The organism is Streptomyces sp. SD15 (assembly GCF_054462255.1).
In genome coordinates, this window is record NZ_JBTLMO010000013.1 from 1 (window position 1) to 115,343 (window position 115,343).

83 protein-coding genes, 1 tRNA gene, 1 rRNA gene, 1 other RNA gene and 6 pseudogenes are annotated in these 115,343 nt (G+C 70.2%); 51 read left to right on the forward strand and 41 right to left on the reverse strand.

Annotated features, from left to right (window positions below; all coding sequences use genetic code 11):
- Window positions 1-151 precede the first annotated feature (151 nt).
- A 5S ribosomal RNA gene (gene rrf / locus ACX28W_RS14960) occupies window positions 152-268 on the forward strand.
- A gap of 97 nt (window positions 269-365) precedes the next feature.
- Here the strand turns inward: rrf and ACX28W_RS14965 are convergent.
- The 5 genes from ACX28W_RS14965 to ACX28W_RS14985 are packed head-to-tail and all read right to left on the reverse strand — an operon-like array spanning window position 366 to window position 5,970.
- Entirely contained in the window at window positions 366-1,676 is a 1,311-nt protein-coding gene (locus ACX28W_RS14965) for a DUF58 domain-containing protein (RefSeq protein ID WP_458999427.1), read from the reverse strand.
- Window positions 1,676-2,665, reverse strand: coding sequence for an AAA family ATPase (locus tag ACX28W_RS14970; protein ID WP_458999587.1), 990 nt, complete (start codon window positions 2,663-2,665; stop codon window positions 1,676-1,678). Before ACX28W_RS14970 ends, ACX28W_RS14965 begins: the two co-directional genes overlap by 1 nt.
- Window positions 2,665-3,855 carry a DUF4350 domain-containing protein gene (locus ACX28W_RS14975; protein WP_458999428.1) on the reverse strand — a complete coding sequence of 397 codons (1,191 nt, stop codon included), beginning with the start codon at window positions 3,853-3,855 and terminating at the stop codon, window positions 2,665-2,667. The genes ACX28W_RS14970 and ACX28W_RS14975 overlap by 1 nt, the downstream gene beginning before the upstream one ends.
- Window positions 3,852-4,601: a DUF4129 domain-containing protein gene (locus ACX28W_RS14980; protein ID WP_458999429.1), complete on the reverse strand. Its 750-nt coding sequence runs from the start codon at window positions 4,599-4,601 to the stop codon at window positions 3,852-3,854. Before ACX28W_RS14980 ends, ACX28W_RS14975 begins: the two co-directional genes overlap by 4 nt.
- 4 nt (window positions 4,602-4,605) lie before the next feature.
- Window positions 4,606-5,970 (reverse strand): glycerophosphoryl diester phosphodiesterase membrane domain-containing protein, encoded by a 1,365-nt coding sequence (locus ACX28W_RS14985; protein WP_458999430.1) that lies wholly within the window; start codon window positions 5,968-5,970, stop codon window positions 4,606-4,608.
- 140 nt (window positions 5,971-6,110) lie between these two features.
- Between ACX28W_RS14985 and mtnA the strand changes: the two genes are divergently transcribed.
- The 7 genes from mtnA to ACX28W_RS15020 all read left to right on the forward strand — a co-directional run bounded on the left by mtnA (window position 6,111) and on the right by ACX28W_RS15020 (window position 14,954).
- Entirely contained in the window at window positions 6,111-7,256 is a 1,146-nt protein-coding gene (gene mtnA, locus ACX28W_RS14990) for an S-methyl-5-thioribose-1-phosphate isomerase (protein WP_458999431.1), read from the forward strand.
- Window positions 7,257-7,264: 8 nt separating this feature from the next.
- A complete protein-coding gene (mtrA, locus tag ACX28W_RS14995; RefSeq protein ID WP_187284748.1) occupies window positions 7,265-7,954 on the forward strand; it encodes a two-component system response regulator MtrA in 690 nt (229 codons plus the stop codon).
- A gap of 1 nt (window position 7,955) precedes the next feature.
- Window positions 7,956-10,034 (forward strand): MtrAB system histidine kinase MtrB, encoded by a 2,079-nt coding sequence (gene mtrB / locus ACX28W_RS15000; RefSeq protein WP_458999432.1) that lies wholly within the window; start codon window positions 7,956-7,958, stop codon window positions 10,032-10,034.
- Complete coding sequence (locus ACX28W_RS15005; RefSeq protein ID WP_458999433.1) at window positions 10,024-11,868, forward strand: LpqB family beta-propeller domain-containing protein; 1,845 nt, start codon at window positions 10,024-10,026, stop codon at window positions 11,866-11,868. Before mtrB ends, ACX28W_RS15005 begins: the two co-directional genes overlap by 11 nt.
- A 137-nt stretch (window positions 11,869-12,005) precedes the next feature.
- Entirely contained in the window at window positions 12,006-12,995 is a 990-nt protein-coding gene (locus ACX28W_RS15010; RefSeq protein WP_458999434.1) for a ComF family protein, read from the forward strand.
- Window positions 12,996-13,308: 313 nt separating this feature from the next.
- The gene (gene hpf / locus ACX28W_RS15015; RefSeq protein ID WP_458999435.1) at window positions 13,309-14,001 is read left to right on the forward strand and encodes a ribosome hibernation-promoting factor, HPF/YfiA family; all 693 of its coding nucleotides are present in this window, start codon (window positions 13,309-13,311) and stop codon (window positions 13,999-14,001) included.
- 209 nt (window positions 14,002-14,210) lie between these two features.
- On the forward strand, window positions 14,211-14,954 hold the full coding sequence (locus ACX28W_RS15020) for a response regulator (RefSeq protein ID WP_458999436.1): 744 nt from the start codon (window positions 14,211-14,213) through the stop codon (window positions 14,952-14,954).
- Between the two features lie 5 nt (window positions 14,955-14,959).
- Here ACX28W_RS15020 and ACX28W_RS15025 read toward each other — a convergent pair whose 3' ends face one another.
- Both ACX28W_RS15025 and ACX28W_RS15030 read right to left on the reverse strand, forming a co-directional pair.
- The gene (locus tag ACX28W_RS15025; RefSeq protein WP_458999437.1) at window positions 14,960-16,162 is read right to left on the reverse strand and encodes a winged helix-turn-helix domain-containing protein; all 1,203 of its coding nucleotides are present in this window, start codon (window positions 16,160-16,162) and stop codon (window positions 14,960-14,962) included.
- Window positions 16,163-16,357: 195 nt separating this feature from the next.
- Window positions 16,358-16,942 (reverse strand): GNAT family N-acetyltransferase, encoded by a 585-nt coding sequence (locus ACX28W_RS15030; protein WP_458999438.1) that lies wholly within the window; start codon window positions 16,940-16,942, stop codon window positions 16,358-16,360.
- A 245-nt stretch (window positions 16,943-17,187) separates the two neighbouring features.
- Here ACX28W_RS15030 and secA point away from each other — a divergent pair, with 245 nt between their 5' ends.
- Window positions 17,188-20,004 carry a preprotein translocase subunit SecA gene (gene secA / locus ACX28W_RS15035; RefSeq protein ID WP_458999439.1) on the forward strand — a complete coding sequence of 939 codons (2,817 nt, stop codon included), beginning with the start codon at window positions 17,188-17,190 and terminating at the stop codon, window positions 20,002-20,004.
- Between the two features lie 117 nt (window positions 20,005-20,121).
- Here secA and ACX28W_RS15040 read toward each other — a convergent pair whose 3' ends face one another.
- Window positions 20,122-20,808 (reverse strand): Rv3235 family protein, encoded by a 687-nt coding sequence (locus ACX28W_RS15040; protein ID WP_458999440.1) that lies wholly within the window; start codon window positions 20,806-20,808, stop codon window positions 20,122-20,124.
- A 322-nt stretch (window positions 20,809-21,130) separates the two neighbouring features.
- On the opposite strand from ACX28W_RS15040, the gene ACX28W_RS15045 reads away from it, so the two are divergent.
- Window positions 21,131-21,652, forward strand: coding sequence for a DUF6912 family protein (locus ACX28W_RS15045; protein WP_458999441.1), 522 nt, complete (start codon window positions 21,131-21,133; stop codon window positions 21,650-21,652).
- A 36-nt stretch (window positions 21,653-21,688) separates the two neighbouring features.
- Window positions 21,689-22,357: an HAD family hydrolase gene (locus tag ACX28W_RS15050; protein WP_458999442.1), complete on the forward strand. Its 669-nt coding sequence runs from the start codon at window positions 21,689-21,691 to the stop codon at window positions 22,355-22,357.
- Window positions 22,358-22,538: 181 nt separating this feature from the next.
- Here the strand turns inward: ACX28W_RS15050 and ACX28W_RS15055 are convergent, their stop codons facing one another.
- On the reverse strand, window positions 22,539-23,105 hold the full coding sequence (locus tag ACX28W_RS15055; RefSeq protein WP_362084790.1) for a DJ-1/PfpI family protein: 567 nt from the start codon (window positions 23,103-23,105) through the stop codon (window positions 22,539-22,541).
- Window positions 23,106-23,746: 641 nt separating this feature from the next.
- On the opposite strand from ACX28W_RS15055, the gene ACX28W_RS15060 reads away from it, so the two are divergent.
- The 3 genes from ACX28W_RS15060 to ACX28W_RS15070 all read left to right on the forward strand — a co-directional run bounded on the left by ACX28W_RS15060 (window position 23,747) and on the right by ACX28W_RS15070 (window position 32,861).
- Entirely contained in the window at window positions 23,747-28,687 is a 4,941-nt protein-coding gene (locus ACX28W_RS15060; RefSeq protein ID WP_458999443.1) for an NAD-glutamate dehydrogenase, read from the forward strand.
- A 167-nt stretch (window positions 28,688-28,854) separates the two neighbouring features.
- The gene (locus ACX28W_RS15065; protein WP_458999444.1) at window positions 28,855-31,764 is read left to right on the forward strand and encodes a bifunctional glycosyltransferase/CDP-glycerol:glycerophosphate glycerophosphotransferase; all 2,910 of its coding nucleotides are present in this window, start codon (window positions 28,855-28,857) and stop codon (window positions 31,762-31,764) included.
- Entirely contained in the window at window positions 31,761-32,861 is a 1,101-nt protein-coding gene (locus tag ACX28W_RS15070; RefSeq protein ID WP_458999445.1) for a glycosyltransferase family 4 protein, read from the forward strand. The genes ACX28W_RS15065 and ACX28W_RS15070 overlap by 4 nt, the downstream gene beginning before the upstream one ends.
- Before the next feature lie 104 nt (window positions 32,862-32,965).
- Here ACX28W_RS15070 and ACX28W_RS15075 read toward each other — a convergent pair whose 3' ends face one another.
- The gene (locus ACX28W_RS15075; RefSeq protein WP_362084778.1) at window positions 32,966-33,787 is read right to left on the reverse strand and encodes an ABC transporter ATP-binding protein; all 822 of its coding nucleotides are present in this window, start codon (window positions 33,785-33,787) and stop codon (window positions 32,966-32,968) included.
- Window positions 33,780-34,700: an ABC transporter permease gene (locus ACX28W_RS15080; protein ID WP_458999446.1), complete on the reverse strand. Its 921-nt coding sequence runs from the start codon at window positions 34,698-34,700 to the stop codon at window positions 33,780-33,782. The genes ACX28W_RS15075 and ACX28W_RS15080 overlap by 8 nt, the downstream gene beginning before the upstream one ends.
- 174 nt (window positions 34,701-34,874) lie before the next feature.
- Between ACX28W_RS15080 and ACX28W_RS15085 the strand changes: the two genes are divergently transcribed.
- Window positions 34,875-35,615: a TetR/AcrR family transcriptional regulator gene (locus ACX28W_RS15085; RefSeq protein ID WP_458999447.1), complete on the forward strand. Its 741-nt coding sequence runs from the start codon at window positions 34,875-34,877 to the stop codon at window positions 35,613-35,615.
- Window positions 35,616-35,853: 238 nt separating this feature from the next.
- Window positions 35,854-36,042 (forward strand): annotated as a pseudogene (locus ACX28W_RS15090) (LuxR C-terminal-related transcriptional regulator); the annotation flags it as partial.
- A gap of 120 nt (window positions 36,043-36,162) precedes the next feature.
- Here ACX28W_RS15090 and ACX28W_RS15095 read toward each other — a convergent pair.
- Window positions 36,163-36,777, reverse strand: coding sequence for a TetR/AcrR family transcriptional regulator (locus ACX28W_RS15095; RefSeq protein WP_458999448.1), 615 nt, complete (start codon window positions 36,775-36,777; stop codon window positions 36,163-36,165).
- Window positions 36,778-36,894: 117 nt separating this feature from the next.
- Between ACX28W_RS15095 and ACX28W_RS15100 the strand changes: the two genes are divergently transcribed.
- Window positions 36,895-37,836: an oxidoreductase gene (locus tag ACX28W_RS15100; protein ID WP_458999449.1), complete on the forward strand. Its 942-nt coding sequence runs from the start codon at window positions 36,895-36,897 to the stop codon at window positions 37,834-37,836.
- An 82-nt stretch (window positions 37,837-37,918) separates the two neighbouring features.
- On the opposite strand, the gene galE is transcribed toward ACX28W_RS15100, so the two are convergent.
- The 3 genes from galE to ACX28W_RS15115 form a co-directional block, all read right to left on the reverse strand.
- Window positions 37,919-38,899: a UDP-glucose 4-epimerase GalE gene (gene galE, locus ACX28W_RS15105; RefSeq protein ID WP_458999450.1), complete on the reverse strand. Its 981-nt coding sequence runs from the start codon at window positions 38,897-38,899 to the stop codon at window positions 37,919-37,921.
- Between the two features lie 101 nt (window positions 38,900-39,000).
- A complete protein-coding gene (locus ACX28W_RS15110) occupies window positions 39,001-40,620 on the reverse strand; it encodes a glycosyltransferase family 2 protein (RefSeq protein ID WP_458999451.1) in 1,620 nt (539 codons plus the stop codon).
- Window positions 40,617-41,906 (reverse strand): glycosyltransferase 87 family protein, encoded by a 1,290-nt coding sequence (locus tag ACX28W_RS15115; RefSeq protein ID WP_458999452.1) that lies wholly within the window; start codon window positions 41,904-41,906, stop codon window positions 40,617-40,619. The genes ACX28W_RS15110 and ACX28W_RS15115 overlap by 4 nt, the downstream gene beginning before the upstream one ends.
- 315 nt (window positions 41,907-42,221) lie before the next feature.
- Here ACX28W_RS15115 and ACX28W_RS15120 point away from each other — a divergent pair.
- Window positions 42,222-42,596 (forward strand): annotated as a pseudogene (locus tag ACX28W_RS15120) (glycosyltransferase family 39 protein); the annotation flags it as partial.
- Window positions 42,597-43,646: 1,050 nt separating this feature from the next.
- Here ACX28W_RS15120 and ACX28W_RS15125 read toward each other — a convergent pair.
- Window positions 43,647-44,219, reverse strand: a complete 573-nt coding sequence (locus tag ACX28W_RS15125) for a MarR family winged helix-turn-helix transcriptional regulator (RefSeq protein WP_458999588.1) — start codon at window positions 44,217-44,219, stop codon at window positions 43,647-43,649.
- Window positions 44,220-44,343: 124 nt separating this feature from the next.
- On the opposite strand from ACX28W_RS15125, the gene ACX28W_RS15130 reads away from it, so the two are divergent.
- Window positions 44,344-44,757 carry an organic hydroperoxide resistance protein gene (locus tag ACX28W_RS15130; protein ID WP_458999453.1) on the forward strand — a complete coding sequence of 138 codons (414 nt, stop codon included), beginning with the start codon at window positions 44,344-44,346 and terminating at the stop codon, window positions 44,755-44,757.
- Window positions 44,758-44,875: 118 nt separating this feature from the next.
- Here the strand turns inward: ACX28W_RS15130 and ACX28W_RS15135 are convergent, their stop codons facing one another.
- From ACX28W_RS15135 to ACX28W_RS15160, 6 genes are all read right to left on the reverse strand, one after another.
- Complete coding sequence (locus ACX28W_RS15135; RefSeq protein WP_458999454.1) at window positions 44,876-47,086, reverse strand: bifunctional glycosyltransferase/CDP-glycerol:glycerophosphate glycerophosphotransferase; 2,211 nt, start codon at window positions 47,084-47,086, stop codon at window positions 44,876-44,878.
- A 1-nt stretch (window position 47,087) separates the two neighbouring features.
- On the reverse strand, window positions 47,088-49,277 hold the full coding sequence (locus ACX28W_RS15140) for a bifunctional glycosyltransferase/CDP-glycerol:glycerophosphate glycerophosphotransferase (RefSeq protein ID WP_458999455.1): 2,190 nt from the start codon (window positions 49,275-49,277) through the stop codon (window positions 47,088-47,090).
- A gap of 145 nt (window positions 49,278-49,422) precedes the next feature.
- Complete coding sequence (locus ACX28W_RS15145) at window positions 49,423-51,690, reverse strand: bifunctional glycosyltransferase/CDP-glycerol:glycerophosphate glycerophosphotransferase (RefSeq protein ID WP_458999456.1); 2,268 nt, start codon at window positions 51,688-51,690, stop codon at window positions 49,423-49,425.
- 173 nt (window positions 51,691-51,863) lie between these two features.
- Window positions 51,864-52,769 carry a carbohydrate ABC transporter permease gene (locus ACX28W_RS15150; protein WP_458999457.1) on the reverse strand — a complete coding sequence of 302 codons (906 nt, stop codon included), beginning with the start codon at window positions 52,767-52,769 and terminating at the stop codon, window positions 51,864-51,866.
- Window positions 52,766-54,046, reverse strand: a complete 1,281-nt coding sequence (locus ACX28W_RS15155; protein WP_458999458.1) for a carbohydrate ABC transporter permease — start codon at window positions 54,044-54,046, stop codon at window positions 52,766-52,768. Before ACX28W_RS15155 ends, ACX28W_RS15150 begins: the two co-directional genes overlap by 4 nt.
- 70 nt (window positions 54,047-54,116) lie before the next feature.
- Complete coding sequence (locus tag ACX28W_RS15160) at window positions 54,117-55,532, reverse strand: ABC transporter substrate-binding protein (RefSeq protein WP_458999459.1); 1,416 nt, start codon at window positions 55,530-55,532, stop codon at window positions 54,117-54,119.
- Between the two features lie 254 nt (window positions 55,533-55,786).
- Here ACX28W_RS15160 and ACX28W_RS15165 point away from each other — a divergent pair, with 254 nt between their 5' ends.
- A complete protein-coding gene (locus ACX28W_RS15165) occupies window positions 55,787-56,377 on the forward strand; it encodes a GNAT family N-acetyltransferase (RefSeq protein WP_458999460.1) in 591 nt (196 codons plus the stop codon).
- A gap of 95 nt (window positions 56,378-56,472) precedes the next feature.
- Here ACX28W_RS15165 and ACX28W_RS15170 read toward each other — a convergent pair whose 3' ends face one another.
- Window positions 56,473-59,850: an FHA domain-containing protein gene (locus ACX28W_RS15170; protein WP_458999461.1), complete on the reverse strand. Its 3,378-nt coding sequence runs from the start codon at window positions 59,848-59,850 to the stop codon at window positions 56,473-56,475.
- 468 nt (window positions 59,851-60,318) lie between these two features.
- Between ACX28W_RS15170 and ACX28W_RS15175 the strand changes: the two genes are divergently transcribed.
- The 4 genes from ACX28W_RS15175 to ACX28W_RS15190 all read left to right on the forward strand — a co-directional run bounded on the left by ACX28W_RS15175 (window position 60,319) and on the right by ACX28W_RS15190 (window position 65,875).
- On the forward strand, window positions 60,319-62,052 hold the full coding sequence (locus ACX28W_RS15175; RefSeq protein WP_458999462.1) for a serine/threonine-protein kinase: 1,734 nt from the start codon (window positions 60,319-60,321) through the stop codon (window positions 62,050-62,052).
- A gap of 195 nt (window positions 62,053-62,247) precedes the next feature.
- On the forward strand, window positions 62,248-63,486 hold the full coding sequence (locus tag ACX28W_RS15180; protein WP_458999464.1) for a serine/threonine-protein kinase: 1,239 nt from the start codon (window positions 62,248-62,250) through the stop codon (window positions 63,484-63,486).
- Window positions 63,487-63,773: 287 nt separating this feature from the next.
- Window positions 63,774-64,880 carry a peptide chain release factor 2 gene (gene prfB / locus ACX28W_RS15185; protein ID WP_458999465.1) on the forward strand — a complete coding sequence of 369 codons (1,107 nt, stop codon included), beginning with the start codon at window positions 63,774-63,776 and terminating at the stop codon, window positions 64,878-64,880.
- 323 nt (window positions 64,881-65,203) lie between these two features.
- A complete protein-coding gene (locus ACX28W_RS15190; protein WP_458999467.1) occupies window positions 65,204-65,875 on the forward strand; it encodes a hypothetical protein in 672 nt (223 codons plus the stop codon).
- 155 nt (window positions 65,876-66,030) lie between these two features.
- Here the strand turns inward: ACX28W_RS15190 and ACX28W_RS15195 are convergent, their stop codons facing one another.
- Window positions 66,031-66,222 (reverse strand): hypothetical protein, encoded by a 192-nt coding sequence (locus ACX28W_RS15195; RefSeq protein ID WP_458999469.1) that lies wholly within the window; start codon window positions 66,220-66,222, stop codon window positions 66,031-66,033.
- A gap of 251 nt (window positions 66,223-66,473) precedes the next feature.
- On the opposite strand from ACX28W_RS15195, the gene ftsE reads away from it, so the two are divergent.
- From ftsE to ssrA, 5 genes are all read left to right on the forward strand, one after another.
- Window positions 66,474-67,163 carry a cell division ATP-binding protein FtsE gene (gene ftsE, locus ACX28W_RS15200; RefSeq protein ID WP_362069692.1) on the forward strand — a complete coding sequence of 230 codons (690 nt, stop codon included), beginning with the start codon at window positions 66,474-66,476 and terminating at the stop codon, window positions 67,161-67,163.
- 30 nt (window positions 67,164-67,193) lie between these two features.
- The gene (gene ftsX / locus ACX28W_RS15205; RefSeq protein WP_458999470.1) at window positions 67,194-68,111 is read left to right on the forward strand and encodes a permease-like cell division protein FtsX; all 918 of its coding nucleotides are present in this window, start codon (window positions 67,194-67,196) and stop codon (window positions 68,109-68,111) included.
- A gap of 67 nt (window positions 68,112-68,178) precedes the next feature.
- On the forward strand, window positions 68,179-69,345 hold the full coding sequence (locus ACX28W_RS15210; protein WP_458999472.1) for a S41 family peptidase: 1,167 nt from the start codon (window positions 68,179-68,181) through the stop codon (window positions 69,343-69,345).
- Window positions 69,346-69,415: 70 nt separating this feature from the next.
- Complete coding sequence (gene smpB / locus ACX28W_RS15215) at window positions 69,416-69,949, forward strand: SsrA-binding protein SmpB (RefSeq protein WP_362069683.1); 534 nt, start codon at window positions 69,416-69,418, stop codon at window positions 69,947-69,949.
- A gap of 146 nt (window positions 69,950-70,095) precedes the next feature.
- Window positions 70,096-70,483: a transfer-messenger RNA gene (gene ssrA / locus ACX28W_RS15220) on the forward strand.
- 59 nt (window positions 70,484-70,542) lie between these two features.
- Here the strand turns inward: ssrA and ACX28W_RS15225 are convergent.
- The 12 genes and pseudogenes from ACX28W_RS15225 to ACX28W_RS15280 all read right to left on the reverse strand — a co-directional run.
- Window positions 70,543-70,703: pseudogene (locus ACX28W_RS15225) on the reverse strand (type II toxin-antitoxin system YoeB family toxin); the annotation flags it as partial.
- Window positions 70,700-70,918, reverse strand: coding sequence for a type II toxin-antitoxin system Phd/YefM family antitoxin (locus ACX28W_RS15230; protein WP_458999473.1), 219 nt, complete (start codon window positions 70,916-70,918; stop codon window positions 70,700-70,702). The pseudogene ACX28W_RS15225 and the gene ACX28W_RS15230, both read right to left, overlap by 4 nt.
- Window positions 70,915-71,166 (reverse strand): hypothetical protein, encoded by a 252-nt coding sequence (locus ACX28W_RS15235; protein ID WP_458999475.1) that lies wholly within the window; start codon window positions 71,164-71,166, stop codon window positions 70,915-70,917. Before ACX28W_RS15235 ends, ACX28W_RS15230 begins: the two co-directional genes overlap by 4 nt.
- Window positions 71,163-71,519 carry a hypothetical protein gene (locus tag ACX28W_RS15240; RefSeq protein ID WP_458999477.1) on the reverse strand — a complete coding sequence of 119 codons (357 nt, stop codon included), beginning with the start codon at window positions 71,517-71,519 and terminating at the stop codon, window positions 71,163-71,165. Before ACX28W_RS15240 ends, ACX28W_RS15235 begins: the two co-directional genes overlap by 4 nt.
- An 84-nt stretch (window positions 71,520-71,603) precedes the next feature.
- Window positions 71,604-71,774, reverse strand: a pseudogene (locus ACX28W_RS15245) (DUF397 domain-containing protein); the annotation flags it as partial.
- Window positions 71,775-72,099: 325 nt separating this feature from the next.
- Entirely contained in the window at window positions 72,100-74,970 is a 2,871-nt protein-coding gene (locus ACX28W_RS15250) for a glycoside hydrolase family 3 protein (protein WP_458999478.1), read from the reverse strand.
- A 113-nt stretch (window positions 74,971-75,083) separates the two neighbouring features.
- Window positions 75,084-76,097 carry a LacI family DNA-binding transcriptional regulator gene (locus tag ACX28W_RS15255; RefSeq protein ID WP_458999480.1) on the reverse strand — a complete coding sequence of 338 codons (1,014 nt, stop codon included), beginning with the start codon at window positions 76,095-76,097 and terminating at the stop codon, window positions 75,084-75,086.
- Window positions 76,097-78,352 (reverse strand): alpha-xylosidase, encoded by a 2,256-nt coding sequence (yicI, locus tag ACX28W_RS15260; protein WP_458999482.1) that lies wholly within the window; start codon window positions 78,350-78,352, stop codon window positions 76,097-76,099. Before yicI ends, ACX28W_RS15255 begins: the two co-directional genes overlap by 1 nt.
- Window positions 78,353-78,363: 11 nt before the next feature.
- The gene (locus ACX28W_RS15265) at window positions 78,364-79,185 is read right to left on the reverse strand and encodes a carbohydrate ABC transporter permease (protein WP_362069656.1); all 822 of its coding nucleotides are present in this window, start codon (window positions 79,183-79,185) and stop codon (window positions 78,364-78,366) included.
- Window positions 79,182-80,150, reverse strand: a complete 969-nt coding sequence (locus tag ACX28W_RS15270) for a carbohydrate ABC transporter permease (protein WP_458999484.1) — start codon at window positions 80,148-80,150, stop codon at window positions 79,182-79,184. The genes ACX28W_RS15265 and ACX28W_RS15270 overlap by 4 nt, the downstream gene beginning before the upstream one ends.
- Complete coding sequence (locus ACX28W_RS15275) at window positions 80,147-81,442, reverse strand: ABC transporter substrate-binding protein (protein WP_458999486.1); 1,296 nt, start codon at window positions 81,440-81,442, stop codon at window positions 80,147-80,149. The genes ACX28W_RS15270 and ACX28W_RS15275 overlap by 4 nt, the downstream gene beginning before the upstream one ends.
- A 258-nt stretch (window positions 81,443-81,700) precedes the next feature.
- Window positions 81,701-81,907: pseudogene (locus tag ACX28W_RS15280) on the reverse strand (MFS transporter); the annotation flags it as partial.
- Between ACX28W_RS15280 and ACX28W_RS15285 the strand changes: the two are divergent.
- Window positions 81,890-82,282 (forward strand): annotated as a pseudogene (locus ACX28W_RS15285) (LysR family transcriptional regulator); the annotation flags it as partial. The pseudogenes ACX28W_RS15280 and ACX28W_RS15285 sit on opposite strands and share 18 nt — an antisense overlap.
- 615 nt (window positions 82,283-82,897) lie before the next feature.
- On the opposite strand, the gene ACX28W_RS15290 reads toward ACX28W_RS15285, so the two are convergent.
- The gene (locus tag ACX28W_RS15290) at window positions 82,898-83,368 is read right to left on the reverse strand and encodes a hypothetical protein (protein ID WP_458999488.1); all 471 of its coding nucleotides are present in this window, start codon (window positions 83,366-83,368) and stop codon (window positions 82,898-82,900) included.
- 18 nt (window positions 83,369-83,386) lie between these two features.
- Between ACX28W_RS15290 and ACX28W_RS15295 the strand changes: the two genes are divergently transcribed.
- The 5 genes from ACX28W_RS15295 to ACX28W_RS15315 all read left to right on the forward strand — a co-directional run bounded on the left by ACX28W_RS15295 (window position 83,387) and on the right by ACX28W_RS15315 (window position 90,676).
- A complete protein-coding gene (locus ACX28W_RS15295) occupies window positions 83,387-84,166 on the forward strand; it encodes a hypothetical protein (protein ID WP_458999490.1) in 780 nt (259 codons plus the stop codon).
- On the forward strand, window positions 84,166-86,373 hold the full coding sequence (locus tag ACX28W_RS15300; RefSeq protein ID WP_458999491.1) for a glycosyltransferase: 2,208 nt from the start codon (window positions 84,166-84,168) through the stop codon (window positions 86,371-86,373). Before ACX28W_RS15295 ends, ACX28W_RS15300 begins: the two co-directional genes overlap by 1 nt.
- On the forward strand, window positions 86,370-87,602 hold the full coding sequence (locus ACX28W_RS15305; RefSeq protein WP_458999493.1) for an acyltransferase family protein: 1,233 nt from the start codon (window positions 86,370-86,372) through the stop codon (window positions 87,600-87,602). Before ACX28W_RS15300 ends, ACX28W_RS15305 begins: the two co-directional genes overlap by 4 nt.
- 390 nt (window positions 87,603-87,992) lie before the next feature.
- A complete protein-coding gene (locus ACX28W_RS15310; protein ID WP_458999494.1) occupies window positions 87,993-89,375 on the forward strand; it encodes a nitrate/nitrite transporter in 1,383 nt (460 codons plus the stop codon).
- A gap of 149 nt (window positions 89,376-89,524) precedes the next feature.
- On the forward strand, window positions 89,525-90,676 hold the full coding sequence (locus ACX28W_RS15315; protein ID WP_458999495.1) for a uroporphyrinogen-III synthase: 1,152 nt from the start codon (window positions 89,525-89,527) through the stop codon (window positions 90,674-90,676).
- Here ACX28W_RS15315 and ACX28W_RS15320 read toward each other — a convergent pair.
- Window positions 90,625-91,032 carry a hypothetical protein gene (locus ACX28W_RS15320; RefSeq protein WP_458999589.1) on the reverse strand — a complete coding sequence of 136 codons (408 nt, stop codon included), beginning with the start codon at window positions 91,030-91,032 and terminating at the stop codon, window positions 90,625-90,627. The genes ACX28W_RS15315 and ACX28W_RS15320 overlap by 52 nt on opposite strands.
- A gap of 120 nt (window positions 91,033-91,152) precedes the next feature.
- Between ACX28W_RS15320 and ACX28W_RS15325 the strand changes: the two genes are divergently transcribed.
- The 6 genes from ACX28W_RS15325 (at window position 91,153) to ACX28W_RS15350 (ending at window position 98,666) form a co-directional block, all read left to right on the forward strand.
- On the forward strand, window positions 91,153-91,746 hold the full coding sequence (locus tag ACX28W_RS15325) for a CGNR zinc finger domain-containing protein (RefSeq protein WP_458999497.1): 594 nt from the start codon (window positions 91,153-91,155) through the stop codon (window positions 91,744-91,746).
- 228 nt (window positions 91,747-91,974) lie between these two features.
- Window positions 91,975-92,511: a sigma-70 family RNA polymerase sigma factor gene (locus ACX28W_RS15330; protein ID WP_362069619.1), complete on the forward strand. Its 537-nt coding sequence runs from the start codon at window positions 91,975-91,977 to the stop codon at window positions 92,509-92,511.
- A 38-nt stretch (window positions 92,512-92,549) separates the two neighbouring features.
- A complete protein-coding gene (locus ACX28W_RS15335; RefSeq protein ID WP_458999498.1) occupies window positions 92,550-93,335 on the forward strand; it encodes an anti-sigma factor family protein in 786 nt (261 codons plus the stop codon).
- A gap of 83 nt (window positions 93,336-93,418) precedes the next feature.
- Complete coding sequence (locus tag ACX28W_RS15340; RefSeq protein ID WP_458999499.1) at window positions 93,419-96,019, forward strand: HelD family protein; 2,601 nt, start codon at window positions 93,419-93,421, stop codon at window positions 96,017-96,019.
- Between the two features lie 438 nt (window positions 96,020-96,457).
- On the forward strand, window positions 96,458-97,888 hold the full coding sequence (locus ACX28W_RS15345) for a malic enzyme-like NAD(P)-binding protein (protein WP_458999501.1): 1,431 nt from the start codon (window positions 96,458-96,460) through the stop codon (window positions 97,886-97,888).
- A gap of 496 nt (window positions 97,889-98,384) precedes the next feature.
- Window positions 98,385-98,666: an HU family DNA-binding protein gene (locus ACX28W_RS15350; protein ID WP_007382399.1), complete on the forward strand. Its 282-nt coding sequence runs from the start codon at window positions 98,385-98,387 to the stop codon at window positions 98,664-98,666.
- A gap of 515 nt (window positions 98,667-99,181) precedes the next feature.
- Here ACX28W_RS15350 and murA read toward each other — a convergent pair.
- Complete coding sequence (murA, locus tag ACX28W_RS15355) at window positions 99,182-100,528, reverse strand: UDP-N-acetylglucosamine 1-carboxyvinyltransferase (RefSeq protein ID WP_458999502.1); 1,347 nt, start codon at window positions 100,526-100,528, stop codon at window positions 99,182-99,184.
- Window positions 100,529-100,808: 280 nt separating this feature from the next.
- Here murA and ACX28W_RS15360 point away from each other — a divergent pair, with 280 nt between their 5' ends.
- The 10 genes from ACX28W_RS15360 to ACX28W_RS15405 all read left to right on the forward strand — a co-directional run bounded on the left by ACX28W_RS15360 (window position 100,809) and on the right by ACX28W_RS15405 (window position 113,220).
- A complete protein-coding gene (locus tag ACX28W_RS15360; protein ID WP_458999503.1) occupies window positions 100,809-101,384 on the forward strand; it encodes a YqgE/AlgH family protein in 576 nt (191 codons plus the stop codon).
- A gap of 30 nt (window positions 101,385-101,414) precedes the next feature.
- The gene (locus ACX28W_RS15365) at window positions 101,415-101,711 is read left to right on the forward strand and encodes a DUF3039 domain-containing protein (protein WP_362069601.1); all 297 of its coding nucleotides are present in this window, start codon (window positions 101,415-101,417) and stop codon (window positions 101,709-101,711) included.
- 232 nt (window positions 101,712-101,943) lie between these two features.
- On the forward strand, window positions 101,944-103,251 hold the full coding sequence (locus ACX28W_RS15370) for an extracellular solute-binding protein (RefSeq protein ID WP_458999504.1): 1,308 nt from the start codon (window positions 101,944-101,946) through the stop codon (window positions 103,249-103,251).
- A 4-nt stretch (window positions 103,252-103,255) separates the two neighbouring features.
- Window positions 103,256-104,200, forward strand: coding sequence for a carbohydrate ABC transporter permease (locus tag ACX28W_RS15375; RefSeq protein ID WP_458999505.1), 945 nt, complete (start codon window positions 103,256-103,258; stop codon window positions 104,198-104,200).
- Window positions 104,197-105,042, forward strand: a complete 846-nt coding sequence (locus tag ACX28W_RS15380; RefSeq protein ID WP_458999506.1) for a carbohydrate ABC transporter permease — start codon at window positions 104,197-104,199, stop codon at window positions 105,040-105,042. The genes ACX28W_RS15375 and ACX28W_RS15380 overlap by 4 nt, the downstream gene beginning before the upstream one ends.
- A gap of 1 nt (window position 105,043) precedes the next feature.
- Window positions 105,044-106,699 (forward strand): beta-N-acetylhexosaminidase, encoded by a 1,656-nt coding sequence (locus ACX28W_RS15385; protein WP_458999507.1) that lies wholly within the window; start codon window positions 105,044-105,046, stop codon window positions 106,697-106,699.
- Window positions 106,700-106,980: 281 nt separating this feature from the next.
- On the forward strand, window positions 106,981-107,874 hold the full coding sequence (locus ACX28W_RS15390; RefSeq protein ID WP_458999509.1) for an FAD binding domain-containing protein: 894 nt from the start codon (window positions 106,981-106,983) through the stop codon (window positions 107,872-107,874).
- Window positions 107,871-109,478, forward strand: coding sequence for a (2Fe-2S)-binding protein (locus ACX28W_RS15395; RefSeq protein ID WP_458999510.1), 1,608 nt, complete (start codon window positions 107,871-107,873; stop codon window positions 109,476-109,478). The genes ACX28W_RS15390 and ACX28W_RS15395 overlap by 4 nt, the downstream gene beginning before the upstream one ends.
- Window positions 109,475-111,781: a xanthine dehydrogenase family protein molybdopterin-binding subunit gene (locus tag ACX28W_RS15400; protein ID WP_458999511.1), complete on the forward strand. Its 2,307-nt coding sequence runs from the start codon at window positions 109,475-109,477 to the stop codon at window positions 111,779-111,781. The genes ACX28W_RS15395 and ACX28W_RS15400 overlap by 4 nt, the downstream gene beginning before the upstream one ends.
- Before the next feature lie 254 nt (window positions 111,782-112,035).
- Complete coding sequence (locus ACX28W_RS15405) at window positions 112,036-113,220, forward strand: SUKH-4 family immunity protein (protein ID WP_458999512.1); 1,185 nt, start codon at window positions 112,036-112,038, stop codon at window positions 113,218-113,220.
- A 144-nt stretch (window positions 113,221-113,364) separates the two neighbouring features.
- Here the strand turns inward: ACX28W_RS15405 and ACX28W_RS15410 are convergent, their stop codons facing one another.
- Window positions 113,365-114,861, reverse strand: a complete 1,497-nt coding sequence (locus ACX28W_RS15410) for a hypothetical protein (protein ID WP_458999514.1) — start codon at window positions 114,859-114,861, stop codon at window positions 113,365-113,367.
- Window positions 114,862-115,129: 268 nt separating this feature from the next.
- Window positions 115,130-115,201: transfer RNA gene (locus ACX28W_RS15415), tRNA-Cys, on the reverse strand.
- Window positions 115,202-115,343: the final 142 nt, after the last annotated feature.

Below are 115,343 nucleotides of genomic sequence, written 5' to 3' on the forward strand. Positions count from 1 at the left end.
GGAAGGCGGGTAACCGCTGGAGGTGACTGGTACTAATAGGCCGAGGGCTTGTCCTCAGTTGCTCGCGTCCACTGTGTTGGTTCTGAAACCACGAACAACCCCATGCCCGGGGCCACCGGGTGTGGTGCGGTAGTTGATTGTTTCATAGTGTTTCGGTGGTCATAGCGTGAGGGAAACGCCCGGTTACATTCCGAACCCGGAAGCTAAGCCTCACAGCGCCGATGGTACTGCAGGGGGGACCCTGTGGGAGAGTAGGACGCCGCCGAACTAATTGTAGAGAAAACCCCTGTACCGGGAATCCGGTACAGGGGTTTTCTGCGTTCAGGGGGCCTCTTGAGACAAGAGGCCCCCTTTCTCGTTTGCTCTTACAGTCGTCCTGCGGCTTTGAGCGCCAGATACGCATCCGCGAGCGCAGGAGCCAGGTCGTCCGGAGTGGCGTCGACGACGGTGACTCCATGGCGCCGCAGCTGTTCGGCAGTGCGGTGGCGTTCCGCCTGGGCCTGGGCCGCGGCTGCTGCTTCGTACACCGCGTCGGTGGTTCCCCGAGCTGTCGCCATATGCGCGATGTGTGGGTCTGCCACTGATGCGACCAGGACTGTGTGGCGCTGGGTGAGACGGGAGAGTACGGGAAGTAGGCCCTCCTCGACGGGGGCTGCGTCGAGGCTGGTCAGAAGCACGATCAGGGAGCGACGTGGGGCCGTACGGAGTGCTGTGGCGGTGAGGCCGCGTGCGTCCGTCTCGACGAGTTCCGGTTCCAGGGTCGCCATCACGTTGACCAGGGACGGGAGGACGTCGCCCGCCGCGCGGCCCTGGACGAGGGCGCGTACCCGGCGGTCGTATGCGAGAAGGTCGACGCGGTCGCCGGCCCGGGAGGCCAAGGCGGCGAGGAGAAGCGCCGCGTCCATGGAGGCGTCGAGGCGTGGGGCATTCCCCACGCGGCCTGCCGACGTACGGCCGGTGTCGAGGACCAGGAGGATGTGGCGATCGCGTTCGGGGCGCCAGGTGCGGACGGCGACCGTGGTCTGGCGGGCCGTGGCGCGCCAGTCGATGGAGCGGGTGTCGTCGCCGGGGACGTACTCGCGGAGGCTGTCGAATTCCGTTCCTTCGCCGCGGGTCAGCACGCTGGTGCGGCCGTCGAGTTCGCGGAGCCGGGCCAGTTTGGAGGGGAGATGCTTGCGGCTGGTGAACGGCGGCAGGACGCGTACCGTCCAGGGGACTTTGTGGCTGCCCTGGCGGGAGAAGAGGCCGAGGGGGCCGTAGGAGCGGATGGTGACGCGGTCCGCTTGGCGGTCGCCGCGGCGGCTGGGGCGCAGGCGGGTGGTGAGGCGACGGCGCTCGCCCGCGGGGACCGTCAGATGGTGGCGCGAGGCGGTGACCTCGGTTCCTGGCTCCCAGCTGCTGGGTGGCCAGGCGTCGCGGAGGTGGGCGCGCAGAGGGCGGCCGGAGGGGTTGGTGAGGGTCAGGGTGACCTCGGCGGTTTCTCCTAGGCGTGTCGAGGTGTCGCCGGAGCGGGTCAGACCGAGGCGGCGTACGGGTGCGGCCAGGGCGGCGTCGCAGGCGCAGGCCAGGGCCAGGGGAGCGTTCACGGCGAGTATGCCCAGCCAGCTCGGTTCCCAGATGCCGACCGGCAGTGTGCCGAGGGCCGCCAGGAGGGCGGCGCGTCCGGTGAGTGCCATCAGCGGGGTACGGGAACGTGGGCGAGGATCGCGTTGATGACGGAGTCGGCCGTCACGCCCTCCATCTCGGCCTCGGGACGGAGCTGGATCCGGTGGCGGAGTGTGGGGAGAGCCAGGGCCTTGACGTCGTCGGGGATGACGTAGTCGCGGCCGGTCAGCCAGGCCCAGGCGCGGGCTGTGGCGAGGAGGGCCGTCGCGCCGCGCGGGGAGACGCCGAGAGTGAGGGACGGCGATTCTCGGGTGGCGCGGCAGATGTCGACCACGTAGCCGGTGATTTCGGGGGAGACGGCTGTCTTGGCGACGGCGGCGCGGGCGGCTTCCAGGTCGGCGGGGCCCGCTACGGGGCGTACGCCGGCGGCGCGCAGGTCGCGCGGGTTGAAGCCCTCGGCGTGCCGGGTGAGGACGTCGATCTCGTCCTGGCGGGACGGGAGAGGGATCGTCAGTTTGAGGAGGAAGCGGTCCAGTTGGGCTTCGGGGAGGGGATACGTTCCCTCGTACTCGACCGGGTTCTGGGTCGCGGCGACCAGGAACGGTTCGGGGAGGAGGCGCGGGGTGCCGTCCACCGTGACCTGGCGTTCCTCCATCGCTTCGAGGAGGGACGACTGGGTCTTGGGCGGGGTGCGGTTGATCTCGTCGGCGAGGAGCAGGTTCGTGAAGACAGGGCCGGGCTGGAAGGAGAACTCTGCGGTGCGAGCGTCGTAGACGAGGGAGCCCGTGATATCGCTCGGCATCAGGTCGGGGGTGAACTGGATGCGTTTGGTGTCGAGTTCCAGCGCGGATGCGAGCGCGCGGACGAGCAACGTTTTGGCGACTCCGGGGACTCCTTCGAGGAGAACGTGCCCGCGGCAGAGGAGGGCGACGACAAGGCCGGTCACGGCGGGGTCCTGGCCGACCACGGCTTTGGCGATCTCGGCGCGCAGGGACTCCAGGGAGGAGCGGGCGGTGCTCGGATCCCCGGCGTACCCGGCGTTGTCAGTGGTCGGGTCCATCATGGACGGCGTACCTCTCTTTCGAGGGCGTCGAGTTGGTCGGCGAGGGAGATGAGGGCTGCGTCGTCGCGGGGCGGGGGGCCGAAGAGGAGGGAATGCAGGGTCTGTCCGTCGCCCTGGAGGCGGGCGGACAGGGCGGGGAGCAGGGCCTCGGGCGCGTGCGCCTGGGCGGGGGATACGCCGACGAGGGGGGCGAGGCGGGTGCGGGTGGTGGCGCGCAGAGCGTTGGCGGCGCGGTCGCGGGCGGCCGCTTTGCGGTAGAGACGGGCGCGGCCTTCGACGGTTTCGGAGGCGCGGATCGCTACCGGGAGGCGTTCGGGTACGAGGGGGCCGAGTCGGCGTGCCCGCCAGAGGGCGGCCAGGGCTGCCGCGACGAAGAGCTGAAGCGTGCCCCAGAGCCAGCCCGAGGGGAGCAGGTCGACAAAGCTTTGGTTGCCCGCGTCGGTGGCCGAGGTGTCGGAGAGTGAGGGGAGGTACCAGACCAAGTGGGGGCGGGAGCCGAGGAGTTGGAGGGCGAGCGAGGCGTTTCCCTGCTCGTCGAGACGGTCGTTGTAGAGGATGTCGGGGGCGCCGATGACGACGGTGTCGCCGTCCCCTTCGAGTGCTGGGATGCGCAGCAGGGTGGGCAGGCCCTCGCTGAGGTAGCACGCGTTGGCGGTGAGATCGGTGGTGTTGTAGCGGACGCCGCCCGTGTCGGCGCTGCCCGCTCGTCGGGCTGCGGGCAGGTCGCAGTCGGGGGAGAGTGTCGAGTCGAAGCTGATCGCGGGGTCGGCGGTGACTCCGGGGACGAGGGCGTCGAGGGAGGGCGACTGGGGGGCGATCAGGATTGTCCGGCCGCCGGAGTTCTCGGTCGCCGTGTGGAGGCCGTCCTGCTGACGGGGAGTCAACAGATCGGGGGCTGCGATGAGGAGAGTGGTGTCGGGGCCGGCCGTGGCGCGGGCCTCGTCGAGGGTGGTGACCACGCGCGTGGAGACACCGCGGTCGCCGAGGAGTTCGGCGGCGGCGCGGCTGCCGTAAGGGTCGGCGGAGCGCGGGTCGAGGCGGCCGTGCTGGGTGCCGGAACGGATCGCGGCGATCGCGACGGCGGCCGCAAGCAGGATCACGATCGCGAGTGTGACACCTCGGGCGCGGGTCCATACCTGCCGGGCAGTGGGCGAGGCAGAGGTGGACGCGAGGGTGGCCCCGGTCATGAGGCGCCCCCCTGGCGGGTGTTGTGGGCCGTGCTGTGGACGCTGCTCGTGAGCACGGGTTTGGTGCGCTCCATGTCGCGGTCGAGCTCGGTGAGTCGGTGGTACGTGCCGGAGTCGGCGGCCCGCCCTCCGTATGTCACGTCGTCGAAGTCCCGGGCCGCGGCGCGCAGTCTGTCCGTGTGGGAGGGCAGGGTGCGTCCCGCTTCGGCGGCTGCCTCGTCCGCGGTGCGGCCGGGGCGCGGATCGAGCAGGGCGCGCTCCTCGAGGGAGCGGACGACGGCGCGCATGCGTTCCTGGACGGCCTGGTTCCAGTGGCCCTGGGCGGCGTGCGCTTCGGCGGCCGCGCGGTGTTCGGCGGCGCTGCGGGGGCGGTCGTCGAAGAGCGCTGCGGACGGTGCGGGAGTGCGGCGTGGGGTGCCGAGGCGCCACCACAGGGCAGCCAACACGGCCAGCACCGCCAGCACGATCACGACAAGTCCGAGCGTTCCGCCGGGAGTAGCGGCGGAGGCGGCGTTGAACAGCTTGCCGACCCAGTCCCAGAAGGCGTTCAGGGCACGCTGGACCAGGCTGGGGTCGTTCTCGTGGTACATCCGCTTGGACAGCTCGCGCTTGGCCGCCTCCCGCGCGGGGTCGCGCGGGATGGTCACCGGTGGTTCGTCGCCGGCGCGCGGCAGCGCGAGGACGGCCGTGGCGCCGGCGTGCGGCAGTGCCAGTGCCGCTGTGAGAACTCCCCCCGTCGGACTCACCGCATCAACTCCCCGGGGTGGTGCCGGGGGTGCTGGGGCCGTAGTCCTGGACCCCGGCGGCGCGGGCCAGGTCGAGGTCGAGGGCCTCGCGGCGGATGCGCTGGTCGATGTAGAGGAGCACGGTGACGCCCGCGGTGATCGGGAAGGTGAGCATGGACCCGATCACCGAGCCGACCCCGCTGACGATGAGGAAGGTCCAGCCGAGGTCGCTGCCGCTGTCGAGGAAGCCGCTGACGCCGTCGCCGCTCAGGGCCGCGGCGAGGAAGGCGAACGGGATCACGACGATCGACGCCACGACGTTGGCGATGATCGTGGCGAGCAGCTGGATGCCGAAGACCCGCCACCAGGAGCCGCGGACGAGCTTCGCGGAGCGGCTCATCGACTTCCGAACGCCCTGCTTCTCGAGCATCAGAGCGGGCGAGGCGAGCGAGAAGCGGATCATCAGCCAGAGGGCGACGACCCCGGCGCCGAGTCCGCCGAGGACAGCGAGTGCGGCGCCGGCGTCGCCCGCGCCGGCGAGCGCGATGATCACGCCCGGCAGAATGCCGATGGCGATGATCGCGCCGGCGATGAGCGGCAGCAGGAAGGTCAGCCCGAACAGCTTCGGCAGCTGAGGTCGGGCGTCGCGCCAGGCCTCGGTGGTGGTCACCGACTTGCCGAGCACCGCGCGGCTGGTCACGGAGGTGAGCAGGGCCGTCGCGATGATGGTGCCGAGCAGGGTGATGAGCAGGACGACGCCGGAGCTGAGCATGGTGTCGCCGAGGGCGCGGCTGAGCTCGCCGACGGTGGCGCTCGGGTCCTCCAGGGCGTCCGTGCCGGCGCTGTCATCCAGGACGAAGCCCTGGAGCAGGATGACCGCGATCTCCGTGACGACCGCGACGGTCAGGGAGATGCCCAGAACCGTGCGCCAGTACGTTCGCATCGTGGAGACCGCGCCGTCGAGGATCTCGCCGACGCCGAGAGGGCGCAGCGGGATCACGCCGGGCTTGGCCGCGGGCGGCGGCCCGCCCCAGTTGCCGCCCCAACCACTGGGTCCTCCTGGGCCTCCGTAGCCACCGGGGCCTCCCCAGCCGCCGTATCCGCCGCCCTGGCCTCCGTGGCTGCCCGGGCCGCCGGGGTGTTGGCCGCCCCAGCCCTGGCCGGGTGGTGGTGGCGGTGGCGGTGGGGTCTGGCCGGGGCTGTGGGGGCTGGGAGCGGACCACTGGCTGGGCGGGGGCTGCTCTTTGGACCACTTCGAAGGAGGCTCGGGCTGTTCCGTGCCGCCCTGGTTCGCGGGCTGCTCCGTGGGCTGCGCGGCGCTGGAGTTGTCCGCCTCCTGCCCGTCGGAGGGGGCAGATCCGGGCGAGGCCCAGCCCGGAGTGTCGTTCATCGTCGCTCCTTCACGGTGCCCGTCCGCGGTCGCGGCGGCAGGTTGGCAGCCATCGTGCCACGGTGTGCCCGGCATGGGACCGGCCGCCGTATGGGCTGCACTGCTTCTATTGTCCGCCCGGTACGGGGCAGACTGGGCGGATGGCTGATCAGTACGCGCAATCCCGAGAGAACGACGGGCCGTTGGAGATACCGGCGATCCGCTGGGACGAGCCGCCGGAAGGGCCCGTACTGGTCCTTCTCGACCAGACACGGCTGCCCTCCGAGGAGGTCGAGCTGGTGTGCACGGACGCACCCGCACTGGTGGAGGCGATCGGCACACTGGCCGTGCGCGGGGCGCCGCTGCTGGGTATCGCCGGGGCGTACGGCGTCGCGCTCGCCGCCGCACGTGGCTTCGACGTGGACGAAGCGGCTCGCGCGCTGGCAGGTGCCCGGCCCACCGCGGTGAACCTCGCTGTCGGCGTGCGCAGGGCGCAGGCGGCGTACCGTGCCGCGCTGTCGGGTGGTGGCGACCGGCAGCAGGCCGCCGGGGCAGCGCTCGCGGCGGCGCGGGCGTTGCACCGCGAGGATGCCGAGGCCAGTGCGCGGATGGCAGAGCACGGCCTGGCGCTGCTCGACGAGCTGCTGCCGGGCGGTGGCCATCGGATCCTGACCCACTGCAACACGGGGGCGCTGGTGTCCGGTGGGGAGGGGACGGCGTTCGCGGTGGCTCTCGCGGCGCATCGGGCGGGGCAGCTGCGGCGGCTCTGGGTGGACGAAACGCGTCCTTTGCTGCAAGGTGCTCGCCTGACGGCTTACGAGGCGGCGCGCAACGGAATGGCGTACACCTTGCTCACGGACAACGCGGCGGGATCACTGTTCGCGGCGGGGGAGGTGGACGCGGTGCTCATCGGGGCCGATCGGATCGCGGCCGACGGTTCGGTCGCGAACAAGGTGGGGAGCTATCCGCTCGCGGTGCTGGCCCGGTATCACCATGTGCCGTTCATCGTGGTGGCGCCGGTGACGACGGTGGACCCGGACACCCCGGACGGAGCGTCCATCGAGATCGAGCAGCGTGCAGGTCATGAAGTGACCGAGATCACGGCGCCGCAGGTGCCGGTGGCGGGAGCGGAAGCGGGCGGCGGGATACCGGTGGCACCCCTGGGAACCCAGGCGTACAACCCGGCGTTCGATGTGACGCCGCCCGAGTTGGTGACAGCGATCGTCACCGAAGAGGGCGCCGTGGCGCCCGTGACGGCTGAGGCGCTCGCCGAGCTGTGTGACAGGTCACGCCAGGTAACGATTTAGTTAATGGGATGATGTCGTTTATGAAGGGACGAGTCCTTGTCGTCGATGACGACACCGCACTGGCCGAGATGCTCGGCATTGTGTTGCGTGGTGAAGGTTTTGAGCCGTCTTTCGTAGCCGACGGCGACAAGGCGCTGGCCGCTTTCCGTGAGAGCAAGCCCGATCTGGTGCTCCTGGACCTGATGCTTCCCGGCCGGGACGGTATCGAGGTGTGCCGCCTGATCAGGGCGGAGTCCGGGGTGCCGATCGTGATGCTCACAGCGAAGAGCGACACCGTCGATGTCGTGGTCGGCCTCGAGTCGGGTGCCGACGACTACATCGTGAAGCCGTTCAAGCCAAAGGAGCTGGTTGCGCGGATCAGGGCGCGCCTTCGGAGGTCGGAGGAGCCTGCGCCCGAGCAGCTGGCCATAGGTGACCTCGTCATCGATGTCGCCGGTCACTCTGTGAAGCGGGACGGGCAGTCGATCGCGCTGACGCCCCTGGAGTTCGATCTGCTGGTGGCGCTGGCCCGCAAGCCGTGGCAGGTGTTCACGCGGGAGGTGCTCCTCGAGCAGGTGTGGGGCTACCGGCACGCGGCGGACACCCGCCTGGTCAATGTCCACGTCCAGCGGCTGCGCTCCAAGGTCGAGAAGGACCCGGAGCGGCCGGAGATCGTGGTGACCGTCCGTGGCGTCGGTTACAAGGCCGGACCGAGCTGACATGTCCCGGGACAGTGCCGCTTCGGCTCCCGGTGAGTCGGGGGTCCGCTCGGGGCGGCCTGTCGGCCGGAAGGTGACGGGCTCCCGCTGGGCCCGGTTCGTGGAGGGCGGGCTGCTGCAGGGCGGGGTCCAGGGCAGCCCGGTCCTTCGGCTGTTCATGCGCTGGGTGCGCCGTCCGCTGCTGCCCGTGATGCGGCTGTGGCGGCGCAACATCCAGCTCAAGATCGTTGTCACGACGCTGCTGATGTCGCTGGGCGTCGTGCTGCTGCTCGGCTTCGTCGTCATCGGGCAGGTGCGCAACGGTCTGCTGGACGCCAAGGTGAAGGCGTCGCAGAGCCAGGCCACGGGAGGTTTCTCGGTGGCCAAGCAGAAGGCGGACTCGGCCGCGACGGCGAACGGCGACGACGGTTCGAGCGCCGACGCCCGCTCGTCCACGAACGTCAGTCAGTGGATGAGCGACCTCGTGGTGTCCCTCTCCAGCGGTGGCCAGGGCGCGTTCGACGTGGTGACGCTCAGCTCCACCGCGGCCGGCAACGGCGGCGCCGGGCTCGGACCGCGTTACTCGGGCAATGTCGATCCGACGGTGAGCGTGCCGGAGGACCTGCGCGCACGCGTCGACAGCAGCACGCTGGCGGCTCAGAGCTACACCCGTGTCGTCTACAAGGACGACAAGGATTCGCAGCCGGCGCTGGTCATCGGCAAGCAGGTCAACGACCCCAACGGAGACCCGTACCAGCTCTACTACCTCTTCCCGCTGACGCAGGAGGAGAAGTCGCTGAGCCTGGTCAAGGGGACGCTCGCGACGGCCGGACTGTTCGTCGTGGTGCTGCTGGGGGCCATCGCCTGGCTTGTGGTGCGCCAGGTCGTCACCCCGGTCCGGATGGCGGCGGGGATCGCCGAGCGGCTGTCCGCGGGGCGGCTGCAGGAACGGATGAAGGTCACTGGCGAGGACGACATCGCGCGTCTGGGCGAGGCCTTCAACAAGATGGCGCAGAACTTGCAGTTGAAGATCCAGCAGCTGGAGGACCTGTCGCGGATGCAGCGGCGGTTCGTGTCCGATGTGTCGCACGAGCTGCGTACGCCGCTGACGACCGTCCGGATGGCGGCAGACGTCATCCACGACGCGCGCGTGGACTTCGATCCGGTGACCGCCAGGTCGGCCGAGCTGCTCGCCGATCAGCTGGACCGGTTCGAGACGCTGCTGGCGGATCTGCTGGAGATCAGCCGGTTCGACGCGGGCGCGGCGGCGCTGGAGGCCGAGGCGATAGACCTCAGGGAAGTCGTACGTCGTGTGGTCAGCGGGGCCGCGCCGCTCGCCGAGCGCAAGGGCACGCGGATACAGGTCGTCGGCGACCAGCAGCCGGTGGTTGCCGAGGCGGATGCCCGGCGGGTGGAGCGGGTGCTGCGCAATCTCGTCGTCAACGCCGTGGAGCACGGCGAGGGCAAGGACGTGGTGGTCAAGCTCGCGGCGGCGGGCGGGGCGGTCGCGGTCGCGGTGCGCGACTACGGCGTCGGCCTCAAGCCCGGCGAGGCGACCAGGGTGTTCAGCCGCTTCTGGCGGGCGGACCCGGCACGCGCGCGTACCACCGGTGGCACGGGTCTTGGGCTGTCCATCGCTCTGGAGGACGCCCGGCTGCACGGCGGCTGGCTGCAGGCGTGGGGTGAGCCGGGCGGTGGTTCGCAGTTCCGGCTGACGCTGCCGCGGACCGCGGACGAGTCGCTGCGAGGGTCCCCGATACCCCTGGAGCCCAAGGACTCGCGGCGTAATCGTGGACTTAATGACGCGGGACTGCCCCTCGGAGGCAGTGGCAAGCTCGCCACGGTGCCGGTGCAGACCGCGGGAGGCAATGGGGCACCGGCACGGGCGCCCATGGTGCCGCGGCTGGCCGGGGCGTCGCCCACGGCCGATCCGACGGCGCTGCCGGGCAACGGCGCGCGCGTGGTGCCGCGGCCCGCAGGGGCCGCGCGACGGCCCGACGGTGCGGCTGCCGCAGGTGGGGAGCGGACCGTGGAAGAGCGCGGCCGGGACAGCAGCGAGCCCGAGGAGCTCGGACAAGGGGAGGCATTTCGTGGGCGCTGACCGCGAGGGGAGCGGCCATCGGCGCCGCGGGCGCGTGGGGGCGTACGTCGGCTGCGGTGCGCTGTTGCTGACCGGGTGCGCCTCGATGCCGGACAGCGGGGATCTGCGCGGGGTGGAGTCCACGCCGAGGCCGGACTCGCAGGTCCGGGTCTTCGCGATGCCACCGCGCGAGGATGCCCCGCCGGCGGAGATCGTGCAGGGCTTCCTGGAGGCGTTGACCAGTGATGACGCGCAGTACGAGACGGCGCGCAAGTATCTGACGGCAGGTGCCCGCAAGGCCTGGGATCCGTACCGCTCCACGACCGTCCTCGCGGACGGGCCGAACACCGAGTCCGAGCGCGCGGGGACCAGGGAGGGCAGCGACGACGACTACTCGTACGCCCTGTCCGGCAGAAAGGTCGCCACGGTGGACGGGCAGCACGCGTACGCGCCGGACTCGGGCTCGTACAGCAAGACGGTGCACCTCTCCCTGCAGAAGGACAGCAAGCAGTGGCGCATCGACGGGCTGCCGCAGGGTGTGGTGATGGGCCAGTCCGACTTCCAGCGCAACTATGTGTCCGTCAACAAGTACTACTTCGCCTCGAACGCGCCTTCGGGGACGGGCCGACAGCTGGGGACCGTCGCCGATCCGGTCTATGTGCGGGGGGAGGTGGCCCCGATGACGGAGATGGTCCGGGCGCTCCTGAAGGGCCCCACACGCTGGTTGGACCCGGTGGTGACGTCCAGCTTCCCCTCCGGCACGGAGCTGGAGAAGGACGTCACGTCGCTGTCGCCGGACGACCGGAACAGGGTGACGGTTCCGCTGAACAAGAAGGCCGACCGGGTCGGAGAGGCCCAGTGCGACAGGATGGCGGCCCAACTCCTCTTCACCCTGCAGGACCTGACGCCCACGGGGGTCGACGAGGTGGAGCTGCAGCGGTCCAACGGCTCGCAGTTGTGTGTGCTCACCGAGGACCGGGCGGAGATCATCGCCTCGCACGGTACGGGCAAGCGGCCCGAGTACCAGTACTTCATCGACGGGAAGCAGCGGCTCGTGCGGCTGCCCAGCGGCAACGGCGACAAGCAGCCCGAGCCGGTGCCCGGTGCGCTGGGTGAGGGCGACAAGAAGCTGCGGGCGGCCGCGGTGTCGCGGGACGAGGACAGTGCGGCCGGGGTGTCGACCGACGGGAGTTCGCTGTACGTCGGTTCGCTGGTGTCGGGCGCCTCGCTCGGGGACGCGGTGCTGCACAGCCAGGGCAAGACGGAGGACGACCGGCTGACGACGCCCAGTTGGGACGGGCGGGGCGACCTGTGGGTGGCCGACCGCGATCCGAAGAACCCCCGGCTGCTGTTGCTGGAGAAGGGCGCGGGCGATCCGCTGGAGGTCACTGCGCCGGGGCTCGATGGGCGCGTCGAGGCGGTGCGGGTGGCCGCCGACGGGGCGCGGATCGCGCTGATAGTCGAGAAGGACGGCAAGAGTTCGCTGCAGGTCGGACGCATCGAGCGCGACACCAAGTCCGGAGAGCGGCCCGTCATCTCGATCCTTGAACTGCGCTCCGTGGCACCGCAGCTGGAGGAGGTCACGGCCATGTCGTGGGCCGGGGACAGCCGGCTTGTCGTCGTCGGGCGCGAGTCCGGTGGGGTGCAGCAGATGCGGTACGTCCAGGTCGACGGCTCCACTCCGGGAAACCAGGCGCCCTCCGCGTTGACAGGGGTGAAGGAGATCGCCGCGTCCGAGGACGATCGGCTGCCGCTGGTGGCGCACTCCGAGGAGGACGGGATCGTGCGGCTGTCGTCCGGGGAGCAGTGGCAGAAGGTCGTCAAGGAGGGCACGGCGCCGGTTTATCCCGGGTAGACCCGCGTGTTCGTCAGGGGATGGGCCCGCTCGCTTCTGGGCGGGCCTCACCCTGGCGGGTGACGGCTGTGGAGTTGTCCACAGGGCGTTGTCCACAGGGGTGGCCGGTCGGCCCGCGCGTTGGCACAGTGGTGGGCATGCGGGGGTGGTGGCAGGACCTCACCGATCTGGTGCTGCCGGCCGAGTGCGGAGGCTGCGGACGGCTTCGCACGGTGCTCTGTCCGGAGTGCCGTGCCGCTCTGAGCGGGGCCGCACCACGCCGGGTGCGACCGGATCCGGAGCCGCCTGGGCTGCCGGTGGTGCATGCGGCGGCCCCTTACGAGGACGAGATGCGCGCGGCACTTCTCGCCCACAAGGAACGGGGGGCGTTGACACTCGCGGCACCGCTCGGAGCGGCCCTGGCGGGGGCCGTGCGGGCAGGGCTGGGTCAGGTGCGCCTCTCGGCCCAGGAGGGATGGTCTACGGCCCAGGACGGGCTCCTGAGGCGTTGGAGCGGGCCATTGCGGTCCGAGGGTGGTCGGCCGGAGACGGGTGGTGGGCAGTCGTGGTGTCAGGGCGGTCGGCCGTCGGGGTCGGGGTCGGTTGTCGACGGAGTCGGTCGAGGGGCTGTGCTGCTTGTTCCCGTGCCGTCGTCGCGGCGGGCGGTGCGGGCGCGGGGCCACGATCCGGCGCGGCGGATCGCGCTCGCGGCGGCGGGGGAACTGCGGCGCACGGGGACGTCGGCCCGTGTGCTGACCGTGCTGCGACAGCGACGCGCCGTGGCGGACCAGTCGGGGCTCAACTCGCGACAGCGGCTGGACAATCTTGCGGGTGCCCTGGAGGTGGCCGCCGGTGGTGCCCGGCTGCTGGCGGGCGGTGGCCGGGTCGTGCTCGTGGACGACTTGATGACGACGGGAGCGTCGTTGACGGAGGCCGCGCGAGCCGTACGGGTGGCGGTGGCGGACGTCGATGCATACGCCGGGACGGTGTGGGAAGCAACGGGGGAACGGACGGTGGAGGTGACGGCAGCCGGTGTGGACCGGACACAAACAGTCCGGGGAATGGCGGGTACGAGCGGAGTCGGCGCCATGATCTGCGCAGCTGTGGTCGCGGCCTCGCCAGCGTCTTTCGAAATAAACCGGAACTGACCGAGAACTTCCATCGTTGCAGGTAATGACCGAGTCAATTCACCTGAACGGAGGTATGCCGCAGTAGAGGGTGACGACATCCGTCCGGGCGAGATATGTTCGGTTGTGAGGCAATGGTGCAGGCCGTACCTTGCGTATCCGAATGCCGTGCTGCGGGTTTCTGAATCACCCGCGGCAATGGGGTGGAGATCTTGCCCATGGGGGAGGAGGAGGTGGAAGTCACCAAGTCCGAGGTTCCGGGACTCACCGGGACCTGGTGCAAAAGGGAGATGCTCCGCCAGTGGAGCGGAGCTATCCGGGAACGGAGTTCTGCGTGGACATCGTCGTCAAGGGCCGCAAGACCGAGGTGCCCGAGCGGTTCCGCAAGCACGTGGCCGAGAAGCTGAAGCTGGAGAAGATCCAGAAGCTCGATGGCAAGGTGATCAGCCTCGACGTCGAGGTGTCCAAGGAGCCCAACCCTCGGCAGGCCGACCGTTGCGACCGAGTGGAGATCACGCTCCACTCCCGTGGTCCGGTGATCCGGGCGGAGGCGGCGGCAAGCGACCCGTATGCAGCACTCGACCTGGCGGCGGACAAACTCGAAGCCCGGCTGCGCAAGCAGCACGACAAGCGCTACACCCGCCGTGGCAACGGCAGGCTCTCGGCCGCCGAGGTCGCCGACCACGTCCCGGGCGCGGCGACGCTGAACGGAAATGGGAGCGTCGTCCACGAGGGCGACATGGACAGCGTGCCGACCAAGAAGATCGGCCCCCTCGAGGTCATGGGCGAAGGCCCCCTCGTCGTCCGCGAGAAGACCCACGTGGCCGCCCCGATGACGCTTGACCAGGCGCTCTACGAGATGGAGCTGGTCGGGCACGACTTCTATCTGTTCGTCGACTCCGAGACGAAGGATCCGAGTGTCGTCTACCGGCGGCACGCGTACGACTACGGCGTCATCCACCTCAGTACGGACCCCATGGTCGCCCAGGCCGAATCGGACGCGCCGGGCGGTGCGCTCGGCGGCTGACCCGCCTCCGGTGACGGCTGAACCGGTGCCCCTGGAGCGTGCGTGCGCCCCCAGGGGCACCGGTGTGCGACCACTTCGCTACCCGCTCTGTCACCGCACTGTCGTCCGGGCATGAAATCATGGCCGGACCGGCCCCAACCGGTGGGCCGTTGCCTTGGGTTGGCGATGGCACGGGAACACGGGCCACGGGCCTTGCAGGGGGAGGAACGATGGCGGACAGCTTCGGACCGATGCGTGACGAGGATGCCGACGCCGTCGTCGGCATGGGCCCGAGTGCGGGCTCTCCACGTAAGGAGCCCATCAGAGTCCTCGTCGTGGACGACCACGCACTCTTCCGCCGCGGTCTGGAGATCGTGCTCGCGGCCGAGGAGGACATCCAGGTCGTCGGCGAGGCGGGTGACGGGGCGGAGGCGGTCGACAAGGCGGCCGACCTGCTCCCGGACATCGTGCTGATGGACGTACGCATGCCGAAACGGGGCGGCATCGAGGCGTGTACCTCCATCAAGGAGGTAGCCCCCAGCGCGAAGATCATCATGCTGACGATCAGCGACGAGGAGGCCGACCTCTACGACGCGATCAAGGCGGGCGCGACCGGTTATCTCCTCAAGGAGATTTCCACGGACGAGGTGGCCACGGCCATTCGCGCGGTGGCGGACGGGCAGTCGCAGATCAGCCCTTCGATGGCGTCGAAACTGCTCACCGAGTTCAAATCGATGATCCAGCGGACGGACGAGCGCCGACTGGTGCCCGCGCCGCGGCTCACGGATCGCGAGCTGGAGGTTCTCAAGCTCGTCGCAACGGGGATGAACAACCGGGATATCGCCAAGGAGTTGTTCATCTCCGAGAACACGGTGAAGAACCACGTGCGCAACATCCTGGAGAAGCTGCAACTGCACTCCAGGATGGAGGCGGTGGTGTACGCGATGCGGGAGAAGATCCTCGAGATCCGTTAGTCGGGTTATGCGAGGATGCGGGACAGCTCTCTGGTGAGCGGGTCGCGCAGCTCCGGGGCGTCCACGCGCTCCACGCGTACGTCCGTGCAGTCCACCCAGCTCGCGGCCTCCACCAAGGCCTGGGCCACCGCGGGGACGGCCTTGGCGCCGTCCAGGGTGACCTGCTTGGCGACCAGGGTGCGGCCTTCGCGGGCGGGGTCCACGCGGCCGACGAGGTGGCCGCCGGCGAGGACCGGCATCGCGAAATAGCCGTACACGCGCTTCGGCTTGGGCGTGTACGCCTCCAGGCGGTGGGTGAAGCCGAAGATCCGCTCCGTCCGAGCCCGCTCCCAGATGAGCGAGTCGAACGGTGACAGCAGTGTCGTACGGTGGCGGCCGCGTGGGGGAGTCTCCAGCGCCTCCGGGTCGGCCCAGGCCGGCTTGCCCCAGCCCTCCACCGTCACCGGGACCAGGCCCGAGTCCGCGATCACCGCGTCGACCTGCTCGCCCTTGAGGCGGTGGTAGTCGGCGATGTCCGCGCGCGTGCCGACGCCCAGGGAGCGGCCCGCCAGATCGACCAGACGGCGCACGCACTCCGTGTCGTCCAGCTCGTCATGGAGCAGCGCGGCGGGGACGGCGCGCTCGGCGAGGTCGTACACCCGCTTCCAGCCGCGGCGCTGGGTGCACACCACCTCGCCGTACATCAGCGCGCGCTCGACGGCCACCTTTGTGCCCGACCAGTCCCACCACTCGCTGGTCCGCTTCGCACCGCCCAACTCCGTGGCGGTGAGGGGGCCTTCGGTACGGAGCTGCTTGATGACCTGGTCGTATGTGCCGTCCGGCAGGGTGTGGTGCCAGTGCGGGCGGGACCTGTAGGCGCGGCGGCGGAAGGCGAAGTGGGGCCACTCCTCGATGGGGAGGATGCAGGCCGCGTGGGACCAGTACTCGAAGGCGTGCGGTCGTGCCGGAGATGCGCCGATGGAATCCGGCGTCCAGTAGGCGGTGTCGACCGTTTTGCGGCCTACGGCGCCCAGGCGGGCGTACGGGATGAGTTCGTGGGAGCGGGCGAGTACGGAGATCGTGTCGAGTTGGACCGCGCCCAGGTGTCGCAGGACTCCGCGGACGCCGCCCCTGCGGTTCGGGGCGCCCAGGAAACCCTGGGCTCGCAGGGCGATGCGGCGGGCCTCGTCGGCGGAGAGTTCTGTGGTGGGACGCGGGAGACTCGTCATGCCCGCACGATAGGGGGTGGCACTGACAATGCGGCTGGCCTGCGGGTTTGTGGGTGTGGGCGGGGGGGTGATTCGCCCCCGCCGCCCCTACCCGTCCCATCCGTATCTGGGGGCTCCGCCCCCAGACCCCCGTTCGGCCTGGACGGCCTCGTCCTCAAACGCCGGACGGGCTGGAGGGTGGCGGCAAGCTTGTCCTCAAGCGCTGGACGGGCTGGAGGGTGGCGGCAAGTACGGGGCTGTTGAGGGGAGGCCCAGGTCTGAGGGGAGGAGGGAGCCTACCCAGCAGTCTCGGCGTACGCCTTTGTTGTTGATGGCGGAGCGGAGGGTGCCTTCCAGGGTGAAGCCCGCTCGTTCGGCCACTGCGCGGGAGCCCTTGTTGCCCACCTCGGCGCGCCATTCCAGCCGGTCGATGCCGAGGTTCGTGAAGGCCCAGCGGGACGCGGTGAGGGTGGCTTCGGTGATGTAGCCGTTGCCGCGGTGCTCCTTGGCCACCCAGAAGCCGACCTCGCCGACGCCCAGGGAGCGCATGGTGATCGCGAGCATGCCCACCAGTTCCCCGGAGGGGACGAAGACGCCGAAGGTGAACACGGAGCCGTCCGCCCAGCCGTCGGGAACCATCTGGTCCGTGAAGCTCGACGCGTGCTCGCGGAGATACGGCGAGGGGATCGTGGTCCAGCGCTGGATGTCGGGGTCCTGTACGGCGTCGTACACGGCGTCGGTGTCGTGGGAGCCCACGGTGCGCAGGAGCAGACGGTCGGTGGTCAGCGTGACGGGGTCCATCGGCTGATTCTGCTCGGGCCGACGGAAGGGCGCCATTATTTTGCAGTGGGTGACGAATCGGTTACTTTTCGCAGCGCTGGCGCGGCACCTTACGCAACCCCTGTCCGTTGTCTTCATGGCTGTCACGGGCAGACCTCCCGGCGCGGTGGGGTCCTCGCTTACGATGGCCGTTGCTCAAGCTGTGATTTGAAACTGTCATGTGAAACCGACCGTCCCAGGCCCGACCGGCAAGGAGACAAACCCCCGTGTCCGTCCTCTCGAAGATCATGCGTGCAGGCGAAGGCAAGATCCTGCGCAAGCTGCACCGCATCGCGGACCAGGTCAACTCCATCGAAGAGGACTTCGTCGACCTCTCCGACGCCGAGCTGCGGGCCCTCACCGATGAGTACAAGCAGCGGTACGCCGACGGTGAAAGCCTCGACGACCTGCTGCCCGAGGCCTTCGCGACGGTGCGCGAGGCCGCCAAGCGCGCCCTTGGCCAGCGTCACTACGACGTGCAGATGATGGGCGGCGCCGCGCTCCACCTCGGCTATGTCGCGGAGATGAAGACGGGTGAGGGCAAGACGCTCGTCGGCACCCTGCCCGCATATCTGAACGCCCTCTCCGGAGACGGCGTTCACCTCATCACGGTCAACGACTACCTGGCCGAGCGCGACTCCGAAATGATGGGCCGCGTCCACAAGTTCCTGGGCCTGAGCGTCGGCTGCATCCTCGCCAACATGACGCCCGCCCAGCGCCGTGAGCAGTACGCGTGCGACATCACCTATGGCACGAACAACGAGTTCGGCTTCGACTACCTGCGCGACAACATGGCGTGGTCGCAGGACGAACTGGTGCAGCGCGGCCACAACTTCGCGATTGTCGACGAGGTCGACTCCATCCTCGTCGACGAGGCCCGTACGCCGCTGATCATCTCCGGCCCGGCCGACCAGGCCACCAAGTGGTACGGCGACTTCGCCAAGCTGGTCACCCGCCTGAAGCGGGGCGAGGCCGGCAACACCCTCAAGGGCATCGAGGAGACCGGGGACTACGAGGTCGACGAGAAGAAGCGCACCGTCGCCATCCACGAGCCCGGCGTCGCCAAGGTCGAGGACTGGCTGGGTATCGACAACCTGTACGAGTCGGTGAACACCCCGCTCGTGGGCTACCTGAACAACGCCATCAAGGCCAAGGAGCTCTTCAAGAAGGACAAGGACTACGTCGTCATCGACGGCGAAGTCATGATCGTCGACGAGCACACCGGCCGTATCCTCGCTGGCCGCCGCTACAACGAGGGCATGCACCAGGCGATCGAGGCGAAGGAAGGGGTGGACATCAAGGACGAGAACCAGACGCTCGCCACGATCACCCTGCAGAACTTCTTCCGCCTCTACGGCAAGCTCTCCGGTATGACCGGTACGGCGATGACCGAGGCCGCCGAGTTCCACCAGATCTACAAGCTCGGCGTCGTTCCGATCCCGACCAACAAGCCGATGGTCCGCAAGGACCAGTCGGACCTGATCTACCGCACCGAGGTCGCCAAGTTCGACGCGGTGGTCGACGACATCGCCGAGAAGCACGAGAAGGGCCAGCCGATCCTCGTCGGTACGACGTCGGTCGAGAAGTCCGAATATCTTTCGCAGCAGCTCTCGAAGCGCGGTATTCAGCACGAAGTGCTGAACGCCAAGCAGCACGACCGGGAGGCGACCATCGTCGCCCAGGCCGGGCGCAGGGGCGCCGTGACCGTCGCCACGAACATGGCCGGTCGCGGTACGGACATCAAGCTCGGTGGCAACCCCGAGGACCTCGCCGAGGCCGAGCTGCGTCAGCGCGGCCTCGACCCCGAGGAGCACATCGAGGAGTGGGCTGCCGCCCTGCCCGCCGCCTTGGAGAAGGCCGAACAGGCCGTCAAGGCGGAGAACGACGAGGTCAAGGACCTCGGCGGGCTCTATGTGCTGGGTACCGAGCGGCACGAGTCCCGTCGTATCGACAACCAGCTGCGCGGTCGCAGCGGCCGTCAGGGCGACCCGGGCGAGTCCCGCTTCTATCTGTCGCTGGGCGACGACCTGATGCGACTCTTCAAGGCTCAGATGGTCGAGCGCGTGATGTCGATGGCGAACGTCCCCGACGACGTGCCGATCGAGAACAAGATGGTCACGCGCGCGATCGCGTCCGCCCAGTCGCAGGTCGAGCAGCAGAACTTCGAGACGCGTAAGAACGTCCTGAAGTACGACGAGGTGCTCAACCGGCAGCGCGAGGTCATCTACGGCGAGCGCCGCCGCGTCCTGGAGGGCGAGGACCTGCAGGAGCAGATCCAGCACTTCATGGACGACACGATCGACGCGTACATCGCGGCCGAGACCGCCGAGGGCTTCGCCGAGGAGTGGGACCTGGACCGGCTGTGGGGCGCCTTCAAGCAGCTCTACCCGGTGAAGGTCACCGTCGACGAGCTGGAGGAGGCGGCCGGTGACCGTGCCGGTCTGACCGCCGACTTCATCTCGGAGTCCATCAAGGACGACATCCACGAGCAGTACGCGGGTCGCGAGGAGCAGCTCGGCTCCGAGATCATGCGGGAGCTCGAGCGCCGGGTCGTGCTCTCCGTGCTGGACCGCAAGTGGCGCGAGCACCTCTACGAGATGGACTACCTCCAGGAGGGCATCGGCCTGCGCGCCATGGCGCAGAAGGACCCGCTGGTCGAGTACCAGCGCGAGGGCTTCGACATGTTCTCCGCCATGATGGACGGCATCAAGGAGGAGTCCGTCGGCTACCTGTTCAACCTGGAGGTCCAGGTCGAGCAGCAGGTCGAGGAGGTTCCGGTCGAGGACACCGCGCCGTCGCTGGAGAAGAAGGAGGACGCCGTCCCCGCGGGTGTGCGTCCCGAGATCCGCGCCAAGGGGCTCGACGCTCCGCAGCGTCCAGACCGGCTGCACTTCTCCGCGCCGACCGTGGACGGCGCGGGCGGCATCGTCGAGGGCGACTTCGCCAGCGACGACGAGGAGCCTGTGCGTTCCGAGGCGGACGGCCTCACGCGCGCGGAGCGCCGCAAGCAGCAGAAGAGCAACGGGCGTCGCCGCAAGAAGTGAAGTGATGCTGGGGTCCCGACCGGGGTCCAGTGGCGGTTTCGTCCGAGAGGGCTGAGCGGTCCGCGGGTTGAGCTGTGAAGGGCCGGGCACCTTGGGGTGTCCGGCCCTTCGCGTTGCTCAGTCGTCGTCCCGGCGGGGCATGCGGGGGCCGCCCAGCTCCACCGCGGTGCAGCGCCAGCGGAGGTCGGGGCCCTGTTCCAGACGGAAGGCCATCGCGCGGAGCTGGTCGCCGGCGCCGATGCGGGCGAAGGCCTCGATCGCACCGGGGCGTGGGACGTAGTAGCCGATGTCGCGGACGACCGGGCGGGTGCCGCGGGCGCGCAGGGGACCGCGTTCGGCGAGCCAGGCCAGTTCGTCGTAAGCCCGGCCCGCGGTGTGGCGCAGCATGCAGTGCACGGGGCGGTGGCCGCTGAGCACCGCGAGGAGGCGGTCGGCGAAGAGGTCGGTGGGGCGGGGCTGGGGAGCGGGTCCCTGCGGGGGTGTGGCGGGCCTGGTGAGCGGCGGGGCGCCGGTCGGCGAGGGTGAGGGTGCGGGTGCCGGTACGGGGGCCGGTGGTGGGGCACTGGTCGGGGCCGTCGGTGGGCGGCCTGCGGTCGCCGGCGCGGAGAGGCGGTGGGTGGTGGGGGGTGCCGTGCGGAAGGTGGCTGCGGCTGGGGGCGATGGCGGTGGGCCCTCTCCCGGCGTTGGACGGGGGGTGCCCGTGCCTGGGGCGCGGGGTGGGGTGCTGGCGGGGCGGCGGGTGTCGTGACGACCGGGCGGGCGGGCTCCCGGGTGGCGCTTCGTCCTGGTCATCACCTTGTTCATGCGTGGTCCCCGCTCGCTGCGGCCCGGTTGGTACCGGGCGGTAACTTTCGTGTTGGGGATCTTCTACGAGGCGGGAGTGGGCCTCGGCAAGGACGTCCGACGCGCGTCGGGGCGGCAGGGAGGTTCACCTATCAGGGTGACAGGCAAGGGCGGGATCCTTGGCGGGGCCAGGGTGTACCGGGTGAATCGCGGGCCTGGGGTGGACGCCGCACGGCGTATAACCCGGGACCCGAAAGGGGACGCCCGCACGTATCCTGAAGGCTCTCCCGGAAGGCGCCGTAACGCCCTTCTCGGAGCCCTCCGACTACGAAAGCGGCCAGCCATGCGCGTCTACGTCCCCCTGACCCTCTCCGGTCTCGCCGAGGCGTACAAGGCGGGGGAGCTGGGAGCGGGACCGTTCGTCGCGTACGCCGTCACGCCCGCGTTGCGCGAGTGGTATCTCTCCGACGACATCGAGGAGCTCGAGTACGCGGCGCTGAACCGGGCCGCGCAGGCCTCGTTGCGGTTGCTCGCGGGAGAGCCGGGAACCGTGCGGCGCCGGGTCGTCCTCGCGGTCGACGTTCCCGACCGGGCCGCGGTCGCCGATCCCGACCGGGGGCTGGATTCGGCGGCGCTCGGTGAGGTGCGGGTGTCCGGGGCCGGGGCCGTGCCCTTGGCCAAGGCGGCCGCGGTGCACGTCGACGCCGATGACGCCGAGGAGGATGTCGCCGCTGCCGTGGCGGCGTTGGGGGCGGCCGATCACGGGGACGACGACGCGCAGTTCATCGTGGGCGGGGCCGAGGATCACGAGCTGTTGTGGTTCGCGACGCAGGAGATTCCCCACCTGGTGGGGTTGGGAGACTGAGGGCCCGTTGTCAGCGCGGGCGGGTACGTTCTTGGTATGGGGAAGCACGGAGCAGCAGCGCACATCGTGTGGGACTGGAACGGGACTCTGTTCCACGACAATGCCGCGATCATCGGGGCGACGAACGCCGCGTTCGCCGAGTTGGGGCTGGAGCCGATCACGCTGGAGCGCTACCGGGCGTTGTACTGCGTGCCGGTGCCGAAGTTCTACGAGCGGCTGATGGGGCGGCTGCCGACGGACGCCGAGTGGCAGATCATGGACGAGACCTTCCATCGGTACTACGCGGAGCATCGCACCACGTGCGAGCTCACCGAGGGGGCGGCGGGGCTGCTCGCCGAGTGGCGGTCGGCGGGGCGGAGCCAGTCGCTGCTGAGCATGTACGTGCATGAGGAGCTGGTTCCGTTGGTGCGGGGGTTCGGCATCGAGCCGCACTTCGTACGGGTGGACGGGCGGACCGGACCGTCCGGCGGCAGCAAGGCCGAGCACATGGTGCGGCACATAGGTTCACTCGCGGGTGTGGATCCGGAGCGCACGGTGGTGATCGGGGACGCCGCCGACGACGCGGTCGCTGCCCTGCACGTGGGCGCGCGGGCCGTGCTCTACACCGGCGGATCCCACGGCCGCGCCAGCCTCGAAGGGGTCGGCGTGCCCGTGGTGGACAGCCTGGCGGAGGCGGTCGAGGAGGCCGAGCGGCTGGCGGCCTGATCGGCCTGGCTGGTCCAGCGGGCCACCGGCCTGGCTTGCCCTGCGGCGTGGACCCGCTCGACGCGGTGGAGCTGTAGGGCAGGCGTCCCGCCGCTTTCGTGTCGGCAGCAATGAAGAAGAAGGGGCGTTGCGGCTGCCCTCGTCGGCGGGGCAGCCGCACACTGTCCGCCTGCAGCCGAGCTCAGCTCACCGGCGCCTTCGCGCGCAGCACCGTGAGGAACTCGCGCATCCAGCCGGAGTGGTCCGGCCAGGCGCGGGCGGAGACGAGCGTGCCGTCGACCACCGCCTCCGCGTCGTGGAAGGTGGCGCCGGCTGCCTGCATGTCGAGCTCCAGCGCCGGGTACGCCGTGACGCGGCGGCCGCTCAGGGCGTCGACGGCCGCCGTCAGGAGGGGGCCGTGGCAGATCTGGGCCACCGGCTTGTCCGTGTCGAAGAAGGACTTGAGGATCTTGCGGAGTTCGGGGTCGTTGCGGAGGTACTCGGGAGCACGGCCGCCGGGGATGACCAGGGCGGCGTACTGGCCGGGGTCGACGTCGGCGAACGCGAGGTCGGCGGGCCAGGTGTAGCCGGGCTTCTCCGTGTACGTGTCGAAGCCGGGCTCGAAGTCGTGGATGACGAAGCGGAGTTTCTTGCAGGTGGGGGCCGCGATGTGGACCTCGTACCCTTCCTCGCGCAGGCGCTGGTAGGGATACAGGACCTCCAGTGACTCCGCGGCGTCGCCGGTGACGATCAGGATCTTCGCTGACATGTCGGTGTCGCTCCCTTCAAGCAGGGCTTCACGCAGGACTTCGAGCAGTGCTTCACGCAGTGCTCATGCAGTGCTCATGCAGTGCTCACGCAGTGCTCACGCAGTGCTTCCGCAGGGCTCCAGCCGCAGCACCCCGGACAAGCCGTACCGCACCTCCATGCAAGCCGCACCTCGCAGGGCAATGCAAGCCGCACTGCACGTTGTCGTCCCTTTCGTCCCTGTGCAGAGTGTCAAAGTTCGACCCCCGGTTTTGTACACATACGGCTCATGACGGGGCCCGGGTGGGGAGCGATAGCCTGGTGGCGTGATCAGCGCGATATCTCGCGGGGGCATCGCTGCCCCTGCCCTGCGCCCGAACAGCACGGAAGACATCCGTGGCCGGGCGGCGGTCGCTGATCCTCGCGGGCGGGACGGGACGGCAGACGCAGTCCGTACGCCGAGGAAACCCCGGGTTCTGGAGACGCGGAGATCAGCGTCACAGTCGCCGCGGGCGCCGAAAATGGCCGATAAACCCCCGCTCATCTCTCCATGCGGCATAGCGTCGAACCAGACCGGACACCCCGTGTCGTGGCGTTATGTCGGAGAAGCGACCGTACTTCCTTCTACGTCACGCAACGGCGCGCGACAGGAGCCAGAGGACAATGCAGACCAAGCTGGACGAAGCCAAGGCCGAGCTGCTCGAGAGGGCTGCCCGGGTAGCTGAGAACAGCCCGGTCGGGGTGCACCTACCGACTGGGACGACGGGCGAGGGCACTCCTGACCGGGACACCGTGCTCGCGTTCCTCCAGCTCTACTACCTGCACACCGCCCCGGAGGACCTGACCGACCGTGACCCGGTCGACATCTTCGGAGCCGCCGTCTCGCACTACCGACTGGCCGAGAATCGCCCACAGGGCACGGCCAATGTGCGGGTCCACACGCCGACCGTCGAGGAGAACGGCTGGACGTGCAGCCACTCCGTCGTCGAGGTCGTGACCGACGACATGCCCTTCCTCGTCGACTCGGTCACCAATGAACTGTCCCGGCAGGGGCGCGGGATCCATGTCGTCATCCACCCACAGGTCGTCGTACGGCGTGAACTGACCGGCAAGCTCATCGAGGTGCTGCCGGGCCGGCCCATCGCGGAGGAGCTTCCGCACGACGCGCACATCGAGTCCTGGATCCACGTCGAGATCGACCGCGAGACCGACCGCGCCGATCTGAAGCAGATCACCGCCGATCTGCTGCGCGTCCTGTCCGACGTCCGCGAGGCCGTCGAGGACTGGGAGAAGATGCGCGACGCCGCGCTGCGCATCGCCGAGGAGCTGCCCAAGGAGCCGACCGCGGACGACCTGCGGGACCAGGAGGTCGAGGAGGCCCGGGAGCTGCTGCGCTGGCTCGCGGCCGACCACTTCACCTTCCTGGGCTACCGGGAGTACGAGCTGCGGGACGACGACTCGCTGGCCGCCGTACCCGGGACCGGACTCGGCATCCTGCGCGCCGACCCGCACCACGCCGGCGAGGACAGCCACCCGGTCAGCCCGTCCTTCGAGCGGCTGCCCGCCGACGCCCGTGCCAAGGCCCGTGAGCACAAGCTCCTCGTCCTGACGAAGGCGAACAGCCGGGCCACCGTGCACCGCCCCTCCTACCTCGACTACATCGGTGTGAAGAAGTTCGACGCCGACGGCAATGTCATCGGCGAGCGGCGTTTCCTGGGCCTGTTCTCCTCGGCCGCGTACACCGAGTCCGTGCGGCGTGTGCCCGTCGTCCGCCGCAAGATCGAGGAGGTCCTGCGCGGCGCCGGGTTCTCGCCCAACAGCCACGACGGCCGGGACCTGCTCCAGATCATGGAGACGTACCCGCGCGACGAGATCTTCCAGACGCCCCCCGACGAGCTGCGTTCCATCGTCACCAGCGTCCTGTACCTCCAGGAGCGGCGGCGGCTGCGGCTCTACCTGCGCCAGGACGAGTACGGGCGCTACTACTCGGCCCTCGTCTACCTCCCGCGAGACCGCTACACCACCGGCGTACGCCTCAGGATCATCGACATCCTGAAGGAGGAACTCGGCGGCACCAGCGTCGACTTCACGGCCTGGAACACCGAGTCGATCCTCTCCCGGCTGCACTTCGTGGTCCGGGTCCCGCAGGGCACCGAGCTGCCACAGCTCAGCGATGTGGACAAGGAGAGGATCGAGGCGCGGCTCGTCGAGGCCGCCCGCTCCTGGGCCGACGCCTTCGCCGAGGCGCTGAACGCCGAGTGCGGCGAGGAGCGCGCGGCCGAGCTGCTGCGCCGGTACGGCAACGCCTTCCCCGAGGGCTACAAGGCCGATCACACCCCGCGCGCCGCCGTTGCCGACCTGGTCCACCTCGAAGCGCTCACGCAGGACGAGAGCAAGGACTTCGCGCTCAGCCTCTACGAGCCGGTGAACGCCGGTGCAGGCGAGCGCCGCTTCAAGATCTACCGCACCGGCGAGCAAGTCTCGCTCTCCGCGGTCCTCCCGGCCCTCAACCGCCTCGGCGTCGAGGTCACCGACGAGCGCCCGTACGAGCTGCGCTGCGCGGACCGGACGACCGCCTGGATCTACGACTTCGGGCTGCGCCTGCCCAAGTCCCTGATCCACAACGGCGACTCCCTCGGCGACGACGGCCGCGAGCGTTTCCAGCAGGCCTTCGCCGCCACCTGGACCGGGCAGGCCGAGAACGACGGCTTCAACGCCCTGGTGCTGAGCGCCGGGCTGAACTGGCGCCAGGCGATGGTGCTGCGCGCGTACGCCAAGTACCTGCGCCAGGCCGGCTCCACGTTCAGCCAGGACTACATGGAGGACACCCTCCGCAACAACGTCCACACCACCCGGCTGCTGATCTCGCTGTTCGAGGCGCGGATGTCGCCGGAGCGCCAGCGCGCCGGTGTCGAGATCACCGACGCCCTGACGGAGGAGCTGGATCTGGCGCTCGACCAGGTGGCCAGCCTGGACGAGGACCGGATCCTGCGTTCCTTCCTCACCGTCATCAAGGCGACCCTGCGCACCAACTTCTTCCAGGAGACGGTGCGCGGTACGCCGCACGAGTACGTCTCCATGAAGTTCGACCCGCAGGCCATCCCGGATTTGCCGGCGCCGCGACCGGCGTACGAGATCTGGGTGTACTCGCCGAAGGTGGAAGGCGTGCACCTGCGGTTCGGGAAGGTCGCGCGCGGTGGTCTGCGCTGGTCCGACCGGCGTGAGGACTTCCGGACGGAGATCCTGGGGCTGGTCAAGGCGCAGATGGTGAAGAACACCGTCATCGTGCCGGTCGGCGCCAAGGGCGGCTTCGTCGCCAAGCAGCTGCCCGACCCGTCCGTGGACCGCGACGCCTGGCTGGCGGAAGGCATCCGCAGCTACAAGACGTTCATCTCGGCGCTGCTCGACATCACCGACAACATGGTCGCCGGTGAAATCGTGCCGCCCGTGGAGGTCGTACGGCACGACGGCGACGACACCTATCTCGTCGTCGCCGCCGACAAGGGCACCGCGACGTTCTCGGACATCGCCAACGAGGTCGCGCAGAGCTACAACTTCTGGCTCGGCGACGCGTTCGCGTCCGGCGGCTCCGCCGGTTACGACCACAAGAAGATGGGCATCACCGCCCGCGGCGCCTGGGAGTCGGTGAAGCGGCACTTCCGGGAGCTGGGCGTGAACACCCAGACCGAGGACTTCACCGTGGTCGGCGTCGGCGACATGTCCGGTGACGTGTTCGGCAACGGCATGCTGCTCAGCGAGCACATCCGCCTCGTCGCCGCCTTCGACCACCGGCACATCTTCATCGACCCGCACCCGGACGCGGAGACGTCGTACGCCGAGCGCCGCCGCCTCTTCGAACTTCCGCGCTCCAGCTGGGCCGACTACAACACCGAGCTGATCTCGTCCGGCGGCGGCGTCTTCCCGCGTACCGCCAAGGCGATCCCGGTCAACGCGCACATCCGTGAGGCCCTCGGCATCGAGCCCGGCATCCTGAAGATGACCCCGGCCGACCTGATGAAGGCGATCCTCAAGGCGCCGGTCGACCTGCTGTGGAACGGCGGCATCGGTACGTACGTGAAGTCGTCCCACGAGACGCACGCGGACGTCGGCGACAAGGCCAACGACGCCATCCGCGTCGACGGCGCCGACCTGCGCGTCAAGGTCGTCGGCGAGGGCGGCAACCTGGGCCTGACCCAGCTCGGCCGGATCGAGTTCGCCCAGCACGGCGGCAGGATCAACACGGATGCCATCGACAACAGCGCGGGTGTGGACACCTCCGACCACGAGGTGAACATCAAGATCCTGCTCAACGCGGTGGTGGCCAACGGCGACCTGACCGTCAAGCAGCGCAACAAGCTGCTCGCCGAGATGACCGACGAGGTCGGCGCCCTGGTCCTGCGCAACAACTACGCGCAGAACGTGGCGATCGCCAACGCGCTCGCCCAGTCCCCGAGCATGCTCCACGCCCAGCAGCGCTTCCTGCGCCATCTGGTCAGGGAGGGCCATCTCGACCGGGCCCTGGAGTTCCTGCCCACCGAGCGGCAGATCCGCGAGCGGCTCAACTCCGGACAGGGCCTGACCGGTCCGGAGACGGCCGTCCTCCTCGCGTACACGAAGATCACGGTCGCCGACGCGCTGCTCGCCACCTCGCTGCCCGACGACCCGCATCTGCAGAGGCTGCTGTCCGCGTACTTCCCGACGGCGCTGCGCGAGAACTTCCGCGAGCAGATCGACGGGCACGCGCTGCGCCGTGAGATCGTGACGACCGTCCTGGTCAACGACACGGTCAACACGGGCGGTACGAGCTTCCTGCACCGCCTGCGTGAAGAGACCGGCGCATCGCTGGAGGAGATCGTCCGGGCGCAGACCGCGGCCCGCGCGATCTTCGAGTCGAGCACGGTGTGGGACGCGGTCGAGGGGCTCGACAATGTCGTCGACGCGGGCGTCCAGACCCGCGTCCGGCTGCACTCGCGCCGCCTCGTCGAGCGCGGCACGCGCTGGCTACTAAACAACCGGCCGCAGCCGCTCCAGCTCGCCGAGAACATCTCCTTCTTCCGGGAGGGGGTCGCACAGGTGTGGGGCGAGCTGCCCAAGCTGCTGCGTGGCGCGGACCTGGAGTGGTACCAGCGGATCTACGAGGAGCTGGTGGGGGCCGGCGTCCCGGAGGAGCTCGCCACGCGGGTGGCCGGGTTCTCCTCCGCCTTCCCGACGCTGGACATCGTCGCGGTGGCCGACCGTACGGGCAAGAACCCGATGGCCGTCGCCGAGGTCTACTACGACCTCGGCGACCGCCTGGGCATCACCCAGCTCATGGACCGCATCATCGAGCTGCCGCGCGCCGACCGCTGGCACTCCATGGCCCGCGCCTCGATCCGCGAGGACCTGTACGCGACCCACGCGGCGCTCACCGCCGACGTCCTGTCCGTCGGTAACGGCACCTCGACTCCCGAGCAGCGCTTCAAGGCCTGGGAGGAGGCGAACGCGGCGATCCTCGGCCGCGCCCGCACCACCCTGGAGGAGATCCAGAGCTCGGACTCGTTCGACCTGGCGAATCTGTCGGTGGCGATGCGCACGATGCGGACGCTGTTGCGGACGCCTTCGTAGGTCGTCATTCGCAGGTCGTACGGTTCGTACATCTCGTACGTCGATGGGGCGCCCCCGGCCATCAAGGCCGGGGGCGCCCCCGTTCGCGTACGCCCTTCAGGTGATTTCACACGCGAAGGACGGTCGGTAACACGGTATGACTGTCCGCTTTGTCTACGATTAGTGAGATGAGCGTAGATCCCGCCCTGTCCGGCGTCTCCGTATCCGTCGTCGTCATCGTCTACAACGACGCCGCCCGGCTGGCCACGGCCGTGCGCTCCGTCCTCGACCAGACGCTGCGGAGCGTCGAGGTGGTCATCGTCGACGACCGGAGCACGGACGGTTCGTACGAGGTGGCGCGGCGGCTGGCCGCAGAGCATCCGGGCCGGGTGCGCCCCTTCCAGCTGCCCGAGAACAGCGGCGGCTGCGGTGCCCCCCGCAACCACGGCATCCAGCAGGCCCGCGGCGACTACGTCCTCTTCCTCGACAGCGACGATGTGCTGGAGCGCAACGCCTGCCGCAACATGCTGGAGGCGGCCGAGACCACCGGCGCCGACCTCGTTTCCGGCCTGTGCGTCCGGGTGCATGTCGACTCGCGCACGCGAAAGGAGGTCAAGTGGTACCCCTGGCTGTACGAGAGCACCCGCACCCTTGAGTCGATCTCCGAGCTGCCGGACCTGCTGGTCTTCGACACCCTGTCGACGAACAAGTGCTACCGCAGGCGGTTCCTGCTGGATGAGGGGCTGGAGTTTCCCGTCGGGATCCACTACGAGGACCTGCTCTTCTCCGCGCGGGCGTATGTGGCCGCCCGCCGCATCACCCTCATCCCCAACCGCGTCTACGACTGGAGAGTCGTCGAGAAGTCGGCGGCGAAGTCGATCAGCAACCGGCGCGACGAGATCGCCAACTTCGCGCACCGCATGGAGATCCACCGCAGGATCGACCACCTCCTCGCCGACAACGGCCTGTTGGAGCTGAAGTTCGCCAAGGACGTCAAGTGGCTCAAGCACGACCTGGTGCTGCACCTGCGCGAGCTGCCGTTCCGGGACGCGTCCTACCGGTCGGAGTTCGCGGCGATCGCCCGCGAGTACCTGGAGTCGATCGACCGCGCCGCCTTCGACGAGGCCGAGCCCATCCATGCGATCTGCGGCTATCTCCTCCAGCGGGGCGACTGGGCGAACCTGCTGCCGGCCGTGGACACGCTCAACAACCGCGACAAGATCTCCGCGCCGCTCGTCGAGCGCGACGGACGGGTGTACTGGTGCGCGGAGCACATCGACGACGACCCCTTCGGCCGGCATGTCCTGGACGTCACCGAGCTCGGCTACCACGCCAGGCCGGTCGAGCGGATGTTCCTGCGCAACGCCCTGACCGCCTACGAGGAGACCGGCGGCACGGTCAGGCTGGCCGGGCGCGTCATCAACCCGCTCGGCCTGATCCCGCCCGGCGCACGGCTCTCCGGGGAACTGGAGTTCTACGCCCGCAGGCTCGGCGTGCGCTTCCAGACCTTCCGCTTCCCCGTGGCCACCGTGCGGCACGAGGGCGGGACGATCGCCTGGGAGGCCGCGGCCGACCTCGCGAAGAGGCTGCGGCCACTGGGCATCGTGGACGCCGTGTGGGACGTACGACTCCACCTCGACGTCGGCATCGACGGTGACGGCGTACCCGCCACGACCGCACGGACCACGACCCGGCTCACTGCCACCGAACCCGGTCTGGTCGCCGGGCAGTTGGCCATCCGCCCTCGGCTGACCCGGCTGGTCGCCGACCATATGGAGCCGGTGGTCTCCTCCCGCGGTCACCTCTCCTTCCGGCTCGTCCCGGGCAAGAAGGCCGACGAGCTGGTCCAGCGCGGTGTGCACGGCCCGCCCGGGCGGCTCGCCAGGTCCGGCTACGGCAAGGCCAAGGACCTGCGCAAGAAACTCTCCTCCGGCGACACCAAACTCCGCCTGTACCACGAGGTGTTCAGCCGCCTGCCCATCAAGAAGGGCCTCGTCGTCTTCGAGAGCCACCTGGGCCGCCAGTACAGCGACAGCCCCAAGGCGATCTACGAGGAGATGCGCCGTCAGGGCCTGGAGTTCGAGGCGGTGTGGTCGTACGCGGACACCCCCCGGGGCTTCCCCGCCGACGCCACCCTGGTGCGCCGCTGGTCGCTGCGCTACCTCAACGCCCTCGCGCGGGCCGAGTTCTGGATCGACAACCAGGGCTACCCGCTGAAGGCCACCAAGCGGCCCGAGACCACGTACATCCAGACCTGGCACGGCTCGGCGCTCAAGCGGATGGGTTTCGACGAGCCCGAGTGGAAGCTCAGGTCCCGGGCCGCGCAGGCGGAGCGGCAGCGCACCCTGGACCGCTTCGACCGGTTCCTGATCCGCTCCGAGCACGATGTGCGCACCCTCGCACGGGCGTTCCGGCTCCAGGAGCGGGCGCTGCTGCGGGTGGGCTATCCGCGCAACGACGCGCTCCTGCGGGCCAAGGAGTGCGAGGACGCGTCCGGTTGGCGTGAACGCGGGCCGCTGGCCACGAAGTTGGGTATCCCGGGCGACAAGGAGGTGCTGCTCTACGCCCCGACCTTCCGCCAACACGGCGGAAAACGGCGCCGGTTCGAGCTGCCCTTCGACGTGGAGCGCTTCGCCGACACCTTCGGTGACCGCTATGTCCTCCTCGTCCGCTCGCACTACCTCAACCACATCGTGCTCCCGCCGTCGGTGCGCGGCCGTGTCATCGACGTCACCGCCCGCCACGACATGACGCCGCTGCTGGCCCTCGCCGACGGTCTGATCACCGACTACTCGTCCGTGATGTTCGACTACGCCCTCCTCGACCGGCCGATGCTCTTCTTCGCGTACGACTACGAGGAATACGTGCACGAGGGCCGCGGGACCTACTTCGACCTGCTGGAACGGGCACCCGGGCCGGTCGTCCGCACCGAGGACGAGCTGTACGCGGTGCTCGACTCGCCGGACTCGCTGGAGGAGCAACGGGTGAAGTACGCGGCTTCGCGCGAGCGGTTCGTCGCCGACTTCGGCGAGTACGACAAGGGGAGCGCCGCCCGCGACATCGTCGACCAGTTCTTCGCCCGGTGGAGGCGCGCGTGAGTGCCCATGACGGGAGGGACCTCTTCTTCGTCTCCAACAGCGTCAACGAACTGGGCGGAGTGACCAGTTGGTCGCACCAGATGGCCCGCCTCTTCACCGAGCGGGGGCATCGGGTGCACATCATCGGCATCACCCCGCCCGAGGAGAAGCAGGAGCTCGGCGAGGTTCCGTACCCGATGACGACGCTGTACGACGGTCAGCCACCGCGTCCCGGCCCGGCCCGTGAGGAGAGCATGCGCGAACAGGCCACCAGGCTGACCGCGCTGTTCCGGGAGGCACGCCCCGGCGCCGTCGTGATCGTCACCCAGGTGTGGGCCATGGAGTGGGTGAACCTCGCCGACACCCGTGGCCGCACCGTCATCGGCATGAGCCACGAGTCCTTCAAGTACGCGCGGACGACCTCGCGCTTCCAGCGGGTGCTGCGGCACTACAAGGGCGTCGACCGCATGCTGTCGCTCACCCGCGAGGACGCCGACCTGTGGATCAGGCAGGGCATGAACAACGCCTCCTTCATGCCGAACCCGCTCCCGTTCATGCCCGAGGTGCCCTCGCCCCGCACCGGGAACGTCGTCGTCAGTGTCGGCCGGCTGCACCACCAGAAGGGCATCGACATGCTCCTCGACAGCTGGGCCGAGGTCGCGCCGCGCCACCCCGACTGGACCCTGCGCCTCTACGGCTCCGGCGAGGAGGAGGAGATCCTGCGCAAGCAGTGCACGGCCCTGGGCCTCGACGACTCGGTGGAGTGGAGGGGGCCCACCGGCGATGTGCCGGGCGCCCTGCGCGACGCCTCGGTCTTCGTCCTGCCCTCACGCGGGGAGGGCTTCCCGCTGGCCCTGATGGAGGCCATGGCCGGCGCCCTGCCCTGCGCCGCGTTCGACTGCGCGCCCGGCGTCCACGAGATCGTCCGGGACGGCGAGGACGGACTCCTCGCCGCCCTCGGCAACACCCTCGAACTCGCCCGCAGGCTGGACACGTTGATGTCCGACAAGGAGCTGCGGGACAGGATGGGGGAGGCGGCACGCGTCAACATCCAGCGCTACTCCACGGACGAGATCGTGCGGAGGTGGGAGGACCTGTTCGCGTTCCTGGAGCGCTGAGACGCCCGACAGGGGCGCCGGGCTGTGACATGTGCGGCTCCGCCGCCTGGGCGCGACCGGCCACACACCACCCGCACGGTGACGACTCGCCGTTCCCCGGGTCCCTATTTACCGGTGAACTTCTCGTACTCCTTCAGCACTTCCTCCGTGGGCCCGTCCATGCGGAGCTCACCGCGCTCCAGCCACAACACCCGATCACACGTATCCCGGATCGACTTGTTGTTGTGGCTCACCAAGAACACCGAGCCCGCATGCTTGCGCAGCTCACGGATGCGGGCCTCGGACCGCTTCTGGAAGGAGCGGTCGCCGGTCGCCAGGGCCTCGTCGATCAGCAGCACGTCATGGTCCTTGGCGGCGGCGATGGAGAACCGGAGCCGGGCCGCCATACCGGAGGAGTACGTGCGCATCGGGAGGGTGATGAAGTCGCCCTTCTCGTTGATGCCGGAGAAGTCGACGATCTCCTGGTAGCGCTCCTTCACCTGCTCGCGCGACATGCCCATGGCCAGCCCGCCGAGGTAGACGTTGCGCTCGCCGGTGAGGTCGTTCATCAGAGCCGCGTTGACGCCCAGCAGTGAGGGCTGACCGTCGGTGTAGATCTTGCCGCTCTCCACCGGGAGGAGGCCCGCGACCGCCTTGAGCAGGGTGGACTTGCCCGAGCCGTTCGTGCCGATCAGACCGATGGCCTCGCCCCGGTACGCCGTGAAGGAGACGCTCTTGACGGCGTGCACCTTGCGCACCCCCGCGGCCTTCTCGGCCTGCTTGCGGCGCACGATGCGGTTGAGGGCGGCGGTGGCGCTGCCGCGGCCCGCGCCGGTGCCGTTGACCCGGTAGACGATGTCGACGCGGTCGGCGATGACGGTGGGGACGCTGTCGGCGTCGGGGGCGCTCACAGGGGCGTCCTTGGTGATCGTGATGGGGTCAGCCACGGCCGTACGTCTCCTCAGCCTTCCAGAAGTAGATGAAACCGCCGACGCCGACGAGCAGCGCCCATCCCGTGGCCAGCGCCCACACGTGGGACGGCAGCTGGTGTGCGTGGAAGCTGTCGATGAGCGCGAACCGCATCAGGTCTATGTAGACGGCCGCGGGGTTGGCCTTCAGCAGGACCAGCACGAAGCTGGGCAGGTCCTTGCCGGCGGTCAGCTTGTCGATGCTCCACATGACGCCCGAGGTGTACATCCAGGTGCGCAGCAGGAAGGGCATGAGCTGCGCGATGTCCGGCGTCTTCGCCCCCATCCGGGCCAGGATCATCGCCATGCCCGCGTTGAACATGAACTGCAGGACCAGGGCGGGGACGGCCAGCACCCAGGACAGGCTCACCGGTACGCCGAAGACGAGCAGGATCACGACCAGCGCGGCCATCGAGAACAGCAGCTGCTGGAGCTGCTGGAGCGCGAGGGAGACCGGCAGCGCGGCCCGCGGGAAGTGCAGGGCACGCACCAGGCCGAGGTTTCCGGAGATGGCCCGGGTGCCCGACAGGATCGAGCTCTGCGTGAACGTCCAGATGAAGACGCCGGTGACCAGGAAGGGGATGTAGTCGGGCACGCCGTGCTTGGTACCGAGCAGGATGCCGAAGATGAAGTAGTAGACCGCCGCGTTCATCAGCGGGGTCATCACCTGCCAGGCCTGGCCGAGCTTCGCCTGGCTGTACTGGGAGGTGAGCCTGGCGGTGGCGAAGGCGGTGATGAAGTGGCGCCGTGCCCACAGCTGGCGAACGTATTCGGGCAGGGACGGGCGGGCGCCGCTGACGGTGAGGCCGTACCGGGCGGCGAGCGCCGTGGGGTCGTCGGTGGGGGGGCCCGGTGTTGCCGTCGGGGGCGGTGTGTGGAGGACCTGGCTCACATCCGCTGCTTTCGCTCGGGGGGGTGGGGGTGCGCGAGGTCCGTCCTTGACGTTTCCTATGCCGTCTTTGCCATCTTCTTACGTCGGGACGGGTCCGTATCGTCGCAACGCGAGACTAGGCCGTTCTTACGTCGGAACGCAACCGTTTCGTCGTAACGGCCTATGCTGGTTCGCATGACGACGAATGGCGACACGACGACCGCACGTGCCGCCGCACGTGCCGCGAGAGGTGCGGCGGGAGGCGCTGGTGGCAGCTCTGGTGGAGGCTCTGCCGGGGGTGCGGCCAGGGGTGCTGCCCGGGGTGCTGCCGGGAAGGCCGCCCCGCGGCGGAGGGCTCCGGCGGGGGCTGCCGTACTGCGAGAGGATGTGACCGAGGCCATTCGGGCCGCCGTCTTCGAGGAACTCGCGGCCGTCGGCTACGCCCGGATGTCCATCGAGGGCATCGCGCGCCGCGCGGGCGTCGGCAAGACGGCGGTGTACCGGCGCTGGCGGTCGAAACTCCACCTGGTCCTCGACCTGGTCTCCGCCGTCGCGGTCCAGGGGCTGCCCGCACCCGACACGGGCTCCCTGGAGGGCGACCTGCGGCTGCTGTACGAGGTCACGTCCCGCGCCCTGCGCCATCCCGTGGCCGGGCAGATCATCCCGGATCTCCAGGCCGAGGCCGCCCGCAATCCCGACATCGCGGAGGCCATGCAGAAGGCGCTACGGGAGGGCCAGCAGGGGGTGGCGAGCGGGATCGTGGCGGCGGCTGCCGCGCGGGGCGAGGTGCGCGAGGGGATCGACCAGGAACTCGCGCTCGACCTCATGTCCGGGCCGCTGTATTGGCGTGCGGTCGTGGTCCGCGGGCCCAAGCTGCCGAAGGGATATCTGGCCAGCCTGGCCCGGGCTACGGCGGCGGCGCTCAGGGCGTTGTGACGCCGGCCTGATCTCGGGTGCCTCAAGCGGCGTGCTGTCCCTGCCCGCGGCCCTTGAGGAGGCTGACGCCCGCGCCGAGGGAGATGACGCCCATACCGACGCCGGTCGCCCCTGTTGATGACCAACCCCGTCGGGGGGCCGACCGTGATCGAGGTGGAGCTGCCGTGCGCGTGGTGACCAGGACAGTGGAGGGGGAGCCGCCGTGCGCGTGGTGATCGCCGAGGACAACGCCCTGCTGCGGGAGGGGATGGTGCTGCTGATGGCGGAGGGGCGCGACAACGCGACCATCGCCAAGGCCCTGGTCGTCACGGAACGCTCCGTCAGCAAGCACATCGGCAACGTCTTCCTGAAGCTGGGCCTGCCGCCGAGCGACAGCGGACACCGCAGGGTGCTGGCCGTGCTGGCGTACCTCAACAGGGAGTCATGAGCGGGCTCGGGTAGGACGCGCCGAGGGCGTCTCCCACGGCGGAGCCGAGGACGGTACCGGCGACGAGGAGGTCACGTCGGTCGGTCATCGGGGCAGCGTACGGGGGTGACGCGGACCGGGTCAGTGTGGCGCGGGGTGGTCCGGTGCGCAGCCTCGGAGGCTGTGGGCGATGACGTTCTCCAGGCCCGCGTCCAGGGTGTCGGCGGGCAGGGTGCTGCTGACGGCGAGGCTCACGAAGCCGCGGAGGGTGCTGAAGAGCGGGATGCCGATGGTTTCCAGGGGGCCCTCGCGCACCTCGCCTCTGCGCTGGCCCTCTGTGATCAGTTTCCCGACCAGGCCTCCCATGCCCTGGGCCGCCTCGCGCAGGGCCTCGGACGCCGCCGGGTCGTGCTTGATGGAGAACATCAGGTCGAGGAGTTCCGCGTTGGTGGTGGCGAAGTCCACATAGGCGCGGGCCAGGGCACCGAACTGATCGGCGAAGGACTCGCCCGCCGACTCTTGCGACGCGGCCAGGGTCGCGATGAGGCGTTCGAAGCCGACCAGCGCCAGCGCGTCCAGCAGGGCCTGCTTGTCCTTGAAGTGGCGGCTCGGGGCGGCATGGCTGACGTCCAGGTCGCGGGCGAGTTCGCGCAGCGAGAGTGCGGCCGGCCCCTTCTCCCTGAGCGTCTCCTCGGCCCGGGCCAGCAGCGCGGCGCGCAGGTCTCCGTGGTGGTAGCGGCGAAGGCGGGTCTGCATGGCCGTCAGTGTATCCGGAATGTGGATGGCGACTACATTGTTGTCGCCGTCAGCATTGTTGTCATTGGCATCATTGTTGGCGTTGACAGCATTGTTGTCGGCGCCTACATTCGTGGCATGGCTACCAAGGACTCGGCTGTCGAGAAGAACAAGAAGAAGTGGAACGTCGGCGACATCGGTGACCAGACCGGCCGTACTGCCGTCGTCACCGGCGCCAACAGCGGGCTCGGCATCGCCACCGTCGACGCCCTGGCCCGAGCCGGAGCCCATGTCGTCCTCGCCGTACGGGACCCGAAGCGCGGCGAGGCGGCCGCCTTCACCGTCAACGGCAGCGTCGAGGTGCGGCGGCTGGATCTGGCGGATCTCGCCTCCGTACGCGAGTTCGCCGCCTCATGGCAGGGCGACCTCGATCTGCTGATCAACAACGCGGGCGTCATGAACATCCCCGAGGCCGTCACCAAGGACGGCTTCGAGATGCAGTTCGGGACGAACCATCTGGGTCACTTCGCGCTGACCAACCTGCTGCTGCCGCATGTCACCGACCGGGTGGTCACCGTGTCCTCGGGGGCGCACAAGATCCCCGGCAGCAATCGCATCCACTTCGAGAACCTGAATCTGACGGGTGAGTACTCACCCATGGCCGCCTACAGCCAGTCCAAGCTCGCCAATCTGCTGTTCACCCTCGAGCTCCAGAGCCGCCTCGCCGCCGCGGGATCGTCCGTACGGGCCCTCGCCGCGCACCCCGGCTGGGCCGCCACCAACCTCCAGAGCCGGGACGCCAGCGTGCTGCGGCGCGCCCTGATGTCGGTGGGCAACCGGTTCATCGCCCAGGACAACAAGGCCGGCGCCCTGCCCACGCTGTACGCCGCCACGGAGGACCTGCCCGGCGCGAGCTATGTCGGACCGGACGGGTTGGGCGAGATGCGCGGCGCACCGGCGCTGGTCGGCCGCTCGGCCGCGGCCAGCGACCCGGTGTCCGCGGTCCGTTTGTGGGCGGCCTCCGAGGAGCTGACCGGCGTCACGTTCCCCGAGCCGGCCGAAGTGGCCCTGTCGGCTTAGGGCCTGTCCGGCGGATCATGCCGCAGACACGGGGCTGATCAGGCTTCGTTGCTTTCCTGCGACCTGTTCCGGCCGGCATCCCCTAGGCGCGCGCCGCGCCCGGGTGCAGCCGGACCCACCCCGCCCACGCCGACGTGATCATGTCCTCGACGTCGTACTTCGCCTTCCAGCCCAGTTCGGCGGCGATGCGGTCGGCCGAGGCGACGACGCGGGCCGGGTCGCCGGGGCGGCGCGGCGTGGTGACCGGAGGGCGGTCGTAGCCGGTGATCGCGTTGATCCGGTCGATCATCTCGCGGACCGAAACGCCTTCCCCGCGGCCGATGTTGAGGGTCAGGGCCCGGCCGCGTGAGCCCCGCAGGGCGCGCGCCGCGGCCACATGGGCCTCCGCCAGATCCACCACGTGGATGTAGTCCCGCACGCACGTCCCGTCGGGCGTCGGGTAGTCGTCGCCGAAGATACGCGGCGGCGCGTACTCGGTGAGCTTCTCGAAGACCATGGGAACGAGGTTGAAGACACCGACGTCCGCGAGTTCGGGCGTCGCCGCTCCCGCCACGTTGAAGTAGCGCAGCGACGCCGTGGACAGGCCTGTCGCGCGGCCCGTCGCGCGGACCAGCCACTCGCCCGCCAGCTTCGTCTCGCCGTACGGGCTCATCGGGACGCAGGGCGTCTCCTCCGTCACCAGGTCCACATCCGGCATGCCGTACACCGCGGCCGAGGAGGAGAACACGAAGGACGGGACGTTTGCCGCCGTCACGGCTTCCAGCAGGACCCGCAGGCCCTCGACGTTCTCGCGGTAGTAGTGCAGCGGGAGCTCCACGGACTCGCCGACCTGCTTCTTCGCGGCCAGGTGGACCACGCCCGTGATCGCGTGGCCCTTGAGCGTTCGGGCCAGCAGATCGGCGTCCAGGGTCGAGCCGACCACCAGCGGTACGCCCGTGGGGATCCGCTCCGCGATGCCTGTGGACAAATCGTCGTAGACCACGGCCTGTTCGCCCGCGTCGCGCATCGCGCGGACGATGTGCGCCCCGATGTAGCCGGCGCCGCCGGTGATCAGCCAGGTCATGTGCGGCCGTCCCCTCGTCAGTGAGCCATGGGTGAGTCAGTGGTGAGCCATTGGTCAGCCATTGGTCAGCCATTGGTCAGGCTGGTGTCGTCGATCGCGTATCAGTGAAGCAGGCGTCGGAGGCGACGGTGTGCCACTTCGGTCATTCCTCGCCATCCGGGCGCGAGGCGCACCGCCAGTGCCCCCGCGCGAGTGCGGTACGGATGCACCAGCAGGACGCCGTGGCGGGCGTCCGGGAGCACGCGGCGGCGCAGCAGGCCCGGCCCGGCGATCGCGTGGGCGGTGACGTGACGGCTCGCCCCGTCGCGGAAACGCAACGTCAGCCGCAGGTCCCAGGTGCCGCGGCCCAGCGCCGACAGCTCCACCGGCGTCTCGGCCGACCAGGTGGCTTGGTCCGGGGCCGGGTCCGGGTCCGGCACGAGGGCGATCTGTCGACCGAGAACCACCCGCCGGCCCTCCTCCCGGTGCACGAACTCGACGTCCGCCACGGCCGGACCGGCCTCCGCGATCCGCCCGTACAACCCGTACATGTCGTGCAGGCGCAGCCGCAGTCGTGCCGCACGCGCGCGTGGCCGTAGTTCCGCGTCGACGGCCGCCGGCAGCTCGTGCACGGGGCGCAGCAGGAGATGGTCCAGCGTGACCTGGGGCAGGTCGTGCGACCAGATGGGCGTGGAGTCGGCGGCGCGGGCGTACGGCGGGCGCAGCCGGGCGGGGCGGGCGGCGAGTTCTGTGAGGCGGGCGAGGTCGCGCGGTTCGGGGGAGGCGAGGACGACGCGGGCGATCAGCCGGCCGGGGGCGGTCGGATTGACGGTGAGGTCGCTCGTGTCGAACGTCGACAGGTACGCGCGCGTGAGATCCCACCACGCGCGCCGGTACTCCGCGCCGCGCAGCTCCAGCTCGCGGGTGTACATGCGCAGTTCGTGGTCGAGGAACTTGGCGTGTGTGGCTCGCGCGAGCCGCTTCTCACCGGAGCCGAGGAGGATCTCGTGGGCGGCCCGGTTCGCCTCGGTCCGGGCCCGCCAGTTGTCGACGTCCGCGCGGTCGAGCGAGAGGGACAGGCGGGCGGCGGTGCGCCGTACATGCCACACGTACACCTTGTCGGGGATCAGCGCGATGCGCGGCCCGGCGGCCAGCACGCGCGCGGTGAACACGAAGTCCTCGTAGGGGTGGCGGCCTTCGGGGAAGCGGATGCCGTGCTCGTGGAGGAAGTCGGTGCGGTACAGCTTGTTGACGCAGAGCGTGTCGTGGACCAGGCGCGGATGCCGGGACGGGTGGTCGATCAGGGCGGGCCTCGCGTACAGCTCGGGCTCCCAGGGGATCTCGCGGCCCGAGGGCAGCTCGCGGCGCACGCACAGGCCCGCCGCGACCTGCGTGCGCTGTTCGAGCGCCGCCGCGCGCAGCGCGTCCACCGCGCCGGGCGGCAGCACGTCGTCGCTGTCCAGGAACATCACGTACGGGGCCCTGGCGGCGTCGATCCCGTCGTTGCGGGGGCTGCCGCAGCCGCCGCTGTTGTCCGGGCGGCGGATGACCCGCAGGCGCGGCTCGGCGGTTGCGAGGCGGTCGAGGAGGTCCGCGCTGCCGTCGGTCGAGCGGTCGTCGACGGCGAGCACCTCCCGGACCGCCGGGCCCTGCGCGAGCGCCGAGCGCACCGCGTCCGTCACATGGGCGGCGTCGTTGTAGCCGATGACGACGACACAGACCTGCGCGTGGTGCGGCTTCACCGGATCAGTTCCGTGCGGGAACGGCGGCGAACGGTGGATTTCACCCCGCCCGTCACGGCAGTGCCGGTTGAGGGAGCGTCAGACACGGGAAGGCCCGACCGCCACAGCCGCGAGAACGACAGCAGCGCCGCCGTCGCCAGCAGACCGTTGCGTACGAGCATCAGCAGGCAGCCCGTCCAGGTGCTGTGGACGACCTCCCCGTACAGGCCGGGATAGGCGACGGAGCCGACCGCGGTCGCCGCCACGATCAGCGCGGCCACCGGGCGTTGCGTGGTGTGCCGCGAGGTCAGGCACACGGCGGACAGGCCGAGCAGCCACACCATGTACTGCGGGCTGATCACCCGGCTCGTCACCGTGAACAGCAGGACGGCGGCGAGCGCGGCGTCGTACGGCGTCGTCGGCGTCCAGCGGCGCGCCCGCGCCCGCCACAGCAGCAGGAGCCCGAAGGCGGCGACCGTGAGGGCGAGCGAGACGGCCGCGACCGCCGGGACGTACGGACCCACGAACTCCATCGCGCCGTACTGGTAGCGCACCCTGCCCGGCCAGCCCGCGTGGCGCGCGAAACCGAGGACCGTGCCGCCCAGCGACTCGATCTGCACGCCCCGGCCGCCCTGCTGGCGCAGGAAGTCCAAGGGGTTGCCGAAGGCCGCCGTCAGGACGGCGAGCAGGCCGGCCGCCGTGACCGCCGCCGACGTCCAGGCCTCCCGTGTCGTATTGCCCCGCGGGGTGCCCAGGAGGGCCAGCGCGGGCCAGACCTTCACCAGGGCGCCGAGCGCGGCGAACGCGCCGCACGCGCGCGTGGAGCGCGTCAACGTCAACAGAGAGATGACGGCGAACGCCGTGACCTGCACGTCGTACCGCGCCAGCGGAATGTGCAGCAGTAGCGGCAGGCCCAGCGTCCACAGCACCGCGCCACGCGGACTGCGGCCAGGCCGGGCGCCCGCGCGCGCGAGTGCCAGCGCGATCACGGCGTCCGCCACGAGCGTGAGCGTCACGAAGGCCTGGACGTACGTCAGGCTCGGCAGCAGCGCGGGCGAGAGCAGCATGGGGGCCGCGCCCGGCGGGTACTGCCACAGCCGGTCACCCGCCGGAAAGGCGCCGTGCGACAGGACGCCGTACCAGCGGAAGTACAGGTGACTCACCTCGCGCGACACCGCGCCGTTGCCCAGCGGGGCGATGTCGTCGTGCGCGAGCAGCCAGAGCATCAGGGCGCGGGTGGCCACCCAGGCGGCGGCGAGAGCGAGCGGGGGGAACCGGCGGTGTCGGGGGCTCTGGTAAGCGCTCATCAAGGCCGGATCGTAAGCTGCACGGATGGCTCATGAGTGCCGATACGCCGTCAATACCGTTCAAAGGTTGGGTAATAGCAAAAAATCGGTCGCATGGTGAGAGTGTTGATGAAGCGGTGCGGCGTCGGCCGCCGGGGGTTCGTGGCGGTGTTGGTGCCCATGCTCGTCATGCTGGCGCTCGGGCTGTGGGGGCTGGACCGCGGCGGCATGTGGCGCGACGAGGCCGCCACCTTCCAGGTCGCGCGGCGTTCGGTCCCGCAGATCTGGCACCTGCTGCACCACGTCGACGCGGTGCACGGCCTGTACTACCTCCTCATGCACGTCGTCCTCGCCCCCGACTTCGGCGAGGTCGCCATCCGGCTTCCCTCGGTCTTCGGCGCCGCCGTGACCGCGGGCCTCGTCGCCGCCCTCGGCGTCCGCCTGTGCCGTCCGCGCGTCGGCCTGTGGGCGGGCCTGCTGTACGCGGTCACGCCCATGACCGGACACTTCGCACAGGAGGGCCGCTCGTACGCGCTCGTCGCGGCCGGCGCGGCGGGGGCGACGCTGCTCCTGGTACGCGCGGTACGCGCGCCGCGTGTCGGGGGCTGGTGGGTGTACGGGGGGACCGTCGCCGTCACCTGCCTGCTGCACGAGTTCGCGGTGCTGCTCCTGCTCGCGCACGCGGCGACCCTGGCGGTGGCGCGGATGCCGTGGCGGGAGTGGCGGCGGTGGGGGTGCGCGGCGGGGGCCGCGGTGCTCGTACTTGCGCCGCTGGTGCTCGTCTCGCACGGGCAGTCCGCCCAGGTCGCGTGGCTGTCGCCGCCGAACGCGGAGAGCGTGGACCGGCTGCTGCGCGCGTTCACCGGGTCGACCGGGCCCGTCCTCGTGCTCTACCTGGCCCTCATCGGCCTCGCGGTGTGCCCGCCCCGCGCGCGACGCGGGGAGGTGACGCTCGCGGCGGTCGCCCTGCCGCTGATGGTGGTCCCGCCCGCGGTGCTGATCACGGTCTCCCGCTTCTGCCCGCTCTACGACCAGCGGTACGTGCTGTACGCCCTGGCGGGGGCGCCGTTGCTGGCCGCGACGGGGGCGGACCGTCTGGCGGGGGCGGTGGCGCGGCTGTGGTCGACGACGGCGGAACCGAGGCTGCGGTTGACAGCGACGGTGTCGCGGCTGCCGTTGGCGAGGCGGGCGTCGAGGCGGGCGTCGAGAGCGCCGCTGGTGAGGCCTCGGGCGCGGCTGCCGTTCGTCGGTCTCGCCGGTGTCCTCGCCATCGCCGCCGCCTTCGCCGTCCAGTTTCCCCTGCTCCGCCAGGACCGTGCCCCCGACCGCCGTCCCGACAACCTCGCCGCGGTCTCCGCCATCGCCGGGCGCGAACTGCGGCCCGGCGACCCGGTGTTGTTCCTGCCGTCGCTCGCGCGACGGTCGGCGCTGGCCTATCCGAAGGGCTTTCACGGGGTGCGCGACATCGCGCTCAGGACGCCCGCGCACGCGTCCGGGACGCTCTACGGGGAGGAGGCGGGCCCGGGCGAGCTGCGCCGCCGGCTTGAGCGGCTCGACCGTGTGTGGGTGGTCGCCGAACCGTTCGCGATGCAGCCGACCTGGTCCGCCCGGACCGCGACCGATCGAACCAAACTCGCCCTGCTCGACGAGGCGTTCACCCTGCGCGAGCAACTCGTCCGCAAGGGCGTCACCCTGCGCTTGTACGTACGCCGACCGTCGTCATGGGCGAGGCCCGTCGGCCCGGGCGAAGGGCAGGCGGCGCTAGTTCAGCGCCCCCTCGTCCGGCGACCCCTCGTCCAGCGGCGCCTCGTCCACCGCCGGCTCCGCCAGGACCCCGTCAGCCAGAACCGCCTCGTCCAGCGCCCTCGTCAGCCGGTCCAGGCGCGTCCGCAGCTCCCGGATCTCGTCCAGCTCGAAGCTCGTCGCGGCGACGACCCGGCGCGGCACGCGCAGCGCGCGCTCGCGCAGGGCGATGCCCTCGTCGGTGAGGTGGACGTGCACGGAGCGCTCGTCGCGGGCGCTGCGCTCACGCCGTACGAGACCGGCCGCCTCCAGTCGCTTGAGCAGGGGGGACAGCGTCCCGGAGTCGAGCCGCAGATGCTCGCCGACCTTCTTCACCGGCAGCTCTCCGTGCTCCCACAGCACCAGCATCACCAGGTACTGGGGGTAGGTGAGCCCCAGATCCTTGAGGATCACCCGGTACACGCTGCCGAAGGCGCGCGACGCGGCGTTCAGGGAGAAGCAGATCTGCTGGTCGAGACGGAGGTAGTCCCCGTCGGCGTCGGGGGGAGACAGGGGCGGGGCCTGGGGGCTCGGGGTCGGCATGGCGGTCATGGATCCAGGATAGCTCTTGCTCGCCATTAAGTTGTGTGCAATTGAATTGCGTGCTCTAATTGAGGACGTGAGGCGGTCGGACCGGCTGCCCCAGCAATCCTTTGACTTGAGAGGGACGGTCTCCATGGACGCGATCTACACCGCTGTCGCCACCGCCACCCACGGCCGCGACGGCCGCGCCATCAGCTCCGACGGCAAGCTCGACCTCCAGCTGGCCATGCCGGTGGAGCTGGGCGGGAACGGCGAGGGCACCAACCCCGAGCAGCTCTTCGCCGCCGGTTACGCCGCCTGTTTCGCCAGCGCCCTCGGCCTCGTCGGCCGCGCCGCGAAGGTCGACGTCAGCGACGCCGCGGTGACCGGCGAGGTCGGCATCGGCAAGCAGGGAGAGGGCTTCGGCCTGAAGGTCACGCTGCGCGTGGAGCTGCCCGACACCGTGGACCAGGAGACCGGCCGCAAGCTCGTCGAGCAGGCCCACCAGGTGTGCCCCTACTCCATGGCCACCCGCGGCAACATCCCGGTCGACCTCGTCATCGAGTAGGTTCCCGTCCTTCCGACTCCCGCACCTCGCGCCTCTCAAGGGGCGCGAGGCTGTGGCATATGCGGCTCCGCGTGGGCGCGACCAGCCCCCACCGCCCCGCGGCCTGCGCTCGGGACCCTTACGGCGACGTCAGGATGTTGCGTCCCGCCTGCGCCGGCACGGCGACGACGGACACCTGCTCCATGACCTGCTCGCCCAGCATCAGCGTCCGCACGACCCGCTCGGCCGCCCGCCCGTCGTCGAACGCGCAAAACCGCGCCCGGAACCCGGCCCGCAGCCGCGCCGACTCCGCGTCCTGCCAGGTCCCGGACCCGAACAGCCACGCCAACTCCCGGTAGGAGCGCGCGACATGGCCCGCCGCGTCGGCGGTGATGTCGAAGTAGGCGCCACGGCTCGCCGCGTACGCTCCCCAGTCGTCGGCGTGGATCACGATCGGCCGGTCCAGGTTGGCGTAGTCGAACAGGAGGGCCGAGTAGTCCGTGACCAGCACGTCGGAGGCGAGCATCAGATCCTCGACGTGCGGCTCGTCCGTCGCGTCGACGAGAACCCCGCGCCGGTGCAGCTCCGCCAGGCCCATCCCGCGCGCCGGGCCGTCCGCGAGCGACGGATGCAGGCGGACGACGAGGGTGTGGCCCGCACCGAGGTCGTCGGCGAACCGGGCGAGGTCGATACGGTCGGCGTACCCGCCCCGGACGTAGTCGCGGCGCGTCGGCGCGTACAGGACCACGGTGTGGTCGGCGGGGATGCCCAGGCGGGCGCGGATCTCGTCATCCGGCTTCCCGTGGACGAGTACGTCGTTGCGGGGGCTGCCGGTGCGCAGCGAGGTGAAGTGGCAGGGGTAGGCGCGGTCCCAGACCAGCTCGGAGTGGCGGTTGGCGACCAGGCTGTAGTCCCAGCGGTCGGCGCGGCGCAGCATCCCCGGTACGTCGAAGCCGTGCCGGGCGCCGGGCTTGTCCAGCAGGTCGGCCGCCATGTACTTCAGCGGGGTGCCCTGGTGGGTGTGGATGTGGACGCTGCCGGGGCGTTTGACGAGCGTGCCGGGCCAGTTGACGTTGTTGACGAAGTACGTGGCCCGGGCGGTCACTTGGCGGTAGCGCGGCGAGTCCGGGGTGACGTACTCGATGCCGGGCGGCAGCAGCGGCACCTGGTCCTCGCGCACCACCCACACCGAGCGGATGTGCGGGGCGAGTTCACGCGCCGCACGGTGGATCGCGCCCGGGTCGCCGAGCACCCCGCGGTGCGAGAACGCCGAGTAGACCGCCAAGTTCGGGTCCAGCGAGCGGTGTGCGTGCACGGCGGACCAGCCGCGCTTGATGCGGGTGACGGTCGCCTTGCGTGCCTGCCGCCCGCGCCGGCCGAGATTCCCGCCCAGCTGATCCGCCTGCCTCCGGGCGCGATAGCGGACGTAACCGCCCTCCAGGACGCGCAGATCGCTCGGCACCGGCCCGCTCCTGTGCTCGCGGAAGAGGGCGGCCGTACGCCGGAAGAACTCGGCCTTGTCGGACTCGGGCAGCCGGTCCGGCTTGGAGAGGATGTCCAGGCAGTGCTCGCCCATCCTGCGATGCAGATACGGGCGCCAACTCGCTAGTGCCGGGCGGGAGTCGACGAACGCGAAGACCCGCTCGTACTGGTCGTGGATGTCGAAGTGCTTGCGGCTGGTGGTGGACAGGATGCTGCCCTGACGCCGCTGCCGGTAGGCCAGGCAGATCCGGTCCAGCGTGGCGATGCGCTCCGCGCTGAGCATGACCGGGAACGTCCAGGGCGTGTCCTCGTAATAGCCGGGCGGGAAGGCGAAGTCCTCGCGCCGGACGAACTCGCGGCGATAGACCTTGTTCCACGCGACCATCAACAGGTCCAGGATCTCCGGGTGTTCGGCGGCCGCGAAGGTGCCGTCGCCCCCCTCCGCCAGGACGCGTGCGAGGACGTTCCGGCGTGTACCGCCCCACCAGTACGTTCGCGCGTAGTCGAATACGAGGACGTCGGGGTCGTCCGGGTCGGCGGTCTCGTCCAGGCGGTCGGCGATGGCGCGCAGGGCGCCCGGCGTGAGCGTGTCGTCGCTGTCGAGGAAGAAGAGGAAGTCCCCGGTGGCGTACGGCATTCCGGCGTTCCGGGCCGGGCCGAGCCCCACGTTCCGAGGCAGGTGCAGCACCCGTACGCGCGGGTCGCGGGCCGCGTACTCGTCGAGGATCGCGCCGCAGCCGTCCGGCGAACAGTCGTCGACGGCGATGACCTCGAGGTCCGGGTACGACTGGTCCAGGACCGAGTCGAGGCACTCGCGCAGAAAGCCCTGCACCTTGAAGACGGGCACGATGATGCTGAAGCGCGGCACGTCAGCTCCTTACGAGGGTGGACGCGGCGGGGGCCACAACGCGCTCGGCGAGCGGGACCACCGGGGGGATCGCCTCGGGCGGCTCGCCCAGCAGCACTCTCCGTACGACCCTCTCGGCGGCCCTTCCGTCGTCGAACTGGCAGAACCGCGCCCGGAATTCGGCCCGCAGACGCCGCGCGGACTCGTCCGCGTAGGAACGGTCGCCAAAGACCCGCGCGAGCTCCTCGGGGGTGCGGACCACCGGGCCCGGCGGTGCCTGCGTCACGTCGAAGTAGACGCCCCGCGTCTCCCGGTAGACCTCCCAGTCGTCCGCGTACACGACGATCGGGCGGTCGAGGTTGGCATAGTCGAACATGATCGACGAGTAGTCCGTGATCAGCACGTCAGCGGCCAGACAGACGTCCTCCGAGGAGCGGTGCCGGGTCACGTCGATGATCCGGCCGCTGCTCCTTCCGCGACCCTCGTCGTAGAAGTAGTGGGCGCGCAGCAGGACGACGAACTCGTCACCGATCTCCTCGCAGAACGCCTCCAGGTCGAGCCGGGCGTCGAAACCGGTGCTGTGGTCGCGGTGTGTGGGCGCGTAGAGGAGGGCCGTCCTGCCCTCGGGGACGCCCAGCCGCTCGCGCACGCGGGCCACGTCGTCGGCGGTCGCCGTGTAGTAGACGTCGTTGCGCGGATAGCCGTACTCCAGGGCCTCGTACGTGCCAGGGAAGGCCCGCTCCCACATCTGGGTGGAGTGGCGGTTGGAGGAGAGGTTGTAGTCCCAGCGGTCCACGCGGTTCAGCAGCCTGGTGAAGCTGCCGGTCGCGGCGGCCACCACGGGATACGTCGACTGGTCGACGCCCATCTTCTTCAGCGGGGTGCCGTGCTGGGTCTGTACGTGCACGGTGCCGGGGCGCTTGACGACACCGTCCGCGAAGTTGGCGTTGTTGATGAAGTACTTGGCGCGGGCCAGCACCTCCCAGTAGCGGCGGCTGCCGATCACCGCGTGGTCGACGCCCTTCGGCAGCTCATCCACCGCGTCGGGCTCGACCAGGAACACCGAGCGGATGTGCGGGGCGAGTTCGCGGGCCTTGGCGTGGATCGCGGCCGGGTTGCAGGCGTAGCCGCGGCCCCAGTACGCGCAGTACACGGCCAGGTTCTCGTCGAGGGCGCGGCGCAGGTGCGCGGCGTAGCGGGCGCGGGTGCGCGGCATCCTCGGGCGCGGCACCCTTCGTACCGCCTTCGCCGCCGCCCGGTTGGCGCCGCGCAGCGCCCGGAAGACGCTGTACGCCCCGGCCGCGAGCAGCCGGTGCTGCACTCCGACACTGCCCGCCGGCGGCTGGAACCCGGCCGGGCGATGGCACCGGTAGAGCCCGCCCGCGCAGCGGAAGAAGGCCCGGCGGTGGCGCGCGGGCAGTCGGTTCGGGTGGGCGGCCGTCTTCAGGACGACGGTGAAGAAATGATCGAACAACGCTCGTGACCGCTCGTCGGGCAGCCCCTGTTCGGCGGCTGTCCGCATCACCAGGTCGATCTGGTCGAGGAGGTCGAGCTGCTGCTCACCCGGTGCGTTCAGCTTGCTGCCCTGCCGCCGCAGCAGATGCCGTACGACGACCGAGCGCAGCACCGCCACCCGCCCGGCGGCCACGGTCACCAGGCCGCCCCAGCCGAGGTCCGTGAAATGCCCGTCGGGAAAGGTGAGTCGGTGTTCCAGGAGGAAGGCGCGGCGGTAGGCCGCACTCCACGCCGGGACAATCGCGCCGGTGAGCTGCGGCGCCCGGTCCGGGGCGAACACCCCTCGGGGTGTCGGCGGAAGCGGGGGCGTGGCCGCCGCGCCGGACCACCAGTGGACCCGCTCGTGCTCGAAGTAGAGGACGTCCGCGCCGTGCCGGAGCTCGGCGTCCAGGGTTGCCAGCGCGCCCGGCACCAGGACGTCGTCGCCGTCGAGGAAGAGCAGATACGTGCCCCTCGCCACCCCGAGCCCCGTGTTGCGCGCCGCGCCCAGACCGCACGACGGCGGCGAGTACACCGGGACGACCCGGGAGTCCCGCGCGGCGTACCCGGCGACGACCTCGCCCCCCGGGGAGTCCAGCCCGTCGCAGACCGGGATCAGCTCGAGGTCGCCGAAGGACTGGGCGAGGACCGAGTCCAGCGCGTCGGCCAGTCGTCCGGCGACTCCATGAGTGGGCACGATGACGCTGAAGCGGGGCATTCTGCTCTTTCTTTCACGAACGCTCACGGAAACGCTCAGGGAACGCTGGTCAGGGACTTCATCGCCCCGGCCGCCCGGCGGGCCGCCACGTGGTGGGCCGGGTCGGCGTGGGCCGCGATGGGCTGGAAGGCATGCCCGCTCCCGCTCAGAAGGTCTCGGCGACGGGGGCGCCGCCGGGCGCGGGGACGGTCGTGAGGGGGGCGTCCGGGCGGGCCGCGGCGGCCGACGGGACCGGATGCAGCTGCGCGAGCGGCACGGCTCGCGGCAGCCCGCCCCGCTCGCCCAGCACGACATGGCGGACCACCCGCTCGGCGGCGCGCCCGTCCTCGTACGGGCAGAACCGTTCGCGGAACGTGGCCCGCAGCTGCGACGAGCGGGAGCCGCGCCAATGGCCGGTCGAGAAGATGTCGATCAGCTCGTCCTCGCTGCGCGCCACCGCGCCCGGCGGGAAGGCGCGCAGGTCGAAGTAGGTGCCGCGGGACGCCTCGTACGCCTCCCAGTCGTCCGCGTGGATGACGATCGGCCGGTCGAGGGCCGCGTAGTCGAACATCAGGGACGAGTAGTCGGTGATCAGCGCGTCCGAGGCGAGGCACAGGGACTCGACGCTCGGGTGGTCGGAGACGTCGATGAGCCGGGCACCGGGGGTGTGGGTGAGCGGGGCGGCGTACGAGGGGTGGGCCCGGGTCAGCACGACGAAGCTGGGGCCGAGCCGGCGCAGGACGCGCTCCAGGTCGAGGCCGAGGCGCTGGGTGCGGCGGTAGTCGCGGTACGTGGGCGCGTACAGCAGGGCGACGGCGGCCTCGGGGATGCCGAGGGACGCGCGCAGCCGGGACACATCCGCCGAAGTCGCCCGCTGGAAGACGTCGTTGCGGGGGAGCCCGTACTCCAGCGTCGTGAACGCGGCCGGGAAGACCCGCTCCCACACCAGGGTGGAGTGGCGGTTGCCGGACAGGCAGTAGTCCCACTTGTCGGCGCTGCGCAGCAGCTCGGCGAAGTCCGTGTCGCGGGCGGAGGCCGGGCGGTCCTGGAGGTCGAGGCCCATGTGCTTGAGCGGGGTGCCGTGCTGCGTCTGGATCATGATCTGGCCGCTGCGCTTGACCAGCCGGCGGTCGAAGTTGACGTTGTTCACGAGGTACTTGGAGCGGGCGAGTGCCGTCCAGTACGCCGTCGTACCGGGCCGCAGCCTGCGCGTCGCGGGCGGGATCGTGTGATGGTGCTCGGGGTGCGCGATCCACGCGGTGCGGATGTGCGGGGCGAGATTGCGGAACGCCGACTCCAGGGCGCCCGGATTGCAGCCGTGGCCGCGCCCCCAGTAGCTGGAGAAGACGGCGCGGTCGGCGCGCAGGGGAAGACGGAGCTGGACGCGGTAGTGGAACTGCAGGGCGGCGCCGCGTGTGGCGCGAAGCAGTTCTTTCATGCGGCGCAGGGACTTTTTCCGCGCGTGCGAGGCCAGCGACAGCAGGCGGTACGTGCGGTGCGTGCCGAGCCGGACCAGGGCGTGCCGGACGCGGGTGCGCGGGCGGACGGGGGCGCCCGGCGTGCGGTAACGGCGGTAGTGGGTGCGAGCCTTGCGGAGGAACTCGGCGCGGGTGCCGCGCGGCAGCCGGTCGCGCCTGGTGAACACCGTCGAGAGGTGGTCGACCATCCGGCGGAACAGGACCGGGCGCCAGCGGGCGGCCAGCTCCGGGTGCGCGTCGAGATGCGCGAAGACACGGTCGTACTGCTCGAAGATGTCGAAGTGGCTGCGGCTGCTGGTGCCGAGGATGTTGCCGTGCCGGCGCTGGCGGTAGTGGACGCACACGCGATCCAGGGTGGCGATGGTCTCGGCGGAGACCAGCACCGGATAGGTCCAGGGGGTGTCCTCGTAGTGGCCGGGCGGGAAGGTGAAGCCCTCGCGCTCGACGAACTCGCGGCGGTACGCCTTGTTCCAGACCACCATCAGGACCTTGAGCAGTCCCGGCCGGTCGTCCAGCGGGAAGGGCGCCGGGCCCTGCTCGGTGAGCTGCTCCGCGAACTGGTTGCGGACAGTCCTGCCGCTCCAGTACGTGCGCGCGTAGTCGTAGACGAGGACGTCCGGTTCGGCAGTCTCCTTCAGCCGGTCGGCGATCGCGCGCAGGGCGTCCGGGGTGAGCGTGTCGTCGCTGTCCAGGAAGATCAGATAGTCGCCGGTGGCGCGTTCGAGGCCCGCGTTGCGGGCGCGGCCCAGGCCGACGTTCTCGGGCAGGTGTACGGGACGGACGCGGGCGTCGCGGGCGGCGAACTCGTCGATGATCGCCCCGCAGGCGTCGGGCGAGTGGTCGTCGACGGCAATCAGTTCGAGATCGGGGTACGACTGCTCGAGGACGGATTCAAGGCACTCGTGCAGGTACGCCTGAACCTTGTACGCGGGGACGATGACACTGAACCTGGGCAAGGCACATCCATGGGTCGGCGCGGGCATACTGCGCGGAAACGGCCGAAGGGGTGACTTGGTTACGCCAGATGTGGCATACGGGGGATGTACGGGTGAACGCGCGGGGTTGTCGCGGTGACGGGCGAGGGGCGGGCCGGTGTCCGGCCCGCCCCTGAAATGCTGCTGCTGTCGGTCTACTTCACCGCGCCCGCCATCACGCCGGACACGAACTGCCGCTGGAACGCGAAGAACACCGCCAGCGGGATCACCATCGAGATGAAGGCGCCCGGCGCCAGCACGTCGATGTTGTTGCCGAACTGACGTACCTGGGTCTGCAGTGCGACCGTGATCGGCTGGCTGCCCGAGTCGGAGAACACCAGCGCGACCAGCATGTCGTTCCACACCCACAGGAACTGCAAGATGCCGAGAGACGCGATCGCGGGACCGCCGAGCGGCATCACGACCCGTACGAACAGCCGTAGTTCACCCGCGCCGTCGAGCCTCGCCGCCTCCAGCAGCTCCCTCGGGATCTCCGCGAAGAAGTTCCGCAGCAGGAACACCGCGAAGGGCAGGCCGAAGCCCACATGGAAGAGGATGACGCCGAAGATCGTGCCGAAGACGCCGATGTTTCCGAAGAGTTCGGCGATCGGGATCAGCGCCACCTGTACGGGGACGACCAGCAGGCCGACCACGCCCAGGAACCACCAGTCGCGGCCGGGGAACTCCATCCAGGCGAAGGCGTAGCCCGCGAGCGAGCCGATGACCACGACGAGGACGGTCGCCGGGACCGTGATCAGCACGGTGTTCACCAGCGAGTCGGTGATGTCGCTGTTCTCCAGGAGCTTTTGGTAGCTGTCCACGGTGAGCTGCGAGGGCTCGCTGAACACCTTCCACCAGCCGGACGCGTTCATGTCCTCCGGCCTGCGCAGCGAGGACAGCAGCAGCCCGATGGTCGGCACCAGCCAGAACAGGCCGACGAGGAGCAGGACGACGCGTACGATCCCGCCGCTGACGCCGCTCGCGAGCCGGGAGCCGAGGGAGGACTTGGCCTTGCGCGCGCTCTGCTCGCCTTGCGCGCCTTGCTTGCTCGGCGTGCTCATCGCCGCACCTCCCGCCTGAGCCTGCGGATGTTGAACAGCATCACCGGGATCACGAGCAGCAGCAGGAACACCGCGATGGCGCTCGCGATGCCCGGCTGGTCCTCCGAGAAGCCCTTGCGGTACAGCTCCAGGGCCAGCACGTTGGCGTCGTCCTGGGACGAGCCCGGCGCGATGATGAAGACCAGGTCGAACACCTTCAGCACGTTGATCATCAAGGTGACGGCGACGACCGCGAGCACGGGTGCGAGCAGCGGCACGGTGACCCTTCTGAAGACCTGCCACTCGTTGGCGCCGTCGACCCGGGCGGCCTCCAGGAGCTCACGCGGCACGCCCGCGAGCCCCGCCGCGATCAGCACCATCGCGAAACCCGCCCACATCCAGATGTACGAGCCGATGATGGCCGGCGTGACCAGGGACGGGCCGAGCCAGTCGAGGCCGTTGTAGGGCTCCCGGAAGTTGCTTGCCGGAAGCCGGAGTTGGGCCCCGTCGGCCTTGTCCGAGAGTGTGAAGGTGCCGTCGCCGGCGACCTTCGTGGAGTCGACCACCTTGCCGTCCTTGACGGCCTCGACCTTCATCCCCGCGTAGCCGAGCTCGCCCGTGTCGACCTGGCCGAGCTTCCCGACGCCCTTGCCGCGGGTGAAGTCCTGCCAGGCCGTACCGGTGACCTTGCCGGGCTCGGGCGCGGCCTGTACGGCCTCCTTCGCGCTGCCGGGCATCTGTTCGGGGGCGACACCGACGAGGGGGAGGGTGACGGACTGTCCGGCCTGGACGGGTTGTCCGGTGATGAACCCGCCCTTGTCCGGCTGGAGCGGCGACTGCCGTCCCGGGTGGGCCTTCGGGAACGCCGATGACTCGGCGAACGTGTCGTGCACCCCCACCCAGACCGCGTTCGCGACCCCCTTCTCCGGGTCCTGGTCATACACCAGCCGGAAGATGATTCCCGCCGCGAGCATCGAGATCGCCATCGGCATGAAGATGACGAGCTTGAACGCCGTGCCCCAGCGCACCCGTTCGGTGAGCACCGCGAAGACGAGTCCGAGCGCGGTCGCGACGGTGGGCGCGAACACGACCCAAATGATGTTGTTCTTCAGGGCGGTGCGGATGCCGTCGTCCGTGAACAGGGACTTGTAGTTGTCGATTCCGGCGAACCCGTCGCCGGACTGGTCGTAGAAGCTGCGGACGATCGAGTACCCGATCGGGTAGACCACGAGCGCGCCGAGCAGCACGAGACAGGGCAGCAGGAAGAGCACTGCCACGGTCCTGCGGGTGCCGGTCACGCTCTTGTGTTTTCCGGGCGCGGGAGGAGCCGGGGTGGCTCCTCCCGCCGTTGCCGACGTCATCGCCGGATCAGCCCTTGTAGGCCGCGGCCGCGTCGGCCTCCAGCTTCGCCTGTGCCCCTGCCACGTCCTTCGGGTTCTTCAGGAAGTCCTGCAGGACCTTCCACTCTCCCTTGCCGGGCGTACCGCCGAAGGCCTGCGGGGCCTGGTCGGACATGTCGAAGCGGAAGTCGTCGCCCGCGGCGATCAGGGCCTTCGCCATGGACTGCTGGACGGCGTTCGGGTACGCGGAGTTGGCCACGTTCTTGTTGGGGGAGAGGTAGCCGCCGAGCCCGGCCCAGATCGTCGCGGCGTCGGGCGAGGCGAGGAAGGTGAGCAGGGCTTGCCCCGCCTTCGACTCCTTCAGCAGTACGGCCGCGTCGCCACCGCTGACGACAGGCGCCTTGTCGCCCACCGCCGGGAACGGGAACACCTTCGCGTCCGTTCCGATCTTCGCCTCCGTCTCCGCGATGTTGACGCCCACGAAGTCGCCCTCGAAGACCATGCCCGCCTTCGGCTGGTCACCGCCGGTGAACGTCTGCGTCACCGACGCCGGGAACTCCGTCTGCAGCGCGCCGTCCGCGCCGCCCGCGATGTAGTCCTCGTTGCCCCACAGCTGGGCGAGTGTGGTCAGCGCGTCCTTCACGGACGGGTCCGTCCACTTGATCTCGTGCGCGGCGAGCTGGTCGTACTTCTCGGGCCCAGCCTGGGAGAGGTAGATGTTCTCGAACCAGTCGGTGAGGGTCCAGCCGTCCGCGCCGCCGACGGAGACGGGGGTGACACCGGAGTCGTAGACGGTCTGGGCGGTGGAGAGGAACTCGTCCCAGGTCTTGGGCTCCGTCACCCCGGCGTTCTCGAAGACCTGCGTGTTGTACCAGACCAGCGACTTGTTGGCGGCCTTGAAGTAGACGCCGTACTGCTCGCCGTCGATCTTGCTCAGGTCCTGCCAGCCCTGTGAGTAGTTCTTGGCGAGCTGAGCCTGCGCGTCCGCGCCGACCGGCTTGGCCCACTTCTTCTCCACGGCCTGCTTGATGGCGCCGACCTGCGGAAGCATCGCGACGTCCGGCGGCGCACCGCCCGCGATCTTCGAGCCGAGGAAGTTGATGATCGGGTCCTGTGCGGGTACGAAGGTGACCTTCGCGCCGGTCCGCTTCTCGAACTCCGCGAGCACCTTCTTGAAGTTGGCCTGCTCGGGGCCGGTCCATACGGCCGCCACCTCGAGGCTCTCGCCGTCGAGCTTGGGGAGGGTGAGGGTGCTGCCGCCGCTACTGGCGCTGCTTTCCTCCCCGTCGTTGCCGCTCTTGTCGCCGCTGTCCCCGCCGCATGCGGTGAGGGTGAGCGCGCCGACAATGACGAGGGCTGCGGCTGCTTGTGCGGCCCTGGATGACCTGCGTGTCGAGTCTGTCGAGCTGTTGGGCGACCTGCGTGTACGAAGAGTGCTGCGCATTAATGCCCCGTTCTTCGTTCGTCGTCGAACGTCCGAAGCTGTCCCGTGCGGTCTGGTCTACGCCTGAGGGCTGGAGTGCGGCAAGAGCACCCGCGCTGTCAAGTGAGTGATCGTGATTGGGTCGTGACGTGCGCCGCCCTCGTTTGCAGTGGCATCCGACGCGCGGGTTGGGCGATACGGCTCACCCACGCGGTCACATCACGACGCGCGATATTCGGATCTCGCGCGTCCGAACGCTGTGCCACGATGCCGAGATGATCTCCAACTCGCCCATATCCCCCGTCGTTCCCGCAGGCCGGATGGCCCGGAAGGGACAGCCGGTGCTCAGTCTTCCCGGCGGGCTGGAACTACGTCCATGGCGCGTCACCGACGCCGACGTCCTGGTGGCCGCCGGCCAGGATCCGGCGATTCGCCAATGGAACCTCCTGCACGTGGAGTCGCCGGACGACGCGCGCAAAAGGATCGAGCGCATGCACGAGCGCTGGCACGCCGAGACGAGCGCGATCTGGGCCATCGCCGGGCCGGGCGGCGGCAAGGCCACAGGGCTCATCGGGTGGAACGACATCGACCTGCGGGGCGGCAGCGCCGAGATCGTCTACTGGCTCCTTCCCGCGGCCCGGGGCGGAGGTGTCGTCGCCGAGGCCGTGCGACGCGTCAGCCGGTGGGCCCTGGGCGACCTCGGCCTGCATCGCCTGCGACTGTGCCACTCGGTGACCAACCCGGCATCCTGCCGAGTGGCGGCCAAGGCCGGATACTCCCTCGAGGGCACCATGCGCGGCGCGCTGCTCCACACGGACGGCTGGCACGACCAGCACCTCCACGCTCTCGTCCAGGGCGACTGTTAGGCGGCCGGACCGTGCGGAGCGGAGACCTCGACCGTCACGGGCGAGTGTGGAGGGTGGACCGCTCACCTCAACCGAGTTCTTCCATGTCACTCCGGTCAGAGCAACGACGGCACCTCAACAGCCGCCACCGAGCGTGCCGCCCGCTCCAACGCGCTGGCCAGGAGCGCCAAGTCCGTCGGACCGTTGCCGAGTTCGCGGACCGGGCGGCGGGCCGGGGGGTCGCCCATGCGGTGCCAGTCCAGGGGGACGACTGTGGGGCGGAGGGTGGCGGTGCGGGGGATGCGGCCGGTGACGCGGCCGGCTTGGAAGGGGGTGAGGCGGCCGTCGGGGGTGGAGAGGCGGCCGCGGCCGGGGGCCGGTTCGTCCGCACCCGGCGACGGTGGGTCGAGGGTGACGCGGAGCGCGGCGGCGCGGCCCAGTTCGGTGGTGGCCGTTCGGCCGTCGTCCATGGCGGTCGCCACGAGGTGGACCCCGAGGCGGTCGCCCTCGCGGGCAACGGCTTCCAGGGCCCGTACGACCGAACCGGCCGCGGGCCGTCCCGGTGATCCCAGCGCGGGGGAGAGCAGCGCGTCCAGGTCGTCGACCATGACGACGAGGCGGGCGAGCGGGGGGCCCGGCTCGGTGCGCTCCCGGGTCGCCGCGGGGCGCAGGCGCAGCGTCGAGCTGGGCGCTGTGTCGAGATCCGCGGCTCCGGAGGGGGCTCCCGGCGACGAGCCGACGGGGGGCTTGGGTGTGCGCTGGGCGACGATCCGGGGCGACACCTCGCGCCGGGTGTGCCACTCCGCGAAGTCGAGTCGCCCGAGCAGCTCGGCCCGCCGCTTCAGCTCGGCGCTGAGGGACTGGGCGAACTCCCGCATGCGCACGGGGTCGTTGGCGGTGAGGTGGGTGGTGACGTGCGGGAGGTCCGTACAGACACGGAGCCCCTCGCCCCCTTGCCCCGCGCCATGGCCCCCGGTGCTGTCGCGTCCGTCCACGAGCACGATCCCGAGCCGGTCCGGTCGCTCCGCGGCGGCCAAAGACGCGGCGATGGAGCGAAGGAGTTCCGTACGGCCGCTGCCCGGTGAGCCCTCGATCAGCAGATGCGGGCCCTCGGCGGGGAGATCCACGGCGACCGGTCCGCGCGGGCCCGCGCCGAGGACCGCCCGGCCGCGTCCGCCGAGCGCCTCCGCGTCGTCCGCCGCGTCCGCCCAACGCGCCATCAGCGAGGCCGGGGTGGCTCTGGCAAGTCCCAACTCGTCCAACAGGCGTGCCATTTGGGGCAATGGAGCCGATACGCGTGTGTGCCGGTCGGCGTGCGTGCCGTCCGCACGCAGGGGAGCGAGCGCGCGTGCGAAGCGCTCGGCCCAGGCCGGTGACACCGCGTCCACGGCGGCGACGGTGCCGTGCCCCACGGGCCCGCCCGACGCCACCCGCAGCAACCGCAGCGCCGTCGCCACGTCCCCGCTGAGCAGCGCCACCGCCCCGCACTCCCGGAACGCCGGTGACGCCTCGCCCGCCGCCTCGTACGTCTCCGTCACCGGCGACGCGGGCGACGCCGGTGACGTCTCGGCCAGGCACACCACGTGGACACCGGCCCGCGACCCCTCGTGCGCCAGCCGCACCACGGCCTCCCGGACGTCGGCACCGCCGGGGTCCCCGTCCACCACGAGGACCGTGTACGGCCCGTCGAAGGCGCCGGGCGTCGGGTCCTCGTCGCGCGCCCAGGAAGGCCGGTGCGCTCCGCCCCGTACATCGCCGCCGGCGTCCAGGGGGATGTGGTCGGCCTTGTCGTACGGCCTGGGCCTGGTGCCCGAACCGTCGATGCCGGCCGTGTCCGACAGGTGGTCCTCCAAGCGGCGGAGGAGTTCGGCCGTGCGGGCCGTCGCCTGTTCGCGGTCGTAGGCGAGGAGGAGACGGCAGTCCTGGCCGTGGGCGGGGCGGAGGTGGGGGAGCCAGCCGAGCCAGGACCACTCGGCGGTGCGCTCCTCGACCGTGCGGGAGCGGTCCGTGCTGATCAGGACGATCTCGAGGGCGTCGGGGGAGTGCAGCGCGGCGAGCTGCGCCACGACCGAGCGGGCCAGCCCCGCCAGGCGCGTCCGGGGCCCGGCCAGGCCCAGCGCGCCGACCTCCCGCAGGTCCGCCGTCACCGGCACCGCGGACAGCAGCCCCGCACCGCCGGGCGCCGCCCGGTCGGCCGTGCCCAGCCGCACCGTCAGCGCCTCCGGGTGTCCCGGTCCGCGCTCCCAGAGGCGCGGACCCGGTCCGAGTGCGGTGAGCAGCAGCGCCGCGGGATCGGGCCAGCTCTCCGGCGCCCGCGCCGCCAACGGGGCTGCTGCCGCGGGCATCGCGGCCGCGTACTCCCCGTCGTCGTACCCGTCGTACCCGTCGGGCCCGGTGCCTGCCGCTTCTCCACGGCCACCGGCCAGCCGCCGCGCCCAGGCGCCGAGCCCGCCCCGCTTCCGTACCCCCGGCGGAACGTCCGTGCCCCGCGGGGGAGTGCCTTTTCGGGTGCCGGTGTCGGGGGCGGCCGTGGCTCCGGTCGCTGCCGCGTCGGGAGCGGCCTTGGTGGGGGCGGCCTCGGTGGGCGGGTCGGGCAGGCGGCTCTCGATTCGGGGTGCGCTGCCCTGCTCCGGCACCGCCGGGCCGCGCTCCCGCGTCCCGGGGACGCCGCCCGAGGCCCCCCACTCCGCCACTCCGTACGCGTGATGTGTGTCACCGCCGGGTGGGGTGTCCGCGCCGGAGGTGCCCCCCACGCGCGCGTGCGGCACGACAGACGCAGACGCCCCAGCGGATGGCGACTTCGGGCGGGCCTCGGTCCCGGTGGCGGTCCCCGTGGCCACCCGGACATGGCCCTCCCCGTCGGGCGTCGTCCGCACGGAACCCGCGCCGCCGGGCGGAGCCAGCCGCAGGGCGGACTCGCCGACGCGCAGGAGCGCGCCCGGTGCGAGGCGGACGGGGCGGGTGCCCACGCGGGTGCCGTCCAGCGTCGTGCCGTTCGTGGAACCCAGGTCGGCGACCGAGACGCGGCCCTCGGGGGTGACCGTGACCGCGCAGTGCAGGCGGGAGACGTCCGGGTCGTCCAGGGGGACGTCCGCGTCGGCGGAGCGGCCGATCTGGATCCGGCCGCCGTGCAGGAGGTGGACGCCGCCCGCGTCGGGGCCCGCGACGACATGGAGCTGGGCCGCGACGTCGTCCACGTCCGGACCGGGCTCCGCGGGGGCGCCCAGGGACAGCACGGCGCCGTCCGTCAGGGGCGGCTCACCCAGTGTGCAGCGCTGCCCGTCGAGCCGCTCGACGCCCGCGTACAGCACGACCGGGCCTCCCCCGAGCGGGGCGGTGCCCCCGTCCCCGCCGACCGCCGCGGCCAGGCCCGATGCCACCGCCGCCAGCGCCGTCCCGGCGGGAGCGGTGACCAGCACATCGCAGGCCGCGGCACGTCCCCGCGGCTCCGAGGGCGGGCCCAGCGGGTCTACGACGGTCAGCCGGATCTGCATCGCCGTCAGCGGTCCCTTCCGCGCAGGCGCCCGCGCGGAAGGCGAGGCTGTGCCGCGGTCCCCCCACCGCAGATTCCCCCACCGCACACGGGCACGTCGGCCAGTACTGAAGGCATCCTCGCACCTGCCACTGACAACACGCCCGCCGCCCACCCGCGAGTGATCTTGATTGGTCGGCTCTGCCCGTAAAAGTGCCTGACCGATACCCGACCCATGGCCGACCGGTGCCCGCTTGAGATCGGTCACGCCAACGCCTCGGCAACCAACCGCCCGGAGCGAGCGTCTTTCCATCGAACATGCACGGGAACGTGTACGTAAGCCCTTATACGAACCACAAGCGCCCAGGGGAAGCACAGGAAGACGACAGCCCAGTGCCCTGTACGGCGGCACTACAGTGGGTCGGGAACACCTGTACCACGGTGATCACGGTGGACGGACCAGGCAAGCAAGCAGCAGGGAGCGCATGACGTGCGGCCGGTAGGCAGCAAGTACCTGCTCGAGGAGCCGCTCGGACGCGGCGCCACGGGCACCGTCTGGCGAGCCCGCCAGCGGGAGACCGCGGGCGCCGAGGCGGCCGTGGCCGGCCAGCCCGGCGAGACCGTGGCGATCAAGGTCCTCAAGGAGGAGCTCGCCAACGACGCGGACGTCGTGATGCGGTTCCTGCGGGAGAGGTCCGTGCTGCTGCGCCTGACCCACCCGAACATCGTGCGGGTGCGGGACCTCGTCGTCGAGGGCGACCTGCTCGCGCTGGTCATGGACCTCGTCGACGGCCCCGACCTCCATCGCTACCTGCGCGAGAACGGGCCCTTCTCGCCCGTCGCCGCCGCCCTCCTGACCGCCCAGGTCGCCGACGCGCTCGCCGCCAGCCACGCCGACGGTGTCGTGCACCGCGACCTGAAGCCCGCGAACGTCCTGCTCAAGCAGGACGGCGGTCAGATGCACCCGATGCTCACCGACTTCGGCATCGCCCGGCTCGCCGACTCCCCGGGTCTCACCCGGACCCACGAGTTCGTCGGCACGCCCGCCTATGTCGCGCCCGAGTCCGCGGAGGGGCGCCCGCAGACGTCCGCCGTTGACATCTACGGGGCGGGCATTCTGCTGTACGAGCTGGTCACCGGGCGTCCGCCGTTCGCCGGCGGGTCCGCCCTCGAGGTGCTCCACCAGCACCTCTCCGCAGAGCCCCGCCGCCCGTCGACCGTCCCGGACCCGCTGTGGACCGTCATAGAGCGCTGCCTGCGCAAGAACCCGGACGAGCGGCCCAGCGCCGAGAGCCTCGCGCGCGGCCTGCGCACCGTCGCCGCGGGCATCGGCGTGCACGCCAACTCCGCGCAGATCGCCGCCGCCGAAGGGGTGGGCGCGCTGCTCGCCCCCGACCCGATGCCGGCTGCGGTCCCGGGCATGCCCGGTGCGGCCGACCCCACGCAGGTGCTGCCGCACGGCGCGGGGGCGTACGACCCGAACGGCGCGACCAGCGTCCTGCCGCACACCGGTGACGCCGACCCCACCTCCGTACTGCCGCACCACGGCGCGGCCGATCCGACCGCCGTCATGCCGCCGGTGCCGCAGCACCAGCCCGGCGGGCAGCAGCCCGGTCAGCCCGGTCAGCCCGAGGATCCGCACCCCTGGCAGAACCAGCTGCGCGCTGCCCGCGACCGCAATGAGCAGACGCAGGTCCAGTATCTCGACCCCGACCAGGACCCGCTGCGCCGTCGCCCGCAGCGACAGGTCGCGCGCCCGCAACAGCAGCAGCAGCAACAGCAACAGCAGCAGCGGCCGCCGCAGGGGCAGCAGCCGCCGCCCGGGTACGGGTATCCGCAGCAGCAGTACGCGCAGCCTCAGCAGCATCAGCCGCAGCCGTACGCACCTCAGCAGCCGCAGCGCCAGCAGCCGCAGCCCCAGCGCCAGCAGCCGCAGCGGTACACGCCCCCGCCGCAGCAGCCCGAGGCGCCCGCACCGCGGCAGCCGCGTGAGCCGCGGCAGTCCAGTCCCAACCGGATGAAGATTCCAGGGCTCGGCTGCCTCAAGGGATGCCTGTTCACCATCGTCATCCTGTTCGTCGCCGGGTGGCTGGTCTGGGAGTTCAGTCCCCTGCAGGGCTGGATCGGGACCACCAAGGGGTACTGGGACCAGCTGACCGACTGGTTCACCACCGCCACCGATTGGATCGGGGATCTCGGCGGGGACTCCTCTTCCGGTAACTGACGGGCACTCGACGGACAGCCGACTCTGGGGACTTGTCGACATCTGACGGGTGATTTCCGCCTCCGAGGTGAAGGTTGCGGCTCCGGACGCGTAGTTTTGTCGGCTGAGGGCCTGGGGGCCCGCGGCGGCAGCCGCTGATGTCAGCGTCCCCAGGACGGCGCAGCAGCGACAACACGCGTCTCGGTAGGAGCTGTCTTGGCACGGAAGATCGGGAGCCGGTACACCGCGAACCAGATTCTGGGGCGGGGCAGCGCCGGCACGGTGTGGCTGGGCGAGGGACCCGAGGGGCCCGTCGCCATCAAGCTGCTGCGCGAGGACCTCGCGTCCGACCAGGAGCTGGTGGGCCGCTTCGTACAGGAGCGCACGGCTCTGCTCGGGCTCGACCATCCGCATGTCGTGGCTGTGCGGGATCTCGTCGTCGACGGGAATGACCTCGCGCTCGTCATGGATCTCGTCCGCGGTACGGATCTGCGCACCCGGCTGGACCGGGAGCGGCGGCTGGCGCCCGAGGCCGCGGTCGCGATCGTGGCCGATGTCGCCGACGGGCTGGCGGCGGCGCACGCGGCGGGGGTCGTGCACCGGGACGTGAAGCCGGAGAACGTGCTGCTCGACATGCAGGGCCCGCTCGGCCCCGGCGGCTCGCACCCCGCGCTGCTCACGGACTTCGGTGTGGCCAAGCTCATCGACTCGCCGCGGCGGACCCGGGCCACGAAGATCATCGGTACGCCGGACTATCTGGCGCCCGAGATCATCGAGGGGCTGCCGCCGCGGGCCGCCGTCGACATCTACGCCTTGGCGACGGTCCTGTACGAGCTCCTTGCCGGGTTCACGCCCTTCGGGGGCGGGCATCCGGGGGCGGTGCTGCGGCGCCATGTCACCGAGACCGTCGTTCCGCTGCCGGGGATCCCGGAGGAGCTGTGGCAGCTGCTGCTGCAGTGTCTGGCCAAGGCGCCGGCCTCGCGGTTGCGGGCGTCCGAGCTGGGGGCGCGGCTGCGGGAGCAGTTGCCCCTGCTGGCGGGGATGCCGCCGCTGGATGTGGACGAGCCGGACGGGGAGTCGGCGGAGGAAGTCCACGAGGGCGAGCCGGCGGAGTCGGCCGTGCCCGTCTCGCGGGTGCGGCGGGGGGCGGTGCCGCTGGTGCCGGGGGCCGCGCCGGACTCGAATCGGGACACGCATACGTCGATGCGGGTGCCGGGGCCGGACGAGCTGGCGGGTGGAGCGCGGGGGACGGCGCGTGCTCCGCGGGCGGCGGGGGCGCCGCGGCCGGGGTCGGCGCGGCATCGGGCGTCGGCGAGGCGGCGGCGGATCACGTTGGGGGTGGCGGGGGTGGTGCTGGTCGCGGCGGTGGGGGTCGGTACGTGGCTGGCCACCTCCGGGGACGATGCGGGGGGCACGCCCCAGGACACGAAGAACTCGGCACCGGCGTCGCCCTGAGAGGTTTCTCGCCCCCGCCGCCCCTACCCGTCCCATCCCGTTCCTGGGGGCTCCGCCCCCAGACCCCCGCCAGGGGCGCTGCGCCCCCCTGGACCCCCGCTCGCCGGAGGGGCTCGTCCTCAAACGCCGGACAGGCTGGAGATGCGCTCCTCAGGGGCGCGGGGAACTGCGCGACCAGCCCCCACCCACCCGCAGCCGACAGCCCCCCCGCGCAGCTCAGCCCAGGTGCACCGACCCCGTAGGGGCGAGGGGCGAGCCGTGCTTGCCGTAGCCGTTACGCTGGAGGCGTGGCAGTCGTCGATGTATCCGAAGAGCTCAAGTCCCTCTCCTCGACCATGGAGTCGATCGAGGCCGTCCTGGACCTCGACAAGCTGAGGGCAGATGTCGCCGTGCTCGAGGAGCAGGCGGCCGCGCCGTCCCTGTGGGACGACCCGGACGCGGCGCAGAAGATCACCAGCAAGCTGAGCCACCTCCAGTCGGAGGTCAGGAAGGCCGAGGCGCTGCGCGGGCGTATCGACGATCTGAGCGTGCTCTTCGAGATGGCTGAGGAGGAGGACGACCCGGACACCCGTGCCGAGGCCGAGTCCGAGCTCACCGCCGTCAGGAAGGCGCTGGATGAGATGGAAGTCCGGACCCTGCTCTCCGGGGAGTACGACTCCCGCGAGGCCGTCGTCACGATCCGTGCCGAGGCCGGTGGTGTCGACGCCTCCGACTTCACCGAGAAGCTGCAGCGCATGTATCTGCGCTGGGCGGAGCGCCACGGCTACAAGACGGAGCTCTACGAGACCTCGTACGCGGAAGAGGCGGGCATCAAGTCCACCACCTTCGCCGTCCACGTCCCGTACGCGTACGGAACGCTGTCCGTGGAGCAGGGCACGCACCGCCTCGTGCGGATCTCGCCGTTCGACAACCAGGGGCGGCGCCAGACGTCCTTCGCGGGTGTCGAGATCCTGCCTGTCGTCGAGCAGACCGATCACATCGAGATCGACGAGTCCGAGCTCCGGGTGGATGTGTACCGGTCGTCCGGACCCGGTGGTCAGGGTGTCAACACCACCGACTCCGCGGTGCGGCTCACCCACCTCCCCACCGGCATCGTCGTGTCCTGCCAGAACGAGCGGTCGCAGATCCAGAACAAGGCGAGCGCGATGAACGTGCTCCAGGCCAAGCTGCTCGAGCGGCGCCGCCAGGAGGAGCAGGCCAGGATGGACGCCCTCAAGGGCGACGGCGGCAACTCCTGGGGCAACCAGATGCGTTCGTACGTCCTGCACCCGTACCAGATGGTCAAGGACCTGCGGACGGAATACGAAGTCGGTAACCCCGAAGCCGTTTTCAACGGCGAGATCGACGGGTTCCTCGAGGCCGGAATTCGCTGGCGCAAGCAGCAGGAGAAGTAGGGCGGAACCCCGAGGGTCTCTGAAGAGATTTCTTTGGGCTCTTTGTCGACAAGGCAACTGCCGTTCCATGGACGGCAGTTGCCTTTTGTGTGTGGGTCGTCTGGGTTTTACGTCACAGTCACATGTCTTCATGGTGGTCAAATGATGTTGATCTGGACATCGCGTACGCAACGACCTTGACGCTGCTGTGAAAACTGGGAATGGTAACGCGTGGCATGCGTATCTCTGGGGCGCATGTGAACCGGGGGCTGAGTGAGCCACCTGTGACGCCGTGGCCCCGGACGCTGCTCCATTGACGATCAGCTACTGGGGGTAGCAAGCAGATGACCAAGAAGACGCGAATTCGCGTGGCGCGGATCGCCGCCGGTGCGGTGATTGCCGCAGGCGCTTCGCTGACCGCCGCGGGTGCTGCTTCGGCGCTCGACCTCGGCGTGAGCGTGGCGGGTGTGAACGTGGGCGTCAGTGCCGACGAATCCGGTGTCGGCGTGGGTGTCGGTATCGACGGCCCGAGCGAGGATCCGACGGGCATCCCGACCGAGCCCACCGAGGAGCCGACCGAGCCCACCGAGGAGCCGACGGAGCCCACGGAGGAGCCGACGATCCCCACGGAGGAGCCGACCGAGCCGACGGAGGAGCCGACCGAGCCGACCGACGAGCCGACGGACCCCACTGAGGAGCCGACCGAGCCCAGCGACCCGACCGAGGAGCCCACCGAGGACCCGACCGACGGGTCCGGCACGGGCACGGGTGGTAATGACGCCGACCCCGACGGCGGCTCCCAGCCCGTCGCGCAGGGTGAGGGTTCCTCCGGCCTGACCGACACGGGCGCGGAGACCTCCTCCGACACCTCCGCCCAGGGTGAGAACGGTGAGCTCGCCGAGACGGGTGCCGCTCAGACCACGTTCCTGCTGATCGGTGCCGCCACGATGATCGCCGGCGGTATCGGCTTCCGTCTGCTGCCGCGCCTCGCGGGCGGCCGCGGCGCCGCCGCGTAAGCGCACAGCGCCTGCGCGTAAGCGCGAGAAGGCCCGGAGCGAGTCGCTCCGGGCCTTTCTCACGTCAGGGGTGCCTGCGGCCGACGTACGTCCGCGGCGCCTGTGCGGTGTTCATCAGGGATGCCCACGGCTTCGCCGAGCCGCTCCCGCCGGCCTCACGCCGTCTGGTGGGCCAGCAGCGCCACTGCCGCGATCAGCACGACCAGCAGCGCGATCAGTGCCATCGGGGTCAGCCCCGCGAAGGGGCTCTCCTGCTGCAGCCGCTCCCGGTTCGCGCGGCAGACCGGGCAGCGACCCTCGCTGACGGGCGCCGCGCAGTTCGCGCACACCAATCGGTCGTACGTCATGCGCTTGCCCTCCTTGCACCGTCCTTCGCGTACATAACGCTGCGGGGAACGCAACCGTTCCCCCTCCACTGTGCCAGGTTCCGCGGAATTCGGCGCGGCTCCCCTTATCCTGCCCCGCTCGGCCGCTTTCCAGCCGTTCAGATCCGTGACAAAAAGTGCAAGCCTCGCGCAACCGCGTACGCCGACTGCGCGCGCCCACCCGGTTCGCGTATGGTCACGCACACCTACCCCCGGCGACCCGTGGTGCATCCGTGATCCGATTCGACAATGTCTCCAAGGTCTACCCCAAGCAGACCCGCCCCGCTCTCAGGGATGTCTCCCTGGAGGTCGAGCGTGGTGAGTTCGTGTTCCTCGTGGGGTCCTCCGGCTCCGGAAAGTCCACCTTCCTGCGGCTGATCCTCCGCGAGGAGCGGACCAGTCACGGCCAGGTGCACGTCCTGGGCAAGGACCTCGCGCGCATCTCCAACTGGAAGGTGCCGCACATGCGGCGCCAGCTGGGGACCGTCTTCCAGGACTTCCGGCTGCTGCCGAACAAGACGGTTGCCGAGAACGTCGCCTTCGCGCAGGAGGTCATCGGCAAGTCCCGCGGTGAGATCCGCAAGTCCGTGCCCCAGGTGCTCGACCTCGTCGGGCTCGGCGGCAAGGAGGACCGCAGGCCGGGCGAGCTGTCCGGTGGTGAGCAGCAGCGGGTGGCCATCGCGAGAGCCTTCGTGAACCGGCCCAAGCTCCTCATCGCCGACGAGCCGACCGGCAACCTCGACCCGCAGACCTCCGTCGGCATCATGAAGCTGCTCGACCGCATCAACCGGACGGGCACGACCGTGCTGATGGCGACGCACGACCAGAACATCGTGGACCAGATGCGCAAGCGCGTCATCGAGCTGGAGCAGGGCCGCCTCGTCCGCGACCAGGCGCGCGGCGTCTACGGCTACCAGCACTGACGACGGTCCACGGAAAGGCTTAGCAGACGCATGCGCGCCCAGTTCGTTCTGTCGGAGATCGGTGTCGGTCTCCGACGCAATCTGACGATGACCTTCGCGGTCATCGTCTCGGTCGCCCTCTCCCTCGCCCTGTTCGGCGGTTCGCTCCTGATGAGCGACCAGGTGAGCACCATGAAGGGCTACTGGTACGACAAGGTCAACGTCTCGATCTTCCTCTGCAACAAGAGCGACGCGGAGTCCGACCCCAACTGCGCCAAGGGGGCGGTCACCAGTGAGCAGAAGGACCAGATCACCGGTGACCTGGGGAAGATGTCGGTCGTCGACAAGGTCACCTACGAGTCGTCGGACCAGGCGTACAAGCACTACAAGGAGCAGTTCGGCGACTCCCCGCTGGCCAGCTCCCTGACTCCCGACCAGATGCAGGAGTCGTACCGCATCAAGCTGAAGGACCCGGAGAAGTACCAGGTCATCGCGACCGCCTTCGACGGGCGTGACGGCGTGCAGTCCGTGCAGGACCAGAAGGGCATCCTGGACAACCTCTTCGGGCTGCTCAACGGCATGAACTGGGCCGCGCGCGCGGTGATGGCGATGATGCTGGTCGTCGCCCTGATGCTGATCGTCAACACGGTGCGCGTCTCGGCGTTCAGCCGTCGGAGAGAAACGGGGATCATGCGCCTCGTCGGCGCCTCCGGCTTCTACATCCAGGCCCCGTTCATCATGGAGGCCGCGGTCGCCGGGCTCATCGGCGGTGGTGTCGCCTGCGGCTTCCTGGTGATCGCGCGCTACTTCATCATCGATCACGGTCTGGCGCTGTCCGAGAAGCTGAATCTGATCAACTTCATCGGCTGGGACGCCGTGTTGACCAAGCTGCCGCTCATCCTCGCGACGAGCCTGCTGATGCCCGCGCTTGCCGCGTTCTTCGCGTTGCGCAAGTACCTGAAGGTGTGACGCATGCCAAGGGGGCCGTACTGCCAACCGGCGGTGCGGCCCTTTGCGTTGTCCTAGACTCACCGCCATGTCAGGCCGTGACCCCTTCTGTCAGCCCCGCCGCGTCGGCCGCGGGGCCACCCTGACATTGGTGTTCGCGTGCGTTCTCGTCACCGGTGCGGCGAACGGCTCCTTCTCCGAGCCGGGCCGGAAATCCGCCTCCTCCGCCTCCCGTTCGACGCCCGCGGGCCATGACGAGGACGTCACCGAGGCCGCCGCCGAGGCGATGGCCGACGGCAAGTCCCCCATGGAGGCCGCCAGGCGCGCCGTCAGCCGCAGTGGCGACCGCTGGGGCGCGGTCTACTCCCGGGGCGAGTACGAGGAGTTCGAGGAAGCCCTCGACGGCCAGTACACGGGCGTCGGACTGTGGGCCAGGCGCGAGCGCGACGGCCGGATCGAAGTGGCCCGGGTCCAGACCGGCTCGCCCGCGGCCGCCGCCGGGATCCGTGAGGGCGACCGGCTGCGCAGCGTCGACGGCGAGAGCGTGGACGGCAGACCGGTCACCGAGGTCGTCTCCTTACTGCGCGGGGACGCGGACGACGCGGCCGCCGGCACGAAGGTCTCCCTCGGCCTGCAGCGCGGCACGCGCGCGTGGAGCGAGACACTGCGCCGCGCCCTGCTGTCCACGGACTCCGTGACCGTACGCGCGCTCACCGGCCGCATCACCGTGATCAAGGTCGCCGCCTTCACCAAGGGTGCGGGCGACGCCGTACGGACCGCCGTCGAGCAGGCCCCCAAGAAGGCCGGGATCGTCCTCGATCTGCGCGGCAACTCCGGCGGCCTGGTCACCGAGGCCACCACCGCCGCCTCCGCCCTCCTCGACGGCGGCCTCGTCGCCACGTACGACGACAACGGCGAGCAGCGCGCCCTGCACGCCGATCCGGGCGGTGACACCACCAGACCTCTGGTCGCGCTCGTCGACGGCGGCACGATGAGCGCGGCCGAACTCCTGACCGGCGCCCTCCAGGATCGCGGCCGTGCGGTCGTCGTGGGCTCCAGAACCTTTGGCAAGGGCTCGGTCCAGATGCCGAGCCGGCTGCCCGACGGCTCCGTCGCCGAGCTGACCGTCGGGCACTACCGCACCCCCTCCGGACGTGGCGTCGACGGGCAGGGCATCACCCCCGACCTCGACGTGGACACGCAGGTGCTGGAGCGGGCGGAGACCGTGCTGAGCGGGCTCGGGGACGCCTCGTAATCAGCCGCGTAATCAGTTTTCCCTCGGACCCCCCTCTAGTGCGAAAATGGCCAGCACTATGAGTAAGGGAATGTACGTACCGAAGGAGTCCCAGCCGAAGCAGGGCGGCCAGGCCGCAGGCAAGGCCAAGGACGGCAAGCGCAAGATCGTCGCGCAGAACAAGAAGGCGCGGCACGACTACGCCATCATCGACACCTACGAGGCCGGGCTCGTGCTCACCGGCACCGAGGTGAAGTCCCTGCGCCAGGGACGCGCCTCGCTGACCGACGGCTTCGTCCAGATCGACGGCAACGAGGCGTGGCTGCACAACGCCCACATCCCCGAGTACAGCCAGGGCACCTGGACCAACCACTCCGTGCGCCGTAAGCGCAAGCTGCTCCTGCACCGCGAGGAGATCGACAAGCTGGCGTCGAAGTCCGAGGAGACGGGTCACACCATCGTGCCCCTCGCCCTGTACTTCAAGGACGGTCGGGCGAAGGCCGAGATCGCGCTCGCCCGCGGTAAGAAGGAGTACGACAAGCGCCAGACCCTGCGTGAGAAGCAGGACCGGCGGGAGTCGGACCGCGCGATCGCGGCGGCCAAGCGGAAGCAGCGGGGCCAGTAGGAGGTCCGTAGGCGATCCGTAGGTGGTCCGTAGGCGGTCGGTCGCCGGGAATAGGCTGGCATCGTCGTGCGTTGTTCACGTACGATGGCAACTGCACCTCACAGCGGGTGCGCGGGTCGAAAGACCTGGTTTTGAAAAATCAACATGGGGATGATCGGTTTCGACAGCGGCTGTCGAAGCAGGGGAAGCGAGCCGAGGAAGCGGCAATGATCTCGTAAACCATATGTCGCAACCAATAATCGCCAATTCCAAGAGCGATTCCCAGTCCTTCGCCCTCGCTGCCTAATAACAGCGACTGAAGGACCCTAAAAGGGTGTCAGCCCGGGGGTGTTCCCGACCCGGACCCTGGCATAATCTAGGGAACTAAACCGCCGAGCCCGGTCACGGGGTTCGGCGGGAAATCAAACAGTGGCTGGGCCCGTCGGAGACTTGTTCGCGAGATCTCCGGGGCCGAGAAAATCGTAGCGAACTGCGCTCGGAGAAGCCCTGATTCTGCACCGGTGGACGCGGGTTCGATTCCCGCCATCTCCACTCATCCCATGTGAGGCGAAGGCCCCGCTGCTTCGAGCAGCGGGGCCTTCGTCGTTGGGTCGGTATTCGTATCGGGCCTTGAGGATCTTCACTTCCTTGTCGTCCGCCCGGTACACGAGGCGGTGCTCGTCGTCGATTCGGCGGGACCAGCCGTCTTGCGGTCCGAGGCGAGCCAGAAAAGGAAGTCCTCCCAGACGTCGGAGTCGAAGTGGACGCTTCTCACTCCTCGCCCCCGGCCAGCTCCCGCAGCTCATCCATGGTTTTGGGGACGGTGGGTGCGCCTTCCCGGTCGCGGGCGACGGCCTCCATCAGGCGCTGGGCGTTGGCGGGGGAGCGCAGCAGGTAGACGGTCTCCTGCCAGGAGTCGTAGTCGTCGGCGGACATGAGGATCGCGTCGCCGTTGCGGGAGGTGATGCGCACCGGGTCGTGATCGGTCACAGGCAGGTCGCCTGGTGAACGTACAGACACTCGTGCCGGGGGACGATCAGGTACAGGAAGAGCCCTCCAGGGACATGGGCGATGTTCCCCTTCGGCCCGGCTCCCTGGTACGAGGCACCGTCGAGGTAGAACGCGGCGGCGGCGCGGACGAGCTCGTCGGCCTGCTTCTCGACCTCGGCGACGAACGCGAGTGGGGCTCCGCCGATGACGTGTTCCTCGTCCGGGTCGTACTCCCATCTCCAGGTCAAGCGGACACCGCCTGGAGGGCCTCGGTCTCGACGGCGCGAATGTCGTCCACGGCGGTGCGGAATGCCGGGTCGTCCTTGCTGCTGGTGCTGTTCAGTGCGGCCAGTGCGGCCTGGTGGCGGGCATGCAGATCGGGGCGCCGCTCGATCTCGACCTGCATCTGCCAGTGGGTGAGCCAGTGCTGGAGGTGGCCGATCTTGCCGTCCAGGATGGCCGCGGCCAGCGCCTGTTCTTTGTGCTGCTCCATCTCGCCGAGCCGGTGGGGGGCGATACGGGCCAGGGCGACGCGGACCGCTTCGGGGGTTCGCTCCGGTCGAGGGATCAGCTCATGCCCGTGGTCAGGCTGCGTGGTCACGCGAGGCTCCTCTGTAGTCCGCTCCGTGCTTGCCACCGTACTGCCCGCCACCGGCATCAGCGCCGGACTCACCCTTCCAGCGCCTCAACCGCCGACGCGCCCCTCTTTGAGGGCGTCGACGAACGCCGACCAGCCGCCCGCCGAGAAGACCAGCGCCGGACCGGTGACGGCCTTGCTGTCGCGGACGGGCACGTCGGCGTGACCACGGGCGACCTCAAGGCATTCGCCCTGATCGCCGCCGCTGTAGCTGGTGGACTTGTACCACCCGGTGAGTGCGGACGAGTCAGGGACGGTGTGCCTACGGAGGTGCTTGTGCGTGTTCCTCTGCTGTCGCCCTGACCAAGGCCAGGGACTCCTGTTGCGGCAAAGGCCTGCTCACAGTCGGCCGCCAGTAGACGGAGGTAGGCGGCGAAGTCCTGGCGGGAGTCCACCTGCTGCCAGGAGCCGATGCTTCGGGGTGCGGACACGCCGAGAGGCCACGAGCCCGTGCCGGCCTACGTCGACCAGATTTTCTGAGACGGGGCATTGGGCGAAGGCCCCGCTGCCGAGGCAGCGGGGCCATTGTCATATCTGTGCGACGTCAGCGAAGCGAGAACGTCGACAGGCGCACGCCCCCGCTCAGGACCAGATACACATCCGTACGGCCTTTCGCCGCGCCGGACAGGGCGGCGGTCACCGTCTCGTAGGTGTACGGGGATGACGTGCCGTCCGTACGGGCGGTGCCGGCGAGCGGGCCGGTCGGGGAACCGAGGCGGACCTCGACGGTGCCGGACGCGCCCGCGACCCGTGCGGCGAACTCCTTAGCGCCCGAGCCCAGTTGGACGTCTGCGAACTTCAGCCAGGCGCCGTCACCGCCGGAACCCACCGCCGTCCCGCGCGCCTTCGACTCGTCGACCAGGCGGATCCCGTCGTAGTCGTCGAAGTTCTCCGCCCGGGTCGTCCTCGTGAGGTCCCGGGCCGGGATCGTCTCGCCCTGTGCCCTGAGCGTCGTACGAGAGCGGATGTCGGTCGAGGAGGCGCCGACCAGGACGTCGTACGTGCCGGTCTCGACCACCCACTTGGAGCGCGTGACGTCCCAGTGGGCGAGGTCCTTCGTGCGCAGGCTCAGCTTCACCGTCTTCGTCTCGCCCGGCTTCAGCGACACCCGTGCGTACGCCTTCAGCTGCTTGAGGGGTTGTTTGTCGCGGGAGACGCGCTGGTGGGTGTAGAGCTGCACGACCTCGTCGCCGGCGCGGTGGCCCGTGTTCGTTACCGCCACCTCGTAGCCGCCGTTCACTCGCTTCAGGTCGCCGTAGCGGAAGCTCGTGTAGGACAGGCCGTAGCCGAAGGGGTAGAGCGGCTGTCCCTTGAAGTACTGGTAGGTGCGGTCGGACTTGATGATGTCGTAGTCGAGGATCGACGGGAGGTCCGACTCCGACTGGTACCAGGTCTGGGTGAGGCGGCCCGCGGGGTTCGTGTCGCCGTAGAGGACGTCGGCGAGGGCGTTGCCGGTCTCCTGGCCCGCGTGGGTGGTCCAGAGGATGGCGGGGACCTCTTTCTGGAGGGCGCCGAGGGTGGTCGGGTAGCTGTTCTCGACCACCACCACCGTCTTCGGGTTGGCCGCCTTCACCGCCTTGACCAGGGCTTCCTGGGACGGGGCCAGGCCCATGTCCGTGCGGTCGTGGGCCTCGCGGCCGTTGATCGCGGGCATCGAACCGACCACGACCACCGCCGTGTCCTTGCCCTTCACCGCGGCCACGGCCTCGTCGACGCCGCTGCGGACGACGTCCTTCGTGTAGTGGGCGGCCCCCGGCTTTTCGACCAGGCCGAGTGTGCCGTCCGCGTCCGTCGGGCCGAGGTAGACCGGGTTGGACCACCAGGGCTCGGCGGTCTCGTAGCCCGCGTAGCGCAGCAGGTACGTTCCGTCGCCCTGGTCCTCCAGCTTGAACTGCTGCTGTACGTACCAACCGTCGGGCTGGACCTGGTCGTTGACGAAGTTCGACCAGTTGTAGCCGACGTACTTGCCGTTGGCGGCCGAGCGCAGGGTGACGATGCCGGAGCCCCAATCGAACGCGTCGAACTGGGTGGCCGCACCGGTCTCCGCGCTCTCCCGCAGGGCCGCCCCGTCGGCGTCCGTCCCCGCCGTGACGTACTTGCCCGTCGTCGTGTTCTTCAGCGCGATGCGGTCGACGCCCTCGCTGCTCGCCACCGCGGCGCCGAGCTTCGTGGAGATGCCGTCGGCGGGTGTGACCGCGTACGGCAGCGTGCCCGAGTACCAGTCCGTGTAGAGGGTGTCGGCGAGCGGGCCGACGACGGCCACGTTCTTCGCCGAGGTCTTCAGGGGCAGCACGTCCTTGTTCTTGAGCAGTACCGCGCCCTCCGCCGCCGCCTTGCGCGCGAGCTCCTGGTGGGCCGGGCTGTTGATCACCGACTTGTCGATCGAGCCGTACGTGCCGCCGCCCGGGTCGAACTCGCCGAGCCGGACGCGGACGGACAGGATGTGACCGGCCGCCGTGTCGATGTCCGACTCCTTCAACAGGCCTTGCCGCAAGGCCGAGTTGACGGCTGTGACCGTCGGTCCGGAGTCCGCGCTGTTGTCCGTGAAGCTGTCGAGGCCCGCCTTCAGGGCGGCCGCGTCGCCCTCGGCGAGGGTGGGGTAGTAGTGCTGGTCGCCGGGGAGGTTGGCGGGGGCGAAGGCGTCGGAGACGTTCAGGAGGTCCTGGTCCGTCCAGGAGCGCACGACGTCGTCCAGGTCCGGATTCACCGTCGCCGGACGGCCGTTGACCAGGTTGTACGAGGACATCACGCCCGTCGCCGCGTCCGCCTCGATCGCCGGCTTGAAGGCCGCCTCGTCGTACTCGTGCTGGACGCGCGGGCGCAGGTCGGAGGACGTGGTCGTGCGGTTCGTCTCGTTGTTGTTGGCGAGGTAGTGCTTGAGGGTGGGGGCCGTCTTGAGGTGGTCGGGGTCGCCGCCGGTCAGGCCGTCGCCGTACGCGGTGGAGATCGAGCCGGTGAGGTACGGGTCCTCGGAGTAGCCCTCCTCGTTGCGTCCCCAGCGCGGGTCGCGCAGCAGGTTCACCACGGGTGCCCAGAGGTTGAGGCCCCAGCCGGCCGGGCGTTCCTGCTGGAAGCCGCGTGCCTCGTCGCCGACCGCCGAGCCGACCTGCTCGATCAGCGCCGGGTCCCAGGTCGAGGCGAGTCCGATCGCCTGTGGGAAGACCGTGGTCTTGCCGAGCCAGGCGACTCCGTGCAGGGCCTCGGTGCCGGTGCGGAACGACTGGATTCCCAGGCGGGGGATCGCGGGCTGGTACTGGTGCAGGAGGGAGATCTTCTCGTCGAGGGTCAGGCGGGCGAGCAGGTCGTCGACGCGTGCGGTGACGGGGAGGCGGGGGTCGCGGAAGGCGTACGAGGGGGTGTCCGCCCCCGCGGGAACGGTGGCACAGAGGCCGGCGATCAGGGTCAGGGCCACCATGACGGTGGTTCTCTGTCTCCCCTGTCTCCCCTGCTTCCCTTGTCTCCCTTGTCTTCCTTCCTGTCTTCCTTGTCTTCTCGTGCTTCTCTTGCCTTCCCTCATGTCACGGCTCCTTAAGAGGTCAGCGTGCGCGGTGCGGTGCTGGCCCGCTCCGTCAGTCGCGGGGCGAGCAGGGTCGCCTCCGGTACGGGCGTGCCACTCAGCTTCTTCATCAGCAGCTCGACCGCCTGCGCGCCCACTTCGGCGGACGGGAGGGCGATGGAGGTGACGGGGACGCGGACGTTCTCGGCGAGTTCGTCCGGGCAGATGGCGGTGACGGACAGGTCGACGGGGACCCGTAGGCCGAGCTGCTCGAAGGCGTCGATCAGCGGCTCGAGGACCGGCTCGTTGTGTACGACGACACCGGTCAACGCCGGGTGTTCGCGCAGCAGTTGCTCGGCGACCCGGCGGGCGGCGGCGGGCGAGGCCTCGCAGGGGTGAACGGAGGACGCGAGGCCGCCCCGGTCGGCGGCGGCCGTGAAGCCCTCCACCACCCGCTGGGCGAACGCCGTCCCCCGCACATACACCTCGGGCGGCGACCCGACCAGAGCCACCACCCGGTGCCCGAGCCCCGCCAGCCGTTCGACGCACACCTCGCCCGCCGCCTTGAAGTCGAGGTCGATGCAGGTCAGCCCGTCGGGCTGGAGCGGGAACCCGATGAGGACGGACGGCCGGTCCAGCGCGCGCAGCAACGGCAGCCGGGGATCGCGCAGCTGGACGTCCATCACGATCAGCGCGTCCACGAGCGCGGTGTCGGCGACCCGCCTGAGCCCCTCCTCGCCCTCCTCCTGCGTCAGCAGCAGCACGTCGTGATCGTGCCGCCGCGCGGCCGTCACCACCGACACCGCGAACTGCATCACGACCGGTACATGGATGCCGGCCCGCAGCGGCACCACCAGCGCCAGTACGTTGGACCGGCTGCTGGCCAGCGCCCGCGCGCCCGCGTGCGGGCGGTAGCCCAGCTCGCGGATGCTGGCCTCGATGCGCTGCCGGGTCTCCTCGGATATCGGGCGCTTGCCGCTGAGGGCGTACGAGACGGTGCTCGGGGACACCCTGGCGTGCCGCGCCACATCGGTGATCTTGACCATTACTCGGACCCCAGCTCCAGTGACAAGAACCCCGTCCCCGCCTTCGCCCGCACCTCGCGCCCGCCCGCCGCGAGCCCCCACGGTGCCGCGGGATCACTGGACGAGGCCCGCAGGGTGTCGCCCTCGCGGACGACGGTGAAGGTCACCCCGCCCACCGGCACCGTGACCTGGGCGCCGCGCTCCAGGCCGTACGCGTGCAGGGTGACCCCGTCGGCGTGCACATAGTCGGGGCGGTCGTCCACCGCGCCCACCGGAATCACCGCCCCCGGCCGGACCAGCAGGGGCACGCTCAGGAAACCGTGCCGTTCGCGCACCCAGCGTGGCCCGGTCACCGTCCGCCCGCTGAGGAAGTGCGTCCAGGTCCCGTCCGGGACGTAGTACGAGACCTCCCCCTCGTCGCTGAAGACGGGCGCGACCAGCAGATCCGGCCCGAGCATGTACTGCCGCTCCAGATGCGCGCACCCCGGATCGTCCGGGAACTCCAGCACCATGGCCCGCATCATCGGCACGCCCTCCGTGTGGGCGGCGCGGGCGGCCTCGTACAGGTAGGGCATGAGGCCGAGCTTGAGCCGGGTGAACAGCCGCAGGACGTCCACGGCCTCCTCGTCGAACAGCCACGGCACCCGGTACGAGGACGAGCCGTGCAGCCGGCTGTGCGAGGACAGCAGCCCGAAGGCGATCCACCGTTTGAACAGCGCGGGCGTCGGTGTCCCCTCGAACCCGCCGATGTCATGGCTCCAGAAGCCGAACCCCGACAATCCGAGGCTCAGCCCGCCGCGCAGCGACTCGGCCATGGACTCGTACGTGGCCTCGCAGTCGCCGCCCCAGTGCACCGGGAACTTCTGGCTCCCGGTGGTCGCCGAGCGAGCGAAGACCACGGCCTCCGCCTCGCCCCGGTGTTTGCGCAGCACATCGAAGACGGTCTGGTTGTACAGGTAGGTGTAGTAGTTGTGCATACGCTCGGGGTCGCTGCCGTCGGCGTACGCCACGTCCACCGGGACCCGTTCGCCGAAGTCGGTCTTGAAGCAGTCGACGCCCTGCGCGAGCAGTGCCTCCAGCTTCGACGCGTACCACTGCCGGGCCTCTTCGCTGGTGAAGTCGACCAGCGCCATGCCCGGCTGCCACAGGTCCCACTGCCAGACACTGCCGTCCGGCCGCTTGAGCAGATGCCCGAGCGCCCGCCCCTCCGCGAACAGCGGTGAGCGCTGCGCGATGTACGGATTGATCCATACGCAGATCCGCAGCCCCTTGTCCTTCAGTCGGGCCAGCATCCCCTCCGGGTCGGGGAAGACGCGCGGGTCCCACTGGAAGTCGCACCAGTTGAACTCGCGCATCCAGAAGCAGTCGAAGTGGAAGACGGAGAGCGGGAGTTCGCGCTCCCGCATGCCGTCGATGAAGGAGGTGACGGTGGCCTCGTCGTAGGAGGTGGTGAACGACGTCGACAGCCACAGGCCGAAGGACCAGGCGGGCGGCAGGGCCGGACGCCCGGTGAGCGCCGTGTACTTGCGCAGGATGTCCTTCGGGCTCGGCCCGTAGATGACGTAATACGTCAACTGCTGTGTCTCGGCGCTGAATTGCACCCGCGAGACCGCTTCCGAGCCGACCTCGAAGGACACCCTTCCCGGATGGTCGACGAAGACGCCGTAGCCCGCGTCCGTGAGATAGAACGGCACGTTCTTGTAGGCCTGTTCGGTGGCCGTGCCGCCGTCGGCGTTCCACATGTCGACGACCTGGCCGTTCTTGACGAGCGGCCCGAAGCGTTCGCCGAGGCCGTAGACCTGGGTGCCGACGCCGAGGTTCAGCTGTTCGCGCAGATAGTGGGCGCCGGTGGCGTCCCGCATGATGCCCATGCCCTTGGGGCCGCTGGTGGTGAGGGTGCGGCCGTGGGCGAGGAAGTCGAGGTGCCAGGGGCTGGTGCGGGCGACCTTGAGGGAGAGGGCGCCCGCGATGAGGGTCGCGTGCTCCTCGTCGTACGCCATGTGCGGGGAGAACTCGGCCTTCCGCAGCTCGAACCGGGGGCCGCGTGGTTCTTCTCCCTGGAAGTGCGTGAACGTGACGCCGATGACGTCCGGTATCGGCGCGTACGCGCTGATCGTCACGACCGGTCCCTTCAGCAGGTCGCCGCGGTGGCGGATGGGCTGCGTGGGCGCGTGGATCTCCAGAGTGTCCGCGGCGGCGCTCACGTCGAGGACCTCGACCGGGTGGGCCGCGGTCACGCCCTCGCGCAGCAGCCAGTAGCCGTCGGTGAACTTCACGCCTGCACCCCTTACTTGACCGCACCGACGGCGATGCCGCGGGTGAGGGTTCGTTGGAAGACGAGGAAGAAGACGATGGCGGGCAGGACGCCCAGGAGGGCGGCCGCGTTCGTCATCGTGGCGTCCATCAGGCGCTGGCCCTGGAGGACGCCGAGGGCCACCGAGACGGTCTGGTTGTCGTTGGAGATCAGCATGACCAGCGGCAGCAGGAACTCGTTCCAGGTCCAGATGAAGAAGAAGACCAGCAGGACGCCGATCGTGGGGCGGCTGACGGGGACCACGATCCGCCACAGGACCTGCCACTTGTTCGCCCCGTCGATCCGGGCGGCCTCGATGATCTCGCGCGGGAACTGACCGAGGACGGAGGAGAGGAGATAGGTCCCGAAGGCCGCCTGGACGACGGTGAAGACGATGATCACGCTGAGGCGGGTGTCGTACAGCCCGGCCTGCTTGCTCAGGTAGTAGATCGGGTAGACCAGCGCCTCCTGCGGCAGCATGTTCGCGAGGACGAAGAAGGCGAGGACCCAGGTGCGGCCCTTGATGCGGCCGATGCCGATCGCGTACGCGTTGAGGACGGACAGGACCGCGGCGAAAAGGGCGACGAAACCGCTGATGAGGACCGAGTTGAGCAGTTTCTGGCCGTAGTCGACGCGGTCCCAGAAGTCCTTCAGACCGTCGAGATAGAGGCCCTGCGGGAGGCTCAACGGGCCGTGTTCGGAGTACTCGGCGGGCGACTTCACGGCGTTGATCGCGACGATCGCGAACGGCAGCACCATGAAGAGGGCGGCGATGACGAGGGCGACGAGCACCGGGTAGCGGCGCAGGGCTGTCATGTGCGGATCCCTTCCTCGGCGTCCTCGGCGCGGGTCTGGAGCTTCAGACCCGCGAGGGCGAGTACGAGGATGATCACGGTCAGCGCGGTGGAGATGGCGGCGCCGTAGCCGACCTGGGTCTTCTCGAAGAAGGTGGCGAAGGAGAAGTAGGAGGGGACGTTGGTGGCGCCGCCGGGTCCGCCCTTCGTGAGGACGTACACCGCGCCGAACACCTTGAGCGCGGCGATCGTGCACCAGAGCAGGACGACGTAGATCTCGGGCCGGATCTGGGGGAGTGTGATGTGCCAGAAGCGCCGCCACCAGCCGGCGCCGTCCAGCTCGGCGGCCTCGTACAGCTGCGGGTCGACGCGTTGCAGCCCCGCCATGAAGATGACCAGCGGGAAGCCGAGCTGCACCCAGACCATCACGCCCATCACGCTGTAGAGGGCGAGGTCGGGGTCGCCGAGCCAGTCCTGTTGGAGGGATCCGAGGCCCACGGCCTGCAGCAGTTCGTTGAGTGAGCCGTTGTCGGGGGCGAGGATCCAGCTCCACACGATGCCGGCCACGGCGATGGGCAGGACCTGCGGGAGATAGAAGCAGGCGCGCAGGACGGCGGCCGTCCTCGTCCCGAAGTGCTTGCCGACGAAGTCGAAGAGAGCGGCGGCGAGAACGAGTCCGAGCACGGTCGGTACGGCGGCCATGGCGACGACCATGAAGAGGCTGTGCCGGAAGGACGCCCAGAACTCGGAATCGTCCATCAGCTCGCGGTAGTTGGCGAGCCCCGACCACTTCGGGCTGCCCACACCCTGCCAGTCGGTGAAGCTCACGCCGGTGTTCATCAGGAACGGGACGACGATGACGGCGAGGAAGGCGAGGGCGCCGGGGAGCAGGAAGAGGGCGTAGGAATCGCGGGGGCGGCGGCGCGGGTGACCGGCCCCGTCCTGCTTGCCGATCACCTGCCCGCCCCGTTCGACGGTGACCGTCATGTCTTCGGCGCGCCCTTGTCGTACGCCTCCTGCAAAGCGCTCAGATAACCGTCCGGATCCTCGCTCCCCGTGATCAGCTTCTGGGTCTCGGAGACGAGGACGTCGTAGAAGCCGGCGACGGGCCAGTCGGGGTAGAAGGCCAGTCCGTCCTGGTCGGAGAGGGTGTTGAAGTCGGCGATGAGCGACTCGGCCTGTGGGTCGGAGATGGCGGCGGGGTCGGCGGCCACCGGGACTCCGCCCTTGTTTCCCAGCAGGTTCTGGATCTTCTTCGACATGGTGATGTCGATGAAGTCGTAGGCGAGGTCCTTGTTCTTGGCGCTCTTGGGGACGACCCAGAGGTTGCCGCCGGAGCCGAGGGTGAGGTCGGTGTCCGGCCAGAGGAAGGTGCCCCAGTCGAAGGTGTTCTCCGCCTTGAAGCGGCCGTACCACCAGCTGCCGGAGAACAGGATCGGGCTCTTGCCCTGGATGAAGGAGACGCCCGCGTCCTCGGCCTTGAGACTGGTGGACTTCTTGCCGATGTAGCCCTTCTTCACCCAGTCGGCGAAGGTCTCGGCGCCGTACGTCCAGGCGGCGTCGTGGAAGTCGGTCTTGCCCTGGTAGAGCTCGTACGAGTCGACCCAGGCGCGGTCGGCCTTGGTGAGGGCGAGCTGATAGAGGTACTGGTGGGCGACGTACTCGGCGCCGGCGTTCGCCAGCGGGGTGATGCCTTCCGCGACGAACGTGTCCATGGCGGCGGTGAGTTCGTCGAGGGTGGTGGGCTCGGCGATGCCGTACTTCTTGAAGAGGTCCTTGTTGTAGAACACCATCGTGTACTCGGCGTAGTTGGGAACGCCGTACCACTTCCCGGAGCCCATCACGCCGTTGGTGTCGTACTCGCTGGTGGTCCGCACGCCCGCGCTGAGCTTCTTGTCCCAGCCGCGCTTCGTGGCCTCGGCCGTCAGATCGGTGAGAAGCCCCTGCTTGGAAAGCGTGCCCGCGGTCGCGTTGCCCTTGTTGTACTCCATGAGGTCCGGTGCGTCGGAGGAGTTGAGGACCATCGGGGCCGTCTTCTGGATCTGCTCGAAGCCCTTGTCCTCGAACTTCACCTGCACGCCCGGGTGGGTGCGCTCGAACTCCTTGATGGCCTCGTTCCAGGCCGCTCCCATCGCGCTGTCCGGCGCTTCGTAGTGCCACAGTTTCAGCGTCTTGCCGTCCGATGAACCACTGTCCGAGCCGCCGCAGGAGGCCAGTAGCAGGGTGCCCGCCAGGGCTGCCGCCGCCGTTGCCACCACACGCCTTCGTGTCGTCGACATCCATTGCCTCCAGGGGAGTTGGATGGGTTTCGGGACCATCACGCAGCGTTCATCGAATCGATTCGATGCGTGACGTCGAAGCGCTTCGACGGGGGAAGGTATGTGCGGGCTGTGGGCGCGTCAATGGGGTGCGCGGGAATTGGCGCGAGGCGGTCGGTGGATGCGGACGTGTCGGACGGCCGGAGTCTCGGCGCGACAGGTGCCGCTCGGCCGAGCCGTGTCCGACTGTCGATCATCTGTGAGCTGACGCGTCGGTGTTCACCGTCGTGCGACGCCTGCCGTTGCGATCAGGAACGCGACCGCCGCCGCCGCGACCGGCACCCCGAACCCCGCCGTCGCCGAGACATGTTCCACCATCCACCCTCCGGTCGCCGAGCCGCAGGCGATGCCGCCGAGGAGGCAGGTCACCGCGAGGGTCATGCCTTCGTTCAGCCGGCCCTCGGGCGTGCGGCGCTGGACCAGACTGTGTACGCGGGTGCGGGAAATCCCGGGACGTTGGAGTGGACCGACCTCGCTCGTCGGCTGTTCGAGGGGCGCGGGATCCGGCTGGCGGCACCCGCGCCGGTGGCCCTCGGGGCCGAGGAGTTCCGGCGGGTCATGGCCAGGAAGCGGAATCCCGTTCTTGCCGTGGTGGAATTTCCGGCCATGCCTGAAACCGTGCGGAGGCCCCTCGTCGACCCCGTGCCCCTGTCGCCCGTGTCACTGGTGTGGCGGAAGGGGCTGGTACACGCCGGGATCGACGCCCTTCGATGCGCTGCGGTCGAACTGGCGGCCGAGGAAGGGTGGTTGGAGTGTCCGGCCGATAGTTGGATTCCGGCCAAGGACGCGTTCATCATGATGGGGCAGGATTGGCGCATAACCACACGGGTGCCCCACCTGTGCGCTACCTTCGTGGTCCGGGTGCAGTGTGATAAACGGGGCGCTCGGAGCGGGTGGGGGCCCGGTCCGAACGGCGACTAAGTAGTGCCCGGAGTCGTTTCGCGCACCCGAAACCATGTTCGTGGGGGGAAGTGCGTGCGCGTGAAGAACTGGCGGAAAGACGCCCAACTGGATCAAGGAGATGCTGATCAGTCGGGCCGGCGTGGAGCCGATCCGTCGAACCAGAAGCAAACCGGGGGGCCGGACCGGCGCGGAGCCGGAGAGCCGGTGGTCTGGCCGGAGGCCGGCCACAGCGCATCGACCTGGCCGCAGTTCGCACCTGGCACCGGGACCGACCCCGGCGCAGAAGCGGAATCCCGTTCGAGTGCCGAACGTCGTGTCGAAACAAACCCTGGAGCTGGTGCGGAAGCCGGTCCTGGGGCGGACCGGGGGTTCGGCATGGAAGCCGGGTCGGGGACGGGCCGGGGAGTCGGTGCGGAAGCCGGTTCGGGGACGGGCCGGGGAGTCGGTGCGGAAGCCGGTTCGGGGACGGGCCAGGGAGTCGGTACGGAAGCCGGTTCGGGGACGGGCGGGGGGTTAGGCGCGGCAGCCGGAACGGGGGCCGGCCGGGGATTCGGCAAGCGACGCCGATTCGGCGCGGGCCGCCGGAATCGCCCCGGGGCGGACCACCGATCGGGCTCGGATCACCCCTCCGGGACGGACCGTCGACCGGCCGCGGACCACCGAGCCGCGAACGACCGCCCCTCCGAGCCGGACCACCGAACCGGGACCGCTCACGGCGCCGAGCCGGGGCGCGATGGCGGGGTCGGTGGCGGTGCCGAGCCGGGACGCGGGGCCGATGGCCGTGCTGGGGCGGATCGCGGTGCCAGGGTCGGTCACCCTGGCGAGCCGGGTCGTGGTGCCGAGGCCGGCCGCCGTGGCGAGCGGGGTCGTGGTGCCGAGGCCGGCCGCCGTGGTGAGGCGGCCGGGGACGGTCGCCGAGTCGGCGCGGGGCAGGGCGGCGGCCCTGTGCCGGCGGCCTGGGAGCAGCCCGACACTCCGGGCCACACCCACGATCCGAACGAGGTGACGGTCCAACTCGACGGGACCGGGCGGCAGTTGGACGACCGGCTGGTTCAGCAGGCCAAGGGCGTCCCCGACGTCCAGGAGGGCTCGGACGGCCCGGTGTTCGTCGACGAGTCGGGCCGCCGCAGCCGCAGAATCCGCCGCCTCGGCATGCTCGTCGGCATCGCCTGCGGGGTGTACGCCGTGGTCATCGTCGTCACGCTGCTGTCGGGCAACTCCAACGCGCCCTGGCTCCCGGTACCGGGCCAGCGGGACGACCAGCCGGCCGGCAACGTCGACACGTCACCGCTGCCCGCCGAATCGGCGGAGCCCGCCGCTTCGGTGGCCGGCGCCGCGCCCGGCGTGAGCCCGTCCGTGAGCGCCGGTACGACGCCCGCTCCGGGCGTCAGCCCCACGCCCGGAGCCTCCGCCAGTGCCGCCGGCCCGAGCACCTCCGCCGACCCGAAGCCCTCGACGTCCACGTCGACCGGGCCCAGTCCGAGCACCAGCACCAGTGAGAACCCGTCTCCCGAGCCGTCCGCCTCGGTGTCCAACTCCCCGGGCCCCAGCCCCTCGGCAGACGACGGCCCCTCGCCGAGCCCCTCGGAGAGCCCGGTCGGCGGCGGCACCGGAACCGTCGCCGACGGCCCCCTCGAGCCGAGCCCCATCGAGTCCGTGCCCGGCACCACCAGCTCCTCGTCCCCGGAGAACCCGGAGAACCCGGAGAACCCGGAGAACCCGGGGAACCCGCAGAACCCGCAGAACCCTGAGGCCCCGCAGAACCCGGAGAACATCGTCTGATGGCATCCCGCACCAGCCGTCACGGACCCGCACCTCGCTCGCAGCACCCCGCACCCCGCACCCGGCGCCGACGGCTGCCCATGCGTCATTTCCTGCCCCTGCTCATCCTCGTCGCCCTGCTCGCGATGCTGATGCTGCGCGGCTACGTGCACAGCGAGATCCTCGCCGACCACCGCGTCCAGCCCGGGGCCGCCACCGACAAGGTGCCGGCGCAGATCCTCAACGGCGGCCCGGTCATCGACACCCGCGGCGGCCGCACGACCAGCCTGAGCGTCCCGGACCGCCGTCTCGTCCTCACCTTCGACGACGGCCCGGACCCGAAGTGGACGCCCAAGGTCCTCGACGTCCTCAAGGAGCACCACGCGCACGCCGTCTTCTTCGTCACCGGCACCATGGCCTCGCGCTACCCGGACCTGGTGAACCGCATGGTCAGGGAAGGCCACGAGGTAGGCCTGCACACCTTCAACCACCCTGACCTCTCCTACCAGTCCAAGAAGCGCATCGACTGGGAGCTCTCCCAGAACCAGCTCGCGCTGGCGGGCGCCGCAGGCATCCGCACCTCGCTCTTCCGGCCCCCGTACTCGTCCTTCGCCGACGCCATGGACAACAAGTCCTGGCCGGTGACGGAGTACATCGGCGCCCGCGGCTACATCACCGTCGTCAACAACACCGACAGCGAGGACTGGCAGCGGCCCGGCGTCGACGAGATCATCCGCCGCGCCACGCCCAAGGGCGCCAAGGGCGCGATCGTCCTGATGCACGACTCCGGCGGCGACCGCGGCCAGACCGTGCGGGCCCTCGACCGGTTTCTGCCCGGACTTCAGCAGCGGGGCTACGAGTTCCAGAACCTCACCGAGGCGCTCAACGCCCCCAGCGCGCACACCCGGGTCACCGGCCCCGACCTGTGGAAGGGCAAGGCCTGGATCTACCTGGTCCGGGCCTCCGAGGAGGTCACCGGCGTCGTGGTCGTCGGCATCGCCGTCATCGGCGTCCTCGTCTTCACCCGCTTCGGCATGATGCTCCTGCTCTCCGCCGCCCACGCCCGCCGGGTGCGCCGCGGCGGCTTCCGCTGGGGCCCGACACCGATCACCGAACCGGTGTCGGTGCTCGTGCCGGCGTACAACGAAGCCAAGTGCATCGAGAACACCGTCCGTTCGCTCATGGCGAGTGAACACCCCATCGAAGTCCTCGTCATCGACGACGGTTCGAGCGACGGCACGGCGCGGATCGTCGAAGACCTGGGCCTGCCGAACGTTCGCGTGGTCCGCCAGCTCAACGCGGGCAAGCCCGCGGCCCTCAACCGAGGTCTGGCGAACGCCCGTTACGACATCATCGTGATGATGGACGGCGACACGGTCTTCGAACCGGCCACCGTCCGCGAGCTGGTCCAGCCCTTCGCCGACCCCCGCGTCGGCGCGGTCGCGGGCAACGCGAAGGTGGGCAACCGCGACTCCCTGATCGGGGCCTGGCAGCACATCGAGTACGTGATGGGCTTCAACCTCGACCGCCGCATGTACGACCTGCTGCGCTGTATGCCGACCATTCCCGGCGCGGTCGGCGCGTTCCGCCGCTCCGCCCTGGAACGGGTCGGCGGCATGAGCGACGACACGCTCGCCGAGGACACCGACATCACGATGGCCATGCACCGTGACGGCTGGCGGGTCGTGTACGCGGAGAAGGCACGCGCGTGGACGGAGGCACCGGAGTCCGTCCAGCAACTCTGGTCCCAGCGCTACCGCTGGTCGTACGGCACGATGCAGGCGATCTGGAAGCACCGCGGGGCGATCGTCGAACGGGGTCCGTCGGGCCGCTTCGGCCGGGTGGGCCTGCCGCTGGTGTCGCTGTTCATGGTGCTGGCCCCGCTCCTGGCCCCGCTGATCGACGTATTCCTGCTGTACGGAATCGTGTTCGGCCCGACCCAGAAGACGATCCTCGCGTGGCTGGGCGTCCTCGCCATTCAGGCGGTCTGCGCGGCGTACGCCTTCCGGCTGGACCGCGAGCGCATGACGCACCTCATTTCGCTCCCGCTCCAGCAGATCCTCTACCGGCAGTTGATGTACGTGGTCCTGCTCCAGTCGTGGATCACCGCGCTCACCGGAGGCCGCCTGCGCTGGCAGAAGCTGCGGCGCACGGGCGTGGTGGAGGCGCCGGGATCGATCCCGCGGCAGCGGGATGAGAGCGGGAACGATCGGAGGCCGGTCGTATGACGACGCATGACTACAAGGCGGGCGCGACACCGCCGTCGTCCGCGGCACCGGCACCTGAGGCTGCCGCCTCCCCTCCCCCTGCCCAGAAGCCGGGTCGCGACCGCTACCTGGACCTGCTGCGCTCGATGGCCCTCGTCCGCGTGATCGTCTACCACCTCTTCGGCTGGGCGTGGCTGACGATCCTCTTCCCGTCCATGGGCGTGATGTTCGCGCTGGCGGGCTCCCTGATGGCCCGCTCGCTGAACCGCCCGGCGTGGGGCGTCATCCGGGGGCGGGTGCGGCGGCTGCTGCCCCCGCTGTGGGCGTTCAGCGCGGTCGCCCTGGCCCTGCTGTTCGTGGGCGGCTGGAACCCGGCGAAGGACCCGGACAACGGTGGCACATGGGGCGTTCTCGACCTGATCAACTACGTCATCCCGATCGGCGCCCCGTCCTTCCCCTGGCAGGTCGGCTCCGAGGGCGGCCTGCTGGAGCAGACGTGGGCGGTCGACGCGGTGGGTCCGCTCTGGTACCTGCGCGCGTACCTGTGGTTCGTGGTGGCGTCCCCCCTCCTGCTCCTGGCCTTCCGCAGAGCCCCCTGGGCGACGCTGCTGGCCCCCCTCGCCCTGACGGCGGTCGTCGGGACGGGCCTGGTCACCATCCCCGGCGAAGCGGGCAACGCGATCACGGACTTCGCGGTCTACGGCGGCTGCTGGGTCCTGGGCTTCGCACACCACGAGGGCGTGCTGCAACGCGTGCCCCGCTATCTGGCGATCTCCTGCTCGACCCTGCTCATGGCCTTCGGTCTGTGGTGGGCCTCGGGCCATCTGGGCCCCGAGGGCTGGGATCTGAACGACATCCCGCTCGCCCAGGCCACCTGGTCGTTCGGGTTCGTCGTCATCCTCCTCCAGTACTCCCCGTCCTGGCGGGAACTCCCCGGCCGCCTGGCACGCTGGGACAGACTCGTCACCCTCTCCAACAACCGTGCCGTGACGATCTACCTGTGGCACAACCTGCTGATCATGGCCACGGTCCCGATCATCGACCAGGCCTACAACCTCCCGTTCCTGCAGGGCGACGGCGCGGTGGCGGCGCTGGACTCGACGTACACGCTGTGGACGTTCGTCCTGGTGTGGCCGCTGATCGGTCTCATGATCGTCGCGGTGGGCTGGATCGAGGATCTCGCGGCGCGGCGGAGTCCCAGGTTGTGGCCGAACGGTGCACAACGTGGGGGCTCTCGGCGAAAGCCTTGATCTGGGGGGACTTGAGTATGTGACGCGCTTGCGTGCGGGTAGGGCGTATTGAATCCTCCCCCAGCTAAAGCAGGGGGATTTCTGGCTCACGGTGCCTGCGGGTCAGCGACCCAACAGGTCCCGAAGGCCATCGCCGCACAGTTGGAGACCCTCGCGTATGTGGGCGACCAGGACGGGCTCGCCCTCGCCCACCACCGGCGCACCATCCGCCCCACCGACGTTCGACGTCTTCGCACGCGGAATCGTCCTCACCGACGGACTCCCGCCCGAGTGAGAGCAAAGTTCCCTTCCGGTCACCCACAGCCACAGGCCGGAAACGCACCCTCCCTACCTTCGGTTGTCATCCCCAAGTACGACACGAGCACCGCACCGGAGAACCGTGGAGGCGTCATGACAGCCCCTAGTACAGCCCCCGCACCGAGCAGGGGAGGCCGCTGGATCCAGGACTGGGACCCGGAGAACGAGGCCTTCTGGAAAGAGACGGGGGAGAAGGTCGCCCGGCGGAACCTGTTCTTCTCGGTGCTCTCCGAGCACATCGGGTTCTCGATCTGGACCCTGTGGTCGGTGATGGTCCTCTTCATGGGCCCCGAGTACGGGCTCACCCCGGCCGACAAGTTCTTCATCGTGTCGATGGCGACGCTGGTCGGCGCGGTCGTGCGGGTGCCGTACACCTTCGCCGTCGCCCGCTTCGGTGGCCGGAACTGGACGATCATCGCCGCGAGCATGCTGCTGATCCCGACGATCGCCGCGTTCCTCGTGATGGAGCCCGGCACGTCGTTCGGGACCTTCCTGATCTGCGCGATGCTCGCCGGCGTCGGCGGCGGCAACTTCGCCTCCTCCATGACGAACATCAACTCGTTCTTCCCGCTGCGGAAGAAGGGGTGGGCCCTCGGGCTGAACGCGGGCGGCGGCAACATCGGCGTGCCGGTCGTGCAGCTCATCGGTCTCGCCGTCATCGGGGCGAGCGGTGGGCCGCGCGTCCTGCTCGGCATCTACATCCCGCTCATCGTGATCGCCGCCGTCCTCGGCGCGCTCTACATGGACAACATCGCGTCCGTGAAGAACGACACCGGCGCCGCCAAGGAGGCCGTGAAGGACGCCCACACCTGGATCATGTCGTTCCTCTACATCGGGACGTTCGGGTCGTTCATCGGATACAGCTTCGCGTTCGGTCTGGTGCTCCAGACGCAGTTCGGGCGTACGCCGCTGGAGTCCGCGTACGTCACCTTCATCGGGCCGCTGCTCGGCTCGCTGATCCGTCCCGTCGGCGGCTGGCTCGCCGACCGCTTCGGCGGCGCGAAGATCACTCTGTGGAACTTCGTCGGGATGGCCGCCGCGACCGCGGTCATCGTCGTCGCGTCCATGGAGAAGTCGCTGGCCCTGTTCACCACCGCGTTCATCGTGCTGTTCGTGCTGACCGGCCTCGGCAACGGCTCCACGTACAAGATGATCCCCGGCATCTTCCACACCAAGGCCCTCGCCAAGGGGCTCAGCGGTGAGGAGGCGGCCGCCTACGGGCGCCGACTGTCCGGTGCCTCCATGGGCCTCATCGGAGCCGTGGGCGCGCTCGGCGGACTCGGCATCAACCTCGCCTTCCGGCAGTCCTTCCTGAGCGTCGGCTCCGGCACCGGCGCCTTCGTGGGATTCCTCGCCTTCTACGCCGTCTGCTTCGTGGTGACCTGGGCCGTATACCTTCGCCGCCCCTCCGGCGCCGAGGCCCCCGCGTCGACCGCTTCGGAGGCGAAGCCCCAGCTCAGCTACGCCGAGGTGTGACGTAACACGCGCGACACAATGCTGATCCGAGCCTGTCACGGGGCGTTGACAGGCTCGGTCAGCCGTAAGTGCCGGCCGTGAGAGCCGGCCATGAGTGCGGCGGTCAAGCACGACGACTCGAGCGCAAGACGAGAGCCGGGACGAAAGCCATGTACGACGAACAACAGCGACCAGACCATGGCCCTCTCGCGGGGTTCACCGTGGGCGTGACGGCCGCACGTCGGGCCGACGAACTCGGCGCGCTGCTCCAGCGGCGCGGCGCCTGCGTCCAACACGCTCCCGCCCTGCGTATCGTGCCGCTCGCCGACGACAGCGAACTGCTCGCCGCCACCAAGGAGCTGATCGACCAGGCACCGGACATCGTGGTGGCCACCACCGCCATCGGGTTCCGCGGCTGGGTCGAGGCCGCCGACGGATGGGGGCTCGGCGAGGACCTGCTCGGCCGGCTGCGCGAGGTCGAGGTGCTCGCCCGCGGCCCCAAGGTCAAGGGTGCGATTCGGGCCCAGGGGCTGACCGAGGAGTGGTCGCCGTCCTCCGAGTCCATGGCCGAGGTGCTCGACCGGCTCCTGGAGGAGGGCGTCGAAGGCCGCCGTATCGCCGTACAGCTGCACGGCGAGCCGCTGCCCGGGTTCGTGGAGTCGCTGCGGGCCGCGGGCGCCGAAGTGGTCGGGGTGCCCGTCTACCGGTGGATGCCGCCGGAGGACCTCGGGCCCGTCGACCGGTTGCTGGACGCCACCGTCACCCGCGGCCTGGACGCGCTCACCTTCACCAGCGCCCCCGCCGCCGCCTCCCTGCTCTCCCGCGCCGAGGACCGGGGCCTGCTGCCCGAACTGCTCGCCGCCCTCAACCACGACGTACTGCCCGCCTGTGTCGGCCCGGTCACCGCGCTCCCGCTGCAGGCCCATGGCATCGACACCGTCCAGCCCGAGCGTTTCCGGCTCGGCCCCCTGGTCCAGCTGCTCTGCCAGGAACTTCCGGGCCGGGCCCGTACGCTGCCCATCGCGGGTCACCGGATCGAGATCCGCGGGCATGCGGTGATGGTCGACGGGGCGCTGCGGCCCGTGCCGCCCGCCGGGATGTCGCTGCTGCGGGCCCTGTCACGCCGCCCCGGCTGGGTGGTGTCCCGGGCCGAGCTGCTGCGGGCGCTGCCGGGCGCCGGGCGGGACGAGCACGCCGTCGAGACGGCGATGGCACGGCTGCGTACGGCACTCGGCGCGCCCAAGCTCATCCAGACCGTCGTCAAGCGCGGCTACCGGCTCGCACTCGACCCGGCCGCCGACTCCAAGTACGGGGACACGTAAGACCGACCGGCAATGGGAGGGTGGGAAAAGGAGCGGGGTCTGGTGCGTGCAGCTGCAAGGCGGAGGAGGGAGTGATGGCGGAGCCATCGCGACCGACGACAACGCGGCAGATGTGCGTGCCAGACCCCGCGACGCCGCCCTCCAATTGCCGGTCGGTCTAAGACCTGCCGAGGTGTCCTCGAACCGCTCGCGAGCTCGTTGTCGAGCGGGGTGTTCACCACGACGGTGCAGAGGAAGGCGAGCGCGTACGCGGCGAGAGCCGTGAACACCCACCACTTGTAAGGGGAGTTCCGCGCCTGCGAGACCGAGATGGCCGTCAGCGTCGGCGCGGCCCCGTACGCGGGCGCCCACGGCATGGTCGGCACCGGGTCTTCCGGCTGTGTGTGCGGGCATGCACTGTAGGGGGTACGACCCTTAGCGACCCTCAAGGCCACTCAAGGCCCTCATGGCGGTAACCCCAAGGCGGTGACAGGCACATGGCATTGGGCACGGCCACGGCCACGGCCTCGTACGAGCTGCGGTTCGACTCCGGGCGGATCTGCCTGGACCTCCTGGCGACCACCCACCCCGAGGAACGCCTCGACTCCGTGGAGCGGCTGCGCGCCTGGATCACCCGCTCCGGACTCGTCCCGGCGGGCACGCCGCTGGCGGCGGCCGACGCGTCCTGGCTGCTCGACTTCAGGGAGTTGCGCGGTCACATCGCCCAGTTGGTGCGCGGCGAGCTGGACGGACGGCCCACCGAGGCGGCGCTCGCCCGCGTCAACGCGGCCGCGCTCGGCACCCCGCCCGCACCCTGGGCCGTACGGGCGGACGACGGCTCGCTGCGGCGTCGGCTGCACACCCCGCCCGGCTGCCCCGCACTGCTCGCCGTCGTCGCCCGCGAGGCCGTCGAACTGCTGACCGACCCGGCGACGCGGGCGAGTCTGCGACAGTGCGAGGGAGACAGCTGCCCGATCGTCTATCTCGACACCTCCCGGGGCAGGCGCCGACGCTGGTGCTCCAGTGAGGTGTGCGGAAACCGGGAGCGCGTGGCCCGGCACCGGCGCCGGGCAGCCCTCGCCCGCGCATGATCATCCGCGTGCGATCGCCTCCGTGTGTGATCCACCGATCGCGTGGAGTGATCAAGAAACTTTCTTCACAACTTCCACAACAAAAAATGCGCTTTCTTTGAACACGCGCTCGAGCGTGCACGTACCCCGGGATGAGCGACCGACTGGGGGAACCCCCGGACACCGGAGGTAGGCGTGCGCAAGGATTCGGCCGTGGCTGATGAACGAAGGCAAAGGGCCCGACATCGCATGAATCCGTCCGCGTCGTCCCCGTCGACCGAACCCGACGAGGAGTTGATGCGTGCGTTGTACCGAGAGCACGCGGGGCCCTTGCTCGCGTATGTGCTGCGGCTGGTGGCGGGGGATCGGCAGCGCGCCGAGGACGTCGTGCAGGAAACACTCATCCGTGCCTGGAAGAACGCCGGTCAGCTCAATCGTGCGACCGGTTCGGTACGACCCTGGCTGGTGACGGTCGCCCGGCGCATCGTCATCGACGGCCACCGCAGCCGGCAGGCCCGGCCGCAGGAGGTGGACCCGTCACCGCTGGAGGTCATCCCCGCGGAGGACGAGATCGACAAGGCGTTGTGGCTGATGACACTGTCGGACGCGCTGGACGACCTGACCCCTGCTCACAGGGAAGTTCTGGTCGAAACGTACTTCAAAGGGCGTACGGTCAATGAGGCGGCCGAGACGCTCGGCATACCCAGCGGCACCGTGCGCTCCCGGGTGTTCTACGCCCTGCGGTCGATGAAGCTGGCGCTGGAGGAGCGGGGGGTGACGGCATGAACACATACGGGGGATACGGAACGGGCGGTCCAGGAGCCATGCAGGGACCACGGGGACAGCAGAACCCCGGTGACAACATCCACGAGACTGTCGGCGCCTACGCCCTCGGCATCCTCGACGATCACGAGGCGACCGCCTTCGAGGCCCACCTCGCCACCTGCGAGTGGTGCGGCCAACAGCTCGACGATCTCGCCGGCATGGAGCCGATGCTCGCCGCGCTCGCGGATCTGCCCGCCTCCCAGGGCACCCCGGCCATCGGTGAGTCGCTGGCCGCACGCCCGAGCCCACGGCTCGCGGAGCGGCTGGTCGACGAGGTGTCGGAGCGGCGCGCGGTGAAACGCCGGCGCGGCCTGTACCTGGTGGCTGCCGCGGCCGCGCTGATCATCGGCGGTCCGCTGACCGTGATGGCCGTCAACGGCGGCAGCGACAGCAGCACGTCGCCGCCCGCGGCGATGGCCACCAGCCCGGCCAAGGCGGCCTTCGACGTCATGACCGACAAGCTGGAAGCCACGGACCCGAGCACCAAGGTCAACGCCGTCGTCGCCGTGGAGAAGAAGGACTGGGGCACCCACGCGGTCCTCCAGCTCAAGAACGTCAAGGGCCCGCTCAAGTGCTCCCTGATCGCCGTCGGCAAGAACGGCGAGCGCGAGACGGTGACCTCCTGGGCGGTCCCGAACTGGGGCTACGGCATTGCGAACGCCAAGACCGAACAGGCGAAGAATCCCCTCTACGTCCACGGCGGCGCGGCCTTCGACCCGAACGAGATCGACCACTTCGAAGTCATGACCTTCGACGGGAAGCGGCTCGTGGAGGTGGACGCGTGAGCGAATCCCGGCCACGCACGTAGCCTCACGGGGTCCCCTTCGCGTACGGTTGACGGCTGCCCAGCACGTCAGAAGGGGGCCCGGTGGCCGCTCAGGCTCAGCAGGAAACCGCGCTCGGCTCGGTCCACGATTCCGTACCGGAGAACTCCGTGAAGAACGCCATGGAGGACTCCGTACGGGATCGCGAGATCAGCGTCGAACAGCAACATCTGGACCGGGTGTACCGGCGCCTCGAGGAGAAGATCCACGAGGCGGAGTTCCTGATGAACGACGCCGCCAAGCGCGGTCAGGTCGGAACGCCGGGGGCGCTCGCGGAGCGCGACGCCCAGGTGTTCCGGGCGGGGATTCATCTGAACCGCCTCAACAACGAATTCGAGGACTTCCTCTTCGGCCGTATCGATCTGCTTTTGGGCAAGGACGGCCAGAAGGGTCCGGACGGCGCGTACACGGCCGTCGATCCGGCCGAGGGTGCGGTGCGCACGGACGAGACCGGCCAGTACGCCGAGATCGCGGAGACGCTCCACATCGGCCGTATCGGGGTGCTGGACTCGGAGTACGCGCCCCTGGTCATCGACTGGCGGGCGCCTGCCGCGGCCCCGTTCTACCGCTCCACGCCGGTGGACCCGGGCCGTGTGGTCCGGCGTCGGGTCATCCGCTCCAAGGGCCGCAAGGTCCTCGGCGTCGAGGACGACCTGATGCGTCCGGAGCTGACGGCCACCCTCGACGGCCACGCACTCCCGGTCATCGGCGACGGCGCCCTCATGGCCGCGCTCGGTCAGGCCCGCAGCCACACCATGCGTGACATCGTGGCGTCGATCCAGGCGGAACAGGACCTGGTGATCCGTGCCCCCGCCGCGTCGGTGACATACGTCGAGGGCGGTCCGGGCACCGGCAAGACAGCGGTGGCCCTGCACCGGGCGGCGTACCTCCTCTACCAGGACCGCCGCCGCTACGCGGGCGGCATCCTGATCGTTTCCCCGACCCCCCTCCTGGTCGCCTACACGGAGGGCGTCCTGCCCTCCCTCGGAGAGGAGGGCCAGGTAGCCATCCGCGCCATCGGCTCCCTCGTCGACGGCGTGGAAGCCACCCTGTACGACTCCCCGGCCGTGGCCCGAGCCAAGGGCTCACACCGCATGCTGAAGCTGCTGCGGAAGGTGGCACGGGGGGTACTCGAGGGGCCGGGTGGCGTCGGACAGACGTCCGGGCGCGGCGGCTTCGCCCGCGGCGGCCGCGGCGCGGCAAGCGGGGGTCCAGGGGGCGCCGCAGCACCCACCACCCCCATGCCCGCGCGCTCGCGGAACGGTGACAGGGCCGAAGGCCCGCAGACGGGCGCCGCCCAGCAGCTCGCCTTCGGCGAGGCACTCGAGGAACTTGAGGCACTCGAGGACCTTGGGGAACTCGAGGACCTTGGGGAGACCGACCCGCAGGGCCCCGCCGGTCCTCCCACCCGTCTGCGCGTCGTCGCGTTCGGGCGGCGCCTGGAACTGGAGGCGGCGGAGCTGGATCGCATCAAGCGCAACGCGCTGAGCGGCACCGCCCCGGTGAACCTGCTGCGCCCGCGCGCCCGCAAACTGCTGCTGGACGCGCTGTGGGCGCGGTCGGGGGCAGGGACGCGGCACGCGGACCCGGAGCTGGCCGCGGAGCTGCGGTCGTCGTTCGACGAGGACATCACGTCCGAGGACAGCTTCATCGAGTTCCTGAACGCGTGGTGGCCGGAGCTGACCCCCCGGGACGTGCTGGCCGCGATGGCGGACGAGCGGCGCCTCGGCCGGTGGGCGCGCCGGATCCTCAACCCCGGCGAGGTCCGCCGGGTGGCGCGCTCGCTCAAGCGGGACGGCCTGTCCGTGCACGACGTGGCGATGCTGGACGAGCTGACCGCCATCCTCGGCAGCCCCGCCCGGCCCCGGAAGCGGCGCGAGCTGGACCCGCTCGACCAGCTCACCGGCCTCGAGGAGCTGATGCCCACCCGCGAGGAGACACAGTGGGAGCGCGCCGAGCGGCTGGCGCAGGAGCGGACCGAGTACGCGCACGTCATCGTCGACGAGGCGCAGGACCTCACGCCCATGCAGTGGCGGATGGTGGGCAGGCGCGGCCGACACGCCACATGGACCGTCGTCGGTGACCCGGCGCAGTCCTCGTGGTCCGACCCCGACGAGGCGGCGGAGGCCCGCGACGAGGCCCTGGGGAGCCGTCCCCGGCGCCGCTTCACCCTCACCGTCAACTACCGCAACCCCGCCGAGATCGCCGAGCTGGCCGCCAAGGTCCTCGCCCTCGCGATGCCCGGCTCCGAGTCCCCGTCCGCCGTACGGTCCACGGGAGTCGAGCCGCGCTTCGTGAAAACGGACAGCTCCCTCGCGCAGTCCGTACGCGCGGAGGCCGCCCGTCTGCTCGCCCTCGTGGACGGCACCGTGGGCGTCGTCGTGGCCATGAACCGGCGTGCGGAGGCCGCCCGCTGGCTCGCCGGGCTCGGCGACCGGGTGGTGGCGCTCGGCAGCCTGGAGGCGAAGGGTCTGGAGTACGACGCGACGGTCGTCGTCTCACCCGCGGAGATCGCCGACGAGTCGCCGGCCGGTCTGCGTGTCCTGTACGTCGCCCTGACCCGCGCGACCCAGCAGCTGACCATCGTCTCGGGCGACCGGGACGAGCCGGACGACAACGGCGTGCCTGACCTGCTGCGGGACTGAGGCAGTACGGCGAGTCGAGTACAGCGAAGAGGCCCACGTCACCAGGTGACGTGGGCCTCTTCGTTCGTTCAATGACACCGACCCGCCATGCTCGCCTCGCGGCAAGTGGTCGCTCGTAGCGACGAAGGTTGGGCCCGGGGGCTTGGATCGGGCCGGTGTCACGTCCACGGTAACAAACGATCCCCGCGAGGCAATTCCCGTCCCGAAAGTTCATTTGCGCGGCGCGGACTCCCCCCGGGGCCGCCCTACCACCGGCACCACACTTCTCGTATGGTGGAATCGTTTTTCCGAAACCGCACGCCTCCCGCGAACAAAACGTTCGCAACCCAGGGCGGCTACCGCGTACTCCGCGGTAGGTGCGACGATCGGACGGCATACCCGCGCCCCACCCGTAGGCGCAGCACACGCAGCACCCGGTGAAAGCAGAGGAAGTCGGCCATGGCAACGGCGCCCAGCGTCTCCTACTCGATGACGGTCCGGCTGGAGGTGCCCGCGAGCGGAACGGCGGTCTCCCAGCTCACCACGGCCGTCGAGTCCCACGGAGGCTCGGTGACCGGCCTCGACGTGACCGCGTCCGGGCACGAGAAGCTCCGGATCGACGTCACCATCGCGGCGACCTCCACCGCGCACGCCGACGAGATCGTCGAGCAGCTGCGCCACATCGAGGGCGTCACCCTCGGCAAGGTCTCCGACCGTACGTTCCTGATGCACCTCGGCGGCAAGATCGAGATGGCGTCCAAGCACCCCATCCGCAACCGTGACGACCTCTCGATGATCTACACGCCGGGCGTGGCCCGTGTGTGCATGGCGATCGCCGAGAACCCCGAGGACGCCCGCCGCCTCACCATCAAGCGCAACTCCGTTGCGGTCGTGACGGACGGCTCGGCCGTGCTGGGCCTCGGCAACATCGGCCCGATGGCCGCCCTCCCGGTCATGGAGGGCAAGGCGGCCCTCTTCAAGCGCTTCGCCGGTATCGACGCCTGGCCGATCTGCCTGGACACCCAGGACACCGACGCGATCGTGGAGATCGTCAAGGCCATCGCCCCCGGCTTCGCGGGCATCAACCTCGAGGACATCTCTGCCCCGCGCTGCTTCGAGATCGAGGCCCGGCTGCGCGAGGCCCTCGACATCCCCGTCTTCCACGACGACCAGCACGGCACCGCGATCGTCGTCCTCGCCGCCCTCACGAACGCCCTGCGTGTCGCGGGGAAGGCCATCGGTGACATCCGCGTGGTCATGTCCGGTGCGGGCGCGGCCGGTACGGCCATCCTCAAGCTGCTGATCGCCGCCGGCGTCAAGAACTCCGTCGTCGCCGACATCCACGGCGTCGTGCACGCGGACCGCACGGACCTGGTGGACGCCGCCCCGGATTCGCCGCTGCGCTGGATCGCCGACAACACCAACCCCGAGGGCCTGACGGGCACGTTGAAGGAGGCCGTGCGCGGCGCCGACGTGTTCATCGGCGTCTCCGCCCCGAACGTCCTGGACGGCGACGATGTGGCCGCCATGGCCGAGGGTGCCATCGTGTTCGCGCTCGCGAACCCCGACCCCGAGGTCGACCCGGCAATCGCCCGTCAGACGGCGGCAGTTGTGGCCACCGGGCGCTCCGACTTCCCCAACCAGATCAACAACGTCCTGGTCTTCCCGGGCGTCTTCCGTGGCCTCCTGGACGCCCAGTCGCGCACGGTCAACACGGAGATGATGCTGGCCGCCGCGGCCGCCCTCGCGGGCGTGGTGACCGAGGACGAGCTGAACCCGAACTACATCGTCCCGAGCGTCTTCAACGACAAGGTCGCGGGCGCGGTCGCCGGAGCGGTGCGCACCGCGGCTCGGGCGGCTGGAGGGTCGGTGTCGGCCCCGCTCGAGTAGGGCCCGGGGCTGTGGGGGCGTCGCTGAGGGGGCTGCCGCCCCCAGGCCCCCGCATCGGCCTGAACGGCCTCGTCCTCGAACGCCGGACGGGCTGGATGGTGCTGGAAGGTGTGCCGCGGCTGTGACGATCGCCACGGCGGACCGAACCCGGCGCGTCGCGAGATGCGGGGCCCTTGGCCGCCCTCTAGGGTGGCGGCCAGGCTCCAGGCCTCCCAGGCCCTGCGGTCCGCTGCCAGGAGCGGACGGAGCGTCACCACACTGAGGCAGTGGCGCTTTTCGTGTGACTCCCAAGGGTGTTCGTGTGACTCCCAGGGGTGCCGGATTGGCTTTCCCGCCGCAGGTGGGGGCAGGATGCGTCTTCGGGCGCGAGGGTCTGGCTACGGACCCGGGTCCGGGGACCGACCGAGGACCCTGGCAGCATCGGCTTCGCCGCATCCAACATGCGGCTCCGCCGCGTGGTACGCCTCAACGGCAAGAAGAACACGGGAGTAACAACATGAACCGCAGTGAGCTGGTGGCCGCGCTGGCCGACCGCGCCGAGGTGACCCGCAAGGACGCCGACGCCGTTCTGGCCGCGTTCGCCGAGACCGTCGGCGAGATCGTCGCCAAGGGCGACGAGAAGGTCACCATCCCCGGCTTCCTGACCTTCGAGCGCACCCACCGTGCCGCTCGCACCGCGCGCAACCCGCAGACCGGCGACCCGATCCAGATCCCGGCCGGCTACAGCGTGAAGGTCTCCGCGGGCTCCAAGCTCAAGGAAGCCGCCAAGGGCAAGTAAGCCTCTTGGTACGCGCCGGACGCGTACGAGGCGCAGCAACGCCAATGGGGCGGCCCCCTTCATCGAGGGGCCGCCCCATTGGCGTACAGGTGCCCGCGTGACTACCCGAGCGCCTTGCCGGGCAGCTCCACCTTCGCCCCCAGCTCCACGAGCTTGTCCATGCTGTGTCTACCCGGGGGCTGACCCCCGGACCCCCAGCCGGGGCGGCGTTGCCCCCGGGCCGGGACGGAGCGGTTCGGTCAGCCGAGCGCCTTGCCGGGCAGCTCCACCTTCGCCCCCAGCTCCACGAGCTTGTCCATGCTGTGTCTACCCGGGGGCTGACCCCCGGACCCCCAGCCGGGGCGGCGTTGCCCCCGGGCCGGGACGGAGCGGTTCGGTCAGCCGAGCGCCTTGCCGGGCAGCTCCACCTTCGCCCCCAGCTCCACGAGCTTGTCCATGCTGTGTCTACCCGGGGGCTGACCCCCGGACCCCCAGCCGGGGCGGCGTTGCCCCCGGGCCGGGACGGAGCGGTTCGGTCAGCCGAGCGCCTTGCCGGGCAGCTCCACCTTCGCCCCCAGCTCCACGAGCTTGTCCATGAAGTTCTCGTAGCCGCGGTTGATGAGGTCGATGCCGTGTACCCGCGACGTGCCCTGGGCCGCGAGCGCCGCGATCAGGTACGAGAAGCCGCCGCGGAGGTCCGGGATGACCAGGTCGGCGCCCTGGAGCCGGGTGGGGCCGGAAACGACCGCGGAGTGCAGGAAGTTGCGCTGGCCGAAGCGGCAGTTCGAGCCGCCGAGGCACTCCCGGTAGAGCTGGATGTGCGCGCCCATCTGGTTCAGCGCGGAGGTGAAGCCGAGGCGGGACTCGTACACCGTCTCGTGGATGATCGACAGGCCGGTCGCCTGGGTCAGGGCGACCACCAGCGGCTGCTGCCAGTCGGTCTGGAAGCCCGGGTGGACGTCCGTCTCCAGCGCGATCGACTTGAGCTGGCCGCCGGGGTGCCAGAAGCGGATGCCCTCGTCGTCGATCTCGAAGGCGCCGCCGACCTTGCGGTAGGTGTTCAGGAACGTCATCATCGAGCGCTGCTGGGCGCCGCGGACGTAGATGTTGCCTTCGGTCGCCAGCGCCGCGGACGCCCAGGAGGCGGCCTCCAGGCGGTCCGGGAGGGCCGCGTGGGTGTAGCCGCCGAGCGAGTCGACACCGGTGATGCGGATCGTCCGGTCGGTGTCCATGGCGATGATCGCGCCCATCTTCTGCAGTACGCAGATGAGGTCCTCGATCTCGGGCTCCACGGCCGCGTTGGACAGCTCGGTGACGCCCTCCGCGAGCACGGCGGTCAGCAGGACCTGCTCGGTCGCGCCCACCGACGGGTACGGCAGCTGGATCTTGGTGCCGCGCAGCCGCTGCGGGGCCTCCAGGTACTGGCCGTCCTCCCGCTTCTCGATCTTCGCGCCGAACTGCCGCAGCACCTCGAAGTGGAAGTCGATCGGCCGGCCGCCGATGTCACAGCCGCCGAGGCCCGGGATGAACGCATGCCCCAGACGGTGCAACAGTGGTCCGCAGAAAAGGATCGGGATGCGCGACGAACCCGCGTGCGCGTCGATGTCGGCGACGTTCGCGCTCTCGACGTGCGACGGGTCGAGGATCAGCTCGCCCGGCTCCTCACCCGGACGGACGGTCACGCCGTGCAGTTGCAGCAGCCCCCGTACGACGCGCACGTCACGGATGTCGGGGACATTGCGCAGGCGGCTCGGTGCGCTGCCCAGCAGGGCGGCGACCATGGCCTTCGGTACGAGATTCTTCGCACCGCGGACACGGATCTCACCCTCGAGCGGGGTTCCGCCGTGGACAAGCAGTACATCGTCAGAGCCGTTGACGGTCATGTATCTCGCGTTCCGATGAGTTGGGCAGGCGTGTGCGTCGGCAGGCCGGTTGGGCGCGAGCCGATGAGCAAGGGTAATCGCCGCCCACCCCCCTTAAGTAAGCCCAAGTACCACTCAGCGGCGTCATAGCTTTGCCACAACACGAACGGTTTTGAATCGGGCACACGGGGTCACCGGTGACGCTGTGCGCGGGGAACGCTTCTCTGCGCCCTGAGCTGCATTCACCCGGGTACGGGCATTGGGTCCCCCTACTCGGGGAAGATGCGGGATCATGTCTGGCATGACCGAGGTGTCCTCGCTCACAGGGCGGCTGCTCGTGGCCACGCCCGCCCTGGCGGACCCGAACTTCGACCGCGCGGTGGTGCTGCTCCTCGACCACGACGAGGAGGGCTCCCTCGGCGTCGTCCTCAACCGGCCCACACCGGTGGACGTCGGCGACATCCTGGCGGCCTGGGCGGACCTGACCGGCGAACCCGGTGTCGTCTTCCAGGGCGGCCCGGTGTCGCTCGACTCGGCGCTGGGCGTCGCGGTGATCCCGGGCGGCGTCGCGGCCGGCGAGCGCGCTCCGCTCGGCTGGCGGCGTGTGCACGGCGCGATCGGCCTCGTGGACCTGGAGGCCCCGCCCGAGCTGCTCGCCTCCGCCCTGGGGTCCCTGCGCATCTTCGCCGGGTACGCGGGCTGGGGCCCGGGCCAGCTCGAGGACGAACTGGTCGAGGGCGCGTGGTACGTCGTCGAGTCCGAACCCGGCGACGTCTCCTCCCCGTCACCCGAACGGCTCTGGCGCGAGGTTCTGCGCCGCCAGCGCAACGAACTGGCGATGGTGGCCACGTATCCGGACGACCCTTCGCTCAACTGATGCCTGTGACCTTGAGTACGCTTGGCTTCTATGAGCACTCTTGAGCCTGAGACCCAGCCCCAGCGAGGCACTGGGACGGGGACCCTCGTAGAGCCGACGCCGCAGGTGTCGCACGGCGACGGTGACCACGAGCGCTTCGCCCACTATGTCCAGAAGGACAAGATCATGGCGAGCGCCCTCGACGGCACGCCCGTCGTGGCCCTCTGCGGCAAGGTGTGGGTCCCGGGCCGCGACCCGAAGAAGTACCCCGTGTGTCCCATGTGCAAGGAGATCTACGAGTCCATGGGCGCCGGTGGCGACAAGGGCAAGGGCGGCGACAAGAAGTAACGCCCTCGCTGACGCGCCTCGGCGCGGCACGTCGCGTCGATCGAGCACGGCCGCGGCACCCCGGATCGGGGTGCCGCGGCTTTGTCGTGCGTTGCACGGAGTGCGTCCCGCGGTCACAGAGTGGTTGAGACCTCTTGTGGACATGTTCATGTAGTCCATAGCCTCCGGTGTGTTGTGCAGGGCGAAACAGTCGTTGCGCATGGTGCAACGCACCCCCATCGGAGGATGCTCGATGAAGCTCTCTGTCCGAACGGCCGCCGCGGTGGCGACACTCGTCGTCGCCGGGCTCACCGCCACCGCCTGTGCCCCCCAGACCTCCGGCAACTCCTCCTCCGGAAAGGACGAGAAGACCGGCACCCTGCGGGTCTGGCTCTTCCAGGAGGTCGACAACGCCCCGAAGGAGAAGGTCGTCGCCGCGGCCGTCGACACCTTCAAGAAGGCCCACAAGGACACCGAGGTCACCATCGAGTACATCCCCGTGGAGACCCGCGCCCAGCGCATGAAGGCCGCCTTCAACGACCCGAAGAGCGCCCCGGACGTCATCGAGTACGGCAACACGGACACCGCCGGTTACGTCAAGGACGGCGGACTCGCGGACGTCACCAAGGACTTCACCGGCTGGAGCGAGTCCAAGGACACCGACCCGACCGCCGAGCAGTCGGTCACGGTCGACGGGAAGATCTACGGCGCCCCGCTCTTCGTCGGCGTCCGCGCCCTCTACTACCGCACCGACATCCTCAAGAACCTGGGCCTCGAGGTCCCGAAGACCCAGGACGAGTTGGCCGAGACCGCCCGGAAGATCCACAAAGCTGAGCCCGGCCTGTACGGGCTCGCGGTCGGCGGCGCCTACACCTACGGCGCGATGCCCTTCATCTGGTCCCACGGCGGTGAACTCGCCCGGGGCAAGGGCGGTTCGTACGCCGCGACCATCGACAGCGCGGCCGCCCAGCAGGGCATCAAGACCTACACCGCTCTCTTCGGCGACGACAACTGTCCCGCCGCCAAGTGCGCGGGCATGGGCGGCAACGACACGGTGACGGCCTTCGCCGCGGGCAAGGCGGGCATGGCCATCGGCGGCGACTTCAGCCACGCGGCGATCGAGGCCGGGAAGGTCAAGGGCAAGTACGCCGTCGTACCGCTGCCGGGCCTGAAGGCGGGCGAGATCGCCCCGGCGTTCGCGGGCGGCAACAACATCGGCGTACTGAAGAGCACCTCGCACCGCACCCTCGCCGTCGACCTGATGAAGGAGCTGGCGAGCAAGAAGACGCAGGGTGAGCTCTTCGACGCGATGGGCTTCCTGCCGACCTTCATCGACGTGCGCGACGACGTCGCCAAGAAGGAGCCGTTCGTCGCGCCCTTCGTGAAGACGCTCGCCTCCGGAGCCAAGTTCGTGCCCGCCTCGCCGGCCTGGGCACAGATCGACGCCTCGCTGGTGCTGCCGACGATGTTCCAGGAGATCGTCAGCGGCAAGAAGGGCGTCGCGGCGGCCTCGAAGGACGCGGCGAAGAAGATGAACGACGCGTTCAGCTCCGCGGGCTGAGCGGATGGCGACGCAAGACACCGTGGCCGAGCGGGTCACGGTGATCAAAGAGGCACCCGCCGGGCCCCGGCGCCGGGGCCCGGCCCGGACCCCCTGGCTCTATCTGGCCCCCGCCCTCGTCGTCCTCGGCGGCCTGCTCGTCTACCCCATCTACCAACTGGGCCTGATCTCACTCCTGAAGTACACCCAGGCACAGGTCAGCGGAGGCGAACCGACCAGCTTCGAGGGCTTCGGCAACTACGCCACGCTCTTCGCCGACGACCAGTTCTGGCAGGTGCTGCTCGCCACGGTGGTGTTCGCGGCGGCCTGTGTGGTCTCCACCCTGGCCACCGGTTGCGCCCTCGCCGTGCTCCTCACCCGCGTACGGGCCCTGCCGCGCCTCGCGCTGATGCTGGCCGCGCTGGGCGCCTGGGCGACCCCGGCCGTCACCGGCTCCACGGTCTGGCTGCTCCTCTTCGACCCCGACTTCGGCCCCGTCAACCGGGTGCTGGGGATCGGCGACCACTCATGGACGTACGGCCGGTACAGCGCCTTCGCGCTCGTGCTGCTCGAAGTGGTGTGGTGCTCCTTCCCGTTCGTGATGGTGACGGTGTACGCGGGGATCCGCGCCGTACCGGGTGAGGTGCTGGAGGCGGCCGCCCTGGACGGCGCCTCGCAGTGGCGGATCTGGCGCTCGGTGCTCGCGCCGATGCTCCGGCCGATCCTGGTCGTCGTCACCATCCAGTCGGTCATCTGGGACTTCAAGGTCTTCACGCAGATCTATGTGATGACGAACGGCGGCGGCATCGCCGGACAGAACCTCGTGCTGAACGTGTACGCGTACCAGAAGGCGTTCGCCGCCTCGCAGTACGGCCTCGGCTCGGCGATCGGCGTGGTGATGCTGGTGATCCTGCTGGCGGTCACGCTCGTGTATCTGCGGCTGCTGCGCAGACAGGGGGAGGAACTGTGAGCTTCCTGCGGGGTGTCCTACGCCGTCCCTGGCGGCTCGCCGCCGAGGCGTCCGCGCTGCTGATCGCCGTGGTCGTCGCTTTCCCCCTCTACTGGATGGTGCTGAGCGCCTTCAAACCGGCGGGAGAGATCGAGTCCACCGAGCCTCGGCCGTGGACCCTGTCGCCCTCCCTGGATTCCTTCCGGCGCGTCTTCGGGCAGCAGCAATTCGGCCGTTACTTCCTCAACAGCCTGGTGGTGGCGGGCTCCGTGGTCGTCGTCTCGGCGCTCATCGCGTTTCTCGCGGCGACGGCGGTGACGCGATTCCGCTTCCGTTTCCGGACCACCCTGTTGATCATGTTCCTGGTCGCCCAGATGGTGCCCGTCGAGGCGCTGACGATCCCCCTCTTCTTCCTCATGCGGGACTTCGGTCAGCTGAACACGCTGGGCTCGCTGATCCTGCCGCACATCGCCTTCTCGCTGCCCTTCGCGATCTGGATGCTGCGCGGTTTTGTGAAGGCCGTTCCGGACGCGCTGGAGGAGGCCGCGTACATCGACGGGGCGAGCCGCGCGCGATTCCTCTGGCAGATCCTTTTCCCCCTCGTCTTCCCGGGGCTGGTGGCCACGAGTGTCTTTTCCTTCATCTCCGCCTGGAACGACTTCCTGTTCGCCAAGTCCTTCATCATCAGCGACATGTCACAGTCCACCCTGCCGATGGCCCTCCTCGTCTTCTACAAGCCGGACGAACCCGACTGGGGCGGTGTGATGGCCGCTTCCACGGTCATGACGATTCCGGTGCTGATCTTCTTCGTACTCGTACAGCGACGACTGGTCTCCGGGCTGGGCGGAGCGGTAAAGGACTGACATGACCGAGGTGATTCCGGCACCCCGCGCCGTCCAGGGACCCATGCGCTGCGGGGTCCCGCTCGAGGCGGACACCACCCTGTGGGCCGGGCCTGGCACAGGGACCACGGAGCGCTGGCTGCGCGCCACGCTCGGCGCGGCGCTCGGCCTGCCGCTGCCACCAGGGCCGCAGGATGCCCGCAATGCCGTACGGCTGCTCCTCGACGACACGCTGGAGCCGGAGGCGTACAAACTCAGCGTCGTCGTCAACCGGGGCATCGAGATCCGCGGCGGCAGCGCGGCCGGAGTGTTCTGGGGCGCGCAGACGCTGCGTCAGCTCCTCGGCCCCGACGCCTTCCGCCGTGCCCCCGTTCGGCCGGGGACGACCTACGGAATCCCGCACCAGATCATCGAGGACGCCCCCCGATTCCGCTGGCGCGGCGTCATGCTCGACGTCTCCCGGCACTTCATGCCCAAGGACGGCGTCCTGCGCCATCTCGACCTGCTGGCGGCCCACAAACTCAATGTCTTCCACTTCCACCTCACCGACGACCAAGGCTGGCGTGTCCAGATCAAGCGCTACCCGAAGCTGACGGAGGTCGGATCCTGGCGGGCGCGCACGGAAATCGGCCATCGCGCCTCGCCGCTGTGGGAGGAGAAGCCGCACGGGGGCTTCTACACGCAGGACGACATCCGCGAGATCGTCGCGTACGCCGCCGAGCGGCATATCAGCGTCGTCCCCGAAATCGACATCCCGGGGCACAGCCAGGCCGCCATCGCCGCGTATCCGGAACTGGGCAACACCGATGTCATCGCCGCGTCCATGGAAGGCGTGACCTCCCTCTCCGTCCGGGACACCTGGGGCGTCTCCAAAAACGTACTCGCCCCCACCGACAACACCCTGCGCTTCTACGAGGGGGTGTTCGAGGAACTCCTCGACCTGTTCCCGGCGGACGCCGCACCGTTCTCGGAGTTCATCCACATCGGCGGCGACGAGTGCGCCAAGGACCAGTGGCGACAGTCGCCGGCCGTCCAGGCGCGGATCAAGGAGCTGGGACTCGCGGACGAGGACGCGTTGCAGTCCTGGTTCATCCGCCATTTCGACAACTGGCTCTCCGCGCGCGGGCGCCGGCTTATCGGCTGGGACGAGATCCTGGAGGGCGGCCTCGCGGAAGGGGCTGCCGTGTCCTCGTGGCGCGGCTACCAGGGCGGCATCACCGCCGCCCGCGCGGGCCACGACGTCGTCATGTGCCCCGAGCAGCACGTGTATCTGGACCACCGTCAGGACGCCGGCGCGGACGAGCCGGTGCCCATCGGATACGTCCGCACCCTGGAGGACGTCTACCGCTTCGAGCCCGTGCCGCCCCAGCTCACCGAGGCGGAGGCGCGGCATGTGCTGGGCACTCAGGCCAACGTGTGGACCGAGGTGATGGAGGACCCCGCGCGCGTGGACTACCAGATGTTCCCCCGGCTCGCGGCCTTCGCCGAGGTCGCCTGGAGCGCCCTGCCCGCCCCCGCCGAGCGGGACTTCGCCGACTTCGAACAGCGGATGACCGTCCACTACGGGCGACTTGACGCCCTGGGAGTGGCCTATCGCCCGCCGGGCGGGCCGCTGCCGTGGCAGCGGCGCCCAGGTGTGCTCGGACGCCCGATCGAGGGGGCGCCCCCAAACGTGTGAGCTGACTCCCCGGCGGCGTGTCGCGGGCCGCTCGGCCCGACACAGTGGCCTCACAAGGGAAAAGGCGCCCAGAAGTCACCGAAGGCTGGCAATTCGAACTGACCGGTGATGCCGTATGAAAACGGACCATCTCCCTGGTGAGGGGGGCGAATGCCTCCTAGCGGACCCCCGCGTCGGGGGCCGGGGAAGATGTGCCAGAGTTGCCACGTCCGCCCTGTCAGCACGTACCGTACGCGCAACACAGGTGGGACCAGGTGGGGCAGTGGGAAGGGGCAGCCGGTTTGACCACGCACGCACCGCAGGCGGCGCAGGCCGTGACACTGCCCGCCTCGCTGGACGAGGCAGTGGCGGCCCTCGCCGCCATGCCCGCCGCCGTTCCCGTGGCCGGCGGCACCGACCTCATGGCCGCGATCAACTCCGGACAGCTGCGGCCCGCCGCGCTCGTCGGCCTCGGCCGGATCAGCGAGATCCGCGGCTGGCAGTACCAGGACGGCCACGCCCTGCTGGGCGCCGGCCTCACCCATGCGCGTATGGGGCGCCCCGACTTCGCGGCCCTCATTCCCGCGCTCGCCGCCTCCGCGCGCGCCGCCGGCCCACCGCAGATCCGCAACGCGGGCACCCTGGGCGGCAACATCGCCTCGGCCTCCCCCACGGGGGACGCGCTGCCCGTGCTGGCCGCCCTGGAGGCCACGTTGATCATCGCGGGCCCGGGCGGGGCCCGCCGCGAGATCCCGGTGTCGCACCTGCTCGCGGGCGTGGAGATGCTCCGCGGCGGCGAACTCATCGGCTACGTGCGCGTGCCGCTGCTGCACGCGCCGCAGGTCTTCGTGAAGGCGACGGGACGTACCGGACCCGGGCGCGCGATCGCGTCCGTGGCGCTCGTCCTCGACCCGGCCCGGCGCGGTGTGCGGTGCGCCGTCGGTGCCATAGCGCCGATGCCGCTGCGGCCCCTGGACGCCGAGGCGTGGGTCGCCCAGCTGATCGACTGGGACAACAGCCGCACGATCGTGCCCGAGGCGCTCACCGCGTTCGGGGAGTACGTCGCCGCGGCCTGCATCCCCGACCCCGTCCCCGCCGAGGACGGCTCCGTACAACAGCTTCCGCCCGCCGTGCTGCACCTGCGGCGCACCGTCGCCGCGCTGGCCCGACGAGCACTGGGGAGGGCACTGTCGTGACCGACGAACAGCACGGAGAGGGCACTCCGCAGGCCGGCGGCCGGTGGGACCCCCTCCCGCAGGGTGACTACGACGACGGCGCCACCGCCTTCGTCAAGCTGCCCGAGGGGGGCATCGAAGCCCTTCTGGCGGAGCGGGACAGCCCGCTCGCGGCGCCCGGACACGGCTACGTGCCCCCGCAGTTCGCCGTGGCGCCCCCGACTGCCGACCCGGGCGCGACGGGCACCTGGGCCGCGCAGGCCGGTGCGGTCCAGTGGCCGGATCCCAACGCCGGGCACCAGGAAGCGGCACACCAGGAAGCCACGCACGACGGGTTCTCGTACCACCCCGGAGCCACCGGCCAGTGGGACTTCCAGGAGGCCGCGCCGCCCGCCCAGCAGGGCACCGTCGAAGCGCACCCCGGGCACGACGTCACCGGGCAGTGGTCGATTCCGGTCGCCGGGGGTGACCTTCCGGACGAATCGGGCGAGTTCACCACCTCGGCGCTGGTCGAGCAGTGGGGCGGCACTCCGCCCGCCACGCTCCCCGGCGGCGCGGCCGCGCCCTGGGCGACGGAGTCGGAGATCGGGCAGGCCTGGTCGGCCGATCCGCGGGTGGCCGCTGAGGCCCCTGTGGAGCCCGTACGGCCGACGCATGCGGAATCGCCCACGGAAGCCGCCCGGACGGCCGCAGAGCCCGCTCGGGAGGCTTCTGAGCCGGTAGCCGGGCCCGCGCCGACCGCCGCCGGGACGCCCGGAACCCCCGACGCGCCCGAACCGGACCCGACTTCGGCCTCGGGAGGCCCCGGAACCCCGTCGGCCGCCGAAGCCCCCGACACGGACGACCCCGGGGCGGACGCGACGGACGCGCAGCACCCCGAACACCCCGAAAACTCCGCCGCGCCCTCGGCACTCCCGCACGACGACCACCCCCTCGCCTCGTACGTCCTGCGCGTCAACGGCGTCGACCGGCCCGTGACCGACGCCTGGATCGGCGAGTCGCTGCTCTACGTCCTGCGCGAGCGGCTCGGTCTCGCGGGCGCCAAGGACGGCTGCTCGCAGGGCGAGTGCGGGGCCTGCAACGTGCAGGTGGACGGGCGGCTCGTGGCCTCCTGCCTGGTGCCCGCCGTCACCGCCGCGGGCAGCGAGGTGCGTACCGTCGAGGGCCTGGCCACCGACGGACAGCCCTCGGACGTCCAGCGTGCGCTGGCCAAGTGCGGCGCGGTGCAGTGCGGTTTCTGCGTACCGGGTATGGCCATGACCGTGCACGACCTCCTCGAGGGCAACCCCGCTCCCACCGAACTGGAGACCCGCCAGGCGCTGTGCGGCAATCTGTGCCGCTGCTCCGGCTACCGCGGGGTCCTGGACGCCGTACGCGAGGTCGTCTCCGAACGTGAGGCGCACAGCGCGGCCGCCGCCGTGTCCGCGCCGGACGCCGAAGAGGCACGCATCCCGCACCAGGCGGGCCCGGGCGCGGGCGGCGTCAACCCATCGGCGTTCGAGGCATCGGCGTTCGAAGGATCGGCCGGACCGGCCGCACCTCGGGCTCCGTACGAGGACACTTCCCCGTACGACCACCAAGCGCCGCATGACCAGCCGTACGGCCAGGACGGAGGCCAGGCGTGAACAACGAGACCGCCACCGCGACTCCCGCGACGCCGGAGACGGGCCCCGAGCCGCTGCCGCACGGGCTCGGCGTCTCGCTGCCGACCGCGGAGGCCCGCGCGAAGGCGGAGGGCACCTTCCCGTACGCCGCCGACCTGTGGGCCGAGGGCCTGCTGTGGGCGGCCGTGCTGAGATCGCCCCACCCGCACGCGCGCATCGTGTCGATCGACACCGGCCACGCGCGCGAGATGCCCGGCGTGCACGCGGTCATCACCCACGAGGACGTGCCCGGCGCCGTCCTGCACGGCCGCGGCAGGGCCGACCGCCCGGTGTTCGCCTCCGAGGTCGTACGCCACCACGGGGAGCCCATCGCGGCCGTCGCCGCCGACCACCCGGACACCGCGCGGATGGCCGCGGCCGCCATCATCGTCGAGTACGAAGTACTCGACCCGGTGACCGACCCGGAGCAGGCCTTCGAGGCCGACCCCCTGCATCCCGACGGCAACCTGATCCGGCACATCCCGCTGCGCCACGGCGACCCGGACGCGGTCGGCGAGATCGTCGTCGAGGGCCTGTACCGCATCGGCCGCCAGGACCCGGCCCCGATCGGCGCCGAGGCCGGCCTCGCCGTGCCCCGCCCCGACGGCGGCGTCGAGCTCTACATCGCCTCCACCGACCCGCACGCCGACCGCGACACGGCCGCCGCCTGCTACGGCCTCGAACCCGAGCGCGTGAAGGTCGTCGTCACCGGTGTGCCCGGCGCCACCGCCGACCGAGAGGACCAGGGCTTCCAACTCCCGCTCGGCCTGCTCGCGTTGAAGACCGGCTGCCCGGTGAAGCTCACCGCTACGCGGGAAGAGTCCTTCCTCGGCCACGCCCACCGACACCCCACCTTGCTCCGTTACCGCCACCACGCGGACGCCGAGGGCAAGCTGGTGAAGGTCGAGGCGCAGATCCTCCTCGACGCGGGCGCGTACGCGGACACCTCCGCCGAGTCGCTGGCCGCCGCCGTCTCCTTCGCCTGCGGCCCCTACGTCATCCCGAACGCCTTCATCGAGGGCTGGGCCGTACGCACCAACAACCCGCCCTCCGGCCATGTACGCGGCGAAGGCGCCATGCAGGTCTGCGCCGCCTACGAGGCGCAGATGGACAAGCTGGCCAAGAAACTCGCCGTCGACCCGGCGGAGCTGCGCCTGCGCAACGCGATGGCCACCGGAGACGTCCTGCCGACCGGCCAGACGGTGACCTGCCCGGCCCCCGTCGCCGAACTCCTCCAAGCCGTACGGGACTTCCCGCTCCCCGCGCTGCCCAAGGACACCCCCGAGGACGAGTGGCTGCTGCCCGGCGGCCCCGAAGGCGCGGGCGAACCCGGCGCCGTACGCCGCGGAGTCGGCTACGCCCTCGGCATGGTCCACATGCTCGGCGCCGAGGGCGCGGACGAGGTCTCCACGGCCACGGTCAAGGTCCACGACGGCATCGCCACGGTGCTCTGCGCGGCCGTCGAGCACGGCCAGGGCTTCACCACACTGGCCCGGCAGATCGTCCAGGAGACGCTCGGCATCGACGAGGTGCACGTGGCGCCGGTCGACACCGACCAGCCGCCCGCGGGCCCGAGCTGCCGGGGCCGCCACACCTGGGTCTCGGGCGGAGCGGTCGAACGCGCCGCGAAGATGGTCCGCACGCAGCTGCTCCAGCCCCTGGCACACAAGTTCGGCATGTCCACCGAGCTGCTCCAGATCACGGACGGAAAGATCACCTCGTACGACGGCGTGCTGTCCACGACCGTGACGGAGGCGATGGACGGCAAGGAGTTGTGGGCCACCGCCCAGTGCCGCCCGCACCCGACGGAACCGCTGGACGGGGCGGGTCAGGGCGACGCCTTCGTGGGCCTGGCCTTCTGCGCGATCCGCGCGGTGGTGGACGTCGACATCGAACTGGGCTCGGTACGCGTCGTGGAACTGGCCCTCGCCCAGGACGTGGGCCGGGTGCTCAACCCCGCCCAGCTCACCGCCCGTATCGAGGCGGGTGTCACGCAGGGCGTCGGCGCCGCGCTCACGGAGAACCTGCGCACGGCCCGCGGCCTGGTCCGCCACCCCGACCTCACCGGCTACGCCCTCCCCACGGCCCTCGACGCACCCGACATCCATATCGTCAAGCTTGTCGAGGAGCGCGACGTCGTCGCTCCCTTCGGTGCGAAGGCGGCCAGCGCGGTGCCGGTCGTGACGTCCCCGGCGGCGGTCGCGTCCGCCGTACGGGCCGCCACCGGCCGTCCGGTGAACCGGCTGCCCATCCGGCCGCAGGCGGCGGTGGTGACGGCGCATTGACCCCGCTTGTCGCTCTGTAGCTCTGTAGCTCTGCGGACACTCCTCGGCGGGGATGGGGGGCAGGCACGGGTGGCTTGAAGCCGTGTGTTTCCCGGCTGTGCGCCGTGTGTGCCTGCGTGTTTCCGGCGTTGTCAGTGGGGCGGCGTATGGTTTTGGTCAGTGGGGAAATGCCGCTGGGACGGCGGGTGTTCTCCACGGGGGAAGCACGGACGCGTTCCTATGCGCGGGAAGCCATGAGCATGTGCGGGGGAGCCATGAGCACGACTGACACCGATGTCATCGGCGCGATCACGCTGACCGACGACGAGCTGGATCCGTACGTCACGCACACGGGCACGCGGCAGTGGCTGACGGGGCCCGGAGTGCCGTCCGACAGCACGCTGCTGGGGTTCGACACGCTGCGGGAGCACGGACTGCGCCGGGTGGCGGACCTGGTCGGCCACGCCGACGAACTCGCCCAGGAGCTCCGGGACCAACTGGTCGTAGGGGCCCTGCGGACCTTCGACCGGGACCTGGAGCCGATCGTTCTGGACGGGGCGACGGGGGAGATCGCCACGACGTACATCTACTCCAAGCCCTCCCTGATGGACCTCGCGCCGCTGGCGCCTTCCCTGGAGGCCCTGGTGCGCTTCGCGGTGGCGACGGAGGAACTGACGGCGTTCCACGGGCGGTTCGCCTCCCCGGAGGGCCGGTTCGGCCCGAAGGCGGTCACGGCGGCGTCCGCCGCGCTCACCGCGGTCTTCGAGGCGGGCGCGGGCGACGCCTTGGCGCCGTACTGGCGGATGGCCGCGCTGATCCGCCCCCTCGCCCGGATCTCGGGCCCCGGCGAGGGGCTCGTCCTCGACCTGCCGAAGCGTCTGCTGGACGAGGAGTTCGGCGCGGGCGCCATCATGCGCTTCGAGGACGTCGACTTCCCGCCCGCGCTCGTGCACGAGCCGACCCGACGCTTCCTGCGCGAGACGGGCCTGCCGGAGGACGGGCTGCTTTTCCACCTGGACATGGAGGTGCCGCTGCCGGCCCTCACCGAGTACTACGCCGACGAGCGCCCCGACGACTTCTCCGCGGACGCACTCCCCGCGACGGCGGACCGCCTGATCCGCCTCGGCCATCTGCTGGAGGACACCAGCCTCGTGGTGGACGGCACCACGGGCGCGGTCCTCACCTGGAGCGAGCCGGACATGATCCTGCGCCCGCTCAACGCCGACATCTCCACCCTCGCCTTCACCCTCTGGCTGCTGCACCGAGAGCAGACGATCGACGCGGCCCACGACTTCACCGACTCCTACGAACAGCTCGCCGCGATCATGGCCCACACCCTCGCCACAGTCGACCCCCTCGCCTGCGACCCGACCCCGGCCCCGGCCGTGCCCGGCGACGACGGCTGGCGCTACTGGCCCGAGATATTCGAGGACCAGGCGGGCGGCACGCTGCAGGCGTAATCCCCCTACCCCGTACCCCGCGGAAACGCGGATCGGCCTCCCCTGGATGGGGGCGGCCAGCACCGTCGGGGAGGCCGTGGCGGGAATTGAACCCACGTGCCTCGTTGTGCAGGTTTGTGGGCGCGAGGGCGATCTGCTCGGACGTCATTCGGGTCCGTTCTCGCGCGCCGTAGGCGCGAGGTGGAGGTCCAGGCCGGCGGACCGGTGGGTGTCCCAGTCACGGGCGTAGGCGGGTGGTCGTCCGCCGGGTTCGGTGAGGGCCGCGGTCGGTATACGGCGGGAGGTGCGCAGGATGTCCGCCTCGGTGCTGTTGGCGTTGTTGCCGCTGGTCGCCGCAGAGGAGCAGCCGGTGTAGTAGGCGACGGGGATGGCCTCGTGCCCGGTGAGCAGGCACGGCGGGCGGACGCCCAGTCGGTGCAGTTCCCCGGCGGTGCGGGCCCAGGCGCGGCGGTCGGCGGTGGTGCGGTCCACGGTGTGCTCCAAGACCGCGAACTGCACCGCCAGGTGCCCCGCCAGCCCGAGCGCGATCACGGCGGCCGCCACCGGTCGCCAACGGCCGCTCTCCGTGGTGACCAGGTGGAACAGCGCGTCGGCGACGGGGATGGCCAGGAGCGCGTAGGTGGGCAGCAGGAAGCGGGGAGCCGCGTATCCGATCATGAACAGGTACGGCACGGCGGCCGTCGCGGCACAGAGCAGCGGCAGCAGCGTGCGTGCGGTGCGGTGGGCCCGTACCGCGACCACCAGTCCGACGGCGGCGAGCAGCGGGAGGACGAACCACCAGGCCGTCACCACCGGGTTCGGCATCGGCACGGTGCACGGGCGGCACAGCGCCCGCCCGGCCAGGCTGCGCAGTTGGTCGTCGACGGCGAAGTTCCAGCCGAGTCCGCCCTGGATGCGGGAGGCTTCGGACAGTCGCTGCCCCAGGCCGCCGTAACTGACGTACGCCTCGATCACCCACTCGAGCGCGCCCGCCATGAGTCCCGCCAGGAGGGCGACCGCGAGCCGCCACAGGCGCGCCGCCACCACCAGGACGAGCAGCGGCAGCGTGACCCACACCGCGTCGGTGGGCCGCATCCACGCCATGAGCGCGGCGCCCGCGACGACGCCCCACAGGGCTGCCCGGTCCAGGCGGTCCGCCCGGACCCGCAGGAAGCAGCCGACGCAGATCAGGGCGCCGATCGCGACCCAGTAGTTGGGCATGGCCTGCGGGCCGTAGAAGAGGGTCACCCACAAGGAGGCGAAGAGCGCGCCGGCCAGGGCCAGTACCCGGGTCGGGAACAGTCCCTGCCACACGCGCAGGGCCAGGTAGAGGCCGAGGCCGGACAGCACCGCGAGGTAGACGCGCAGCAGTTCGGTGGACGTCGACCAGGACGCGATGGGCGCCACCAGTAGTGAGACGCCCCGGGCACGCGGTGCGCTGAAGAAGGCCGCGGGCGCCTGGGTGCCGACCTGGCTGACGTACACCGTCTCGTCCCAGCCGAGGCCCATGCCCGGGCGTACGACCACCAGTTGGACCAGCGTGAAGAGGCAGGCCACGGCCGCGAGCGGCCACTCGCCGCGCGTCCGCCAGGACGCGCCGGGCCCGTTCGCCGGTTCGCGTCGTCGCATACCGACGAGCATGGCGTTCGCGCCGTGGGCCATCGTCCACCCTTCACCCCCTACAAGTCGTAGGGCTTCCAAGACCCCCGCAGCCTGGTGCGCTGAAGGCGAGAACGGGGATACGGAGATACGGAGATACGGGGATACGGAAAAACATGGACAAGCTAACCCGCATCGGGCCGATACGCAGGGCGGAGTTCGGCCAAGTGCCTGACGGGCGCCCCCGGGTCGGCGGGCCCTGGTCAGCGCGCGTCCGGAGTGCGGTGCCGGGGCTGTTCGGGGGCCGGACACAGGTCAGGCGCACTATTTGAGGCCGTGGCGGGAATCGAACCCACGTAACTCGCTTTGCAGGCGAGTCCCTGAACCACTCGGGCACACGGCCGTTCTCAGGTGCGGCACGGCTCACTCGTTCCGACCTGATGGGTTGACCGTAGGCGGGGGTGCGGGCGGGGCTCAAGGGGATCGGCGGCGCTGCAATGGGACTGCCATACGCCGTTCATGAAGGGGGGCGAGGGGAGCGGGCG

Coding starts and splice junctions, on each gene's coding strand:
- ACX28W_RS15315 (WP_458999495.1), top strand. CDS start 89,525: ATGTACGACGAACAACAGCGACCAGACCATGGCCCTCTCGCGGGGTTC.
- murA (WP_458999502.1), bottom strand. CDS start 100,528: ATGACCGTCAACGGCTCTGACGATGTACTGCTTGTCCACGGCGGAACC.
- ACX28W_RS15115 (WP_458999452.1), bottom strand. CDS start 41,906: ATGAGCGCTTACCAGAGCCCCCGACACCGCCGGTTCCCCCCGCTCGCT.
- ACX28W_RS15190 (WP_458999467.1), top strand. CDS start 65,204: ATGACCAAGAAGACGCGAATTCGCGTGGCGCGGATCGCCGCCGGTGCG.
- ACX28W_RS15095 (WP_458999448.1), bottom strand. CDS start 36,777: ATGCAGACCCGCCTTCGCCGCTACCACCACGGAGACCTGCGCGCCGCG.
- mtrB (WP_458999432.1), top strand. CDS start 7,956: ATGTCCCGGGACAGTGCCGCTTCGGCTCCCGGTGAGTCGGGGGTCCGC.
- ACX28W_RS15265 (WP_362069656.1), bottom strand. CDS start 79,185: ATGACAGCCCTGCGCCGCTACCCGGTGCTCGTCGCCCTCGTCATCGCC.
- smpB (WP_362069683.1), top strand. CDS start 69,416: ATGTACGTACCGAAGGAGTCCCAGCCGAAGCAGGGCGGCCAGGCCGCA.
- ACX28W_RS15350 (WP_007382399.1), top strand. CDS start 98,385: ATGAACCGCAGTGAGCTGGTGGCCGCGCTGGCCGACCGCGCCGAGGTG.
- ACX28W_RS15370 (WP_458999504.1), top strand. CDS start 101,944: ATGAAGCTCTCTGTCCGAACGGCCGCCGCGGTGGCGACACTCGTCGTC.
- ftsX (WP_458999470.1), top strand. CDS start 67,194: ATGCGCGCCCAGTTCGTTCTGTCGGAGATCGGTGTCGGTCTCCGACGC.
- ACX28W_RS15345 (WP_458999501.1), top strand. CDS start 96,458: ATGGCAACGGCGCCCAGCGTCTCCTACTCGATGACGGTCCGGCTGGAG.
- ACX28W_RS15170 (WP_458999461.1), bottom strand. CDS start 59,850: ATGCAGATCCGGCTGACCGTCGTAGACCCGCTGGGCCCGCCCTCGGAG.
- mtrA (WP_187284748.1), top strand. CDS start 7,265: ATGATGTCGTTTATGAAGGGACGAGTCCTTGTCGTCGATGACGACACC.
- ACX28W_RS15085 (WP_458999447.1), top strand. CDS start 34,875: ATGACGACGAATGGCGACACGACGACCGCACGTGCCGCCGCACGTGCC.
- ACX28W_RS15045 (WP_458999441.1), top strand. CDS start 21,131: ATGCGCGTCTACGTCCCCCTGACCCTCTCCGGTCTCGCCGAGGCGTAC.
- ACX28W_RS15040 (WP_458999440.1), bottom strand. CDS start 20,808: ATGAACAAGGTGATGACCAGGACGAAGCGCCACCCGGGAGCCCGCCCG.
- ACX28W_RS15125 (WP_458999588.1), bottom strand. CDS start 44,219: ATGACCGCCATGCCGACCCCGAGCCCCCAGGCCCCGCCCCTGTCTCCC.
- ACX28W_RS15055 (WP_362084790.1), bottom strand. CDS start 23,105: ATGTCAGCGAAGATCCTGATCGTCACCGGCGACGCCGCGGAGTCACTG.
- galE (WP_458999450.1), bottom strand. CDS start 38,899: ATGACCTGGCTGATCACCGGCGGCGCCGGCTACATCGGGGCGCACATC.
- ACX28W_RS14985 (WP_458999430.1), bottom strand. CDS start 5,970: ATGAACGACACTCCGGGCTGGGCCTCGCCCGGATCTGCCCCCTCCGAC.
- ACX28W_RS15060 (WP_458999443.1), top strand. CDS start 23,747: ATGCAGACCAAGCTGGACGAAGCCAAGGCCGAGCTGCTCGAGAGGGCT.
- ACX28W_RS15020 (WP_458999436.1), top strand. CDS start 14,211: ATGGCGGACAGCTTCGGACCGATGCGTGACGAGGATGCCGACGCCGTC.
- ACX28W_RS15150 (WP_458999457.1), bottom strand. CDS start 52,769: ATGAGCACGCCGAGCAAGCAAGGCGCGCAAGGCGAGCAGAGCGCGCGC.
- ACX28W_RS14970 (WP_458999587.1), bottom strand. CDS start 2,665: ATGGACCCGACCACTGACAACGCCGGGTACGCCGGGGATCCGAGCACC.
- ACX28W_RS15365 (WP_362069601.1), top strand. CDS start 101,415: ATGAGCACTCTTGAGCCTGAGACCCAGCCCCAGCGAGGCACTGGGACG.
- ACX28W_RS15375 (WP_458999505.1), top strand. CDS start 103,256: ATGGCGACGCAAGACACCGTGGCCGAGCGGGTCACGGTGATCAAAGAG.
- ACX28W_RS15195 (WP_458999469.1), bottom strand. CDS start 66,222: ATGACGTACGACCGATTGGTGTGCGCGAACTGCGCGGCGCCCGTCAGC.
- ACX28W_RS15385 (WP_458999507.1), top strand. CDS start 105,044: ATGACCGAGGTGATTCCGGCACCCCGCGCCGTCCAGGGACCCATGCGC.
- ACX28W_RS14975 (WP_458999428.1), bottom strand. CDS start 3,855: ATGACCGGGGCCACCCTCGCGTCCACCTCTGCCTCGCCCACTGCCCGG.
- ACX28W_RS15405 (WP_458999512.1), top strand. CDS start 112,036: ATGAGCACGACTGACACCGATGTCATCGGCGCGATCACGCTGACCGAC.
- ACX28W_RS15270 (WP_458999484.1), bottom strand. CDS start 80,150: ATGACGGTCACCGTCGAACGGGGCGGGCAGGTGATCGGCAAGCAGGAC.
- ACX28W_RS15025 (WP_458999437.1), bottom strand. CDS start 16,162: ATGACGAGTCTCCCGCGTCCCACCACAGAACTCTCCGCCGACGAGGCC.
- ACX28W_RS15065 (WP_458999444.1), top strand. CDS start 28,855: ATGAGCGTAGATCCCGCCCTGTCCGGCGTCTCCGTATCCGTCGTCGTC.
- ACX28W_RS15300 (WP_458999491.1), top strand. CDS start 84,166: ATGGCATCCCGCACCAGCCGTCACGGACCCGCACCTCGCTCGCAGCAC.
- ACX28W_RS15250 (WP_458999478.1), bottom strand. CDS start 74,970: ATGGTGGCCCTGACCCTGATCGCCGGCCTCTGTGCCACCGTTCCCGCG.
- ACX28W_RS15360 (WP_458999503.1), top strand. CDS start 100,809: ATGACCGAGGTGTCCTCGCTCACAGGGCGGCTGCTCGTGGCCACGCCC.
- ACX28W_RS15030 (WP_458999438.1), bottom strand. CDS start 16,942: ATGGACCCCGTCACGCTGACCACCGACCGTCTGCTCCTGCGCACCGTG.
- ACX28W_RS15335 (WP_458999498.1), top strand. CDS start 92,550: ATGCAGGGACCACGGGGACAGCAGAACCCCGGTGACAACATCCACGAG.
- mtnA (WP_458999431.1), top strand. CDS start 6,111: ATGGCTGATCAGTACGCGCAATCCCGAGAGAACGACGGGCCGTTGGAG.
- ACX28W_RS15130 (WP_458999453.1), top strand. CDS start 44,344: ATGGACGCGATCTACACCGCTGTCGCCACCGCCACCCACGGCCGCGAC.
- ACX28W_RS15160 (WP_458999459.1), bottom strand. CDS start 55,532: ATGCGCAGCACTCTTCGTACACGCAGGTCGCCCAACAGCTCGACAGAC.
- ACX28W_RS14965 (WP_458999427.1), bottom strand. CDS start 1,676: ATGGCACTCACCGGACGCGCCGCCCTCCTGGCGGCCCTCGGCACACTG.
- ACX28W_RS15100 (WP_458999449.1), top strand. CDS start 36,895: ATGGCTACCAAGGACTCGGCTGTCGAGAAGAACAAGAAGAAGTGGAAC.
- ACX28W_RS15050 (WP_458999442.1), top strand. CDS start 21,689: ATGGGGAAGCACGGAGCAGCAGCGCACATCGTGTGGGACTGGAACGGG.
- ACX28W_RS15330 (WP_362069619.1), top strand. CDS start 91,975: ATGAATCCGTCCGCGTCGTCCCCGTCGACCGAACCCGACGAGGAGTTG.
- ACX28W_RS15010 (WP_458999434.1), top strand. CDS start 12,006: ATGCGGGGGTGGTGGCAGGACCTCACCGATCTGGTGCTGCCGGCCGAG.
- ACX28W_RS15325 (WP_458999497.1), top strand. CDS start 91,153: ATGGCATTGGGCACGGCCACGGCCACGGCCTCGTACGAGCTGCGGTTC.
- ACX28W_RS15140 (WP_458999455.1), bottom strand. CDS start 49,277: ATGCCCCGCTTCAGCGTCATCGTGCCCACTCATGGAGTCGCCGGACGA.
- ACX28W_RS15255 (WP_458999480.1), bottom strand. CDS start 76,097: ATGGTCAAGATCACCGATGTGGCGCGGCACGCCAGGGTGTCCCCGAGC.
- ACX28W_RS15310 (WP_458999494.1), top strand. CDS start 87,993: ATGACAGCCCCTAGTACAGCCCCCGCACCGAGCAGGGGAGGCCGCTGG.
- ACX28W_RS15165 (WP_458999460.1), top strand. CDS start 55,787: ATGATCTCCAACTCGCCCATATCCCCCGTCGTTCCCGCAGGCCGGATG.
- ACX28W_RS15210 (WP_458999472.1), top strand. CDS start 68,179: ATGTCAGGCCGTGACCCCTTCTGTCAGCCCCGCCGCGTCGGCCGCGGG.
- ACX28W_RS15320 (WP_458999589.1), bottom strand. CDS start 91,032: ATGCCGTGGGCGCCCGCGTACGGGGCCGCGCCGACGCTGACGGCCATC.
- ACX28W_RS15275 (WP_458999486.1), bottom strand. CDS start 81,442: ATGTCGACGACACGAAGGCGTGTGGTGGCAACGGCGGCGGCAGCCCTG.
- ACX28W_RS15305 (WP_458999493.1), top strand. CDS start 86,370: ATGACGACGCATGACTACAAGGCGGGCGCGACACCGCCGTCGTCCGCG.
- ACX28W_RS15410 (WP_458999514.1), bottom strand. CDS start 114,861: ATGGCCCACGGCGCGAACGCCATGCTCGTCGGTATGCGACGACGCGAA.